Origin of the sequence: Vibrio sp. JC009 (assembly GCF_029016485.1) — a bacterium.
GTDB lineage: Bacteria > Pseudomonadota > Gammaproteobacteria > Enterobacterales > Vibrionaceae > Vibrio.
Window position 1 is genome coordinate 1,669,574 of sequence record NZ_CP092107.1, and the last position, 115,343, is coordinate 1,784,916.

The following is a 115,343-nucleotide window of genomic DNA, read 5'->3' on the forward strand; positions in this document are numbered from 1 at the left end:
ACAAATATGAATCTGATTCATGTTTAGTTAACGAGAGGTTCATCACCTTTTTTCCTTTTGCTGATTGAAGATGTGAGTTAAATGGCTAACCTGAATAGCATCTGAATTGGGGAAGAATAGAGTCAAATGAAAACAGAACTTCAGGCCTGTGATGGCAGAAAAATCTTACTAAATGTCTGGCAGCCGGAAGGTGAAGTGTCCAGGGTGATTGTCCTTAGTCACGGTATGTCTGAGCATATATTGCGCTACGAAGAGTTTGCCCTTGCCTGTACAAAGCAGGGAATAGCAGTGCTGGGCGCCAACCACAGAGGACATGGCGCTGAAGCCGATCAACTGGGCCATTTCGCCGACAAGTCTGGCTGGGAGTTGCTGCTTAAAGATCTGGACACCATTGTTGATTATGCCAGTGAGACCTTTAACCTGCGGCCTGTGCTTTTCGGACACAGTATGGGTTCCTTTGCTGCCCGTCATTATGCAATCCGAAACGGTGCCAAACTCTCTTCTCTTATTCTTTGTGGTTCAAATCATCAGGGTACTGCGCTGTTTAAAGCCGGTCGTTTTGCCGCCCGGACTGTGGGGAAAGTTATAGGTAATAACCAGCCAAGTCCGTTTCTGGAAAAGCTCTCTTTTGGCAACTTCAATAAAAAAATCAAACCACTCAGAACCGATACCGACTGGTTGTGCCGGGATGAATCCGTTGTCGATGCCTATAACAGCGACCCATATTGCGGCTTTACACCTACTCCACAATTCTGGATTGACCTTCTGTCCGGCCTGAATGAAATGAGCACGCCGGAAGCCATGAGCCGTATACCCTCTGAGCTGCCGGTTTATGTTATCAGCGGCGACAGCGATCCGGTAAACAACTACGGAACCGGCATTACGGCACTGGTTAAGGCATTGAAAGAAGCCGGGATCAGGAAAGTCGATTGCCGCTTATATCAGGGCGCCCGCCATGAGTTGCTTAATGAGACCAACAAAGAAGAGGTTTATCAGGATATCTTTAACTGGCTGGACAATGAGAATACGATTCGGCCGCGGCTCTAATTATCAGAATTCTTTTTAGCAATTAATTTTCACTTACAGTATCCTAATCCGATTATATTAAGGAATATCTGGTACACGGTAGTTGGGCTATGGATAAGGTAGTAAGTGGTATTGAGATTGATCTTCGCCATGCGTTGTTGATGATTGCCCGGGCATTGGATTATGTTGGTATTGATGATATCAACCATGGGCACAGAGTGGCCTATATGGCGTATGAGTGCGCCAAAAAACTCGGCTGGGATGAAGATAAAGCAAAATTTGCCTATTACACCGGGCTGATTCATGACTGTGGCGTCTCTTCAACGGATGAGCACGCCAAGTTAGTGGGCAAACTGGAACCGGAAGATGTGAAAGCGCACTGTATCCGGGGATATGAAGAGCTGATCAAATGTCCGCCTCTGGCCCGGTTTGCGGTGCCTGTTCTCTATCACCATACCCAGTGGTGTGAACTGGACGATGTGGAAATCTCAGACTTTGACCGGGAGATTTCTGCCATTGTCTATCTTGCTGACCGTCTGGACTTCTTAAGAGCCTACTATATTCAGGACCTCCATCAGGAAGCGATTACCCTGCACAAAGAGCTGATTTCAGAGCATGTCACCGGGCAGGCTTCGACCATGTTTGATCCTGAAATGGTCAAAGCGATGAATGAGCTTATTTTCACCGACGGCTTCTGGTACAACATGGACACTTCCTATATTGAGATTCAGGCAATTTCAGGTGCCGCCGGGGAAGAGTACAGCAAACAGCTTGACCTGAACGATGTGATTCAGCTGGCCCGTTTTCTGGCGCGCATTGTTGATGCCAAGAGTCCTTTCACCTTTGAACATTCCGAGAAAGTGGCCCTGATCTCCCAGATGCTGGCAGAAGAGCTGGATTTTGATGAAGAGCAGCAGACGCTTATCTATGTTGCCGGCCTGATGCATGATATCGGCAAGCTGAGGACGCCTGATGATATTCTTAACAAGGGCCACAAGCTCAGCCGTGAAGAATATAGCCGCATCCGCCGCCATACGGTTGATACGGAACATGTGCTGCGAAGTTTCTTCCCTAACTCAGACATTGGCAAGTGGGCTGCCAACCATCATGAGCTTTTAGATGGCTCAGGCTATCCGTATAAAAAGACCGGAGCTGAGCTGGATCTCCCGTCACGAATTATTGCCATCGCCGATATGTTTCAGGCTCTGGCGCAAAAGCGTCCGTACCGCTTAAGCCGGTTGTCTGCGCAGGAGATAACCGCTCGCATGGCACCGCTTGCAGAAGAGGGTAAAATAGACTCGCAGATATTTGCCGTTATTCAGAATAACCTCTCCAGATATTATCAGGCTGCAATTTCAGACGATAAGCCGGAAAAGATATACGAAGTTTAGAGTAGTCAATGCTAGATATTAAGATTTCTTTACCCACACTCAAAAAATGGGAAGACAACCTCTCGGTTCTGAGTAAGGTGTCAGGCTGTGATTTCCGGCTTTACGCCCTGGAAGATAACAGGCCGAATTTAATTCTTGGCTCTGAGCAGGCTTCAGAGGATAAGCTGGCAGGTATCTTTACCAGACTGGCTACTGATACCTGCAGGGCCAAAGAGATGACCAGAGCAGAAAATGCAATTGGCATTCCTGTTTGCTGGTTTAAATACGGTATTTATGGCGCACTTGTTGTTACCTCTGAATCTGAAGCTATCAGCCAGGATATAGTGACACTTTGTGAAAATCTGGTCAGCCAGATAGAAAAAGATCTGAGTGAAGAGTTTCGCTATTGCTCATCATCCGGTCAGGTGACGGAAGGTTTCTCGCCTTTCCCTGAGCCTGACTTTCAGTCTTTTATCGACTGCTTTGAAGATCATCTCTGGATTAAGAACCTTGACGGTGTTTATACCCACTGCAACAAACCGGCCTACCAAGTGTGGGCCAGTGACCTTGAAGGGGTTCTGGGCAAAACGGATCACGATCTGTTTGATAATGAAATTGCCGATAAATTTATTGCAGCAGATATGAGAGCCATGTCCTCCGGTAAGCAAATTGTTACCGAAGAGTGCTCTGATGCCCGAAGTGAAGACAACAACACCTGGCTGGAAACCATTAAAGCGCCGGTATTTACCAAAAGCGGAGAGCTTTCCGGTATCGTAGGGATGACCCGTAATGTTACCGGACGTAAACAGGTTGAAGAGCAACTGGTGCTGGCTGGCATGGTGTTTGAAAACTCCATGGAAGGTGTGGTCATTACGGACAAATTTGGCAATATCGCCTATGTAAATAACGCTTTCAGTGATATTACCGGTTACTCGCAGGAAGATGTGGTTGGCCGTAATCCGAGGTTGTTAAAATCCGGTCGTCACAATGCTGATTTTTATCAGGAGATGTGGGGCGCTCTGAATGAGCAGGGATACTGGAAGGGCGAAATCTGGAACCGCCGTAAAGACGGGGCCATTTATCCGTCGCTCTCCACGGTAAGTGTGGTTTATGACGCCGATGATGAGCCCTGCAACTATGTGGCGGTATTTGTGGATATTTCACTGCAGAAGCAAAATGAAGCCGAGCTGACCCACATGGCCTATCATGATCCGCTGACTGATCTGCCAAACCGTCAGAAACTGACCTCTCAGGTGGAACATGAGATTTATCACGCCAAAAGGCACGGCGGAAAGCTTGCCACCATTTTTATCGATATTGACCACTTTAAGCATATCAATGATACCTTTGGTCACCTGATTGGCGACGAAGTTCTGTGTGAGCTGGCTGACCGTCTGTCAGACTCTCTGAGGGAAGAGGATATAGTTTCACGGATCGGTGGCGATGAGTTTGTGATTCTGGCTTCCGGCGTCAGTGATGTTGATTCTGTGACATCGCTTGTGGGCAAGCTGATGTCTGCTTTTGATGATCATGTTGAGCTGTCCAACGGAGAGAAGCTGCGGATAACCGGAAGCATGGGGATTTCTCTTTATCCGGATGATGGTGAAGACAGTCATACGCTGCTGCGAAATGCCGATGCGGCAATGTACCGGGCAAAGCAGGATGGCCGTAACAATTTCGCTTTCTACACTCAGGCGTTAACCGAAGAGTCCGAATCTCATTTGAAGCTTCAGGGCGCAATGCATGACGCGCTGGATAACGAAGAGTTTTATCTGGTTTATCAGCCGCAGTTTAATACGGTAGAGGATAAGCTGACCGGCTTTGAAGCGCTTATCCGCTGGAACCAGCCAAACCTTGGCAAGGTGCCGCCTTCGGAGTTTATTCCTCTGGCTGAGAAGAGTTCTCTTATCTCAGATATCGGCCAGTGGGTTCTGTACACCGCCTGCTCTCAGGCCGCCTCATGGCTAAGACAGGGCTACGACTTTGGCCGGGTGGCGGTAAACGTTGCCGGTCCGCAGCTTAAAAGGGTTAACTTTGCCAGAAACGTTGAGAAGATCCTGGAATTAACCGGACTGCCTGCCGACTATCTTGAGATAGAAGTAACAGAAAGCTCCATGATGGAAGACTTTGACCGCGCCATTGAAGAGCTCAATATCTTAAAAGAGATGGGCGTTGAGATCGCGATTGATGACTTTGGTACCGGACACTCTTCCCTGAGCTATCTGCATAAACTGCCTCTGAATAAGATCAAAATCGACCGGGAGTTTATTACCAATATCCGGGATGACAAGTTCAGCTCGGCGGTGGTAAACGCCATTATTGCTCTGGGGCGCTCTTTATCCATGCGGGTTATTGCAGAAGGTATAGAGACACAGGACCAGCTTGAGGCGCTGAACAGCCGTGGCCTGACAGAAGCTCAGGGATTCCTGCTTGGCAGACCCGCACGCCCTGAAGAGCTGACTGAATTGCTGGAAAGCCGGGCAAAGATAACGAACCTCAGCCCGGAAGAATAAGCGACACTCTAATTTGTTATAAAAACACGGAAGGGATAACCACTTTCCTTCCGCTGCTTTTTTCCAGAGCCTGCTGAAAGGAGACCGTCTGCTCTTTGCTGCACTTATCCCAGAGCAGGGCTTCACCCGTTACACCATGATGCTGAAAGGCATTAATTCTGATCTGCACATCTGTCGGCAAAGCAGAGAGGTACTTCCCGAGAGACTCCACTTCCTGCTCAAGATCCGTTTGTCCCGGAATTAACAGCAGGCGAATTTCATACAGTTTTCTCTGCTCAGCAAGGTACTCCAGCGACTTAAATACACGATGGTTATCACGTCCGGTCAGCCATTCATGGGTTTCACTCTGCCAGGCCTTCAGATCGACCATTGCACCATCCATAACCGAAGCAATTTTCTTCCAGCCCTGAGTGGAGAGTGAGCCATTACTATCAACAAAACAGCTGAGGTGCTTAAGTTCGCTGTCATTTTTTATTTCAGAAAAGAGAGCAGAAACAAAGGGAAGTTCAAGTGTGGCTTCACCGCCGGTGACGGTAATGCCATCGATAAACAGGTGATTGTCGCGGATCACTTCAAGCAGCCCGGCAACAGAGTATTCAGTGACCTTAGGGCTGGCCTGAAAACTGCAGATGTCGGTGCACTTGTCGCACTGAGTGCACTTTGCTGCATCCCAGAGCACTTTCCGCTCTGGCGTAAAGGTCAGCGCGCCGTCCGGGCAGTAAGGAACACAGATTCCGCAGTGATTGCAGTGATTTATGGTATGCGGGTTATGGCAGTTAACACAGGAGAAATTGCAGCCCTGCAGAAAAATAACCAGCCGGTTTCCCGGGCCGTCAACACAGGAAAAGGTCAGTATTTTACTGACCTTCGCGTTATAACGGTTTGCCGGCTTTTTAACATCACTCATAGGTCGGAGACATTTCCCGGCTCATTACCCTTGGTTTTCGCTGCAGAATTCCGGAGTTTTCCGCCGCACCTGCACCAAGGAAGGTAGTGTTGATGCGTGAGCCTTCTTCGCTGAATTTCGCGATATCAGACAGCCTGACCATATAACCGGTTACCCGGATAAGGTCATTGGAATCGACGTTGGCGGTAAACTCTCGCATACCCAGCTTCAGAGCGCCTTTACACAGGTTGTACATGGCCTCGGGGTTGGATTTAACCGTTTCATCAATGGTCAGAATATCGCTGATACCGGAGGGGTAGTATTGATGATGTGCGACCGTCGCTTTGATGTAGGAAACCGGATCCGGCTCGCAGCCATAGGGAATGCGCACGCCCGGTGTCACTTCCTTATCCATGCTGGTTCCGGCCTGAGCATGCAGCATCGCCCTGCCGCCGGGCCCATATTTGATCTCAGTGGATTCCACCAGTTCAGCCAGCTTTTCTGAAATGCGGTAGCCCAGCTGATTGGCTTCCTCATCATGCCCGTAGCGAAGAGTTTTGCCCTGCTTTTCAAGCAAAACCTGCACCGCTTCTGCCATACCGTAGATACCAAACATAGGTACAAAGCGCTTTTCATCAATAAGGCCTTCTTCCACCAGAAAACTTGAAAAGAAGTTGGACTCCTCATGCAGAAAAGCGGTGCGGGTTTCGATGAGTTCATACATAAGCCCAGAGTAGTGCGGCAATATTTCGTTTAGGAATGATTCCGGACTATTGGCCCTTTTTGCCACTTCTTTCAGGTTCATTCTGACCAGAGTATTTGCGCCGCCGGCCAGTGGCAGGGAGTTATAGCAGCTGACAATGCCAAACCCTCTGTTATCGAAGGTTTTGGCGTGCACCGGGTAGTTAGCGATATGTGGCTTGCTGCACTCGCAGATACTCTGTGTTGCGAGGCGCAGCAGATCATCAGGTGTCACCTGCGGGTCGTACATAAAGGTCAGGTTTGGTGCGATCTGTTTTAGCTCAGCATCAATGCGCAGAATCGTGCGGCAGATAATATTGTCAGAAGGGCCGATATTGGCATGCATAAAGGCATCTGGCAGCGTTCTGTCCAGCATAATCCAGAATAGTTTGAGCTTTTGGTAGATCGCCTGCTCAGAAAGATCCGCGATATAAGGCATCAGCAGATCATCAAGCTGGCCGATATAAACCGGGATAGAGGTGACCGACGGAACATGGTGATACAGAATCGTCAGCATATTCAGTGCTTCATCGAAGCTCGATGCCGGTTCCAGCTCAAGATATTCTGAGCCGTTTTTTAAATAGCGGCTGTAGTCTGGCAGCACATAGCGGGGCTTAAATGGTGCGTGGCCTTCAAAGATATCGCATAAAACACCTTGTTCCAGAGCCTCTTTTAGCCCGCCTGATACCGGCAGGTACGGAAGGCTGTTTTCAGCCTCAAGCGCAAGCTGCGCGGACTTCTGCTTTGGTGAAAGATTCTTGTCTGTGATGATCTGAAGGATTCGCTGCTGCGACATAGATAAGCCCCATGAATTTCGAGAGCGGCAAGTTTAACTCAAGTGGAATATTTGCACCAGAAACCGATGGGCAAAACAAGATACAGGCAGGATAAGTAAATCTGATGAGCTCATTAATAAATTATAACGTTTAAATAATTTACATGGCTTATGGGTTAAATAAGATGTTTATCAACGAAGAATAAAACCTGTACCCTAATTCTTGCCTGGAGCTGATTTGAATATTCTATTTAACTTTAAAGGCCGCATTATTGCAGCGGCTATGACCCTGCTTGTGTTGTCCATGACCATTTTGTCTTACCTGTCCTACCGGCAGATGTCAGAACTCGTGATTGATAATCTTGATGATTATTCCATGCTGGAACTGTCCAGTAGTGCCGAAGAGATACACAGCCTGATAGAAGGGATCAGTCAGGAAATTTCGCTCTCTTCACACCTGTTTACTGAGCTCAGGGATGAAACGGCCATTTTTGATTACCTGAGGCAGGTAAAAGCACTGTCCGAGGCAACCGCGATTGTGGTCGGTTATGAAAATGGAGTGGCCTACAACAGTAACCACGGCAAGTACGTTAGCCGGGATTATGACCCAAGAATGCGAGGCTGGTATAAGTCGGCTAAGAGCAAGCGCAAAACCATTATCACTGACGTTTACAAGGGTAAAGCGACCGGTGCTTTGATGATCAGTATTGCCACCCCTTTCTATAACGGTTCACAACTTGATGGCGTTCTGCTGGCGGATGTGGAGCTGGCTGTGTTCAACTCAATCATTGCCAATACGCTGTCGGCAGGAGCAAGGACCACTCTGTATGACGATAGCGGCCTGGTTATCGCTTCCACCTACAAAAACGATGAACTTGGTGTAACCCGGATCTCGGATTTCTCCGACCTTGCGGAACTGGAGAGAGAAGTTTTTTCCAGGGAAAGCGGCGTATTTGAATACAGCTTTGGGGAGATGAGCAAGGTGGCTTACTTCCAGAGTATTTTCCTTGATGATGAAACCGAATGGCATCTTATGGTGAGTCTGGATAAGGCGAAGGCCTATCGCGTGCTGGATGACTCCCTGTATACAACGGTTGCGACCACTGTCATTCTGGTTTCCATTTCGGTTTTGCTTATCTACTTTATCCTGACCTATGCCTACAGGCCGGTAGTGGCACTGAAAAAAACCGTGAATGAACTGTCCAGCGGCAACGGTGATCTGACTAAACGCCTTCCGGTTACCAGTAAAGATGACCTTGGTCAGATCTCTTCTGATATCAATGTCTTTATCGAGAACCTGCAAACTATGATGCAAAGCATTCTGAGCGCATCAGACCGGATTGCGGGCAGTATTGACGGGCTTCAGGGGCTGACCAGAGAGAACCGGGAATCACTGACTTTGCATAAGGCAGAAACCGAGCAGGCGGTGACGGCACTCGAAGAGATGGGGGCAACATCCAATGATGTTGCCAGAAATACCTCGGATGCGGTTGAGCATACCGGCAAAACCAATGCGCAGACCAGTAAATCAAAGCAGATTGTTTCAGGCGCGACGGATACGGTTATTCAACTGGTGGCCAGAGTGGATGAAGCCTCTTCTCAGATAAATCAGATGGGTAATGAAATCGACGATATTACTCAGGTTCTTGAGGTTATCGGTGAGATTGCCGACCAAACCAACCTGCTTGCCCTGAACGCGGCAATTGAAGCGGCCCGTGCAGGAGAGCAGGGCAGAGGGTTTGCTGTGGTTGCAGACGAGGTGCGGGCGCTGGCTTCAAGAACTCAGGCCAGCACCACGGAAATTCAGAACACCATCAACCGCCTGACATCCAGCTCCAAAAGCGTAATAGAGAGCATGGATGCGACCAAAACCAGCTGTGAAGAGGCGTCTGCCCAGACGCATCTTGTGGTGGAAGATCTGGACAAAATAAGCAGCTCGGTTGATAACATCAATAACCTGAATGTGCAGATCGCAACAGCGGCAGAGCAGCAAAACTCAGTGGCCTCAGAAATTACCAAGAATATGGTGACCATAAATGAAATGGTTGAGCGGATAGCGGCAAGTGGTAATGATGTGAATAATGTTGCCTCCAGCCTGGCCGATGCCAACAGCCAGTTAAAATCTGTGGTTGGCCAGTTCAGGCTTTAGACAAATTTACAATTGGCGGCTTTTTAGCTGCCTTTTTTTGTTTTAGTTATCATTGTTTAATCCTTTGTTTTGATGAAGTTAAAAAAAGCTATATTATACGACTCACTGTCTGGTGAACTGGATTCACTGGAAAATAATAATATTAATACCAATACCAGTAATTAGCTGTTCAGTGATTGCGCAGAAAAAATCGCTAAGAGCAAGGCAAAATTTGCAGTAACTAGTGGCTCTAATTACAAAAATTTTAACGCAGCTATTAGCGATTTTGACAAGCAAGGATGAACAGATAATTGCTGGGATTGGTATAAGGGTTCTTGCCGCGGGCGCGGCTCTGTTTGACGTACCAGTTGAGATTTGAGGGATTAGATAATGAATATAGTGTGGGCAACAAGTGAGGCAGCACCTTACGCAAAGACAGGTGGTTTGGCGGATGTTTCTTATTCGCTGCCATATGCTTTGGCAGAGAGCGGACATAACGTTTCTGTATTTATGCCGTACTATCCGCAGGTGATGGGTGACAAATGTGAGGATACCGAGCTGGTGTATGAACTGCTTGGCGTTCCTTTTGGCGACGGAGAGGTCTGGGCTCAAATCCGCAGACATAAAATCAGTGAAAACCTTTCTTTCTACTTCATACAGTTTGATCAGTTCTTTGACCGTCCTAAGTTGTATGACTGGGGTGGCCAGGAGTACACAGACAACGCTGAGCGTTTCATTTTCCTTAGCCGTGCCATTATGCAGGCTTGTCTGGCGCTGGAAATCAAAGTTGATGTACTGCATGCCAACGACTGGCACGTGGCGCTGTGTAACGTGTATGTGAAAAGTGCGCTGTACTCAGATTACGATAACTTTGCTGATACCAAGTCAGTTATGACTATCCATAACATCGGTTATCAGGGTGTATTCAACAAGTCTAACCTGTACTGGACCGGTCTTGGCTGGGATTACTTTAACTTCCACTGCTTAGAATTTTACGACCAGCTTAACTTCCTGAAAGCGGGCGTTATGATGGCTGATATGGTTACTACAGTAAGCCCGACCTATGCAGAAGAAATTCTTTCGCGCGAATACGGCTTTAACCTGCAGAACTCGCTTCAGCACAGAGCGGTACAGGGTAAACTTCGCGGCATCATTAACGGGATTGACACAGAAGAGTGGAACCCGACGATCGATAAGCTCATCCCGGCGAACTTCTCTCATGAAGACTTTACCGGTAAGGCCATCTGCAAAGCTGAGTTGCAAAAAGAGTTTGGTCTTGAAGAGAGACCTGACGTTCCGGTATTTGGTGTGGTTTCACGACTTGCTGATCAGAAAGGTCTGGATGTCTTTATCGAATGTATCGATGAGATGCTGAGAGAAGATGATGTGCAGATCGTTGTGCTTGGCTCAGGTGAGAAGTGGCAGGAAGATGCCATCAGACACTACACCTCCGCTTATCCTGGCAAATTTGGCGGCTTCGTTGGCTACAGCAACAAACTGGCTCACCTGATTGAAGCCGGTTCTGACTTCTTTGTTATGCCTTCAAGGTATGAGCCTTGCGGCCTGAACCAGATGTACAGTATGACTTACGGTACTGTGCCAATTGTAAGGGCAACAGGTGGTCTGGAAGATACGGTACACAACTACTCTGCAAGCCAGCTTCACCGTGCAACGGGCTTTAAGTTCTACGATCTTTATGCGGACGCTCTGAGAGGCACAATGCGCTGGGCGGCAACACTTTACAACAACGATAAACCTGCGATTGATGCAATGAGAGTTAACGGTATGACGGTTGATTTCTCATGGCAGCATACAGCAACGGAATACGAAGAGCTGTATAAGCATGCGAAATCGCGCTTTTAATAGCCGCTTGATTTAGTTGTTATTGAACCACGCAGCAGATTAACTTAATGTCAGTCTGCTGCGTTTTTTATTATATATTGATAACAGACGTTTCTTTTTTTAATACCAATACCAGTCATTCGCTGTTCAGTGATTGCCGGGATTGGTATAAGTCAGGCAAGAAGTAATATGTGGCTCCCTTCAAAACTAAAACGACCGGCCCGGCTGCGTAATGCAATCAAAAGGCCCCGTGTATTGCAGTCATTGCAGCAGGCTTCTTTGCATAAGCTTGTACTCTTTCGCTCCCCGGCAGGGTATGGAAAAACCACAATGGCAGCCCAATGGCTGAGCGATACCCCTTCGGTTGGCTGGTATAACCTGGATCAAAACGACAATGATGTATTTCATTTTGTTAACTACTTTATTCAGGCTTTAAACAAGGCAACCAACGGAAACTGCCCCAACTCTCAGACCATAGTGGAAAGGCAGCAGTACTCATCGCTTAAGGCGCTTTTCAGTGAGGTTTTTTCTGAGCTCGCATGCTATGAAGAAGAGTGCTATCTGGTGCTCGATGACTACCACCTGATCGAGGAAGATGAGATCCACGAAGCGATGCGCTTTTTCCTCAAGTATATGCCGGACAATATAACGCTTGTGGTGACAAGCCGTTCCACACCGCCTCTGGGTGTGGCAAACCTGCGAGTCCGTAATTCCATGATTGAAATCGGCAGTGATCTGCTTGCTTTCGACACCAAAGAAACCAGCAGTTTCTTTAACGAATATGTATCTGAAGAGGTAGATGACGCTGTCGCAGATAAACTGCGACAATATGTAGAAGGCTGGCCATCAGCACTTCAGCTGATTGCGCTTCAGTCTCAGCATCAGAATGTCGCCCTTGCCAGGTCTGCCGATTTTGTCTCTCACTTCAGCCATAGCCACCTGTGGGAGTATCTGGTGGAAGAGGTCTTTAATCAGCTGGATTTTGAAACGCAGCATTTCCTGATGCAGTGCTCTGTGCTGAGCTCGTTTAACGATACTCTGGTCAATGCATTAACGGGCAGGGATGATGCGCTTAGTATGCTCGAACAGCTGAACCGGTATGGGCTGTTTATCTCCTCTCTGGAAGGCGAACAGAACTGGTTCCGCTTTCACCACTTGTTTGCTGAGTTTCTGGCTCACGAGCGGCGTAAAAGGATCCCTAAAGAAGAGAACCAGTTGCACAGGAGCGCCGCAAAAGCCTGGCTGCAATTGGGTATTCCTCACCGGGCTATCATTCATGCGCAAAATGCCAATGACAGTGAGCTTCTTGCCCAGCTGGTTACCGCTCATGGCTGGCAGATGTTTGACCATGGAGAGGTGAACGCATTAGAGCAGGCTATCAGCAGGATTTCTGAAGATAAGCTGTACGCAAGCATAAAGCTGCCACTGCTCAGGGCCTGGATAGCCCAGAGTCAGTATCGTTTTGCCGACGTTGAAGAGATACTGACAAAAGCGGAGCACGAAGTAACGCAACGCAATGTGGTATTGAGCAGTAATGAAAAAGGTCAGATAAATGCGCTTCTGGCTCAGGTTGCCATCAATACAAATGCACCGGAAAAAGCACAGGCACTGGCAGAGCAGGCGATTACTCAGCTTGATTCAACGGCCTACAGAGGCCGTATTGTGGCCACCTCAATTGTTGCAGAAGTAAATCATGTTATGGGGCAACTGGACAAAGCTCTGGCTTTGATGCAGCAAACCGAGAGCTTGTCCCGCAGGCATTCTCTGCTTTATCAGACAACCTGGGCAATTTTGCAGCAAAGTGAGATCTTAATGGCTCAGGGCCTGGTTCAGGCCGCATTCGATATGCAGGAAAGGGCATTTCAGCTTATTGCTAAGGAGAAACGGCAGCAATTGCCGCCGCATGAGTTGCTCCTTCGTAACAGAGCGCAGATTCTCTGGAGCTGGAACCGGCTGGATGAAGCGCAGGAGTGCGCACACAAGGCACTGAATGTGCTGGGTGAGTCTGAACCCGGTGAGCATCTTCACTGTTATTCCATGCTGGCAAGAGTGGCTATCAGCAGGGGAGAAGTGGACAAGGCAACCCGCTTTATCGGGGAAATTACGCAGTTGTTGCAGCAGTCAACCTACCATGTGGACTGGATTGCCAATGCCTCCTTTTCTCTGCTGTTATACTGGCAGGCGACGGGGGACTCAGGCTCAGTGGAACACTGGCTTGAAACCGTTTCCCGACCGGAAAATGCCAGCAATCACTTTTTGCAGCTGCAGTACAGAAATATCGCCAGGGCTCAGATTTTACTGAAGAAATATGATGACGCGGCGGAAACGCTCACTTTTTTGCAAAGCGAAGCGGAGAAAACCAACCGGGTTACAGATACAAACTGTAATCTGATTATTGAGTCGGTTCTGGCGGCAAAAGCAGGCGAGAAGTCTGTGGCGTCAGAGAAGCTACAACAAGCGCTCGCTTTAGCCAATCAGACCGGAATGATGGGGGATTTCCTTGTTGACGGTGCCACCCTTGAGCCAATCCTTCGGGAGCTGATTGCTGACAAGTTGCTGCCAAATCTTGAGCGCCACAGAGCCCAGCTGTTAATCAGCGAATTGGCGAGCAGGAAGAAAAGTACTCTTATTCATTTTGATGAAGAATTTATATGTGAACTGGTCAATAGCCCGAATCTTCCGGAAGTTGTGCGGATGAGTCCTTTGACGCTGAGAGAATGGCAGGTGCTGGGCCTGATTTACTCAGGCTTAACCAACGACCAGATTGCAAAAGAGCTTGCTATTTCAGCCACAACAATCAAAACCCATATTCGTAATTCATACCAGAAGTTAAGTATCGGCAACCGGACTGAAGCGATTGCCACAGTTGAAAATATTCTCAAACTAACGGGTAATTCCGGCGTATAAAGAGAAATATAAATAACTCATCCCCCGCTACTCCTCCTCACATCCTCCTCTGGCAGGAGGATGTGTAATTTGTCTGTTAGAGGCATGATAGGCCATCATCAGAATACATTACCCGGAGAGCAGGATGACAGAGCCGTCTGTATTAAAACAAGTCGCTGAAATGGCCAGAATTTCAGATAATTATATCAGTGCGTGGGGAGACCCGGCGTACGTGGAAGATGCAACGATCCGTTATCTGCTTGGTTCACTAGGTTATGACACTTCCAGTGACGAAAAGCTGCTTAAATCCGCTCAGGAAAAACACCGCAAAACGGTTCTGGAACCCACTCTGGTTGTTAAAGACAGCGGGTTAGCTGTTGAAGTGGCACTGAATCTGGATGCTACTGCTCTCCCGGCTGAATTCAACTGGCGGCTGGTGACCGAGCAGGGCGAAAAATCCGAGGGGGCGGTGAGCGATCTGATTGTCAGAGATGAGCGCTCTGAAGGCGGCCCTCTGGTATTTGCACTGCCTGCACTTGAGTGGGGTTACCACAAGCTTGAGGTATCAGATAAAAAGCGTACCTATGCCACAGCACTAATTGTTGCTCCTCAATCCTGCTACAAGCAGGAGAGCATGAATAAGGGTAAGAAGCACTGGGGGCCAAGTGTTCAGCTATATACGCTGCGTACGGCAGACAACTGGGGTATCGGTGACTTTTCTGATCTGAAACAGCTTGTTTCTGAGACGGCATCCCGTGGGGCCGATTTTGTGGGCCTTAACCCGATTCATGCGCTTTTCCCTGCAAACCCTGAAGGGGCCAGTCCTTACAGTCCTTCTTCCCGGAGCTGGCTGAACATCCTTTACATTGACGTTAATTCAGTGGAAGAGCTTTCACAGTGTGCGGATGCGCAAAAGATAGTAGAAAGCGCAGAATTTCAGCAGCGTCTGAAAGCTGTGCGCAAGGATGATTGGGTCAATTATACCGAGGTCGCAGCACTGAAAATGGCAGTGCTTCCGCTGCTGTTTAATGAATTCAAGGTACGTCATCTTGATAAGCAAACCCAGCGCGGCGCTGAGTTCCTCTCCTTTATTCAGGCTGGCGGAGAAAGCCTGAAGCATCAGGCGGTATTTGATGCCCTGCATGAAAAACTCTATCAGGAAGATTCTTCTGTCTGGGGCTGGCCGGTATTTCCTGAAAAATACCGTAAATATGAGAGCGCGGCAGTAAAAGAGTTTATCAGGGAAAACGAGCAGTTCATTCAGTCCTACATGTATTTTCAGTGGATTGCAGATTGCCAGTTAAACGAGGCGCAAAAACTTGCTGAAGATGCGGGGATGTCAATCGGGCTGTACCGGGATCTGGCTGTTGGTGTTACCGGATCTGGATCTGAGTCATGGGTTGACGACGGTAATCTGATACTTGACGCAAGCGTTGGTGCTCCGCCGGATATTTTTGGTCCTCTTGGTCAGAACTGGGGACTGCCACCACTAAACCCGCAGGTACTGCAGGCAACCGGCTATGACGCATTTGTAAAACTGATCCGCGCCAATATGAAGCACTGTGGTGCGCTGCGTATAGACCATGTTCTTGGCCTGCTGCGACTTTGGTGGATTCCGCAGGATAAGGGAGCCAAAGATGGCGCTTATATCTATTATCCGGTTGATGACATGCTGGCGATTCTTGCACTTGAGTCCCATCGTCACCAGTGCTCAGTTATTGGTGAAGATCTGGGAACAGTGCCGGATGAAATTGTCGATATTCTTGCAAATGCCGGCATCCATTCTTATAAGCTGTTCTTCCAGGAGATTGCCGAAGATGGTGGTTTTTACTCACCTGCGCACTATACCGAGCAGTCAATGGCCGCGCTTTGTACCCACGATATGCCGACCCTGAGAGGATTCTGGCATTGCGATGATCTGAAAAGAGGCAGAGAGCTTGGCCTGTACCGTGATGAAGAGAAGCTGAAGGTACTGTTCGACAACCGGTTAGATTACAAGCAGGAGATCCTGAAGAGCCTGGCCTCGCACGGCTATCTGCCGGAGGGTGTCGGCCTTGATGCATCTCTGGTTCCGATGGACTCCTATCTGAGCGATGCACTGCATCTGCATCTTGCCGCCGGCTCTTCAAGCCTGCTCAGTATCCAGTTGGAAGACTGGCTGGAGATGGATATGCCGGTTAACATCCCGGGAACCGTGGATGAATACCCGAACTGGCGCCGTAAGCTTTCGGTGACTCTGGATGAGGTTTTTGCCAGAGATCAGGTAAACCGGATAGCAGAAGAAATGACCCGGGTGAGAGCGAAAGCGTCGAATCAGAATGCTTCCTGACGCATAGTTACCGTTACCCAGTCACTATTGCAGGACAAAAATTGCAGGACAAAAAAAGGCCACTCAAAAGCGAGTGGCCTTGTTCTTTATGGTTACATCTTTTCCGTAAAGGTACGGGTAATCACATCCTGCTGCTGCTCTTTAGTCAGCGAGTTAAAGCGTACTGCGTATCCGCTTACACGGATAGTCAGTTGAGGGTATTTCTCAGGGTGTTCTACCGCATCAAGCAGCATTTCGCGGTTTAGCACATTAACATTCAGATGCTGGCCGCCTTCAATCACAATGCCATTGTCGCTGTTTTCATGGTGGAAATAACCATCCATCAGTGCGGCAAGGTTCTGCTTCTGGCTGTTGTCATCTTTACCTAACGCTCCCGGTACGATAGAGAAGGTATAAGAGATACCGTCTTTGGCGTAGGAGAATGGCAGTTTAGATACTGAAGTCAGGGAAGCCACCGCGCCGTTCTGATCACGGCCGTGCATAGGGTTTGCACCCGGACCAAATGGCATACCTGCTTTACGGCCGTCAGGTGTATTACCGGTTTTCTTACCGTACACAACATTGGAGGTAATCGTCAGAATAGATTGCGTTGGCGTTGCTTCGCGGTAGGTGTGCTTCTTCTGAATTTTCTTCATAAAGCGTTCCACAAGATCGCAGGCAATCTCATCCACACGCGGATCGTTGTTACCGAATGTAGGGTATTCACCTTCGATATCGAAGTCGATTGCAATACCGTCTTCATCGCGTACCGGAGTTACTTTCGCGTACTTGATAGCCGCAAGGGAATCGGCAACCACAGAAAGTCCGGCAATGCCACAAGCCATAGTACGGAACACATCTTTGTCCATCAGTGCCATCAGAGAGGCTTCATAGCTGTAACGGTCATGTGAGTAGTGGATGATATTCAGAGCGGTGACATACTGAGTTGCCAGCCAGTCCAGCATCTCATCAAACTGAGGCATAACACGGTTATAGTCCAGTACTTGGTCAGTGATTTTTGCGCTCTCAGGAGCAACCTGAACCTTAGACTTCTCGTCAATACCACCGTTAATGGTATAAAGCAGCGCTTTTGCCAGGTTGGCACGTGCACCAAAGAATTGCATATGTTTACCAACAATCTGCGGGCTAACACAGCAGGCGATAGCGTAGTCGTCGTTGTCAAAATCAGGGCGCATCAGATCATCATTTTCATACTGCAATGATGAGGTATCGATGGACACTTTTGCGGCATAACGCTTGAATGGCTCAGGTAATTGCTCAGACCAAAGCACGGTCATATTAGGCTCAGGAGCCGGGCCCATGTTGTACAGGGTGTGCAGGTAACGGAAGGTGGTTTTGGTTACCAGAGTACGGCCGTCAACGCCCATACCAGCCATCGCTTCTGTTGCCCAGATAGGGTCGCCGGAGAAGAGTGAATCGTATTCAGGAGTACGCAGGAATCTCACCATACGCAGCTTCATAATAAAGTGATCAACCAGTTCCTGAGCCTGAGATTCAGTGATAGCGCCGGTTGCCAGATCACGTTCAATATAAACGTCCAGGAAGGTGGAAGTACGTCCAAGAGACATAGCCGCACCATTCTGAGACTTAACCGCAGCCAGATAACCGAAGTAGGTGAACTGAATGGCCTCCTGAGCTCTCTTTGCCGGAGCGGACATATCAATGCCGTACTTAAGGCCCATTTCACGGATATCTTTCAGTGCCTGAATCTGGTCAGCCAACTCTTCACGAAGACGCAGTGTTTTTTCCAGTTTTTCACCTTGCTCCAGGAAAGACTGAGTGGACTTGAACTGCTCCTGCTTATCGGCAATTAGGAAGTCGATACCATAAAGCGCAAGGCGGCGGTAGTCACCGATAATACGGCCGCGACCATAAGCATCCGGCAGGCCGGTGATAATGCCGGACTTGCGGCATGCAAGAATGTCTTTTGTGTAAAGATCAAAACAGGCTTTGTTATGTGTCTTACGGTACTCAGTAAAGGTTTTTTCAACCTGAGCGTCCAGTTCACGGCCGTATACTTCGCATGAGTTTTTCACCATGCGGATACCGCCGTTGGCAATAATGGCACGTTTTAGTGGCTTATCCGTTTGCAGGCCGACGATGGTCTCTAACTCTTTGTTAATGTATCCCGCATCGTGAGAAATGATGGTTGAAGGCAGATCCGTATCAAAGTCCAGAGGGGCATGAGAACGGCTCTCTTCTTTAATGCCTTCAAGTACTGTATTCCATAAGGTAGTTGTCGATTCTGTTGCTTCAGAAAGGAACGACTCGTCGCCCTCATAGGGCGTATAGTTGGCTTGAATAAACTCTCGGGTGTTAACCTCATTTTGCCAGTTTCCACCTTTGAAACCTTTCCAGGCTTCAAACATTTCAGTTGTTGGAATTGTCATTCTTTTTACCTCACAAACGTGTTGTTTTCTATAAATATGGCAGCTCCGTTATGGAGCTTTGCTCTGTATATTTATCTACGGAGCTGAATATATTGCATACAGCATTATGAGTAAAATGAATGTTTTGCAAAATAAATATGCGTGATGTGCATTTTTATTTATGTGGGAATAAGCGGTCTTTTTTAATTCCTGTAAAGAATAAAAACCCCTTATTAGCGCCTCGCTAATAAGGGGTTTTAGCTTAAGTGGTTATTTAAGAAAATTAAGATTTCGCTTTAAATAACCGTCCGGTCAGCATGCTCTTAAAGTGTTCTGCCGGAGTCACACCTGTAGTACACAGGTAAACGTGAACGGCGATAAACAGCAGCATCACATGTGCCATGCCAACGTGCACCATCACTGTTAAGGTTTTAGCGTCAAAACCGAAGATTTCTGCCGGAAGCAGCTCGCTAAAGAACAGCCCGATACCCGATAGAATCAACAGCGGGAATGCACCGAATACAATCGACAGATACCCCATCTGCTGTAGCGGGTTCAGTCGCTTCTTCGGATCGTGTCCGGCAGGGTTTTCTTCCCCTTTATGGATCCCTTTGAGGTAGTAGGCTCCCTGCTTGATTGCATCACCAATAAAGTTTTTGCGCGGGATGTACTGTTTGATCTGTCCGGAGACCAGAAGATATAGCAGATACAGCATCCAGAACACAATCAGTGCGCCACCCAGAATGTTGTGCATATACTGAGAGAGCTCAAAAGCAATCAGCGAGAAGTGCATGGATAGCCCGGTCAGAAGCAGGGTCACAAACACGATTACATTGGTGTTGTGCCATAGCCTGATGCCCGCCGGGAACATAACAGTCTCTGTCTTGACCAGTTCAATTTTCTCTTTTTCACCCAGCTTTCTCATGCGCAGATGCAGACCCAGCAGTGCAATGATTGCGATCAGTGCGATACCAAGCAGCGAATCCATCCAGCCGATAGGGGTTGCACCGATCAGGTAGCGGCCATCAAGCAGTTTCTGGTTGATAAAACCGTTTGGCGAATCTGCCTTTTCTGAGCGCTGCGCGATGGATTGCGCATTTTTCTTAATCAGTTCACTGTCATCGAAAATGCCTTTATCCAGCATTGAGAAAGCCTTGGTTTCATTGCTGTATTTGTACAGCGTTGAAGTCAGGGCTGTGTCTTCACTGTGACAAAGTTGACAGTCTGAAACGGCATCTTCTGCCGGGGTGATGGTATGGATCTGAGTTCCTTCACCTGCACTGTGACAGTCAACACAGCGAACGGCAGCAAAGTGCTTGTTCTTCTCAGGCAGGAACCAGTGGCCCATGTCCTGATCCAGCAGCTTTTTATCCGTCAGCTTTTCATAACCTCGCAGGTCATTGTGACAGGCAAAGCAGGCTTCGTTTGAGTCATGAATACTGGCTGTTATATCCTCCGCTCTTTCAGGAAATTTAAACGTATGAGCGTTATGACAGGCTTCACACTCAAACTCATTACCGAATTTTTCAACAATGGTTTTTGTGTGATGACTGGACTCAATCTGCTTATCAATTTCGCTAAAGACTTCGCCGTGGCAACTGTCACAGCTCCGGCTTGCCGTATCATTCTCAAACCGGTGAGGGGCTGTTTCAAATGCGGCGTCGTCGGCTCCCTGGTGGCAGCTCTCACAACTTTGTCCCTGGTGAACAGAGTCGTTGTAATGGAGTGTATCTACATGAAGATCCAGACTCCGGCCATGTTCTGTTTTCCATTCGCTATTGATACTGTCACTACCGTGGCAGGAAAGGCATGACTCATTGTCTGTTTTAGCATGAGCTCTTAATTCTCGGGCTTTTTCCTTGAAGCCATCTGACTCCGGAGTACCGGCCTGAGTATTAAAAGCCGTCAGCAGAACAAACACCACCACGCCAAATGTTTTACTTATTAATTTGAACATTGGTTACCTCAGATGCGGTTATGGTGTTTTAAAGCCAAACTGGTGACAGTCACTACAAACAGATTTTGATTTGCCGTGTTCAATATGGCATGAATCACATGGCAGCTCAGTTTCCCAGTGCGGAGAGTTGTGCGGGTTAGGCTCCATCTCCTGAGTCAGTTTTGCCACATCTTCCGGGCTACCATGGCAGTTAGCACAGTTTGAGGTATCAGCAGGTGTTACCGGCTCGCTTGAACCATGACAAAGCGCGCAGCTTTTGCCGTTCTGATGAACCTTTTTGTGATAACCCTTTACCGGTACCTTGCCGTATATCTGGTCATCCAGAAAATCAAGAAGGCTCTGATGTGCTGCATTTTCTTCCAGCGCTTTGTCCGCTGTGGTTTGTGTGCTTTCTGCATAAGCGTTCGATGCCAGACCTAAAATCAGAGCGAATGCAAAAAGCGGCTTTAAGAATTGATTTATGTATTTCATTATTCGTATTCCCAACAGAAGAAAGTTAAACCGGCTTATTAGCAGCAACGCTGTTTCCGGCAATACGTCCCATAACTAATCCGTCCGTTATTGCACAACTGCCAAGACGGCTGGCACCGTGTGGACCACCGGTTACTTCACCGGCGGCATAAAGCCCTGGAATAGGTTCAAAGGTTGCAGAGTGCAGAACCTGAGTTGTCACATCGATTTGTACTCCACCCATAGTGTGGTGCACCTTCGGCCAGGCTCTGACGCCATAGAAAGGTGGCTTAACAATTGGTGTTGCTGTTGAGATTGGTTTACCGAATTCCAAGTCATCGTTGTTCTGAACGTATTCGTTATAGTCACTGACTGATTTAAGAAGTCTCTCTTGTGGAACCCGGTAGAATTTGGCCAGTTCTTCTAAGGTGTCGAATTCGTTAATCACCTTGTATTTCAGGCCTCGGTCAAGGGTAGGGCAGGCCTTTGCACCGACACTGTCAACAAGGATAATCGGGTAATCCGGTTCGCCGCTATTTCCGGCGCTTTTGATAATTGCGGTTGCGCGAGTCTTACGGTCAGCAAGTTCGTTTACAAAGCGTTCACCGGTTGCGCGTCCGACCATGATGCCGTAGCGGAAACCAGACTGGATATTGAACATGGATGCTACGCCAAATCCGCCTTCATCAGGCGATGCCCATGGGCCAAGCTGAATTTGTCCCATTTGTACCGGTACTGCGCCGATCCGGAATGCTGCGCGCATCGCTTCACCGGTTGCACCAAGCTGGTTGGTACTGTCAATATCACCATGCAGGCGAGGGTCTTGAGCAGAGCGGAAATCTTTGTCCCGGCTAAAGCCACCAGAGGCAAGTACTACGCCATGTCTCGCTTTAAAGTGCTTAACAATGCCGGTTTCTTCATCAGGGAAACGATAGCCGTCTTTAACCTGAACACCGATTACGCGTTTATCATCATTGGTAACAAAATTCAGCATTTTGCATCCGGTGCGGATGATTACACCCTCTTTACGTGCTGTGCGCACAAGAGGGCGGACGATACCGGAGCCCGAGGCGTTATGAGTCAGATAGGTTCTGGCTACGGAATGGCCACCCAGCCAGGAAAGCTTGGGTTTAAATTTTGCTCCACAATCAATCACAAAATCATAGGCATCACGCGAACCCTCTGCGATTGCCCGGGTCAGTTCGGCATGATTGATCCCGCGGCCCGCTTTCATCATATCTGCAATCATCAGCTCAACGCTGTCTTCAACGCCTTCTTCTTTTTGCAGTTCACTGCCTGCAACAGCAAAGAGACCGCCATTAATGGTTGAGTTGCCGCCGGGAACACGCATTTTCTCGATGATCATTACATCAAGCCCCTTGCGTCTGGCTTCAATGGCCGCAGACAGTGCAGCAAAGCCACTGCCTATGACCAGCACATCGAATGTTTTGTCCCAGTTGAAATTATTATCCAGCGAACCCGCCTGAACGCTGTTGCTGAATACCATAGTGGTCACTGCCGCTGCAGCGGTTCCCGTCAGTAGCTTTCGCCGGGATAGATCTGTAGGAGAGTTATTATCTTGACTCATTATCAGTGCTTCCATTTATTGCAAAAAAAATAAAATTAAGAAGCATCATGAGATGACAAGCATACCCGGTTTAATAACAGAGATACCCGAAGATATCTCATGACACTTCATTGTACGAAAACAAGGATCTGGTCGCCAAATGACGCCAAGTTTCCGTTATTTGTTATAAACGTGTCGACAAAGTAGGTTAATTAACCCTGATAGCTATGAGGGTATAATACGCTTGGCTACCTCTTTATGGCTAATGACCATTTTACATTTCGAACATGCGCAAAACGCATAAATGATCAAAGTCACATTCCAGAGTTGCATGAGTGATTGTCGGCTCAAGGCGGCTCTTCTTATTACGCTGCATGGCTTTGAAAGAAGGTGGCCTGAGAAGAAAACTGCACCAGATGACTTAAATACGCCTGAAACAGCTCACCAAGTGAAGACACAGCAAATTTGTTGTAAATGCTTTTTCTGTGAACTTTTACGGTTGCAACCGATATTTCCAGCACATTGGCGATAGCCTTATTGTCGGAGCCTTGTATGATTAAAGCGGTGATTTCCTGCTCTCTGCCGGTGAGGATATCGGCTCCAAAGTTAACTAAAGCCTGATGCATTACTTGTTCAAGGTTGTTGTCTGCTCCGGCGGACGCGGTCCATACCCGTGGCCACAAGTCATGGCATAGCTTTTTGGTATGAGTGAAGTGACGGTACAAATGGCGTTTTTCTTCCAGTGAGAAAAGTTTACTCACTCCGTTTCGCCGGATGAAAATGATAGCCTGACGACTTTTATCCAGCGGTATATTTATCGCCAGTTCGTCTCTGCGTCCCATATTAATCTGAAAGCGCTGACGGTAATCATTAAGCTCCGCCCGGTTGGTGATGACATCCTCAACACTATATATTCCCTCTAATTTTCGCTCGGAAAACGCAGAATAAAACGGATCATAAACGTAGGAGCTGGCAACAAGGCTCTGCATCGACGGGTTGTGCTGTGTTTCCTGTGTACTGAAAAGACAGACTGGAAGGCTCCCGCTCTGACAGCCAAGAATGATAAGAGAGTCGAAACTGACTACCTTACTCAGGTATTCCATCAGACTCGCTGATAATGATTGAATGCTGGACTTTCCGCTGGAAGCTCCCCCTTTTTCAAAGGGCGTCACATTAGGATTATTGGGGCGGAATAGGCTTTCAGGGTAGTTGTTCTGACTCATCATAAGTGTTTCCATTTCATGCAAAAAGCAAGAAACCTGGCGGAGTATGGTGCCAAGTTCCTTTATCTTGTTAAAAAATGTTTGCAAGTTACGTTAAGTAACCATGATGGCCATGGGGTTATAATACGCACGCCTACCCCATAATGGCTAATGACCTTTTTTCATTTTATACATGCACTATGCGCATAGATGATATGAGCCCGCATTCTCTCTATGCATGAGAAGTATCTGTTCTGAAACGCCTGATACCTCAAGATACCCAAGGGAGCAGTATTCTGAATTTGAAAATGATGCCGGACAAAAAATAAGCACAGCCAGCTTAAGAAGTAGTGCGGATAAAATGATAAAAGCGATAGGCTTAGTCAGCTCTCCACCAGGTGATTTTACGATGAAGGAGTCTGAATATAATACGATGAAGTCAGAATATGAGGCTGCAGTTAATAAATATCAAATCAGTTAATTGACCTTCAGTCTTGGAAAAAGTAATTATAATTTACTGATACTCCAAGCTCTCTCTGACATCAGAAATCGTGATGAACAATTTGTTTTCTGCACTTTGAAATGCCTGAAATCCATAGCGCTCGTAGAACTGTTTTGCTCCATCTTTGGCATCAACAATTACAACAGGGAATGCCACGCTGTCACTAGCGGTCAATAATTTTCGTAGAGCATCAATAAGCAACCATTCGCCAAATCCTTTTCCTTTGTAGCGCTCATCAATAGCCAAGCGAGCAATGAGACCTCCGGAAGTTGATGATTGGTGCTTTTTCTGTAACTTATCGGGCAAAGCCTCCAAGTTAATTGGTGTCATCGTCAATGTATAAAAGCCGATGATATACGAATTATCATTTTCGTCTTCCAGAACAAAAGTTCTGGTGTTGTCTTTCTTGGCTTGCTGATTAGCCATTACTTTTAGATAGTTATTGAGGGCTTCAATGCCACAATTGAATCTATTTCTGTTGTGTTTCGATTTGTCCAGAAGTACCGAATTCATCATTGAGTTTTGTGCTCATAACGTTTAGCTGCAGCTTTCAATTTTGCGTTTGGTTTTGCAGGTCGGTCAAGCGCTTCCATAAGCAACAATGCATCCTTTTGACTAAGCCTTAGAGCTTGTTCACGTTCGATAACCTCTTTTGCTTTCTCAATTGCAGCACTTAGAACAAATGAATTAATACTAGACATACCTGCAATCGCAGCAGCTTTAGTAAGTAAATCTTGTGTATCGACATCAACCCTGGCGGTGATGCGAGGCAATGTAGCTGCCATAATTAAATCTCCTGGTGTGTCAAAATGTCACATTTCTATTATGGCCTTAAATTGCACCAGAAGCAATGATGTGTCATTTTGCCACCGGACTCATCATTTGATTATTTTACTCGCCGGCAAACATTCCGGACTGAGTAATATGGCGGATGCTTTCTTCCAGTTCGGCATAATAGGGATTCCAGGTCAGCCGGGCGTGAATCTTCTTACTTTCTTCGAGTGTACTGGCAATAAGTAGGAGAATACGAGATCAGTGTATCTGATTTCGGTATTATAAAGCAGCAGTCTCAATCAGTCAGTCTTCTTGTTTTTTCACCTGTTTTAACAATTGCTTTAACTCACTAATTTCAGATTTTAATTCGTTAACATCATTCAGGATTTCGGCTTCCATTTTCCGCTCCTTCGTGGAGTCCATGATCCAGGATGCAAGAATCGCAGTGCAACTGCCAAACATGCCAACGCCTGTGGTCATCAGAATGATGGCAACCACTCTTCCTTCAAAAGTTACCGGGAAAAAATCGCCGTAGCCCACGGTTGTTATGGTTACAAATGTCCACCAGAAGGCATCAGCAGCAGTTTGTATGTTGGCTCCGGCAACACCCCGCTCAAGGTAGAGTATGTACATGGAACTGAAGGTGAGTGTCATGGATCCGATTACGACCATAAAATGGAGTGTTGATACCGCTTTGTTTTCATTGATGGTGCGCGATACCATGGCGATGGATTTGATCGCCCGTAATAACCGGAATACCCGGATTAAACGTCCATATTGATTTATTTCCATCAAGGGAATACAGGAGATGAGATCAATCCAGCCAAGCTTCATATACTGAAGTTTCGAGGGAGCCGCACGCCATTGCTGGACGAAGTCGATAAAAAATACAACACATATACCTGTATCTGCATAGATCAGTATTTTGACCATCTCTTCGGGAAGGGAAAATATGACTTCTATGGTCAGAGATATAAGAACAAAAATCGACAGTACCAATACAGTAAGCTGAAATGGTGTGATTTGTTCGGGTAGTTTGGGGTGACTCATAATAAAAACCGGTGTAGTGCTGGTGGTATTGCTTTAGTTTAATCGAATTGGTTTTAAATGTATGGGATTCCAAATAGATAAACTAAGTATTTTGTGTAAGGCATTTGTACCCCAGTTGCAGTTGCGCCGTTTATGTGTATGCACATTTTGGGCGTAATGCTTGTCTTTGCACCGAGTTGCGCCCTTTTTGTGTAGACACATTTTGGGCGTAATGTATACTTTAGGTATAGGCTACGCCGTTTTTGTGTAGGCGCATTTAGGGTCAAATGATTTACGAAGAGGTGATAAGGTGTTTGCAGGAAGGCGCAATGAACTGAAAATACTAAATAAAACTTACGCCAAAGAAGGGGAAAGAGCTAAGCTTATCGTTTATAAAGGTAGACGTCGTGTCGGTAAGAGTACACTGATTGAATTCTTTATGTCTAAGCTTGGCGTTAAGTGTTTCAAGATAATTGGTCAACCGCCTGCCAAGGTGAACCGCACAGCTACAGAGCTTAGTAATTTTGCTCAACAGTTGAGTGAGCAGTTCAATATACAAAAACCAGCATTTGCTGACTGGGATGCCGCTCTCTCTATGCTCGGTGATCTTGTCTCTGATGGTAACTGCGTACTGATGATTGATGAGATAAACTGGCTCGGGAAAACTCATGATGATATCACCACGGTTCTGTTTACAGTATGGGAGAGTAAACTAAAGCATATTAAGGGCTTTACTCTTATTCTTACAGGCTCACTTGCTGGATGGATTCTAGAAAATCTCTCAGAATCGACAGGATGGTATGGTCGCATAAACCTTGACGCAACTTTAACGCCACTGCCGTTGCAGGATGCTTTAGATATCATTCCCAAGGATGTAAAAAAGCGAATGAGTAAAGCTGAGCAGATCCGCTACATGCTCGTTTCTGGCGGCATACCCAGTTATTTGCAATCATTTAACTATCATGAGTCACTGGAAGATAACCTTAAGTTACTGGCTTTTTCATCAAGCGGAGAGTTATTCCGAGAGTATGACACTTTGATGAAAGATCTGTTTCGGGCAAAGGGGACTCGAATAAAACAAATTTTGGACGCGCTTTCAAAAGGGAACCTGACAGCTTTAGAGATTGCCAGGAAGTTAAAGCTTGAGAGACCTAATGGGCATCTCTATAGTGACCTTCTTATGATGCAACATAGTTCGTTTATTACCCCAATGTATAAGTGGAATTTTAACGAGGGGGGACTTGTGTATCACGATCCCGTCTATGTAATTACCGACCCATATTTACGGTTTTACTACAAGGCGATATTTCCCCATAACAAGGCCATAACTCATGGCTCCGCTCCGCTTCCGTCGAATTTGGACTCTTTGTTGGGGCTTCAGTTTGAGTATGTTATGCGTGAAAACGTAGAGCTACTATATGAAGCTTTGGGCTTAAGCGCTGGAGATGTCTTAAATGCCGCTCCATATCAAAGTAAGGGTGTTCAGATTGATTGGCTGATAGAGACAAAACGATATTTTTACATTGTTGAATTTAAGTTTCAGTCCAAACCTCTAGATACAAGCTTGCTTAGGGATATGGACAAGAAAATTATTAAGGTGGATTTTCCTTCGGAAAAGAGTATTCGGACAGTGGTTGTGCATGTTAATGGAGCGAGTCAAAAAGTCGAACAAAGCGGAATAATCGACTATTCATTAAATCTATGTGACCTTATCTAAAGGTTTGACGGGCCGATATAAGGTATGCGGCTCTATTTGGGTGGAATAAGTATAACAATGAAGATCATACACGGCTCCTGGTTTCCCGCACACGAGCAGGAATTTATTCAGACCGGGCAATTTTGTATCTGGGTTGAGACTGAAAACAAAAACCGGCAGTCTGGTACAGATATCCACCCACGTCACCTGCGAGGCAAGGCGCTGCGCGAGTTCCTGCGGTCTGAACTAAAGCTGGTAAAGAGCACGCATCCTCTTTTGGAGAAAAGCTATATCCAGCAAAGGATACAGCTTCCGTCAGTAAACGAAGATAACGCAAGCAGCGTACCACTGGCGTCACCGGAACTGAGCAGCAGTCTGGATGAGACTCCTGATAAAATCTGTCTCAAACCCTGGTCAGTGGAATGCTTTTCAGTGGAACTGCCCCTGCAGGCCATTAATCAGATTTATTTCCTTATTCAGAGCCTGGATGCAGAGATCCGTCCGGGTAGCGATTTTCTTTTTTGGTACCGGTTCAGCCGTTCCGTTCAGCAAGTGATCCGTAAAGAGCAGTATATCCCCGGTCTCCTGCAGCGTGAGTTTTCTGCCACCGGAGAAGCGCATGGAGAGATCTACCGTAACTGGCAGATAGTCTCTTCCGACCACGAGGACTTGCTTGCACAGATGGTAAAACAGATGCCGCCAGTTTGCTCGCAAGGCTTTGAGCCACAAAGTTTGTTGCGCCATTTCTCCGAAGTAACCATAAATCAGGTACTGGATCTGGCGAGTATCAAGACCCCGCAAAGCGTGTGTAAAAAATTCAGCAATACTTTTCTGGAAGACTTTTTTACCCCGGAACTTCTGCTTGGCTCTGGCAAAGAACTGCAGGCCGGATATAGTGCCTGGTACGCCTGGCAGCAGAACATCAATGAACTGACACAAGATAACCGGCTGCAGATCTGTTTTCGTCTGCATGAAGCAGACTCAGTGCAGGCCGACAACTGGTCGATTCAGTTTATTGCGGTTTCGGGGCAATCTCCTGCATTCCGACAGGAGTTGTCTACCTACTGGAATCTTTCTGCGAAGGAAAAGCAAAAACTGGCCGGTATGTTGCCGGAAGATTTTGAGCACCAGCTACTGCTCAGGCTGGGTGCCGCTGCCCGTATCTACCCCAAATTATGGCAGGGTATGAGAACAAGCCAGCCTCAGTCGCTGCAACTGACAATGGATGAGGCTTTTGCATTTCTGAAAGAGACTGCGTGGATACTTGAAGATGCAGGATTTAAAGTGATGATCCCATCCTGGTGGACACCGAAAGGGCGTCAAAAAGCCAGGATCCGTCTGCGATCACCAGGTAAACAAAAATCCACATCTTCAGCCGCCGTCAGCAGTGGGCAACTGGCTCTGGATAACCTGATTGATTACAGCTATGAACTGGCAATTGGCGACCAACCTGTTACCGAGCAGGAATGGGCGCAACTGGTATCCGCGCAAACACCACTGATACAGTTCAGAGGTCAGTGGATGGAACTGGAGCCGGATAAGATGCGCCATATGCTGGAGTTCTGGCATCAAAACGGGACTAATTCCGCCAGCTTAGCTGCCCCTGATTTGTTAAAGATGCTGGTTGAGCAGGAAGATATTTATGAACTCGACCCGCAATCTGGTCTGGCTGCCATGATGGAAAAACTCAGCGATGAATCGGAGCTGGAGCAGTTGGATAACCCGGCGGGTTTAAATGCCGAGTTGCGCGATTATCAGAAGCGAGGTGTATCCTGGCTGCGTTACCTTGAACAGTTAGGGCTCAACGGTTGTCTGGCTGATGATATGGGCCTGGGGAAAACCATCCAGGTGATCGCCAATCTTGTGTTGGATACCGAATCTGCTAATGGTAACGATTCTGCTGAAAGCAAGCCGCCTGATCAGGGGGCGACTCTGCTGATCGCCCCGACTTCGGTGATAGGTAACTGGCAAAAAGAGGTACAAAAGTTTGCTCCGCAACTGAGTACTGCTATTCACCATGGTGGCGACAGAGTAAAAAATGCCGCAGATTTTCAGGCACTCTGTCGCGATAAGGATATGCTGATCACTTCATACAGCCTGGCGCGTAAGGACATTAAACTGCTGGGACAGGTTAACTGGCAGCGCGTCGTGCTGGATGAGGCGCAGAACATCAAGAATCCAAAGTCAGCACAGACTAAAGCTATCTTTAAGCTGAAGGCGAATTCCCGGCTGGCGTTAACCGGTACCCCAGTGGAAAACCGGCTGATGGATCTGTGGTCGATATTCAACTTCCTAAACCCCGGGTATCTGGGTACCCAGGCTCAGTTTCGCAAAGCCTACGAATCCCCTATTCAGCAGGAACACAATTCCGGCCGCTCTGCCTTGCTTAAAAAGCTGGTCGGGCCGTTTATCCTGCGCCGGATGAAAACGGACAAGAATATTATTAAGGATCTGCCCGACAAGCTGGAAAACAAACAGTACTGTAATCTGAGTAAAGAGCAGGCGGCGTTTTATGAGGTGGTGGTTAAAGAGACGGCCAGACAACTGGAAGAGAAGGAAGGCATTGAACGTCAGGGCCTGATGCTGTCGACGCTGATGCAGCTCAAGCAGATCTGTAACCACCCGATGCAGTTTTTGCAGGATGGTAGTGAATTCTCAGCCGAGCGTTCGAATAAGCTGGAGCGTATCTGCGATATGCTGGATGAGGTACAGGCAGAAGGCGAAAGTGCGCTTATCTTTACTCAGTTTACCGAGATAGGAGAACAACTGGTACGCTATCTTGAGCAGAAAAAGCGTATCCGCTGTTTTTATCTGCATGGTGGCGTAGCACGCAGCAAGCGCGAAGCGATGATCCGGGAGTTTCAGGATCCGGCCACGGAGCCGGCGGTATTTGTTCTGTCGCTTAAGGCTGGAGGTGTCGGTATTACGCTAACCCGGGCTAATCATGTATTCCACTTTGACCGTTGGTGGAACCCGGCAGTTGAAGACCAGGCAACCGACCGCGCCTTCCGTATCGGTCAGGACAAGAGTGTTTTTGTGCATAAGTTCATAACTGCAGGTACGCTGGAAGAACGGATTGATCAAATGATTGAAGACAAGAAACGGGTTGCAGACAGCATCGTCGGTAACGATGAGAGCTGGCTGGCCAAGCTGGACAACGAAACCTTTAAAGAGCTGATTGCTCTGAACAGACAGTCAATCATGGAGTAGAGCGGTGAGTACAACAAGCAGAACCTGGTGGGGCAAAAAATTTATCGATGCTCTGGAAGGCTTTACCGACAGTGGCCGCCTGTCCCGTGGCCGTGCATATCGAACTGATAAGCGCATCAAGCAGTGGCAGGTCCGCAACAGCAAGGTGACGGCCAGGATACTGGGTAACGCCAACCCTTATTTCGGTGTTTATGAAGCACCTATCTATAACACCAGTGTGGCACTGGCACCCATATCAGCCAAAGAGTGGGAGAAGGTTATCGCCTCTATCGGCAACAACGCCGCTTCGGTTTGTAAGCTGATGACAAATGAAATGCCGGATGATATTGAAGAGATATTCAGAGCAGTAAAACTGCATCTGCTCCCGGTCAGTTACAACGACTTCAGTGTTTCTTGTTCCTGTCCGGATTATGCGGTGCCATGCAAACATATCGCTGGTGTCTGCTACCGTCTGAGTGAGCAACTTGATAGTGACCCGTTTCTGCTGTTTGAATTACGCGGTCTACCCCGTAAGGATCTGCAGAAGCAGCTTGGGCGTTCACCTTTGGGCAAGGTTCTTCTTCAGTCGCTGCTTGCCGCACAAGCAACACCCCCACCCCAAAGCAGCTACTTTACCCGGCCACAACCACTAGAGATAACTGAACCTGCTGACACAAACAGCTTTTGGCACGGCCAGGAGCCGTTGCGGGAAGATCCTCACTCCAGCAATGATGCACTTATCCCGGCGCTAATCATTAAAAAAGGTGGTGATTACCCCTCATTCTGGCAGCGGGACGATTCCTATATAGAGGCGATGGAGGAGTTTTACTTACGCCTTAGAAATAACAGCCGGAAGTTCTTATAGGTTGGTTAAAAATGCAGTTAATACCGAAGAGGAAGGGCAAATGTGTTCTGATGATGACGCGATAAAAATTCATAAGTGCAAAGTAAAATTGGCAGATTTATCTTCTTCTATCCAGATATACCAAGAAGAGGGTGAAGAGTGGCAACTTTCTTTAAGTCGTTGCGCAACAATGGAGGATCTTGAGAATAATCATTACCTTGAATGCGAGGGCGATATAATTGAGCAAACGGTAATCTCAATAGTTTATTGCCCATATTGTGGTGAGAAACTTTCGGATTCAACTCCCGAAGTGAGTTTTCGCCAACATGACTTCTCTAGATGGTAACAAATGGAGTTCGTTCGCCATCCATTTTTAGGGATGAGTTGAAGGTTATTGCGGGTGCATTAAAGTGAGTTATAATTCACATATATTAAATTTAGGCTGTCCTTTTATCTAAAAGTTCCTTTTTATGTACTTATAGGCATCTTTTTGTGTACCATTCCCAAAAGTGTATTATTATTGACTTATGCCTGTCAAATGGTTGGTTTTCGTTAAAAGTGCATAAAAAGGTATTTATGAAAAAGGGCAAAATGGTAAAAGCTCAACCCATGCCGAATTTGAATTCAGAGTTCAGCATGGAAGTGCTTGGTAACGCGATTAGATCTAAGCGCACCGAAAGAGGTTGGCGCATTGATGACCTTGCGCTGAAAGCCGATCTATCACGCAGAACTGTTATGAAGATAGAAAAGGGTGACTCCAACGTAACTTTTTCAAATGTCATACTTTTAATGGACATGTTAGGGCTTTCGCTGCGTCTGATAAATTTGAGCGAGAAGTTGAACCAGCCCAGTAGTATGACTATGCCAGACTCTCAAAGCATTAAGACTGAGGACGGTTGGTATGAGTAAACTACAGCGATTAGATGTATTCATAGGTACAAGCACCAAGGTTGGTACTCTTATGCTGCCAGTTGGCTCAGAGACAGATTTTTCATTCAATTATGCTCCTACCTGGATTGAAACTGGCTTCCCAATCTCGCCACATATCCCATTCAATGGTAAAGCTGAATCACGCAGTATCGAGAACTACCTCAGAAACCTTCTACCCGAAGGTGAAGCGTTTGATGAGATGGTGCAGAACACGACAATTTCCAGAAACAATACCTTCGCCCTCATTCGAAAGCTTGGCTCGGAGACATCAGGTGCATTGTCTTTTCGTATTCCGGATACAGAACCGGAAGAAACCAGTTTCCGACTTGTAACCGAAGAAGAGCTGGTGGATCGCTTAGAGCACAGCCTGGCCCCACTAGTCTATTGGGATGGGAAAGTCCGCCTGTCAGTAGCTGGTGTGCAAAGTAAGCTCAACCTATTGAAGATAAATGATGAGTGGGGATTTGGGGAAGGCAAACTCAGCTCAAACTACATCTTGAAGTTCGAAAGCGGTAAAGCCCCGTGTATCGCTGTAAACGAGTTCTTCTGCATGACTCTGGCAAAATTTATGGGCTTGGATGTAGCCAACGTAGAGCTGGCTCGTGTAGGTAAAACCAGAACCTTAATCATTGAACGGTTTGACCGTAACTTCGTGAAAGAGCGAGGTGTCGTTCAGCGCAGGCATGTTATTGATGGGTGCCAGGCCACGGACCTGCCACCAGGATATAAGTATGAGCGGCAAAATGGTGATACCGGTGATGGCGTTTACATGCGTGATGGTGTTTCCTTCCCGCGTTTACTTAAAGTAGAGACAGCCGACACCGTATTAACCAACCTAAAGCTAACTCAGTGGATGATCTTTAACTTGGCGACACTGAACTACGATGCCCACGGCAAGAATATCAGTTTCTTTGTTAAGAGAGGAGGCATCGAACTTGCGCCTTTCTATGATTTAGTAAATATCGAGGCGATAGCGCAAGAAGGCACAAAACGTAATGCGCGAACTGGCCAATTAACAGCGAAACAAGGGCGAGCGGCAAGTATTCCTCAGTACTTTGCTATGTCAGTTGGTGATTGGCAACATGAGGACTTTATGGCTCCCCCAAAAGGTAATTTTCAACGCCCTATCAGTGCTTATGACTTGGCAGAGTATGGAGAACTTCTGGGGTACTCCGGTACAAGAATGGCTAATTTAATCGTTGATACCGTTAATGCAATAAAGAAGGCCTTAGGCGCTGCGGAAAGTCACAGTATAGAGCAGGGGGTCAATGATGACGAACGTGCACACATTAAGTTATGTGTTTCGCTAATAAAAGCTGAATGTGAGTTCCTGCTAGAGCAGGCGAAAGGTGTGCCAGAAATGTATGAATTGCTTTAGTTGCATAGATTATTAATACGAGATTGGATGAAAAAGACTGTTTTGGTCTCAATTGGCTTGGACAACGATAAACTAAAAGTTATAGGTATTCTTTAGATACACAAGAACACGCAATAAAGCGTTTAATTTTCAAATGGTTGGGAGTTTTAAAACAAGGAAGAAAACTTGGAGCGTGCAGCGGGAATCGAACCCGCATCATCAGCTTGGAAGGCTTAAAGGGGAGAGTGAAATATATTGTTATATATCAGTGAGTTAGGTTGAGTGTTGGCATGTTTCGCATTGCCTTTTTTCGCCATTTTTCACCGCAAATGGTCTCCTTTTGGCCCCCGAAATTTTCTTCAGCTTGCATACCATCCACTCGTTTTGGCTCCCTGTTTGCAGGTAGTTAAAAATTACAATAACTTATCCAAAACCGGAATTTTTCTGAGTTTCGATGTTGCAAAAATGCAACATACTTGCGGGTGAAAAATGCCATATTTTTTGAGGGAGGAGAGTATAAATTTTTCAGGTTTCAGCAGCAACGGTATCAATCACAGTTTAGGATACCGAGATTCGTTTCGCGGAAAGTGAGCTGACTCGGTTTGTTTACTTTCAGAATGATTCGTGGATTTCGCTGTATAGAGAGTTTTGATTGAGTGTTTTTGGTTTATATATGTGCTAATTTAATTACCTGTAGTATGAAAATATCCAAAATAATGAACTGAGTGACTTAAGCGAGGTATTTGTAATGGTTTGCTAAATCATGACATTTATAACTTTGAGTGTTAAAATCGAAGAATATATAAACTACTAGTTTGTGATTTTATAAATTTTTGGACTCTAAGTATGAATAATCAGTCAAAGATAAACTGGCTTGTCAATCACACCGCTCCGGGTTCGTTGGTATTGCAGCCGTGGTTAGTTGAAAACGGAATAAGCCATTCATTAACCCAAAGATACGCACAAAGTGGTTGGCTGTACCGCTTGATGAATGGTGTATATTACCGTCCTGACATGAAGACAAACCGTCAGCCAGACTGGGCCGATGCCTTGCAAGCGTTGTCCGAGCAGCTACATTTCGATATTCACCTTTCTGGACTGACTAGTCTGACTTATCAGGGGCTCAGCCATTATCTGGTTTTGAGCTCAGAGAAAGTCTGGGTCGGAACAAAAGAGAAAGCATCATTACCTAAGTGGTTTCGAGAGTTTCCCAACCAAGAGTGGCTTTACTGTAGAAACAGCCGCCTTTCTGAAGTGACGGAAAAAGACTTTACCGTCTTGGTTGTTGATGGCAAAGAGCTAACAGCAAGTTCACCTGAGCTTGCTGCATACGAAGTCGTTGATGCTATAGGTAAACATATCAGTTTTGAACACGCCGCAGAGTTATTTCAAGGGCTAGTGAACTTAAGTCCACGCAAAGTTCAGTCATTGCTTAATCGCAGTAAAGCGGTCCAAACAAACCGTGTTTTTTTGTATCTAGGTCATCACCATGATCATCAATGGGTAAAACGATTGGACGAAACCCAAATTGAGCTAGGCTCAGGTAAACGGCAAGTTGTTCCTAACGGAAGATACGACGAGAAATACAAAATCACTGTTCCAGAGTCTCTGAGCATAAGGTAACAATGAACAAGAACTCCATTTATTATCAGCAGGTAAAGCTTCTTATCAGAATGTTGCCTGTAGTTGCAAAAGAGCAAGTATTCGCCCTCAAAGGCGGTACTGCAATTAACTTATTTATCCGGGATTTTCCGCGGCTATCGGTAGATATTGACTTGGCATACCTGCCACTAGAGCCAAGGGAAGAAGCACTTGAAAATGCCAAAGCAGCACTGCAGCGCATTACTGATAACATCAACTCTCAGCCAGATGTGAAAGCAAAATTTCAGGCTAATAAACCGGATGAGTTGCGAATTGTTGTCTCAAACAGTACCGCAACGGTAAAAATTGAGGTTTCACCCGTAGCCAGAGGGACGTTACATGAGCCTGAAGTTTTAGAAGTTGCTGAATCAGTAGAAGATGAGTTTGGGTATGCAGAAATCCCGGTGGTCAGTTTGCCTGATTTGTATGGTGGGAAAATATGTGCAGCGATGGACCGGCAGCACCCAAGGGACCTTTTTGATGTAAATATGCTGCTTGAGGCAGAAGGAATTTCAAGGGAAATATTTGTCGGATTTCTAACATATGCCCTTGGTCATCCACGACCTATTAACGAAGTGATGGCACCAAACTGGCAACCGCTAGAAACGAAGTTTCATGAAGAGTTTGAGGGGATGACGTTCAGGACGGTAGAGCTTCAGGATCTGGAAGAAACCCGTAGCGAGATGTTGAATGCCCTTAAAGTTCAGTTTACAGAAAGAGACCGTGATTTTTTGCTCAGCTTTAAACAAGGTGAGCCTGACTGGTCACTATTTGATGTTCCTTCGATTGAAGAACTACCTGCCATTCGCTGGAAGTTAATCAATTTAAACAAACTGAAAAGTCAAAACCCAGATAAGCATCAGGAGCTGTTTTCTAAACTTAATCAAGTTACAGAGGAATGGCTCTAACTGTGATTCGCTGAGAAACCATATCTTATGGATGAGTTAAGCGCTATAGAGCATAAAATCTCAATGTTAAAGGCAGAGTTAAGTCAGCTTGAAGCGAAAAGGCTGAAGTTGATTACTGCCAGAGATACGGAATTACCTGTAGGAAATGCCAGCCTGTCTCCGGAACAAAAAATTCAGCTGTTCCAAAGCTACTTCAATGGGAATTCAAGCTGCTATGCCGTTCGCTGGCAAAACAAGCAAGGACGCTCCGGATATTCGATTGCATGTCATAATGAGTGGCAACAGGGGCTTTGTAATAAGCCGAAAGTTAAATGTCTGGAATGTTCTAATCAATCTTTTAAGCCTTTTGATGGCAAAGCTATCTATGACCATTTATCCGGGAAATCCGTTGTTGGTTTATATCCGATGGATAGCGAGAGTCGATGTAGTCTCCTTTCCGTTGATTTCGATAAGGCAGACTGGAAAGAGGCATCGCTTGCTTATGCTGAAGCCTGTACACGTCACAGTATAGATTTTTTGCTTGAACGCTCTCGCTCAGGAAATGGTGCCCACGTATGGATATTCTTTAAAGGCAAAGTTGAAGCAGTTAGCGCCCGAAAGTTAGGGTTTATGCTACTTGATCAAGCAATGCAAATTCATGGCGCATTATCCTTTGACTCTTATGACCGCTTGTTTCCAAATCAGGATTATCTGCCTGTTGCTGGGATAGGTAACTTAATTGCTCTGCCACTTCAAAAGCATGCCAGATCGGGAGGGAACTCGGTATTTGTTGATTCAACGTTTACTCCCTATCAGGATCAATGGCAGATACTGGCCTCAACAAAAAGACTGGCGGTTGATGTATTGGAAAAGCTGATTAAGAACTACAGCTATGACGATGCTTCTGAAAAAGATGAAGCCACAATATTACCCTGGGAAAGAAACCTACCAGACACCCGTTCACTCATTATTGGATGTCCTGAATCCATAGAAATAACTTTGGCCAACAGAATTTACATTCCGGCAGAGTTATTGCCGAATGCTTTGATTGCCAGGTTTAAGAAACTGGCTTCGTTTTCAAACCCTCAGTTCTTTAAGGCACAGGGGCTGAGACTGTCAACAAATGGGTGTTTTGAAAGTGGCAGACGCACAAAAACACGCAGTAAGGCGTTTTATTTTCAAAGAGTTAGGAGGTATAAAAAAAGGAATAAAACTTGGAGCGTGCAGCGGGAATCGAACCCGCATCAAATGTTCCGGTTGAAAACGGAAAACTTACGATTGATGCCATTAAGCATTTACTGAAAATTTCAGCCCATGAATCCATTCATTTTCTTTCTTCTATTCCTGCTCCAATATGGGCCAGTGAAGGTCTTGCAGAGTACTACGCCAAAAAGTCGCTCATGGAAACGTCATACAGATATTTAGACCCCGTTGAGTACTGGCAGTCTATAGCTCCTAATTTTCCGAATAGAAAGACGGGGTTGTATATTGCGAATGATGAAGTGGTCAAAAAACATAACTATCAATACTATGGTTTATTTTATACAAAGGGTGTGGCTTTTTGGGCAGATCTTGATAACGAGCTAGGTTTTAAAGGAGATTCACTTAGTAGATATCTCCCTATCTTAAATACGGAGTGGGAAACACAACTTCCGAAACAATTCGTTGATGCTATAACGGAAAAAATAGGTATCCAGCGCTGGGTGGAAATAGAGAAAAAATATCTATAATTTTTACTAACGCAATGAATTGCGTAAATATGCTGTAAATAACGGTCTAAAACCGCCACTATTTGCCGCAGATCTTTAAAGTCTAAATTTCCCAGAGCCTAAATACCTCCACAAAGAATGATCTCTGTTCAGGTAAATTTTCAGGCTAAAACAGGCAAGATTTTCAGAGTAGAGCTATAACAAGAAGTGCCGTGAGAACGGCATGACGCCATATTTGATTTGGCGATCACCGACGTCATGCCTTACCAGCCCGCGCATGGTGCGCGACCCTCTTAAGTGTTGCTGTAGAAGAGGAATAAATCCAGCCCTCATCGGCCTTTTTTTGCCGATGCCTGATTCCAGCCGACTGTTCAATTGCCAACGCTGCCATAAGCAAGTGATCATCTGTACCCGGTGTGATCGCGGTAACCGCTATTGTTCTGACGGGTGTGCTGAAAAAGCCCGTGCAGACTCCCTCAAAAGAGCGGCGATGAAATACCAGCAAAGTCGTCAGGGAAAGCACAATAACGCCCTGCGTCAAAAGCGCTATCGTGCCCGCCAAAAAGAAAAAGTAACGCATCAGGGTTCCGCCCCTGCTCATAGCCATGTTGTACTGCGTGCAAAGCCGGTTTCTCCGTCAATAAGTCAGTACAAGGGACCGTCAACGGCGATGCTCTGCTGCCACTTCTGTGGATGTGCCTGTCAGCCGTATTTACGCTCCCATTTTCTGACTACGGGACGGTTTCACCGCTCGCGCAGCAGACATGAGTCCGCTGCTGTCAGGGTTTATCACCTCACAGGAGGCCACTCATGACGATAGACCAAGCCCTTGAAGCAAAAATATTGCGTTATTATCACGTCGAGAAATGGCGTGTCGGCACCATTGCCAGTGAACTGAACGTGCATCACAGTGTGGTTGACCGGGTGTTGTCGCAAGCAGGGATACCTAAAGCCCGGCGCACCAGTCGTCCACTGCTGATTGACCCCTATTTACCCTTTATCCTTAAAACTCTCAACGACTTCCCTAAGCTCACCGCTGCACGGTTGTATGAGATGGTTCGTCAGCGTGGTTACCCCGGTAAACCCAGCCAGTTCCGTCATCATATTGCTCAGCTTCGCCCTAAACCGGCCCCCGAAGCCTACCTGCGATTAAGGACCCTGCCAGCTGAGCAGGGTCAGGTTGACTGGGGGCATTTCGGTTACATTGAGGTGGGCAAAGCCAAACGTCCCCTGATGGCGTTCGTGATGGTGCTGAGCTTCTCGCGTGCAATCTTCCTGCGCTTTTACTTAAACCAGCAAATGGAGAGCTTCCTGCGTGGGCATGTCGCAGCCTTCAACACCTGGGGCGGCCTTCCCAGAGTTCTTTTGTATGACAATTTACGCTCAGCGGTATTAGAGCGCCAGGGTAATGCCATTCGATATCACCCTACCTTACTGGCTCTGGCTGCACATTATCACTTCGAACCTCGCCCCGTCGCAGTCGCCAGAGGAAATGAAAAAGGTCGGGTAGAGCGGGCGATCCGCTATATCCGGGATAACTTCTTCGCCGGTCGCCAGTGGCGTGATCTGGAAGACCTAAACGCTCAGGCGGCGCACTGGTGTCAGCACCAAAGCATGGAACGTACATGTCCGGAAAACCGGGACATGACCGTGCTGGAAGCCTTCAACGAAGAGCGGCCACTGCTGCTTCCCTTACCAGATACGCCGTTTAACACGGATGAGCGAAAGGCATTACGCTCTGGCAAAACACCTTACCTGCGCTTCGACCGCAATGACTACTCGATCCCGCATACGTTGGTGCAAAAGCCGTTAACCCTTTATGCCAGTCTGACCCGGGTACGGATCTCCGATGGTGAATGCTGTGTTGCCGAACACCGGCGCAGTTTTAGCCAGGGCGAGCAAATTGAAGATAGCGCTCACATTGACGCTCTGGTGGCACACAAGGCGAAGGCCAGGCAACATCGAGGGCAGCATCGTCTGCGCCAGGCCTGCTCCAATATCGATACCTTACTGGAGCAGGCCGTTAGCCGGGGACATACCCTGAGAGGGACGGTTAAGGCACTTATCGCCTTGCTGGATGACTATGGCTGTGAGGCATTTAATCTGGCGGTCAATATGGCGCTGACTAAACAGGTACCGTACCCGGGTGGGGTTCAGCAAATTCTCGAACAACGCCGGGAGCAGCATCAGTTACCACCGCCTGTTCCCATGAACTTGCCCCTGCAGGCGCAGGGATATCAGATCAAGTTAGCCAGCCTCGCCGATTACGATCAACTCAATACCCGGGAGTCAGACGATGAGCAGTGATAAAGAAATCCTGAAAGTACAGGCTAACATGCTCAGACTCTATGGCCTGCAAGCGCATTGGGCTGAGTTGACAGAAGAGCAACAGCAATGGCTGAGCGTCTGGTTCAACTGGGAGCTTACTGAACGTCAGCAGCGCTCATTAGAGCGTCGGTTGCGAAGCGCCAAACTGGGACACTTCAAACCACTGGCAGAGTTCGACTGGGACTGGCCACAGCACATTGATCAACAGACTATCCATGAACTCATGCAACTGACCTTCTTCGCTGAAGCCAGTAACGTGATCCTAATAGGCAGTAACGGGGTTGGCAAATCCACTATCGCGCAGAATCTGGCCCATCAGGCGGTGATTGAAGGGCATACAGCCCTGTTTATCACAGCGGCTAATATGCTCAGCGACCTGGCAGCACAGGATGGCGATAACGCTTTGCGGCGCAGACTTAAACACTATGCTCAACCCGACCTGTTGGTGATAGATGAAATCGGTTATCTCTCTTACTCAAATCGTCATGCTGACTTACTGTTCGAGATCGTCAACCGCCGTTACGAGCAACGCTCAACGGTGATCACGACCAACCGGGTCTTCAGTGAATGGAACGAAGTCTTCCCCAACTCAGCTTGTGTTGTCTCACTTGTCGATCGGCTCGTACATCACAGCGAGATCCTCACTATCGAAGGCGAGTCCTACCGGATCAAAGAAGCCAAAGAGCAGGCAGAAAAACGTAAACCAACCAGGCGGGGGAAAAACTGATGAGAAGAATAGCGGTGACCATATACTGGTCTGCGGAAGAAGCGGACACCGTTTACCAGTTCCTTGGCGAGCTGAGAGAAGTTATCTGGCAAATCTATGGTCAGGATATAGAGGAAATGTACCGGGAAGCAACATCACAGGAAACGGATAGCTTTAACGATGATCTGACGTTCTAAATCTACAGCGCCAGTGAAGGTCGCGATCTGTCCTCAAAAAACTGCGGCAAATAGTCGCGGTTCTTCACCGGCGTTAACATATGCAAACATTTACTTTCACACCATAGAGAGCAAACTAGAAAATGAGCGCTGTTATTCATGTTCTCCTAGCAATTCCGTCTTAAGCTCTTCTAGCTTGGTTTGCAGCTCATTCGTCAGGTTCATATGATGCAGCACATCCCGGTCCATACCACCACATTTTTCACCTCTGTGCTTACTTCCAAATGTGTAAGCACTGGCAGTACTAAAAATAATAAGAAGAGCAGCAGCGGCTAGTACAATTTTTTTTGAGGTTTTCATAAATTAATTCTTAATCAACTTTACTTATATAAGCTGTTCTTCACAGCGGTTGAGTATAGAATAAAATATGGCCTGTAAAGGAACGTATAGAAAGCGTAAAGAGATGTAAAGAGAAAGGTAATAGTTAATTTTTTCAGTAATACTAAAGAACAGACATTCGCTTTAACTTTCCTACAGGTAGATCAATGGCCAATAATCAGCGATTAATCAAAAAAAAGCCGGCGTAGTTTCCTAAGCCAGCCGGGTCATCACCCTAGGGAAAAGTGTGAAAGTCAGAGAATGATATTTACAGCAATATTGTTTTTACCTATGCTCCGGTACCTCACCTGAGGCAGCACTCTCTTTCTGCTGGTATCGGTAATCCTCGAAATCTCTCCTTTTTTAATCCATATTTCCAACATAGCATCCACGCCGTCTTCGCTCAGGGCAAAACGTTTTGCCAGATCAGTTCTTGAAGCACCGCTATGTTGTTCAATGTAAGCTTTTAACTGGCTGACGATCATTGTGTCACCATTTGAACTTGTGGAAGTTCTCTGCCTTGCCTTTTTAATAGCATGTAGGTAGCGATCCAAATTCCCATTACCACAAGTATCCAGGCTACGCTTGTAGCCGGGTGAAGGCTAAAGTGCATCAGATTGTGATAGAAGGCCGCTCCCGTATAAGCCAGCAGCATGGTATAACCTGCGATAAAGCCAGCGTACTGACGGCCGAACTCTTTTACATACGCACCCATAGCAGCAACACACGGGGTATAGAGCAGGATAAAGATAAGGTATGCGAAGGCGGCATGAGCTGATACAAAGTTAGACTTAAGGTTGCCAAAGATACTAGAATCTACCTCCTGATCTTCTGCCACGGCCTCAGTGTCTGACAGGTCACCGACGCTAATACCTAAAGGGTCACTGTAGCTCAGGCCCAGAAGATTATCCGGGATAGTCAGTGCCGCATTTGTCAGGCTGGCACCAAGATCATAGCCAGGCTCTTCTTCTCCTGCCGCAGTTGAATACAGGCTGTTCAGTGTGCCTACCACAGCTTCTTTAGCGAAGATACCGGTAATAATGCCAACCGTTGCCGGCCAGTTATCTTTCTCTACGCCGATAGGCTCAAAGACAGGAGTAACGATCTGCGCCGCTCGCGAAAGCATAGAGTTTTCACTGTCTTCATTACCGAATGTGCCGTCGGTGCCAAGAGAGTTAAAGAAGCTCAGTATGGTAACCACGATGACAATGGTACGACCCGCGCCAAGGACAAAGCGCTTAAGCTTGTGCCAGGTTTTGATTATTACGTTTTTAACCGTCGGAATTTCGTAGTCTGGCATTTCCATGATCAGGGCTTCGCTTGTTCCCGGATAGAGCGTGTTGCGAAGCAGCAAACCTGTAGCAATGGCAGCAAAGATGCCAAGCAGGTACAGGGCAAATACGATATTCTGACCACTTTCCGGGAAGAAGGCCGCGGCAAAAAGAACGTAGACCGGAAGGCGGGCACCACAGGACATAAATGGAGCCATAGAAGCCGCCAGCTTACGCTCACGTTCCTGATCCAGAGTACGGGTCGCCATAATTGAAGGTACGTTACAGCCAAAGCCGAGCACCAGCGGCACAAATGCTTTACCGGGAATACCTATCTTCTGCATGGCCTTATCCAGAATAAAGGCCGCGCGGGCTAAATAACCAGAGCTTTCCAGTACAGAAAGGAACAGGTAAAGCGCGGCGACCACTGGAATAAAGGTTGCGACTGTCTGAATTCCACCACCGATACCGTCTGCCAGCAATGTCGTCATCCAGACCGGAAGCCGGTCATCAAGAAGGTAATGCCCCCCGTCCACAAGGATTGCACCAACAGCAATATCAAAGAAGTCGATAAATGCACCGCCGATGTTTATGGAAAACATAAACATCAGATACATGGCAAGAACAAGAAGCGGCATGCTTAGCCATTTGTTAAGTATCAGTTGATCCGCTTTTTCGGTAAAGCTTCTGCTCAGCTTGCCTTCGGTCTTACGTACCTTTTTTAGAATGTTGTGGATATGGGTGTATCTGGTGTCGGCGATAAGAAGATCGATATCCAGATCTACAGCTGCTGCAGCATGATTAACCTGACTGCGGCTGGTTTGTGAAAGCTCATTCAGAATCAGAGCATCCTGCTCCAGAGCTCTCAGTGCAAGTGCGCGTCCCGATAACGGCTCTTCCTTCCAGATAGACTCAAGGGTGTTAACGGTTTTCTCCAACTTTGAATCATAGTCCAGTTTTAGTGGTGACGGGGTAACGGCTTGTTGCAGAAGCTGGCTCAGGCGCTGCTTAAAGTTATTTACTTCAAGGGCATTAGTTGCTGACAATGCAATTACCGGGCACTCCAGTCGTTTTTCTAATGCGGCTACATTCAGAGTCTGTTGTTCGCGTTTTAGTACGTCCATCTTATTGAGCACCACGACCATAGGTCGGCCAAGCTCTCGTAACTGAAGCGTCATATAAAGGCTACGTTCAAGGCTGCTGGCGTCTACGATGTTAATAATGATATCGGCCGGAAGAGACATGGCTGCTTTTGCCGCAATGGACTCGTCTAAACTGTTGCTGTCATCGCCGCTGTCCAGTGAATATATACCGGGAAGGTCGGTTAGACAGAAGCCTTGTCCTTCATGTGAAAACTGGCCGGTTTTCTTTTCTATGGTGACACCGGCCCAGTTGCCTACTTGTTGCCTGGCTCCTGTCAGAGAGTTGAACAGGGTGGTTTTGCCGCTGTTTGGGTTACCAAGGGTAAGAATCTGATACTGCTTAGACATTATTTCATCTCCACGTCAATCTCTGAGGCGATATTGCTGCTCAGTGCCAGTGACTCTCCCCGGACCTCTACCTGAAGGGGATCGCCCATCGGAGCTTTACGTACTAGCTTAACTTCTGTTTCGGGTAATACACCCATCACCATAAGTTTCTTTTTTATTTGACCGGAGAGCGCGGAAAAGGAAGAGACAGTTGCCACATCCCCGGCTCTAAGACTGTTTAGTTTCATGGTAATCCTTAAGATATATCGTAATGATAGGAATTCGTATTTTGGTTTATTAGATATAACATCAGAGTCGTGAAAAAACCGTGAGGATGCTGAATGAGAATTATTTTAAAGATTCAACACGCTTATCTGTAACTGAGGTATAATCAGGTGTTTGTTGGCAGGCTCAGGAAACAAAGAACTCTATGTATAAGGTATTACTCGTTGAAGATAACCAGGAAATAGCCGGTATTTTATGTGATTTTTATGAAAGCCTGGGAATGGAGATCGACTATGCCAGCAATGGTGAGCAGGGATTAAAGCTGGCGCAGGAGGGGAGCTTTGACATCATTATTCTGGATCTGATGCTGCCGCGCATGAACGGCCTGACCCTGTGTAACGAGTTGCGTGAGGGAGGAAAGGACACACCCGTACTTATGCTGACCGCACTGGATAATACCCTGGACATGCTTAAAGGTTTTAAACAGGGGGCGGATGATTACCTTACCAAACCTTTTAAACTGGATATTCTCGAAGCCAGAAGCCGGGCACTTATCCGCAGATACCGCGGAACTGTGGTTTCCTCTGAACTTAAGTTTGGCCCGCTAACCATTGTGCCTGAAATGCGTGAAGCATACAGGGAAGGGCAACGGCTTAAGCTCAACCCCACCGCTTATACCATTTTAAAGATGCTGTGCCAGAAAGCACCTGAAGTGGTGAGCAGAGAAGAGATCGTTGACGAGATATGGCCGGAGGGCGATCCGGGGCGGGACGTATTAAGATCTCATATCTATCAGCTCAGGGGGCTGCTAGATAAGCCTTTTTCCCGGCCAATGCTGATAACGATTCCCAAGGTAGGTTTTCGTCTTGAGGATGTTTCATGATTCGTCAGTTTGCCAATTCCACCAAAAGCCTGACGGGGAAGCTTGCGCTGTTTTTTACCCTGGTTTCAGTGATCAACTGTCTGGTTATTTATCTCGTCTTTTTAAATGCTCTGAAATGGGCTCAGGATGAGGAAGGGCATAAGCATATTGTGCTCGACTCTCAAACTGCCATTGAAAGGTATCAAAGCGGTGAAACCGGTAAATTGCAACTGGATGTTTTAACCGATGCCTATGATGATTTTACTCTGGTTCCGCAGGCGTATCTTGATCATATCCATGGGGAGTTGTCCTGGTTGGAAAGTTTTTTTGATCTGTTACGCGGGATTCACCGGAAGGAATCTCTGGTCCCCGGTGGATTTGAGGGGCTGCTTCACGGCGACCTTATCTTCCTTGGCAGGGTAGAAACAGACAGCAAGTCAGCCCGTATGCTTTTGGTCAACGAGTTCGAAATTGATGGTGCAATCAAGCCGCTGATACTTGTCAGTAAGATAGATGAGATTGAACTTACTTCCTATGAGCACGCCTTCATTCTAACTGTTCTTGGAGGCATATTTGCGGTTTTGCTAGCCATTTTTATTCTGATCCTTACGCGCCTTTCCAAAAGGCTTATCTCTCCGGTAAACAGACTCTCGGATCAGCTGGATGCCAACAAGGGCGATCCCGACGCTGTGTTTACCATTAACCATGAAGCGGCTATCGAGTTTACTCAACTCACCGGGCAGATGAACTTGTATCGAGAGGAAATCAATGAGCTGATAAAGCGGGAGCAGATATTTGCACGCTATGCCAGTCATGAACTGCGTACACCGCTTGCGATTGTAACCGGGGCAAATGAGCTGCTTCAAAGAGGGGATAACAGTGATTTTCAGAATAAACAACTTAGCAGGATTCAGCGGGCAAGCGATCAGATGTCGGTTATGGTGGATGCCTTATTAGCACTGGTTCGCTATGAAAGGTGTGGTGGAGATGTTCCTGTAAGGAAGATTACTCAGCAAGAGCTGCAGTCCGTTTTTGATGATCATATATGTTATATAACAAATAAAGAGATTGAATTTGAGCTAAGCATAACAGGTGAGCCTGAGGTGAAGGCTGCGACTGAGGTTATTTCTATGATAATTGGTAACCTGGTGCGAAACGCGTTGTCAGCCACGGAAAGAGGCCGTATTGAGTTGAGAATGGGGAAACGGTCAATATCTGTACTGGATGAAGGTTCGGGTCTTTCAGAGCAGCCATTTGAAGAGGGGCACGGGTTGGGGTTACTGTTGGTAAAAGATTTCTGTCAGCGGTATGGCTGGCAGTTTAGTCTTACAGATAGGGAGGGAAAAGGCTGTCAGGCTCGGATTGAGTTCTGAACAAAAATTGTCACTACAATTGAATGGCGATGAAAGAACTGTTTGTTTGCGCAGTTAAATTATCTTTGGCTAATTACCTGCCGAACTAACAAGCGCGTCCATGGTTTACCATCCGGAGTAAACTTTTCCATCTGATTTAATCTGTCAGCAATTTGCTGGTGGAACATCCCCAGCGAGTGCCATTGCTTTGCTAAGATTTCGGCAGGTTCATCTATTCCCGACGTTGGAGTACGTACATCAGGATCACCTGTTGTGCGCACATCTAAGGCTGCGATGTTTTCGTTGTGTGTGTACACCCCAGATGGTTTATTGGAAGAGGGAGATACCATAAAATGGACAGATAACCACGATGGTTCATATTCACTTTCAAAAATCAGCAAACTCGAAATGCTCGCTGAGCAGGAGAAAAATAGGTAACTGGTTGGGCTTACCCGTAATTTAACTCTATTTGTTGTCGACAAATCCTGTCAAATTTTGCCCTAAATTTTTTATATTAGTCGAGAAAACCGCCGTACATGGCCTCTGGCAATCATGTCAATGTGTAGATCTAATTAGTTTGCGTTTATCACCGCAATAACAACCCCACTATCAATACTCGTTCTGCATATCTAAACAACAAGCTGTTTTGCCCTGAGAGTTTTTACTTTGCAAATAGTACATAGATCCCTTTTTGGTTTAGAGCCTCAAGGGCATGTTGAGAAAGGTCGTTGTCGGTGATGGTGTTGAATCGTTCCATATCCACCGCGTGAGAGGACGCAACTCTGCCATATTTGTTTGAGTCAGATACTAGGCAACAAGTGCTCGAAACATCACATATTGCCTTCTTCACAACCACTTTATCCTCAACAAGAGTTGAAATACCGTGTTGATTCCAGAATGAGGTAGAGATAAATGCCAGACCGATATTAAACTCCCTGATTGTTTGCGCGGCTTTTAAACCTATACTCGATTTATTCGCACGATCGACTCTTCCTCCTGTGTAATAAACGCTGCACGTTGAGTTTAAAATCAAATAGTTAGCAATAATAAAGTCATTGGTGAGAATGGTTAGATCTTTATTGTCGCCGATTTTTTTCGCGATTTCTAAAGTTGTTGTGCCGGCATCCAGGTAGATGACCTTATGATCTTTTATCAGCAGCGAGGCTTGTTGGCTGATACTTTCTTTCTCACTTTTGTTCTGAAGATCTTTGTCATCATGAGACTGCTCATTTTTTAAAGACTCTGCTAATTGAACTCCGCCTGTTACGGATAGTACACAGCCCTCATCTTCAAGTTTGCCGATGTCTCGTCTAATTGTCATGTGAGAAACTTGTAGGCGTGCTTTCAACTCATTGATGCTGATGAACTCTTGTCCCTTAAGTAACTCTAATATTGAACGGTGCCTTTCAGCCGGAATCATGCGATTTCTCCAATGTTTCGATTACTGACACTCTACCAAAAGCAGCTTGCGATGTGAATATATGTTAATTGTTTGCTATTTATGCAAGATATGTCATGAAAAATGAGTCTAAAACAATTCATCCTAACAATTGATCACAAAAGTTATCATAATTTGATCTTAGTGAAGGTTCTGCCAGAACATATGCATTAGCATAACAATAGTTAACATATTTTCACATAGTCTACCAGGAGACAACTCCTGATACGGGCCCAAGTTATTATGATTGAATTACATAGGCACAGATCGATACTTGAGATTGTTAGTACCCAGGACCGAATTTCAATACAAGAAATTGTTGAAAAGTTTAATGTCTCTCCGGCTACAGCACGAAGAGATTTGTCAAAGCTAACTGAGAGCAAACAAGTCAAGCGAGATAATTGGACTCCCCCTCCCCAAGAGAAAAGGTTAAGATCTTAGTTGTCACACATAGTTCTTAGTTGGAGTCCATAGTATGAAGAATACAATTGTTGGTGTTGATTTAGCAAATGATGTTATCCAGGTCTGTGTGGTCAGGAGTAACAAGGTGCTCTCCAATAAAGAGATGACACCGCAAGCCTTTAACGCCTGGCTTGCTAAGTCAAAACCAGTAACTGTCATATTTGAGGCATGTAGTAGTGCCAACTATTGGCAGCAAACTGCTCATTCTTTGGGCCACCATGCAAAGCAAATCAGCGCTAAATTAGTTGCTCAGGTTCGCCAAAATCAAAAAACGGATAAAAATGATGCGCTTGCCGTTGTGCAAGCCAGCCAGTTACCTGAAGTGAGGTTCATTTCAGGAAAAACGTTTAAGCAACAAGAGTTGCAATCGATAGTTCGTATGAAAGATTTGGCCACTAAGCACAAGGTCGCAATGGAGAATCAGCTTAGGGCACTATTGCGTGAATTTGGTATCCGTATCGCGAAAAAAGGCTCTATTCGAACAGTGATTGAATCAACGCTCGAAGATGCTGAGAACGGGTTTTGCGATGAATTTAGAGCGTCATTAGATGCCGCTTGGCAAACTTACCAGCAACAGGTAGAAGTCATCATTCAGCATGAAAAGACACTTGAGCAACTGGCTGCCCAGAACGAAGAGTGTCGAACCTTTATGGCAATAGAGGGTGTTGGACCGATGAATGCCGTCAATATGTACATGTTATTAGTGTGCGGTGAGATGGGGACATTCCGCACTGGCAGGGATGCTTCTGCTTGTGTTGGGCTTACCCCGATTCAACATACTACTGGCGGTAAGGTAAAACTCGGCAGCGTTGGGAAGTTTGTTAAAAACCATAGCATGAGGGCTACGTTAGTTAGTGGGGCTATGTCTGTGTGTAGCCAGGTATCCAGACGAGAGCCCCGAACGAAAAAAGAAGCTTGGCTAAAAGCGTTAATCGAACGTCGAGGAAAGCGTTGTGCTGCGGTTGCGTTAGCAAATAAGACGATTAGAACCGCCTTTGCATTAATTGCCAATGGAACCGAATACCGGGCTGAGCCTTTAACTGCTTAGCTTTTAAGAATCACCAATACAATTGCTGAGTTTAGATGAAAATCAGCGGTTTTAGTCAGTGTTACGGTCTGAGCTTATAGCTCGCGAACGAGAGATGACAAAGCCGTTCGCGTAAATATCAGTGAGCCAGGGTTAGCTACCCAAACAGAGCTCGAACATAAGCACGCATTAATTCTAAATAGATGCAAAGGTATTGTTGACACGGGGGAGTCCACATAAGTTCGTAATGGTGCCGAAGCTCTGCTAAAGACTAAATTAGACATTGCTCAGGGTACAGTAGGTAGGTTTACTTTAGTTAGCGACCGGGACAAAAGGCTGGCTCAAAAGGCTTCCACGCTCATAAAGACTGGTCAAACTATCGCTATCAGCAATCATGATAGTGCCAGGCTTCTAGCAGAAAAGCTATGTAACCAAGCTTACGTAATCATGACAAACTATTTTCCATTAGTTCAATACCTGATTGCTAAAGGCCATGATGAGATAATTGTTCCCGGTGGACAGTATCAAAAAAATAATGCAATGCTCTGTCACCCTTCTGAATCTGTGAACAATTTTTATTGTGCAGACCATATGTTTGTCTGCGCTGATGGGATAACCGAACAGGGGGCTTTTCAGTCAGATGTTTTCTCTGGTATGTGTGAAAGGCAGATGGTCTCTGTAAGTACCAGAATTACAGTTATCCTTCAAAAGAACGCCATCAATCACGCTGTAGGTAGCAAGATAGCTAACCTTGATGCAATTCACTCAGTCTTAGTCTGCGAAGATGTTGAGCAACGTGTTCTTGATGAACTCAAAGCAAGAAATATCAAAGTAATACGTGTATAGCGAAACCGACAACAATGATGGTGGCCTGGTGAACTGATCCGGCGCCTTTCAACTGGGATCATAACAAATTCTCCAACAAAATAAAGTGGCCCAAGCTTAACAAAATCATTCTAGATTGTGAATTTCTGTTAAATGAGTTCGTTATTGTATGCGTTATAATCAGAAAAGCGGTTAAATGAGTGAGGGTGTAACATATATTCACATTCGGTTGCGCGGTATGTGACTTTTGTCGAAGAAATGTGGTATGCCTTATAATAATCTAACAGGGTATAACAAATATTAACAACGGTTCACTCCGGAGGGTAACGGGATGGAAGATAGGAAAGTACAAAGTGTCGCGGTAATTGGTCTTGGTTCTATGGGAATGGGGGCCGCTAAGTCATGTATAAGGGCTGGGCTTGATGTGTATGGGGTAGATCTTAATGACCAGGCTTTAACGGAACTATCAGTTGCAGGCGCAAAAGCCGTTTCTAGCAACTGTGCAGACTTTTCCAAAGAGCTCGATGCGTTAGTTCTGCTGGTCGTCAATGCCAAGCAGGTAAACGCTGTACTCTTTGAATCCGGGCTGGCCGACACTCTCAAACCGGGCACGGCCGTGATGATTTCTGCGACGATTGCTTCTGAAGACGCGAAGGCATTTGAAACCAAGCTTCAAGAAAAGCAGTTGATCATGCTGGATGCACCAGTCTCTGGTGGCGCTGCAAAAGCTGAGGCTGGTGAAATGACCGTAATGGCATCAGGTAGTAAGTTGGCTTTTCAGCTAGTTAAACCCGTACTTAACGCGGTAGCGGCTAAGGTTTACAACATTGGAACAGAAATTGGTCAGGGATCTACGGTGAAAATCGTACATCAACTTCTTGCAGGAGTGCATATTGCAGTTGCCGCAGAAGCCATGGCTTTAGCGGCGAAAGCCAATATCCCATTGGATCTAATGTACAACGTAGTAGTAAATGCTGCAGGAAACTCCTGGATGTTCGAAAACAGAATGCAGCATGTAATAGACGGCGACTACTCACCCAAATCCATGGTTGACATCTTTGTAAAGGATCTAAATCTCGTTTCTGATACCGCAAAGGAACTTAAGTTCCCTCTTCCTTTAGCCAGCACTGCTCTAAACATGTTTGTTAGCGCAAGTAATGCCGGGTACGGCCAGGAGGATGACAGTGCCGTAATTAAAATCTTCGAAGGCATCGAACTGCCTGCTAAGGAGAAGTAATCATGCTATTAGGGGTTATTGCAGACGATTTTACCGGAGCAACCGATATAGCAGGCTTCTTAGTTGCTAACGGTATGCGAACCATTCAGTTAAACGGTGTACCAGAAGGTAATATTGAAGTAGATGCCGACGCAGTGGTAATAAGTTTAAAGTCACGTTCATGCCCGGTTGATGAGGCCGTAGGAAGTTCATTATCAGCATTGAACTGGCTTAAAAGCCATGGTTGTCAGCAGTACTATTTTAAATATTGCTCAACCTTTGACAGTACGGCCGAAGGCAATATTGGACCTGTTACTGACGCATTGCTGAATGCTTTGGATGAAAAGTTCACCATTGTTTGTCCAGCGTTGCCCGTAAATGGCAGAACGGTATTTAATGGTCACCTGTTTGTACTGGGAGAACTACTTAGTGATTCTGGTATGCGTAATCACCCAGTAACGCCAATGCTTGATTCTAGTTTGATGCGGTTGATGGACGCTCAATCTGAAGGCAGTACCGGTTTAGTTAACTATCAGGCTATAGAAGAAGGGCCTGAATCCGTAATTCAGGCTTTCGAAAACCAGAAAAATGCAGGTAAACGTTACGCCGTAGTCGATGCTTTCAATGCTAGTCATTTAGACACATTAGGTAAAGCCGCCGAATCTCTGAAGTTGGTAACAGGTGGCTCTGGTCTGGCGGCTGGTATTGCTAAGAATTGGATGAGTCAGTTAAGCGATCAGACAGAAGCTCTTGAAGCAGGTCGTCCAACGAAAGCGAATACAGTATTGCTTTCCGGTTCTTGCTCCGTCCGAACCAACGAACAGGTTGCAGCATACTCAACTAAAGCGCCGAACATTGCTCTCGATGTTAAGTCTTGTATCGAAAAAGATGACTATGTAAGCAATATCACAGAGTGGGTGATGAACAACCTTGACGGTGAATTTGCGCCGTTAGTTTATGCTACCGCTGAGCCAGAAGTGCTCAAGCAGATTCAGAAAACATATGGTGTAGATGCTTCAAGTAAAGCGGTAGAAGGTTTCTTTAGTCAGCTTACACACCAGTTATACGAAAAAGGTATAAGCAACTTTATTGTTGCCGGCGGCGAAACCTCTGGTGTAGTGACTCAGAGTCTTGCAGTGAAAGGTTTCCACATTGGCCCTCAGATAGCTCCTGGAGTACCTTGGGTTAAGGCCATTGATAGTTCTCTTTCACTTGCATTGAAATCAGGTAACTTTGGTGAGGTGGACTTTTTCTCCAAGGCTCAGGAGTTCTATCATGAGTGATCGAGTCTTACGGCAAAAAATGGTTAGTTTAGCTCGTTCGTTGTTTGAGCGCGGCTATGCAACCGGAGGAGCGGGAAACCTCTCTTTGAAACTTCCTAGCGGAAATATTCTAGCGACACCAACCGGCTCTTCAATGGGGCGTTTGGATGTCGATACACTTTCAGTGGTTGATATAGAAGGGAACCACCTTTCAGGTGACAAACCATCTAAGGAAGTGACGTTCCATCTAGAGTTGTATCGCAATAACTCATCCTGTAATGCGGTCGTTCATCTTCACAGTACATATCTGACGGCACTTTCCTGTCTTAAGGGGATAGATCCTGACAATGTGATAAAGCCATTCACCCCATACTACGTGATGCGTGTAGGCAAGATGCCCCTTATTCCGTATTTTAATCCAGGGGACCCGCAGATTGCAGTTGAGTTGGCGAAGAGAGCAACTGACTATCGGGCATTTTTATTGGCAAATCATGGGCCAGTTGTAACTGGTGCGAGCTTGGAAGACGCAATGGACAATATCGAAGAGCTGGAAGAGACAGCAAAACTTAGTCTGATGTTAAAGGAGCAGGAGATCCAATACCTTTCAGATAAAAATGTAAACGAGTTAAGTAGGAGACTAAAATAATGGCTAAATTTGCTGCAAACCTAACGATGTTATTTACCGAATTACCTTTCATGGAACGATTTGAAGCTGCCCAAAAGGTAGGTTTTCAAGCCGTAGAATTCCTGTTCCCTTATGACTTTGAGCCTGCTTTACTTGCTGAAAAGCTTCACACCTTCAAGCTGGAGCAGGCTCTTTTCAATATGCCTCCGGGCGATTGGGAAGCGGGCGAACGTGGCCTTGCTGCTCTTCCAGGACGTGAAAAGGAATTTCAAAACAGTGTTGATGTTGCTCTGCGTTATGCAGAAGCATTGAACTGTAAAAAAGTACATGCCATGTCTGGTGTGATGGATAATAAGTACAGTTATGAATTACATGAAGTAACTTTCATTAAGAACATTCGATATGCGGCTGACAAGTTTGCGGAAAAAGGAGTAACGTTACTCATTGAACCGTTGAACGAAAGAGTTGCTCCAGGTTATTTTATTTCTCATCAAAGAGACGCTGTTGAGTTAATAAAAAAGATTGGTAAACCAAACGTAAAATTGCAGTTTGATGTGTTTCACGCACAGATAATGGATGGAGATATAACGAATTTAATTCATGATCTTTCCGACCATATCGGACATGTACAGATAGCTTCCGTCCCAGACCGATTTGAACCAAATGAAGGAGAAATACATTATCCTTATATATTTAATGTTCTGGATAATGTTGGTTATTCCGGTTGGATAGGTTGTGAATATAATCCTAAAGATACAACCTTATCAGGAATAGACTGGGTTAAACCATATTTGTAAAAACAAACCACACTAAATAGCTAGCTGTTTTAAATAAAGTGAAATTAGACCAATTTATATGCCCTGTTAATTTAGCAGGGTAGGGCTCTTATTGTTTAATTATGTATTAAATATATTTATTTTTTATTGAAGTATTTATCATTTTATTAAAGATATTATAGGGTAAGGAAAATGACTACATCTCGCGTACATATCACACCACACATGCACTGGGACCGTGAGTGGTATTTTACCACTGAAGAGTCTCGAATCCTTCTTGTAAACAACATGGAAGAGATCATGACCCGTCTAGAGAATGATTCGGAGTACAAATACTACGTTCTTGACGGTCAGACTGCAGTTCTTGAAGACTACTTTGCAATTAAACCTGAAAATCATAAGCGCGTTAAAGGCCTTGTCGAAGCAGGTAAACTGATTGTTGGCCCTTGGTACTCTCAGACAGATACTATGCAGGTTTCGGGTGAGTCTATCGTACGTAACATGATGTACGGCCTGCGTGATGCGCTACAGCTTGGCGAACCAATGAAAATCGGTTACCTGCCAGACTCATTCTCAATGAGCTCACAGCTACCAATGATTTACAACGGTTTTGGCTTCAAACGTACTTTGTTCTGGCGTGGTTGTTCTGAGCGCCACGGCACAAACAAAACTGAATTCCTATGGCAATCAAATGACGGCAGTGAAGTAACTGCACAGGTTCTTCCGCTGGGTTATGCGATTGGTAAGTACCTGCCACAAGACGAAGAAGGTCTGCGTGGTCGTCTGGACAAATACTTCCCTGTACTTGAGTCAGCTTCTGTAACCAAAGACATTCTTCTGCCTAACGGCCACGATCAGATGCCGATTCAGAAAGATATCTTCGAAGTGGTGGACAGCCTGCGTGAAATCTACCCAGAGCGTGAGTTCGTAATGAGCCGCTACGAAGAAGTGTTTGAGCGTATCGAAGCGGTGCGTGATCAGCTTGACACTATTAAGGGCGAATTCAACGACGGTAAATACATGCGTGTTCACCGTACCATCTCTTCAACTCGTATGGATATCAAGATTATCCACGCCGAAGTTGAGAACAAGATTGTTAACATCCTTGAGCCGCTTGCCTCTATCGCTTACGACCTTGGTTTTGAATACCACCACGGTCTGATTGAGAAAATGTGGAAAGAGAGCATGAAGAACCATGCTCACGACTCAATTGGCTGCTGCTGCTCGGATAAGGTACACGCTGAAATCCTTGCTCGTTACATCCTTGCAGATGATATGGCTACTAACCTTATCAACTTCTATAAGCGTAAGATTGTTGACCACATGCCAGAGCGTGAAGACTGTGACAAGCTGGCATTCTTCAACCTGATGCCTTATGCACGTGAAGAAATCGTGAACACTATGATCACTATCCGTGCCAACGAGTTCAAAATCTTTGACGAAGCGGGTAACGATGTTGAGTACTTTATTGAAGACTCTCGTGCAATCGACCCAGGTAAGATTGACCGCCAAATCGTTGCTTATGGAAACTACGACCCATTTTTTGAATACGATATTCAACTGAAGATCAAGGTTCCTGCAATGGGCTACACAACTCTGCACATTCAAGGTGACAAAGCGGGTGCTCAGAAGGCTGTTGCTAACGAAGGCAGCGTTATGGAGAACGAGTTCTACTCTATTACGGTCAATGCTAACGGTACGCTAACCGTTCTGGATAAAGAAACTAAGCACGAGTACGACCAGGTTCTTCGCCTGGAAGATGGTTCAGATGACGGTGATGAGTACGACTACTCTCCATCACGTAAAGAGTGGCTAATCTACTCTGACGAATTTGATGTAGAAACAAGCGTTGAACAGCAGGCATTCCAGTCTGTAGCAAACATCGCATTCCGCATGAACGTACCAACTGACATAGCGGCTCGTGAAGAGCGCACAAATCAGGATGGTTTTGTAGACGTGAAAGTTCAGGTAATCCTGCGTGAAGGTTCTCGTCGCATCGACGTGAGCATGGAACTGAATAACCAGGCAGATGACCACCGTGTACGTGTTCTTATCCCGACTCCGTGGGTATCTGAGACTGTGGTTGCAGACAACCAGTTCGGTGTTATCACTCGTCCTACTCAAGACCCAGCAATGGCTGTATGGGAAGAAGAGAAGTGGAAAGAAGCTCCGGTACCTGTATACCAGTTAATGAACTTCGCTGCGTTAGAAAATCAGGCAGGTGGTGTTGCGCTATTCAGTAACGGTCTGCGTGAGTTTGAAGTGATTTCATCTCAGGGTAACGAGAAGCGCGATACATTCGCTCTGACTCTACTACGAGGTGTTGGTGTACTTGGTAAAGAGAACCTACTGCTTCGTCCGGGTCGTCCTTCAGGTATCAATATTCCTGCACCCGACTCTCAGACGCGTGGCAAACTAATGTGTAACTTCTCTATCTGTGGCTTTGCTGGCGACCATATCTCAGCAGATGTGATGTCCCAGGCTCGTGAGTATGTAACCCCTATGTCGGTTTATAATAAGATCCCATACGATGCACTAAAATTAAACATTGGTGAGAAGCAGTTGCCTCTGACCTACAGCCTGTTGAAGGAAGATATGAAGGGTGCAGTACTGAGCGTACTGAAGAAGGCTGAAGACGACGATGCACTAATTATCCGAATCTACAACCCGTCTGAAACTACTGAGATTCAAGGCAACGTAGCATTTTCTAAGCCAGTTACTGAGTGGACTGAGGTACTGATGGACGAAACGCCACGTCCGGGTGTTGAAGCGGTTGAAGCCGGTTCATTCGGTACTCTGGCCCAGTGTCAGGCTAAAACTTATAAGGTGAAATTTTAAGAACTGACAGAAAGCTAACTATAAGGTTACTCTTCCCCCTCAGAGCGCGTCCGCTTCAGCCAGCAGCTGATGCGGGCTCCTACCAGTAATCGTCAAACGCATGACCTACTCTCTAAACCATACCGACATTGTCAAATTAAACGGTGAAGCAACTGTAGCACCTTGATTTAGCGTGTGTTTTTATGTTGGACAAGCTCCCTAAGAGTCTGTTGCTCTTAGATTATGTGATCCAGGTTACCTCAATTTGGTTTTGTTTTTGTTTTTGAGATTTACATTTGAGTATTCTCTCAGAAATGTAATCAAGATGGCTTTATTCTCATAATTAAAGAGCGGGAGTCATTTATGTTTTCAGAAGTCAGACAACAAGAAATATACCAACTTGTTCGTGAACAGAAGAAAGTTAAGGTATCACAACTGGCTAAACAATTTAATGTTACGCTGGAAACAATACGTAATGATTTAAAAGTTTTGGAATCTCAGGGGTTAATTAACCGAGTCCATGGTGGTGCTGTTCTGGGTAAACAGGAAATAAAGAAAATGAGCAAGTTCAGTGAGGATTTTGATATATCCTGCTTGCTAAGAGATCTGCTTATAAAAAATGAGGAAGCAAAGGACAACAGCATAAGAGTTTACGAAGGCAAGGTATGTATTCTGGGGTCTTTTATCATCGACATTATCGCAAATGTTGACCACTTTCCTAAAGTAGGAGAGTTAATTTATTCGAATTCAAATGCATTAAGTCCCGGAGGTAAGGGAACCAATCAGGCGCTATCTGCGAGTTGTTCAGGCTCCCGGGTACACCTTATTACTAAGGTTGGGAATGATCCGTTTAACAAATATGCTTATAAACACCTGAAAGAGAGCGGAATAGACTCGTTTACTATATTTCAGTCAGATACTGAGCCAACCGGTAGTTCAGTAACTTACTTAGCAGAAGAAACTAAAAACAATATTACAGCAAGCTATTTTGGTGCCAATAGTACGTTTATTGAACAGGAAATAGATACGTCGTTACCCTATATATCAGAATCAGACGTATTTTTGGTTCAGGGTGAAGTTAATATTGATGCGATTGAGAGAGCGGTTAAGTTTGCCCACGAAATAGGTAAAGACGTCATATTAAATGTTGCACCATATAGCGAAGAATTAAAAAGGCTATATAGGTTTGTCGATTACATTACATTGAATATGTACCAGTCTGGAGAGTGGGCAGGTATTAAAGTTAACGATATACAAAGCGCAAAAGAAGCAGCAAAAATTGTTGCTGGTGAAGAACGAAAGAAAGTAATTATAAATTTAGATGGTCTGGGTGTTGTCTATTTTGATGGAAAAATAAGTCATCATATAGCTGCTCTACCATCTATAACCGTAGACACCATGGGGTCATGCGATGCCTTTAATGGAGCTTTTGCTTCTGAAATTGCTAAGGGCAAACCAATAAATGAAGCTGTGTTGTTTGCAAATGCTTTTGTCTCAGCATTTATTGAGCAAAAGGGTGTGACGAGAATGCCAAATATTTCCAATGTATTGGCAAGGCTGAAATTTAGTAAAACAAATAATATCAAACAGAATTACTTCTGTAGTGAAACAAGGTGTGAAATATGAAAAAGTCGATAACCTCAGTAATGGTATTTAGTGCTTTATTTGCAAGTTCCGCTATGGCATCAGGTTGGCCGGAAAAACCAATCACAATTATTGTTCCTTGGGGAGCGGGTGGCAATACAGACACCGTTGCCAGACTTGTGGCAAAAGGGCTTCAATCGGAACTTGGTGTAAACGTTAACGTTGTAAACAAAACAGGTGGTAGTGGTGTTGTGGGCCATGATGCCACTAAACGAGCTAAAGCTGATGGCTATACTCTTGGTATTGCAACAGTAGAAATTACAATGATGCGTCATCAGGGGATGACGGACCTCAGCTATGAAGATTACACGCCGATCAGCAGACTAGCTGTCATCTATGGTGGTTTACAGGTTTCTAAAGACTCTCCTTTTAATACCGCTGCAGAGTTAATGGAATTTGCCAAGAAGAACCCTGGTAAATTAAAAGCGTCTGGTAGTGGCCTGAACTCTATCTGGCACTTTAACTCCATTGGTATGCAGCTTTCTGCTGATATGCCGAAAGATGCCATTAAGTTTATCCCTTCTCAAGGTTCAAGCGCTGCGCTACAGGAACTGGTTTCCGGTGGTGTAGATGTGGTGACTTCTTCTCCGGGCGAAGCAAAAGGTATGGTTAAGGCAGGTATGGTCAAGCATCTGGCTGTAATGGCGCCGGAGAAATCAGGTTTATATCCTGAAGTACCTGTTTTTAAAGAAGCAACCCCTTATAACTGGGAGCTGCAGGCATGGAACATGCTGGTGGCACCTAAGGGATTAGACAAAGCGATCCAGGATAAATTGGTTACAGCGATGAAGAAGGTTTACGCATCTGGTGAGCTAGACAAATTCGCCCGTAAGCAAGGTTTTGAAGTAAGTGATTTATACGCGAACGATGCCTATAAGTTTATGGCAGCGGAAGATAAGAAGTTTGCTTCTCTGTTGGCTAAGTAAATCAAGGAAGGTGCTGCGTTAAGCAGCACCTGATAAAACTATGCTAAAAAGAAAATCTATATCAATAATATTTCTCTTTTTTGGCCTCTTTTTGATTGGCTACAGTTCTTATTCGTTGGGTGATATAGGCACTTTTGGAGCGGCTTTTATGCCAACGTTATCTGGGATTGGTATTGTCTTGTTTGCCATCACGGACTTTTATTGTGGTGAAGATAAAGAAGAAAATTTCTCGGCTGACTTTAAATACGTATCTATTATCTCAGTTTTAATTCTCTTTTATGTGCTTGCTTCAGAATATCTTGGCTTCATTTTTACAAGCTTTATTGTTGTTGGGCCATTGATGGCTACTTATGCAAAATGTGGAATTAAAAAGTCGGTTGTTATCTCATTGGCGGTTGTTGTTTGCATATATTACCTATTTGCAAACGTACTTTTAGTGCCACTTCCTCAGTTATTTAGCTAGGCATCAGGATATTTTATGGAAACTTTTCTAAGTGCACTGGCTTATATAGATATAAGCACGATTTTAGTAGTCATTGTAGCGGGTCTCTTTGGGCTCTTTGTGGGGGCAATACCCGGCCTGACTGCCACTATGGCGATAGCGCTGATGGTGCCCTTCACCTTTTTTCTGGATCCGATACCCGCTTTAGCAGTGATGATTTCGGTGAGTGCCTCTTCAATCTTTGCCGGTGACATACCCGGTGCTTTACTTAACATCCCTGGAACGCCAGCTTCGGCGGCCTATGTCAGTGATGCGAATACCCTTGTTAAACAGGGGCAGGCAAACAAGGTGCTAGGTATTGAATTAACCAGTTCTGTAATTGGCGGGGTTATTGGTACGGTTATATTGGCGTTTACCGCGCCATTGTTAGCCAAATTTGCCCTGAAATTTAGCTCATTTGAATATATGTGGTTATCCCTTATTGGTTTAAGTTGCGCGACGATCGTTTCAGGTACAAATACCAGTAAGAGCATACTGGCGCTGTTCTTTGGTATTGCTCTTTCTACGATTGGTTATGATGAGTTTACCGGTCAGGCGAGATTTACTTTCGGTCAGGTTTCTCTGTTGCAGGGAGTGAGTTTCATTCCGGCAATGATTGGCCTGTTCGCCATCTCTGGTGCTATTGAGTATTACGTTGATCGCAACAATAACAAACTGGAACCGGTAGCGACTGACGTTGAGCCGGGGATGAACATCTTTAAAGGGCTGGGAGGGGTTTTATACCGCAAGAAAGGGGGCGTCGTTCGTAGCGGCATGATAGGCACTCTGATAGGTGCGCTGCCTGGTGCCGGGGCTGATATTGCGGCCTGGATGTCTTATGCTGTGTCCAAAAAACTGTCTAAAACGCCAGAAAAGTATGGTAACGGCTCTGAAGAGGCGATAGTAGACGCCTCTGCAAGCAACAACGCCAGCCTTGCTGGTAGTTGGATCCCTTCATTGGTGTTTGGTATTCCCGGAGACTCAGCCGCAGCAATCATCATTGGTGTCCTTTATATGAAGGATATGCAGCCAGGACCGACACTGTTTTTATTTAACCCAGATAAGTTATACGCAGTATTTATTATATTCCTTATCGCAAACCTGATACTTATTCCATTGGCGTTTCTTGTGGTTAACGTGCTCAAGAAAGTTGTTTCCATTGATAATGCAGTGGTTTATCCGGTGGTTATTTTATTTAGTATTGTTGGTTCCTATGCGATAAATAATTCTCTTTCATCCGTGGTTGTTATGTTAATCATGGGTGTGGTTGGCTTCTTCTTACAGAGAAGAAATTACCCAATATCACCAATAATTCTTGGTATGATATTAGGGCCAATGCTGGAGAAGAATTTATTATCATCCCTATTGAAGTCTGAAGGAAACTTAATTGCATTTGTGGAAAGGCCTATATCACTTGTATTAGCACTTATATTTTTATTTATAGTGATAATGCAGGTTAAAGGTAGCATTAGTTCTCAAAGTAAAAATAAAGAAAGTTACATTTAATCAAGGTACTTTTATGAAAAAGATAATGAATAGTGCTGATACCTATGTGGATCAGACTCTCGCTGGCTTGTGCGCCGCGCATCCGGAATTATATTCACAGCCTAAAGCCAGATTAATTACAAGAGCTAACATTGGAGCCAAAAAGAAAGTTGGTATTGTCACTGGTGGAGGCTCAGGGCACCTGCCTGTCTTTACCGGGTACGTTGGTGAAGGTCTGCTGGATGCGGCTGCTGTTGGTGATGTATTTGCTTCACCTTCTGCAGATTTGATGGCGGATACCATTCGTGAAGCTGACAGCGGTATGGGCGTTTTACTTCTTTATGGAAACTACGGCGGCGATGTCATGAACTTCGATATGGCTATCGAAACCGTCGACTTTGAGGACGATATTGCTTGTACAACCGTGCTTGCTGCTGATGATGTAGCGTCAGCTAAGCCGGAGGAAGCAGCCAAAAGGCGTGGTGTGGCAGGAATGATCTACGGATTTAAGCTTGCCGGGGCAATGGCTGAGACCGGCGCTTCTTTGGAAGAGGTAACACGAGTTGCCAACAAAGCAATGGATGCGACGAGAAGTATTGGCTGCGCGTTGAGCCCATGTATTCTTCCTGCCGTTGGTGAGCCGACTTTCCATCTTGCCGAAGATGAGATGGAAATGGGGATGGGAATTCACGGTGAGCCTGGTATCTGGCGTGACAAATTAAAGCCTGCGGATCAAATCGCAGAAGAGATGTTCAACGCTCTAATTGCTGAATATGAGTTAAAGAAAGGCGATACAGTTTCTATATTAGTGAACTCACTTGGCGCTACGCCTCTTGAAGAGCTTTACATCATCTACTCTAAAGTAGATCAGCTATTCAAAGAAATGGGAGTATCCATTTACCGTCCATTGGTTGGGCGTTATGCCACTTCCATGGAAATGGCAGGAGCCAGCCTGACTGTCTGCCAGTTGGATACAGAGCTAAAAGAGCTTCTCGCTGCACCGGCCGAGTGTGCATTTCTTAAGGTGTAAATTATGAGCAGATTTTCAACGAAAGAGTTAAGAGTTGCTGCTGAGAAAATCAGTAATGCGTGTGATGACGCTCAGCAATTTTTATGTGATGCAGACGGAAAGCTCGGAGATGGTGATCTTGGCCTTACGATGCAAAAAGGATGGAAACAGATCTCTGAAGACGCAGTGAATTGGGATGACAGCATTGCCAAAAACTTCTTTCAGGCCTCCAAGTCATTACAAAGTGCCTGTGCCTCATCTTACGGTACGCTTCAGGCAACAGGATTTATGGCAGCCGCGAAGTACTGCAAAGAGAAAAAGCTTGAAGCGGTATCTCCGTCAGATATTCATCCACTGCTTACAGAAGCCTATCAGGCAATGATGCTACGGGGTAAAGGTGAGCTTGGCCAGAAGTCGGTATTGGACATTCTTCACAACCTGTCGATGGCATTCGAGGGCGTTGACGAACAGGCTGACTTGAAGGCGATTGCTCAACAGTCTGTGTCCATGACATTGGATGAGTTTCGTGACCGGCCAAATCTGTTAGGCAGGGCAAGAATGTTTCCGGAGAAGTCTATTGGCTTAGATGATCCAGGAATGTTGGCGATAAAAGTTGTAGTAGATGCGCTTTAAGTAAGGAATAAAAATGAAAAAGCTATTTGGTGTTACGGTCGCAATGGTGACCCCTTTTGATAACAACGATCAGGTGGATGTGCCGGCTCTTACAGAGCTTACGGAAATGTTGGTACAGAAAGAGGTAAGTTGTCTTTACCCTTGTGGCACGACAGGCGAAATGTTGCGCCTGTCTGCTCTGGAAAGAAAACTGGTTGCTGAAACTGTCGTAAAAACAGCAGATTCTCGCCTGTCAGTATTTATTCATGTTGGTGCTATGACCTTAAGTGAAACTGTTGAATTGGCAGTTCATGCAAAGGAAATTGGTGCAGACGGTATTGGTGTTGTCACTCCCCAGTTCTTTGGCTGCAATGAACGAGAGATGGAAAATTACTTTGTGACTGTTGCTAACAGTGTGCCGAAGGATTTCCCGGTTTACCTGTACAACATACCCCAGTGCGCAGCCAACAATTTATCTGTAGATGTAGTTAAAAAGGTTCAGCAGCAGTGCCCGAATGTTATTGGTATTAAGTACAGCTTCGCAGATCTGAATACCACCCTAAGCTATATGTCTGTTGCCGAGGACTTCTCTGTACTTCATGGCTATGACAAGTTGTTCAATGGTCTGCTTCAATCCGGCTGTGACGGTACAGTTTCTGGTTGTGCCTGCGTCTTCCCTGAACCGTTTGTTAATACCTATAAGGCCTTCAAAGAAGGCGATACAGCGAAAGCCGCCTACTGGCAGAAAATCTCCACAGAGTTTAGTGATGCTCTTAAATCGGGAGCCAACATGGCTATTTTCAAATCAGCCCTTACGATGCGAGGATTGACCGGCGGACATATGCGCCTTCCTCAGCTGGATCTTACCAGCGAAGACAATGATGTTCTTGAGCAGGAACTAAGAGCGCTATGTGAAAAATCAGCTGTTCCTTTTTCACTTTAGGGTTTAATCAGATATGGCTGAAAGGACTCTGCCATATCTGGTGCTTTAGATAGAACTATCTGTCCCATTTCTATAATTTTCTTATGGCTGCTGGTATAGCCGAGTACAGTCAAGGGGGAAGCATGTCTACAGGTTTGAACATTAATCTTGAAAAAGTGACAGAAGCTGCGGCGATAGCCAGTTATTCATGGATTGGCCGTGGAGATAAGAATATGGCAGATCAGGCTGCCGTATCAGCGATGCGCCAAGCGCTGAACAACCTGGATATCTCGGGAGAAGTGGTGATTGGTGAAGGGGAAATCGACAATGCACCAATGTTGTATATCGGTGAAAAGGTTGGGCTGGGTGGCGATAAGGTCGACATAGCCGTCGATCCTATCGAGGGAACAAGAATGACCGCTCTTGGTCAGGCTAATGCGCTGTCAGTGATTGCAGTGGCAAAGAAAGGCGTGCTTCTTAAAGCCCCTGATATGTACATGGAAAAGCTTGTTGTTAATCGGGATGCGAGAGATGTCATCGATATTGATAAGCCGTTATACGACAACATCTGTGCGGTCGCCAATAAACTGAATAAACCGGTTAAAGATGTCTCAGTTGCTATCTTGTTGAAACCGCGCCATGAAGCGCTTATTTCTCAATTGCAGAAGTTGGGAGTTAAAGTCGTTGCTTTTCCTGATGGAGATGTCATCGTATCTGCTCAGGTATGTATGCCAGACAACGAAATAGACATTATGTATGGCATCGGAGGAGCACCTGAAGGAGTGATATCCGCAGCGATAGCCAAGGCATTGAATGGAAATATGCAAGCGAAGCTTTTGCCAAGGTACAAAGTAAAGGGAAATTCAGTCACACCTTGTGAGATAAGCATCTCTGAAATGAATCGATGTAGTGAAATGGGCATTTCCTGCAACGAAAAGCTGCAGCTTGATAAATTGGTGCATGGGGATGATGTTGTGTTTTCTGCCACAGGAATTACAGACGGCAATGTGCTGAAGGGGATCTCTGTCTCCAATGGTATTACTGAGTTAGAATCACTTGTTATTTCGACCACAAACCCTCGCATATACAAAACGAAATCATATTACCTGCAGGAGGCTACATGCTAATCGGAAACATATCTCATCTAAACAGATTCAGCTTTGTCGATAAGCGAATCCAGAAATACGTTGAGCTCGCACAGAAACTGAGCCAGTCCGGTGAGGAAGATGGGAAATACCCTGTAGATGGTGAAGATGTGTTTGTTATACTTGCCTCTGAAGTCACGCAACCGGTAGCGGAACGTAGATCAGAAATTCACCATGACTACATTGATATTCAGCTTGTCCTTAAAGGAAATGAAGTTTTTGGTGTGTCCAGCCACACAGCCAAGGAGTACCTGAATGTAGAGTTTGAGAAAGACTTATGCTTTCTTCCTTGTATAGAGAAGGAGAGCTTTGTTACTCTGAGTGAAGGAGACTTTATCGTATTTTATCCCGGCGAGGCTCATCGTCCTTTGTGCGCATATGACAACAAACCTGAAAGCATACGTAAGGCTGTTGTGAAAATTCATAAGAGAGTTTTTCTTAAATAGTTAAAGGGCAAATCAGCAACATTGCCGATGATGCTAGCGGGTGTTGCTTTGGTATTCGTGGCTGAATTCCTGAACGTCTTTTTATCGCTTATCCAGCGCTTTGTTCAGCGAAATCCAGTTGACCAACGTAGCAAACAGGGTATCAGGTAATATTGGTTTACCGATATGATCATTCATTCCCACCTCCAGGCATTTCTGTTTCTCCTGTTCCATTGCATGAGCTGTCATCGCAATAATCGGCAGGTTTTTATGCCGGTCGTTCATTCTGATCTGCTTTGTGGTTGTGTAGCCATCCATTTCAGGCATCTGTATATCCATCAGAACCGCATCAAACTGGCTATCCTCCTGAAGCAGGTCCAGAGCAATTTTACCATTGGCGGCAAGGGTTACCTCAACGCCCTGGCTTTTAAGCAGAGCCTTTGCGACCATCTGGTTCACTTCATTGTCTTCGACCAGCAGCACTTTAGTTCCCCTTAGCGCGGATTCTATGGATTCAAGGCTGTGCTTGGCATCAGTCTGATCGCCTTCTGCCGGTTGTTTCTCTGCAAGTCTGGTAAAACCGGCAGTAAAACAAAAGCAGCTGCCTTTGCCCGGTTCGCTGGTGACCCATATGGTGCCACCCATCATCTGAACCAATTTTTTGCTGATACTGAGCCCGAGGCCCGTACCACCATATTTACGGGTGGTTGAACTGTCCACCTGGTCAAATGCCTGAAATAGCTTCTCCTTACGATCGGTGGGAATGCCTATTCCGCTGTCAATAACCTCAAACCGTAGCTCAACCCGATCTTTACCGGGTAGCGCCATTGTCTTATCCTCTACAACTCTGACCAGAATCCGCCCTGTTTCGGTAAACTTAACCGCATTAGCAACCAGGTTAGTCAGGATCTGACCCAATCGTAGCGGATCCCCGACAAAAGATCGGCCAATCCCAGGCTCTACCTCAATCTCAAAAATCAGCCCCTTGCTTTCCGTTTTAAGAGAAAACAGGTCGTACAGCTTCTTCATCACATCATCTAGCGAAAACGCTACCTGTTCCAGTTTCAGCTTATCGGCTTCTATCTTGGAGAAGTCCAGAACGTCATCAATAATACCCAGCAGAGAATTCGCCGCACCTTCGATTTTTTGCAGGTAATCATGTTGTACGGTATCTAATCCCGTTTTCAGCGTCAGACCGGACAAGCCTATGATGGCATTCATAGGCGTTCGGATCTCATGGCTCATATTGGCAAGGAACGCGCTCTTGGTTCTGACCGCCTCTTCCGCTTTCTGCCTGGCTTTTTCAAGCTGCAGGTTGCTTAGCTCCAGTTGCTGGTTGGTGATAGCCAGTTCTGAGGTGATATTTTTTCTATATTTCACCTCATTTATAAGAGCTCTTTCATTATGTTCCAATAGTACCTTTGCTTCGAATTCATTATAACTGTTTTTTTCTGCGTTAATCGAAATAATCCATACGATTGTTATTATCAGTAGAGGGTTTAATAAATTTGAAATTATGAACAAATTACCACCTTTCATTATAAAAAGGAAAGGGAGGAAAATAATTGTAGAGACGGTGAATAGCGAGATGTACCTGCGAATAGGAGCTGAGAAGACATGAGTAACCAACATTGTAGTGATTAAGCCTGCTATAAGAAAACTGTTAAACCTACCTTCCAACTCACCATAGTTCATGTAAAACAAGCCAAGCATCATTATAAGGATACTATAAACAAAAGCTAGATAGCTATATTTTATAACTCGCTTATTTTCTTTATTTTTTGATTTGCTCAATATTAGAAAGGTAATTCCAAATAATATTGGAATTGACCTCCATATCAGAGTGTTTTGACTATATTTAGTCATATAAGTATCTTTGAGATAAAATAAAGGAAGAACCAAAACCACAATAATTGCTAGATAATGTCCAAGCTTTAGTGTCTTCTCATGTAATGATTTTTCATACATGTTTTTAAGTTCTTTATCGTTCATTAAGTTCCCCAATAACTTAACCAATACTAGTACTGATATTTTTAATCCCGACACTCCAACCATTTATTAAACTCACTATAAGGAATGGGTTTCGAATAATAGTACCCTTGCGCAACTGAACAGCCTAATGCCTTTAATAAGCTCTCTTGTTCAATACTCTCCACACCCTCCGCGACGATGTTGATATCGAAGCTTCTGGCAAGCATTATCATAGTGTTTACCATTTTTTCATCATCTTTATTTTTATCAAAATTTTGGATGAAGCTTCTGTCAATTTTAAGCTCTGACGCGGGTAGTGACCTCAACTGGTTTAACGTTGAGTAGCCAGTCCCAAAGTCATCCAGTGAAAACCTTACATCTAATTGATGACATTTTCGCATGGATGTTTCCACACGAGCGTGGTCGGATATACTTGAAGTTTCGGTAAGTTCTATCTTGAGTCGCCCTGAAACAGTCGAAGAAAATGAAGACAGTATCTCTTCCAACCGCACATAGAAATCATCCTTCTGGAGGTGAAGAGGCGTAATGTTGACACTGATAGATAAGTTATCAGTACGAGTCGCTAACATCTTTAGTGCTGAAGAGATTACCCACTCTCCGAGTTGAATACCTAAAAGTTCATCATCCAGAACATGTATAAACTTATCTGGCGTTAAGAATCCCTTTTGGGGGTGATTCCATCTTAATAAGGCTTCTGCACCGCAAATATTACCTGAAGACAACTCAACTTGAGGTTGCAGATACAACTCTAGCTCTTCCCGTTTTAATGCAAGCCTAAATTCAGAGATGAGTTCCTTCCGCTGTAACTTCGCTTCATCTTGTTTCTTTTGATAAATGGCATAGTTTTCATCAGAGCCTCGGTCTACAGAATAAAGTGCACTGCTTACTTGGTGGAGCATGCCACTTACCGATGGTTTTCGTTCAGTATGCTTTAGGTAGGTTGCACCGACCTTACAATGAAACAGTAGTTCTCCCATTTTCACATTTCGCAGGTTTGCAGAAATTGGCTGTACAATGCTTTCTATATAACTGATATCAGCATCGAGATAAATAACCGAAAACTCCGAAGGACTCGTTCTGGATAATATAAAGTGCTCTGATAATAAGCTTCCTATCAACTCTGACAGCTCTAAAATAGCGCTTTGTACGATCTCATAAACACTGTTTTCGGTTGTTATTTCATAATTTCCTATATGAACAGTAAATAAGAGTAAATCTTTTTTATCTTGGTAAACTGATTTTATGGAGTTAGCGAGAAGAACTTCGAAATATGAGCGGGTTGGTAGCTTGGTTAAGCTGTCAAGTTTTAATTCTTCTTTTAGTTTGTCTTCTTCTTCTACTGTATTATGGTACTTTGCAAAGGCGTCTTTCCACAGCATTAAGGAGCCGTTAGCATCTTCTGAGGTGCTTTTTACTGTTCCTTCTCCACTTTGTTTCTGCTGAAGTAAGTCTTGAATTTTATCAATGAACATATTGACACCCCGAGCAATCTGGCCCAGATCGTCTGATGACGTTACATTTACCCTTTGTGTGACATGTCCCGTTCCTTCAGCTAATCCAATAATGGTGTTTTTCAGTTCTAGAATAGGTCGATATAAAATATTAAACACAGATACAATAATAATGACACTAAAGAAAAGGCTGGTAATCATAAAAATAATAGCGTCTTTCTTAGAGGCTGATAGTCGGCTAAATACTATTTCTTTGTCCAGTCCAATTAATAAGTGCCAATGTCCTCCATCATACTTTATTTTTTCGGAGAACATTATCTTGTCAATACCTTGCAGATTGTATTCAAATACGGTTGCCCCTTTAGTTTTGGAGTCTTTTAGAGCGTCGATAATCGACTCATAACCTGCTACTGTTAACAAAGCATCATAGCTCGAAATGTTCTTTCCAACCTCCACAATACTTGAAGAGCTTGCCAATACAACGTTATCTTGCTCCACAATTACCGCTGAGAATCCTTCAATATTTACTTTAGAAACGATTTTATTTAGAACCGTTAACGGAATATCCGCTATAACAACCCCATTCCCAATATTTTTACCAATACTTATCATTAACTCATGAGTGGTTGCATCATGGTAAAGTGACGTAAAAAAAACATTATCAGGAGTCTGCATCCCCTTTCTATACCAAGGCTTATCGCGAGGGTCATAGCTTGAGGGATTTTTGTGTCCAACCCACCCCGGGTAGTCATAAGATGCGTAAGCATCTCCATTTTGAAAACCAATCATTAAGTTTGAAACATTAGCGGCTAATGCCCCAAGCCTCATCCGCTCGGCATGATTATCTTGGTACTGGTTTAGTTTGTAGTCATCAGCAATTCTTGATACCGCCATTGCTTTATCGGCTAGAAATTGCTCTACCTTATTTCCCTCTAAGTGAATATGTTCTTTAGTCGCTTCATAAATAGTGTCAAAAAGCACGTCCTTCTCGTGCTTGTAGGATAAATAACTAGCCGAACCGACACACAAAAGAGTGACTACAGACAACGTCAACAATAGTTGGGTTTTGAAACCTAGTTTTCTCATATTATTTTACTCGTAACCTATAGTCATATTAGTTATTTGCAAAACTCTCTTTTGATCTTGTAAAGCCTATATTAGGGGAAGCGTAACTAAGAAAATGCGATCTTATTTAAATAATGGGTCCGCATATATCTTGAGAAAGCTGATCACCTCAGTTTAAACATACCTACCATTGACACTAACTGCTCGTTAATTTCAGAAATATTGTTGGTCTGAGCCAGGGTTTGCTCACCGTTGCAATTAAGTTCGCTAACTATATCGCTCAACGCACTCATATTCCGGCTGATTTCCTGAGTCACACTGCTTTGCTCTTCTGCTGCTGTGGCTATCTGAATACTGAGGTCGTTAATACCAGAAACATGAACGGTTAACTCATTCAGGCTATTTCCTACCTTCTCGGTATTCTTGAAGGTTTCATCACAAGTGCTTTTGGTTCTCTCCATGGACTGAACCACGTCCTTGTTTACTGATAGCAAACGAGTTAGTGCCTGCTCAATTTCTTCTGTACTGACCTGTGTCCGGCTTGCCAGTGCTCTTACCTCATCTGCTACCACCGCGAACCCTCGCCCCTGATCACCAGCCCTTGCCGCTTCAATAGCTGCATTAAGTGCAAGCAAGTTGGTTTGTTCGGCTATTTCACCTATCACCGTCAGAATTTCACTTATTCCCTTCGTCTCTTGACTCATGCTTTCTAAGTTCGATGATGTATTTTTTACTTCAGAAACTAACTCATTCACTTTCGACTGCGCGTCACCAACAGCGGCAAGAGATTGTCCACCAATATCGGAAGCTTCTTTTGTTGATTGTGCTGTCTCACCTGCATTTTGAGCTACTGTATCTGCTGTTGAGCTCATTTCCTCAATAGCGGTAACTATTTGTTCGGTTTCCTGCACATGCTGAGTCAGCATATGTTTATTTTCATCAGACTTGTGCTCTAACTGCTGCACATTATCCTTAAGTTCAGTAGATGCAGCTTCAATATTTAACATCAGACTTTGTATATGCTCTATAAATTGGTTCACACCAGCCGCAATTTGTCCCAAGTCATCGTTATTTTTGACTTCCAGTCTTTGGGTAAGGTCACCGTCGCCATCAGAAAGGCTAGTAATTGTCTCTTTCAGAGCAAGAATTGGTCTGTATAGAATATTGAGGATAAACAGTGTAACTAACACACTGACTAACAGATAAATAGCCGTTAAAATGAAGGCCTGCCGTTGTGCTTCAGTTAGTGCTGCAAATACAACACTTTTATCTAGGCCAACAAGCAAATACCATTTTTTGTCTCCATAACGTACGGCTTGAGTAAACATGACCTTGTCAACGCCGTTAAGCTCATAGTCAACGATGGTACTGACTGTGCCACGAGTGCTCTTTGCCACCTCTGTAAGAGACGCATAGTCGCTAAGCTTAGTTCCTACTTCAACGACTTTGGAAGTACTTGCCAAAACAGTCATGTCATCCGTCATCATCATAGCAATTGCACCGGGCATATTGATGTCAGCAACCGTATCACTTAATACGTCCAGAGGGATATCTGCCAGCACTACGCCATCACCGAAACCTCTACCAATACTCACCATTAACTCTCCGGTCGTCGCGTCGTTGTACGGTGCAGTATAGATTAGGTTGTTTGAACGTTTACCTTCCTGATACCAAGATCGCTTCCGTGGATCGTAACTTGGTGGGTTTTTATGGTTATCCTAGCCGGGATAATCAAACGAAGCGTAAGCATCACCGTTTTCAAAACCTATCATTAGATTGACCACATCAGCACCTAATGAACCGACCCGCATCCGTTCTGCATGCCCGTCCTGATAATTGTATTGACGGTAATCGTCTGCCACTTTTGCCACGGCTTGTGCTTTTGCTTTTAGGTAAATTTCTACCTGACTTCCTTCAATGCGAATGTGATCTTGTGTGCCCTGATAAATGTTGTTTGTCAGGGCTTCTTTCTCACTCTGATACGAAAAATAGTTAGAAGAGCCGACACTTAGCGCTATGATCACAGTTACAGTGACTAACAGAGCCTGCTTAAACCCCAGTTGTTTCATATGTGAATCCTCAAATTCGGAATATGTTAATTGTCTATCTCTTAGCAATACCAACCGCCATACCAGAGCCACCTGTTACCAACTTCAGGGGATTCGGCTGCTTTACCTAATGTATCTAAATGACTAGCATTGAAAGTATCGACTACGGTGTAACGTTTACCTGCTTTTTTTTGGTTTTCGAAAGCTTGAATTACGGATTCAGGCTCTTCTTCTATCTTCCATTCTGCTACACTCTGGAGCGAAATGTTGTTAATAAATGTTATAATATTATACTCTAGGCGGAATATCCCGGATCTAGATCACATATTGATCGGCTGGGTGTGAAATAATGTTAACCTTGATTCGTTTGATAACTATTGTGATGATAACGTAGACAATGATGAGCTCGCATTTAACACAAATTCACATGTGACTATGAATTTGCTAAGCTTGAGCCACTTTAAGTTGTCGGAGAAATCACCATGATTCCTGTTGAAAGGCACCGTTCTATTCTTGCTCTACTACGAGAGCAAGAAGTAATCAGTATCAGCGAACTGACAAAACGCCTACAAGTTTCACACATGACCATTCGTCGAGATATCAGCAAGCTAGAGGCAGAAGGAAGGGTCCTGTCTGTTACCGGTGGGGTTCAATTGTCAGAATCATTACAAAATGAAGAATCACATGACAGTAAAGCACTTCAAAATCCCAGTGAAAAGGAAAGCTTGAGCTTACTCGCTCTCAAACAAATAAAAGACAGCAAGGTTATCTACCTTGATGCCGGTACAACTATTCTGGAAATTGCGAAGCGCATAGTGAACCTTAACGATCTTACAGTAATCACAAATGATTTTGTGATTGCTAATTATCTAATCTCAAATTCACAATGCTCGATTTACCATACTGGCGGAAAAGTCGATCGTGCAAATAAATCTAGTGTTGGAAATAGAGCGGCACAAGCTATCCATGAGTTTAATATTGATTTGGCTTTTGTCTCTACGTCGTCGTGGAACCAACGTGGTATATCAACGCCTGTTGAAGACAAAGTAGTAGTCAAGAAAGCTATATGTGATGTGTCAAAAGCATGCTGCCTAATCTCTGATTCAAGCAAATATGGAAAAGTCGCCCCTTTCCATGCTATCGATCTAGAGAGATTTGATGTAATCATCACCGATAATAATCTATCGCAACATGCCCTTGAAGGTTTGACGCAAAGAGGTATAGATGTATTAATTGCAGACTAACGGGTAACTTCTGGTTTAAGTATGAAAAATCCGCCTTCTCGAAAGAAAGCGGATATTGAAGTAGATGCTTTATGAAAGGAAGTTCATGCAGAAAGTAATAAGTAGCGGGTTAACTAAGTTGATCACTATAACTGTTATCACTGGCAGCATTACCCATGCATTAGGTGCCGGACCGTATTTTTCGATCACTACCGACATGTTTGCGATTGCATTTGGTGTTTGACCTAGACCAACACCGCAATGACCTGCTGACATTACTGCTGCTTCGTAGTCTTTGCCCATCATTTTAAAGATAACGAAGTACGCAAAGCTCGCCATGAGAACAAGTTGACCAAGCAAGATGATCATCATTGGAACAGCCAAGTCGAACAGTTTCCATATCTTCAGGCCCATTAAAGAAAGAGCCAAGAACAGGTTAAGTGCAGAGTTACCAATAAGGTTAATGTGAGGCATTGCAATTTCGTAGCCTTTTGCATCAGCAACATTACGTACGATTGCTGCCGCGAAAACGCCACCAACGTAGTATGGGAATGTAATGCCAGTTTTATTAAGACCTGCAACCAAATACGCACCGAACGCCATCGTAGCTAATACAACAATAACACTTGTCATAGGGGTAACGTTTGTTTTCTTACTGTCTACCTGAATACCACTCGTTGCGGCCTCATTAGTACCACCAGTTAAGCCGTGTCTTTCGACAAGTTTTTTTGCTACCGGACCACCAACAAGGCTACCCATGATAAGACCAAATGTTGCCGCCGCAATACCGATAATAGTAGCCGAGTCCACTCCCAGCTCTTCAAAAGAAGGACCAAATGCAGCCGCAGAGCCCAGCCCACCGGACATTGAAACTGAGCCTATTGCTACTCCCATTAAAGGGTGCAGACCTAATGCTTGAGCCAGACCAGCGCCCACTGTGTCTTGCAAAATTAAGAGCACAACAGATAGCACCGCTAGAATTGCACCTTGCTTACCACTGCTTTTAATAACCTTTACACTCGCCAAGAAACCAGTGCATGTGAAGAAAAGAACCATTAAAAATTTTGTTAGGCCATGATCAAGTTGAATCGAAAATGTATTTGTTTGGTGACCTATAAGCGTTAGAAGTGCGTAAAGCAGACCACCAATCACAGGTGTTGGAATAAAGTACTTTTGGAGGAAATTAACTCGTTCTTTTGTCTTCTGCCCGACAAACAGGATGACGGCTGCAAGGCCAATTGTTTGTACTAAATCTAAAGTGATGTTCATAATAAACTCTTTTGTTATCTGGATTTAAGTGTTGTATTAACTAGTTACCTGTCTGAATAGAAAATAGCTTATCTTCTAAATTCAGTAGGTTAGCTGTGGTTGCGCCACTTTTTATTTGTTTTACAAATTCCGTTTCTTTTTCTTCACGCTTTAGACTCAATTCAATGACTTCGTCTAATCGGTGCCTTTTGACTACAACCACCCCGTCGCGGTCTCCAACAACAATGTCTCCAGAGTTTATTTCTACACCAGAAATATATACTGGAACTTCAACCTTCCCTATTTGGCTCTTCCCAGTGCTTTTAATGCTTAAGCCCTTTGAGAAGACAGGGAACCCCATATCAATAATTGCAGATGAATCTCGCACTGCGCCATTGATTAAAAGTCCACTTAGTCCCATATGCATCGCCTGAGAGGTCAATACATCGCCCCATGGCCCGGCTTCTACGAAACCTTTGGCATCAAGCACAAGAATGTCACCTTGATGCGCCCGTAGCATTGCGTAGTGTACCATCAAGTTATCGGCTGGCCTCATATCAACGGTATATGCTGGTCCAGCAAAGCGCATATCTCCATGCAATGGCTTGATATTGCTATCTAGTGCGCCTGTTGCCCCCTGAGCTTCGTAGATAGTCGCAGTACCTAATTGCTTTAAGCACTCCATCTTCTCATTGAAGCTACTCTGTAGGGTGTCATGACATAACGAAATATCGTTTCCACTCATCATTTTTCTCCTATCTATATAACTGGAGTAATTATTAAGTTATATTTAAATGAACACAAACATCGTTTTTTGAACTTAAGATAAGAAATAATGAATCTAAAACAGATAAGATACTTTTGTGAGATTGTTAGAGTAGGGAGCGCGGCACAAGCGGCAAAAAATTTATACGTCGCACCGACGGCAATCAGCATGCAGATTTCTCAATTGGAAAGCGAACTTGGTGGACAACTATTCGATCGTACTACGCGTCCGATGGAGCTTACTGAGTTAGGCAAGTTCTTCTATCCACGCGCAACAGATATTCTTGCCAACACAAATCAATTAGAGCGAGAAGCAAAAAAAATCGTATCTGGTCAACATGGTTGGCTAGGCCTTGGCTTCGTCCGTTCTGCGCTATTTTCCTTCATGCCATCGGCAATAAGAGCATTCAGGAAAGAATACCCTGAAGTTCAGCTCGATCTTGTTGAAGAGCTTTCCGACTATCAGCCAGATAGCATTAGAAGTGGCAAGTTTCATGTAGGCATATCCAGATTTATTGGAAGTCCTGTGGTGCCAGAAGGATTCACCTACAAAGAGATAATGCAGGATTCGTTTGTTGCGGCGGTTCCGGTAAACCATCCCTTAGCGAGTAGAGCATCACTGAACCTAAGTGAATTGTGTCATGAGGATTTTATTGCTTACCCCAAAGATCCACTGAGCGTATTTAGTGGGCAGTTACTGTCGTTGTTCCGGGAAAATGATCTTGAACCTCAAATAGCTTATGAGGCCGTAGAAATAAACACCGCAATAGCTTTAGTCTCTGCTGGTTTAGGCTGCACGTTAGTTGGGGAGTCAATATCGAGCTACCAGAGTAATGATGTAGTGTTTATTCCAGTTGATGATCTTAAGACAAAAAGCGTTGTGGGAGCGATTTTTCTAGCTGACGAAAAAAACTTACTTGTAGATAAATTTCTTGACTGTTTGAGTTTAGAGCACGAATAAGTATGCGTGCTTACGAAGCAGATCTAGATGTTAATAAATGAACGGAAATGGGAGATTTCGTTCACCACATAGCTAGTAGCAGCCATGAGCCGTTTTGATATTGCAAAAAGCAGAATGGCACTGATTGTGTCAATGGTACCGTCCGTGCTCGGATGGACATTATCGTTAGGAGAGAGGTGCTACCTTAGCGTCTTGGAAAAAGTGGCCATCAGAGATAAGCCACTTCTTGTGCTAAAATGCTAGAGTCACAACTACTGTAATAGATTTCGAATCACAATCGCTGTACCCATTCCCCCGCCAATACATAGTGAAGCTAAACCATATTCAAGTTGGCGTTTTGACATCTCATAGATCAAGGTGGTCAGAATGCGCCCTCCAGATGCGCCAAGCGGATGACCTAGCGCAATTGCACCGCCATTAACATTGGTTTTATCGTCAAACCACGTCATAGGTAGTTGGTACTTGTCACTCAATACATGCATCACACCAAGCGCTTGCGCGGCAAATGCCTCATTTAATTCTAGTAGCTGCATATCAGCTAGTGTCATCTGAGCGCGGTCAAGTGCTTGTTTTATCGCCGGAACAGGACCTAATCCCATATATGCAGGGTCAAGGCCACCCTGACCATAACTGACAATTTCAGCGAGTGGTTCAAGCTGATGAGTTGCCACTGCGTCAGCTGATGCCAAAATAAATGCCACACCACCATCATTGATGCCAGAGGCATTACCGGCAGTTACGCTGCCTTCTTTTTTAAAGGCTGGCTTAAGTTTGGCTAAAGTCTCTAATGATGCATCATGCCTAGGATATTCATCTTGAGCAAAGCTCACTTTCTGACGGCGTTGCAGTACTTCAATTGGAACAATTTCATCGGTGAACTTACCTTGATTGATCGCAGCAACCGCGCGCTGCTGACTGCGCAATGCAAACGTATCTTGAGTTTGGCGATCAATTTGATATTTTTCCGCAACGTTTTCAGCAGTCATCCCCATGTGGTACTGGTTAAACGCATCGGTTAACCCGTCATTAATCATGGTATCCACCAGTTGTTGGTGGCCCATTTTGCAGCCAAATCGGTTTTTTGCATCCAAAACATAAGGTGCACTCGACATGTTTTCCATGCCAGCGGCAACAATAAGATCAGCATCACCCGCTTTGATTTTACTTGCTGCTTCCATGACCGTTTTCATACCACTACCACAAATCATGTTAAGCGTAAAAGCGGGAACGGAATCAGGTACCCCGGCAAGTTTGGCTGCTTGGCGGCCTGGTCCCATGCCTTGCCCTGCACTCAGTACGTTACCGACAATCACTTCATCAAGTAAAGCGGGATCAATGTTGGCCTGCGCTAAAGCTGCATTAATCACATACCCTCCCAGTTCAGCCGCGGGTATAGAAGCGAGGCTGCCACCAAAACTGCCGAGCGCAGTACGCTTAGCTGCAACGATATAGGTTTTTCTCATCTTACTGCCTCCCTCTTAAATGACTAATCCGCCGTCGATTTTAAGTGTCTGTCCTGTGATAAAGCTGGAATTGTCACTGGCTAAGAATACAACACCATTAGTAATGTCTTCTGGCTTACCCATACGACCTAATGGTGTTTTTGATTTCATGTAGTTGAGGACTTTTTCAGGTAAGTCGACGGTCATCGGAGTCTCGATAAAGCCAGGGGCTACGCAATTAGCACGCACTTGCGCCCCTTTACGTGAAAACTCTTTTGCCCATCCTTTTGTCATTGAAATTACACCACCTTTCGTGGCGCCATAGTTACTTTGCCCAACATTGCCATCGGTACCAACCACTGAGGACATCGTAATGATTGAGCCGACACCATTTTCGATCATCAGAGGTGCAACCGCTTGTGTCATATTAAACACCCCTTTTAAATTTACATTGATCACTAGATCCCAGTCATCTTCGCTCATTCGGTCAAGTAGATTGTCACGGGTGATGCCCGCATTATTTACCAGTACATCCACTTTGTTATGCCGTGTTTGTATCTCTTCAATTAGACTGCGAATCGCAGTTCGATCACAGACATTTAACTGTGTCACCCGGACATTCGAGTACTGTGTTTCAAGCTCTTTAGCTACTTCTGTGTTCAGGTCACATGCATAGACCATAGCTGCATTTTGTTTAGCAAATGTTTCGACGATACAGCGACCAATACCTTGGGCGCCTCCAGTTACGATACAGATTTTATTAGTAAGCATAGTTTCACCTTATTTAGAAAGGATGCGAGGCTATGTCTTTGCATAGTGTTCTCGCAATAGATGGAATTATTTTATGAAGTGATTGTGCTTTTGTTTACTGATTCCAAATCAAAACACTATTGCAAATAAGGGATAATAAAGTATTGAATATATCGACGGACTTTGATTCGTCATGTTGTCTAACGGTAATAAATAAGAATCTATGACTTATATTGCTAAACTAGACTAAAACTATTTCTTCTTATTCATTAGTAAGCTATAAGGTTATTGTCCTGTAAATGCAATAGTTAGGGTCTGCACTATGCTCGATAAAATCGTTTATTTTCTTCATGTGGTACGTTCCGGTTCATTTAGCCTGGCGGCTAAACAGTATGGCATTTCTGCTTCGGCGGGTAGTCGCTGGATCATTGAGCTTGAAGAAAGTTTAGGGGTTAGTTTGCTCAAACGTTCAACGCGAAAAGTAGTGCCGACTCAGGCCGGTGTACGTTTATACGAGCGTTTTAACCGCATTAACGGTGAGATTGATGAAATCTTCACAGAGATACAGAATCTGGGTAACGATGACCGCGGTATAATCCGCATAGCTTCAACCCCACTTTTTGCTCGCGATTTTCTTGGTGCTATAGTAGGTGAGTATTTACAACAATACCCTAATGTTACTTTCCGTATCTTAGAAACAGCTCTCGATATGGACCATATTGATGAGATCGACTTCGCGATACGAGCCAGTGCGAATTACCTGGGTTTTCAAGAGAAAGATAGCCTTTTGGTCAAGCGGTCGCTCTTAAAATACCCGCTCATGGCTTGTTGTTCGCCACAATACATCGAAAGATATGGCAAGCCGGATCAGCCTGAAGATTTACGTAGCCATAATTGTTTGTACGCATCTACCCTTGTCGGAGGAAGCAAATGGGTCTTTGAACGGGACGGTGAGATAACTACGGTCAATATCGCTCAAACAGTAGAAGTGGAAAATAGTCAATTTATCAAAACGGTAGCTCTCAATGGTGGTGGAGTAGGCTACCTGCCGGTGCACTTGATCGAAGGTGAACTCAAAGATGGTTCATTGGTACCTATTCTGAGTGAATACACCAATAGCGAATTTGAATTTAGCCTCTATTATCGCCCAAGGAAACAGATGCCGGCTCGTTGTGTCAACTTTAAGGACTATCTAATTAAACGTGTTCGAGAAATTTCTGAGGCAGAATAAACAGCAAAAAGAAGAGTGGTTCACGTTGCTCTTCTTATTTTTTCAGCTTCATATATAGATTATCCCTTATACGCAATTATCTTTCCTTTTATTGTCTATTTTTTCATTAATCATAAGCCAATACACTTTTTCTATCAGCTACACAGCATGTGTTCTAAGCATTAATACTTTCCACAAGGAAAACTGATAATGAAAATAAAAGTGTTAACAACGCTACAAGCTTCAAACTTAATTAATGATGGTGACAGGGTTATTCTTGGCGGTTTTATCGGTGCAGTTGTCCCTGAAGCAATAGAAAAAGTTATTGGTGAGCGTTACTTGAATACAGGTCATCCGAAAAATCTGGAGCTGTATTTTACCGCAGGTCAAGGCAACGGTCTCGATAAGGCGGTCAATCACCTATCTTACCCAGGAATGGTCAGTTTGGCTTGTGGTGGTCATTGGGGACTAATTCCAAGGCTACAAAAGTTAGCTAATGAAAATAAGATCCAAGGTTACAACTTCCCGCAAGGCGTCATCGCTCAATTGCTACGAGATTCAGCAGCCGGTAAGCCTGGTACTCTATCGCATGTTGGCTTGGGCACATTTGTTGATCCTCGATTTGGTGGTGGCAAAATTAATGAAGTGACTACTGATGAAAGGGTCTCCGTTATGAATATCAATGGTGAGGAGTTTTTATTTTTTAAGCGTCTCAACCCTAATGTTGCACTACTACGTGGTACTACAGCAGACGAAAACGGCAATATTACGATGGAAGACGAGTGCTTGTTTCTTGAAAACCTTGCAGCAGCGCAATTAGTGTCAAACCTTGGCGGCACAGTGATCGTGCAAGTAAAGCAGATGGTGAAGACTGGAACCCTTGACCCACAACAAGTACGTATTCCTGGCATTTTTGTTGACGCTGTTGTTATTGCAGAACCAGAAGAGCACATGCAAACCTTTGCTGAAACTATGAACCCGGCTTATTGCGGTCGTGGTGAATTAACTGAAACTTCAGCATCAGTTCGTCCTCTGGATGCAAAAAAAATCATCGCCCGCCGCGCTGCAATGGAGCTTAAACGAGGTGCTATTCTCAACTATGGAATAGGTGCTCCTGAGGTAATTGCTGAAGTTACCGATGAAGAAGGAATTACTGATCAAATGATCGCTACTGTCGAACCAGGGGCGATCGGAGGGACACCTGCAGGCGGCTTAAGCTTCGGTGCATCGGCATTTCCTGAAGCGGTAATAACTCAAGATCAGATGTTTGATTTCTATGATGGTGGTGGCATTGATCAAGCCTTTTTGGGCTTAGCGGAATGTGACCAGTCCGGCAACTTAAACGTCTCCAAATTTGGTAGCAAAATCGCAGGCTGTGGTGGCTTTATCAACATCACCCAAAATGCCAAGCAAGTGTTTTTCTGCGGTACTTTCACTGCTGGGAAACTGGAAATTAAAACTGGTAATGGCGAACTAAAAATTGTTAAAGATGGACATATTCAAAAGCTTATCAACCAGGTTCAGCAAATTACTTTCGCAGCAGATATTGCTAGACGCAATAAAAAGCCAGTGCTTTATATCACTGAACGTGCAGTATTCAAACTAGGTAAAAAAACGCTTGAGCTTATTGAAATTGCGCCAGGCGTTGACCTTGAAAAAGATATTCTAAATCAAATGGAATTTAAGCCTGTCATTAGCTCTGAACTTAAGTTAATGGACAAACGAATTTTTTGTCACCAACCAATGGGATTGATGCTCACGTCAATACAAAAAAGTGAGCAAAGCCAAGTCAACCCCGAGAATGTAGCCGCTTAAACCGAGTCTCCCTCTCACTAAAAGGGAGATAGTCTTGCGATAAAAATCGATGTTTTTATCGCAAAACTCTTTCTAAGAGAAACACCATTATGAGTTATTCCATTGACCAGCTTGAGCTGGGACAAAGTGCGTACTTTGAAAAGACTATTAGCGAATCAGATATTCAGATGTTTTGTGGCATCAGCGGTGATATTAACCCGGTTCATGTTAGCCAAATTGCGGGAAAGAAGAGTATTTTCGGCAATCGTGTAGCACACGGGATTATGGTTTCCGGCTTAACTTCCGCTGTTCTCGGTATGCAACTTCCTGGGCCGGGGACTATTTATTTAGGTCAAGAGCTGAAGTTTACGGCACCAGTTTACATTGGTGACACCATTCGCGCCGAAGTGGTTGTTGCTGAAATTATTCGCGACAAAAATATCGTTAAACTCGCAACACGCAGCATTAATCAAAATAGCAAAATCGTTATTGAGGGCATGGCAACGGTTATGCCACCAAAGCAATAAAATATTTAAGGATCTACCATGATTATTAAACCTATCATCCAAGGTGTGGTTGCCCGTTCTGCACATCCTATGGGCTGTCAACAATCAGTACTTAACCAAATAGAGTATGTAAAAAAAGCATCGCAAATATCTCAAGGGCCGAAGAAGGTGCTAGTGCTTGGTGCGTCTTCTGGTTTTGGGTTAGCCTCTCGTATTAGTTTAGCCTTCGGTGGCGCCGAGTCGGATACTATTGGCGTGTCTTTCGAACGCGGACCAAGCGAAAAAGGCATTGGAACCGCTGGTTGGTACAATAATATCTATTTCCGTCAAGAAGCAGAAAAAGAAGGACTCATTGCTAAAAACTTTGTCGGTGATGCTTTCTCGGCAGATATGCGAGAAAAAGTTATTGACTACATAAAGCATGAGTTTGGAGGGAAAGTTGACTTGGTAGTCTACAGTCTGGCAACTGGCGTCAGACCAAACCCAAACACAGGGGAGCTATGGCGTTCAGCAATTAAAACTTCAGGAGAGCCAATTGTTGGGGCAACCATCAACATAGAGAAAGACTGCCTAGAGTCTATGGAAGTAGGTACAGCCACACCAGAAGAGATGGATGCGACAGTAAAAGTGATGGGTGGTGAAGACTGGCAAAGCTGGATAGACATGTTGAGCAATTCTGATGTTCTTGCCCATGGTTGCAAGACGATTGCCTATTCGTATGTTGGCCCAGAAATTACGTACCCAATTTATCACAAGGGTACCCTTGGCAAGGCGAAGGCACATTTACACTGCACCGCGGATGAACTAAATAAAACGCTTAGTGAACTTGGGGGAGAGGCATATGTTTCTGTATGTAAAGCCCTGGTGACTAAAGCAAGTGTATTTATCCCTGCATTCTCTCCTTACATTCTTTCTTTGTTTAAGGTAATGAAGGAAAAAGGAACACATGAAGGCTGTATAGAACAAATGCAGCGTTTATTCTCCCAGTGCTTGTACGTAAATCAAGTACCAGTAGATGAAGCTCGCCTAATTCGAATTGATGACCGAGAACTCGAAGCAGAAACACAGCAACAGGTAAAAAAACTAATGAGTCAAATGACTGCTGAGAACTTTCGTCAGATTGGTGACTACAGTGGCTATAAATTAGACTTCATGCGACTCAATGGGTTTGACTTTTCTGAAGTTGATTACGATGCCTCAATTGATATGAATGAACTGGCACTATTACAGCCTTAAGCAGTATATTCCTTCCAGAATAAAAATCCCCCACCAATATGTGTGGTGGTATTTTATTGAATAATAAGGTTAATTTATTTTTCTGGCTCAAGTTCACACAATTCATTATTGCAAATTAAGGATAATAAGGCGCTGTTATTAGAGTATTATGATTCATAGAAAATAAAACTAATATCACCCTATAAGGTACACATTATGAACAAGAAACATCTTATCGAGATTACGATATTCCTCACCTATGCATTGTTTGCCATGTCTTGGGTAGCGGGTTCAATGATGACAAAAGACATCATGTCCTACTACAACATTGATGGCATGGCAGCCGCTACCTGGATGACTAACGCAATTACCATAGCCAAGATTATTGGTAATTTGGCTGCAGCTTGGCTATTAATAAAAATGGGACCGAAGAAGGCTTTTTTAATCGCCTCGGTGTTAATTGTAGCTGGTGCGATTGGTGCATTCGCTTCAAATTATCCACTTTACGTTTTTTCACGATTAGTAATGGGGTTTGGTGGAGCATTTGCGATCGTTTACTTCAACCCGATAGTTATTAATTATTTCTCAGCTGAAGAACGTCCATTAATTAATGGTATCAATGCTGCCGCATTTAACATGGGTAACCTGTTGGCACTATTATTCACCGGTTCTCTGCTTTCTAGTCTCGGAAGCTGGCAAAATGTAATTTTGGCTATTTCTGCAATCAGCTTAGCTATCTTAGTTGTTTGGTGGCTGATTAGTGATGACTTCTCGCTATCAAGCTCCTCAGATAACAAAGAGCAAGCAGAATACACTTTAAAAGATGGCATGAAAGAGTCGGTAAATTGGTGGTTACCAATTGCTTATTCTGGTCTGCTTTTCTGCTACATTTCTGTTTTTGTACTATTCCCGTTAGTACCTACATTTGCTGCTGAAGCGAAATATCTTTCTTCAATTATGATAGGAGCAGGAATGGTAGGAACCGTCGTAGGTATTATTGTAGCGAAGCGCTATTCTTTGCGCGTACCTGTTATCCGCTACTGTGGTTTAGCAATGACAGCGTTTGCTGCATTGATGATTACTACAGGGAATGCAACTATTGCTTACGCGGCAGCATTCATGGCGGGTTTCTTTATGTTTGTGCCAATGACGTCATTAGTAACCCTTCCTCAAGAACTACCAAACATGACGCCAGGTCGTATTACCGTTATCTTCGGTATGTTTTGGTCCATTTCTTATATGATAGAAACAGTGCTCATGTACTTGGCTGGTGTGCTCGCGGATACGACAGGCAACATTGCGTATGCAGCGACGTTTGCGGTGATTTGTTCATCAACATTTTTCCTTGCAAGCTTCTTTTTGCCTGAAACAGGTAAGAAACCTGAACTCATCAATGCTACAGCAAAAAGTGCTTAAGGAGGCCATATGCGTCAAATTAGTTCTAAGTTAGAAGCTTGGTTAGCAGACTTTAATGTCCTGGTTGATCCGCACCAACAGTTTTGGACACTGAGTTAAGTGAGTACAATCACTAACGAGGTGAACCATGACAAACAAAAAGAAACGTATTTTCCATTCTCCTGAATTTAAAGCTGAAGCTCTGAAGTTGGCAGAGAAAGTAGGAGTTGCTGCGGCAGCAAGACAACTCGGGCTACATGAATCACAGATCTATGGTTGGCGTAAAGCAGCCAAAAAAGATACCACTACAACGCAACGGGAAAAGGATCTGGCTACTGAGGTCGCAAAGCTTAAGAGGCAATTGGCAGAGCAAGCTGAGGAGCTAGAGATCGTAAAAAAGGCCGCCACCTACTTCGCGAAGAATCAAAAGTAGATTGCTATGAATTTATGCTCGAACACCTACTGTATTTCAGTGTCGTCCGTATGGCTAAGGTGTTCGGAGTATCTCGAAGTGGGTTTTATTACTGGGTTGAGCATCGCCACAAGGCCATTCAGCGCGAAGATAGCCGTAAGGTGCTCGATACCAAGGTCAAAGAGGCTTTTGACAGCAGTAAAGGCCGTGATGGCGCGAGACGTATCCAAAAAGAACTGGCAGAGAACGGTGATAGTCGCAACGTCAAAACCATTGCCGCCAGTATGAAACGTCAGGATTTGACCCCAAAAGCTGCACGCAAGTTTAAGTGTACAACGGACAGCAAGCATAAAATGCCTGTTGCTCCGAACCTGTTGGCTCAAGATTTTAACGCAACGGCTCCGAACCAAAAGTGGGCTGGCGATATTACCTATCTTGCCACTAGCGAAGGCTGGTTATATTTGGCGGTCATTATTGATCTTTACTCTCGTCAGGTGATCGGCTGGTCTATGGATACAAGAATGACGGCAACTCTGGTCTGCGATGCACTATCGATGGCTCTGTTCCGTCGAGGATTTCCTGAGCAGGTTATTGTTCATAGTGATCGAGGTAGCCAGTACTGTTCAAAAGACTATCGAGATCTCATAACTGCTTATAATCTAAAACAAAGTATGAGTAGAAAAGGAAATTGCTGGGATAACGCTTGTGTTGAGAGCTTCTTCCATTCAATGAAAGTTGAAGCGATCCAATATGAGCCTATCATGACGAGAGGCGAGATGCGCCAAACGATCTTTGAGTATATAGAGGTTGATTATAATCGGACAAGAAGGCACAGTGCTCTTGGGTATCTGAGCCCAGTTAACTTTGAAAATCAAAATGTCGCTTAATGAAGTGTCCAGTCTGGCTGGAGCAGATCAGGTTACCCAGCTAGTAGAAAATGGCTTTAAAGCAAATGCGACCAACGCTCGCGAGGGTTTGGCAAATCTAACTAAAGGTTTGGTTACAGATATCCCTGAGGTGGCATCTATTCAAGATGATGTGGTTATCGGAGGTGAATATGCAGTACCTGTGCGTATCTATAATCCTGAGCCAACCAAAGCACTACCAGTATTGGTTTATTATCATGGTGGTGGCCATATGGCTGGCAGCGTAACGGTTTATGACCCGATTTGTCGTAAGCTTGCATTAGCCACCAATCATATTGTAGTGGCTGCGGAATATCGTCTCGCTCCAGAGTGTCCGTACCCTGCAGGTATTAATGATGCTTACTCAGTGGTTCAACATATTTGGACTGTACTTGATGAAAGGAAAGTCAATTATCTGCCTAAGCTTTCGATTGCAGGTGATTCTGGTGGCGGAGCACTAGTAGCAACCGTTAGCGCAAGAGCACAGTTCGACGATGTGGTCTCAATTGAAAAGCAGGTGATGATTTACCCAAGCCTCGATTACACAATGGACAGTGCTTCGATGGAAGAGAATGCGACTGGCTATTTACTGCAAAAAGGAAAGATTGCATGGTACTTCGACAACTACTTCCAAAATGGAGAAGATCGTAAGCAAGCTTCACCACTGTACCAACCAATGACAGCACAGTTACCTGAAACTCTCTTGTTTACCGCAGAGTTCTGTCCGTTAAGAGACGAAGGTATCGCGTACTGTGAAATGGCCCAGGCCGCTGGCGCAAGCGTCGAGCACTATCACTTCAACGACATGATCCACACCTTCGTTAACATGGAAGATCTTGTTAAAGAAGAGTGTCAACTGACCTATCAAAAAATCAGCGAGTTTTTAAACCGCTAGATCTTTCTGTATGGTGCCCAAACTCTAGTACCTAAACACAGAAGTTATGATCGATTGAATTTAGTACACCAAGGTGGTGTCTCACCTCTTTGGTGTACTAAAGTTTTTTAACGGGTATAAAGGCATATCAACAACCAAAATGAACTAACTAGCAATATTGCATGAGAAACTCTGTTCCATATTCCATCAGGGGATTTCGGAGAGCAACTACGGATTTACTACCTCTACGTTTCCGGCTTGGTGATCACACATACGATTCCGGGCATGGGCTGTTCCGGGTGTTGTCGAACTCCCTGATTGTCGAACTCCCTGATTCAGGCTCACTTCGGGACAAAAGCTCGTTGGAGTATATGCCTAAAATGGTTCTGCTTTTCGGGACTATTCTTCTATTATTTAATAGTCTCACAAACAGATAGACACCCAGAAGGAGCTTACTTTGGCAAAATTTTTGAGTGCCCTCATCCTACGAAGATACGGTAAGTATCTATGAGCTGTTGTGTGACAATACAAAAGAGGATTTAGTGATAATTCAGTGGCCGATGTTTGTGATATAAAGTATTGATCGAAAAATAGGCGCTGAATATGCTGTGAAGCTTAACTGAAGGCACTTTAGAGCAAATATTGTCCATCGATGCTTATTTTCGCTGGGAAGAATTTGGTGACGCTTATTTGTGGATAAACTCGTAGGCTAAAGTGCCATTCCTCATTTGTCTGAATTGATGTAGTAAATACGTCTGGCTTTAGAACTATTCTATCCATGCATGTCTTAGAATTGACACTCTAGCATTTCCTTTCGATATCATCCTGCCCTTTTGCTCTTACACCACCTAAGCTGAATTCTATATTGAATACCACAGGATGAAACGAAATATGGAAATGGCTATGACCTTTAAAGAGCTAAACTGGATAGGTGCGGAGTTTTCGTTATTTGTTCCTTTTGATGTGAAGAATAGCTTTGGAACTGGAAATTTTGGGAATAAGTGTGAATACAAGGTTATTGGCTCAAGGGGGCCCGGACATATATACTTTCTACGCTCTTATAAGCAAGTACCACATTATTTTCCATTAGCAGTGGCTGAAGGGGCTAAAGTTGATGTTGATAGGTATGGCCAGCTTTCGAGAAGCATAGTTTTGGTTGCTTTGCCAAAATGCACACTCATTGATTTAGGTATAACATCTGATGAGTTCGAAGATAAAACGTTTGAGAATGAAATCGACGGCAAAGTACTAGCGTATTCCTTGGAGTTGCTTAATAAATTTGCTGCGAAGTATGCCCAAGTTACAAACGACTTTTGGGTATCTATTCCAACAAAAGAAGAAATTTTATCTCATAAAATTATAAGAGCAGACCGCGGTTCGAAGAGAATCCCGACACTTAAAATGTTTCCAGAAAAAACGTATTTTAGTGGAGGTAAGGGGCACTTTATATCAACAACCAAAGATTGCTTATTGAGGGAAATGTTACGAGAGGAAAGCCCAGATACTGTTGATCTCTTGCTTTTATCAGCCAAAGATTTTATCAGCCGTGAACAATTTGCATTAGCTATCGTTCAGTGTGCTGTTGCCTTCGAGTACTATATATACAACGACCTAATCGAGTTTCCCAGTAAAACTAAGAGAAAACAGTTCATGGATAAGCATACAAAAAAACCTGACTGTGGCTGTCATATTGGTATCAACGAGTTTTGTCGAACAGGAATTAGTGAGTTTCTGGGCATAGAATTTTCCTCTACAGGTGAATTTGAAAACATAGTCAGCAATGTCACATCTGTTCGAAATAAAATTGTGCACGGCACTCCAGTCAAGGTTGATAAGGAGCAAGCGGATTTAGCGATCAGTTCAACAATCAATGCTATAGGCTACCTTGAAAAACGCCGCCTTTGAGAGTTAGAAATAGAAAATAATTATGAAGGCATATCAAAGTTTGTTGAAAAATGATGTGTGTGGCATTACTCAAGTTAAATGGGCCTGTCAAGTTAAATGGGCCGGTACCTCGTTCCGGGACATTATCGAGTTACGGTATAGGGACGATTTATATCCGTCAGCAACTTTTAAGCAGCAAAATAGCATCACTTTGCTTGATGTCGTCGATGGAAGTTTCTGGACAGAACTGAGCATGCTATAGCTCTGTTATTTCATGTGGTATTTGCATTACTATGTTGTAAATATGCATCTCAACTCTGTCGACACAACGAAAGCCTTAAGTTTTCCCATACCATGACAGTTTGTCCCTTCTAATGTACAATTAACTTCGTGAGCCCCCTTAAGGAACTACTTATATGCCATCAGTCTCAAATCCATCCCCACGGAAAGGCAAGTTCATTCCAAACCTTGAAAACTACAAAACAAGCCTTAGTTATGAAGGTATAACGCAAAAAGACAAAAACAAAGCTCGTTCTATTTCTGAATTGAAACGTAAATATGCGCGATAAGTACGGTGCGAATAACGATAAGTACTGCTATCAGGATACTGACGTTTTAATCAATATTCTAAATATACGTGACGCTGAAGAATTAGAAGAGGCAGAAGTCGCTTTTACCACAGAAAGATACCGTACCTACCAAAGCGACATCAACGAGCTTAACCAGCTAGACTTTTCTCACTTAAAACACTTACATTTATATCTATTTCAGGATCTCTATTCGTGGGCAGGAAAAGTACGAGAAATCGATATCTCAAAGGGTAATACTCGCTTTTGTACCTTTTCCAGAATTGAACCAGAAGCAGAGAAACTGTTTAAGATCATCCCAACATTAAGCAGTGTCGCTTCTACAACAGAACTAATAGAAAACTTAGCAAGCCTATTTTGTGAACTCAATTTACTTCACCCGTTCAGAGAGGGCAATGGCCGAACATTACGATTCTTTTTTGAGGAATTACTCTTCGTTTTGGGGTATGAAGTAAGGTGGCCGCAACTAACTCAGCAAGACTGGATAAATGCAAATGTTGCCGGAGTATATCTCGATCTTAAGCCTCTAATCGCTATTTTTAAAGAGGCAATACTTCCTCAATGAAATCTTGTTTTAATGCATACGTATGCAAATGGTAATCTGAGTCTTTCCTGATGTGGGATGAAAAGAAATGGGAGTTATCGTGCTCCCCTTCCCGGAGAGGTGTTATTAGAAAAATTATCGCCCCGTAGAGGATAACCTAGACACCGTCCTCTGAGATTCTCTACTTCTCCAGAAAAGGTCCTTTGATAGCCCGGAATCATTCTGCAAAATCGCGAGATCTTTCGGTTTCGACTCCGGTTTGATCGTGACCTCCTCTCGACACCCCGAACAGGACAGTTCCGGGTGTTCTGACTCCATTAGGGACAAAAGCGAGCCAGCTACCATGAACACAATCTACCTATCGAGCGAGATCTGATTTATCAAATCAAAAAATCACTGTTTTCTAGCGGCAGCTAACCAACAGTGATACCTTGCCTGAAAACAATAAATGAACTATTGTGTGTACATAGTTTTGTACAATTAAGAGTCTGATATGAGCCGTATACATTTCGATAAAGACATACAACCGTTGTCAGAATTTCGCGCTGGCGTAACCTCATTTATAAAGCAAATAAACGAAACTCGACGTCCATTGGTAATCACTCAACGTGGTAAAGGTGTTGCAGTGGTACTTGATGTCGCTGAATATGAAGCCATGCAAGAGAAAATCGAGCTATTGGAAGAAATGCGTACCGCTGAAGCTCAATTAGCATCTGGCCTGAGTGTTTCTAATGAAGATGCACGAGCTCAAGTATTAGGACGTATTAAAGAATGAAGGTAGTTTGGTCCCCTTTGGCATTACAAAAATTAGGCGATGCAGCCGAATTTATCTCATTGGACAATCCATCAGCAGCCAGGAAGTGGGTGGATGAAGTCTTTGATAAAGCTGAATTACTTGCTTCGATGCCAGAGATGGGGCGTATGGTTCCTGAAATGCCGAATACAAACTATCGGGAAGTTATATTCGGTCATTACAGGATCATTTACAGCATAAGCCATGAGATTCGGGTATTAACTGTTCGTAATTGTCGCCAAATTCTTACGGATGATGCTCTTTAGCTCCATCCATATCGCTTACTCACTTATTTAAGACCGATAAGTACAAGGCAATATTTATCAGCCGTAAATTTTTCTAACTCGCTTTCCGGCGAAAGCGAGTTAGAAAGACCTGATTGTTGCAGGCTAGTTATCTTTGGTTAACTATCTGCCGAACTAACAAACGCGTCCATGGCTTTCCATCCGGAGTAAACTTTTCCATCTGATTTAACCTATCAGCAATCTGCTGGTGGAACATGCCTTGTGAATGCCATTGCTTTGCCAGAATTACTGCAGAATCTTCTATCTCTTGGACCTCTGTGAGTACAGAAACATCGGCTACTGTACTCACATCAGGAACTGCTGTGCTTCTGGTCAGTGCGCACATTTCAGATATTTGGTGTGTGTTTGCTATCTTTTCCCTACATGCATTTTTTACCCACTGAGAAAAGCTTATGTCATCAGGCTTAACTTCATGAATATCAGCCAATAACTCATGCTCAAACCGTATGTTTTTTTTCGCTGATTGGCGGTTAGTATTGCTGTTCAGTACAACGACTATTTTCTTCATGGGCGCACATCAATTTAAGATAACAAGAAAGAGTGTGCGCACGATTCGGACTTGAACTGTGCGCACAGCTTGGATGGTTCACCTTTAGTGAAGGATGGTTTTAATCGAAATATCGATTCGTGATTCAAGCGCAGCCAAAATCCATACAGAATCTCGTGCTTCAGGGTTGTTTAAGCACTGGTGCAGTACGCGAATTACGCCATCAGTTACGTAACACAAAAACTGATGTTCACGCTTGTGCTTCTTCGGGAAAAGAGATGTTCTTTCACGTATCAGCATATAGATATCTTCACGAAAACCATCAATATCATCGTGGTCCATTGTCTTAAATGATGCCTGTTGGATTACATCAAAACAGAGGCTGGTGCAGTGAATCGCTAGAGGTGAATATTTCATGCTTCACCTCCTGTTTCCAAAAAGCGTTCGAACGCACTACCGTCACGTCTGGTCAGGTTAGGCACATAACGAGAGTAAACCCGGAACAACATAGTCGTTGTAGTATGTCCCATCTGATTAGCAATCCATTCGGGAGCCTCTCCGGACGCAAGCAGTAATGTCGCATAAGTATGTCGTGTCTGGTACGGGTTGCGAGGCCTCAATTTAGCTCTGCGTAGGGTAGGGTACCAAATGGACTTAGACACAGTCTGATAGTTCAACGGAAGCCGCTTATCGTTGGTAAAGACGTACTTATCTTTAAGGTAAGCTGTCTTTTTATGTTCCCTGAGCGCTTCAGCGACTCTGTCTGTCAGCATAACCACCCGGTAAGAGCCTTCTGTTTTTACGTCGGAAAGCTCACCGCGAACAAGGCTTTGGTTAACCGTAATTGTTTTGTTGTCCAGATTAACGTCTTTCCACATTAGTCCGTCGATCTCACCGGTTCTAAGACCGGTGAAGAAACGAGTTATGTAGTACGGCTTGTACTTTTCCGGTGCATGGGCAATAACCTGTTCAACTTCTTGTAAGTTAAACGGGTCAACTTCTGTGCGACCTACTTTTAATGCCTTGATATTCTTCCATGGAGAAGTAAAATCGTATCGATCAGCGGCTTCATTCAACATCACTCTTAGTGGTGTCATGATATGATTGATGCGTGAAGGGCTTAACTCTTTACCTTTTCGACCTGGGACTTTGGCGAGTGTAGATCGAAAGCTTAAGATTTGTTGTTTAGTGATGGCGCTGATCTTCTTATTACCAAACATCGGAATGATGTACTTGTTTAGGATGCCTTCCACATCTTGGTAATGGCCTTTACGCCATTCGATTTTCTTTTCAGATAGCCAGATTTCAGCAAATTCATGAAGTTTTGGAGAATCTGTCGCTTCGAAATATGCTTTTGCCTGACGTTTACGCTCATCAACTTGTGCAAATTTAGCTACAAGTTTGCTTTCCGGAAAGTATTTTGCGTAGTCAAAGCTTCCTACCATAATTTCCGCTTCAATAACCTTCAGCAGGCGATTAACGCGATTACGGTTTGCCTTTGTATCTGAAAGTTTGGTGTACTCTCGGCAGCGGTGCCCTTTATATCTGAAGTCGAGAAAGAGGCGACCTCCACGTGAATTAATACTACCCATGATATTGCTCCTTAGTGCCCTAATAAAATGGAATCGGTTGAGACGCCATTAAGCATTTCTTCTTCAACACGTTCCCAGATAAATAGAATCTTGCGACCACCAAACGGACGAATGTAGTGAATCCCTTCGAACAGAACAGAATCTTTAAGTTGCTCACGAATAACACGCTTGTCGTACTTAATTACCGAAGATAGTTCTTCAGTAGTGAGGTATGTATATGCCATAATCATTTCCTGTCTTATACGCTACAGTTTGTAGCTCTAGAGATACAATATGCCGTTCAAAGAAGCTTGTCAACACCATTTTGTGTCTTTAGCGAAACATTTAGGGTCTTATAAGAAATGATTAAGTGTCATCTATCAACTTTACTTGGAGCTAAAAAGCTGAAAATTGCAGATGTAGTAAGAGATACTGGAGTCAACAGAAGTACAGTAAATCGACTATTTCATGAAACGAACAATCGGATTGATTTCGATACGCTGGAAAAAATCTGCCTTTACCTTGATTGCAGTGTTGGTGATCTGCTTGAAGTGCAAAAAGACGAAACATCGGATTAATTTTTCTAATATTGAGCTGATGAAGTCATAACAAATTGTGATCATGATGAAATTGGACGTAAAAAATCAGTTTGGTCTCAACATGGTCTCAATTTGGTCTCAATCGGATTGGGTAACGATGATCTTGAAGTTGTAGGTAATCTTCAGACACACAAAAACACGCAATAAAGCGTTTAATTTTCAAAGGGTTGGGAGTTTTAAAACTAGGAAGAAAACTTGGAGCGTGCAGCGGGAATCGAACCCGCATCATCAGCTTGGAAGGCTGAGGTAATAGCCATTATACGATGCACGCATCTCGTTGTTGGGATTTATAATGCCACAGGTTTTTGAAAATGGAACCCCGGAGTGCTCACAAATTCGAATAAACTCAACCGTTTGAACGTAATTCATACAAATTGATGAGTTCTTAGTCTTAATGCGCTGGCTGTCAATTACAGCCAGCGATATGTTGCTCCCGGGTTTAAAGCTTGCTGTACTCGATAGCGATTTGGGCACCTAATCGGGCATTGTTCAGAACAAGCTGGATGTTCGAGTCCAGGCTGTCACCGCCGGTGAGTTCGCATACACGTGCTAATAGGAAGGGGGTCGATTCCTTACCGAAAATTCCTTGTTCGTCCGCTTCTCTTAGTGCCGTTTCTATAGCGCTGTTTATTGCTTCTGGTGGCATTGCGTACTCTTCAGGAATCGGGTTGGCAATAACAGCGCCGCCTTTCAAATCCATTCCCCATTTTGCTTTTAATGCCAGAGCAATGGCGTCAGCGGAGTCCAGTCGATAGTCGATGCTATGTTCGCTTTCTCGGGTGTAGAATGCCGGCAGACTGTCTGTCTGGTAGCCGATCACCGGTACGCCCTGAGTTTCCAGATACTCACGGGTAAGGGCAAGGTCAAGAATGGACTTGGCACCGGCGCAGACTACGGCCACATTGGTGTTTGCCAGTTCCTGAAGGTCTGCTGAGATATCCATGGTCTCCTGAGCACCACGGTGTACGCCGCCAATACCGCCTGTGGCGAAGACTTTAATGCCCGCCATCGCAGCCAGAATCATGGTAGCCGCTACTGTGGTTGCCCCGTCTTTTTTGCCTGCAACGATAAACGGAATATCGCGGCGGCTTACTTTAGTGACTTCAGTGCCGGCTTTACCCAGATAAGTGATCTCTTCCTCAGACAGACCCACTTTCAGGCGGCCTTTGATGATGGCGATGGTAGCCGGAACCGCGCCCTGTTCACGAATTGTCTTCTCTACCAGCAATGCTGTTTCAACATTGCGCGGGAAAGGCATGCCGTGAGAGATGATGGTTGACTCAAGTGCCACAACGGGTTTGTTTTCTGCCAGTGCTTGTGCGACTTCAGGTTGGATATCCAGATAGTTCTCTAACATGTGATGCTTTCCTCTAATAAACGTTTTACTGCGTTTTCAGACATAGTTGAATTGATGGTGTCGGAGGCAATTAACGCCAGACGTGCCGCCCCCAGTGCAAATTCGACGCTGCGATTCCACGGCCAGTTTTGGACATGTCCGTGGGCAAGTCCCGCAAGCAGGGCGTCACCCGCTCCGGTAACATTGTTAACCTGTGTTGCTGATGGCGGGATAAAGGCAGCGCCATCTTCTGAGCTTGAGTAAGCTCCTTTGCTGCCAAGGCTGATCAACAGCCGTTTTATACCTGCTCCATGCAGCTTCTCGCCGATTCGGGGCAGATCATCGTTGCTCTGAAACGTTATACCAGACAGAAGTTCAGCTTCCATCAGGTTTGGCTTCAGGGTATGGATACTGTTTAGGAATGGCTTAAGCTTGGGCGCCTTAACCGAAGATACGGGATCAACCAGGATAGGCTGTTCGCCATGATTGTTGAAGATATATTCAAGGGCATCCTGGCTTAGGTTCGCATCCAGCACAATCGCTGTGGCCCGGGCTATCACGCCTTCTCTTCGGGAAAGTTGTTCTGCATTGAGCTTTTTTATCAGCCCCATATCGTTCAGAGCGAGCTGCATTTCACCATCCGGCCCATGGATGGAGAGGTAAGTGCTGGATGTTGCTCCCGGAACAGTATGGCAGTGATCCACATTGACACCGGCTTCTCTGCACGCTGCCTTTAGCTGGTCACCCCAGGCATCATCTCCCAGCGCTCCAATAAACTGGACCGAAGATCCAAGGCGGCTAAGGTTGTCGGCAATATTGCGGCCAACACCGCCAGCGCTGCAGGTGAGCTTACCCGGATTGGAGTCCCCGCTGATTAGGGACGAATCGGAGCGGCCGCATAAGTCCATATTCGCGCCGCCAATGACCACAAGGTACTTGTCCGGGGCGATGATATAGCCCTTCCCCTGTATAAAGCCTTTTTTTGTCAGCTTCATGATATGCCCGGCGACGGCGCTTCGGCTCAGGCCAAGTATATCGGCCAGTGCCTGCTGAGCGATCATCGGCTCTTTGCGCAGTATGCTGAGGATTTGTTGCTCTCTTTCTGTCATAAACAAAAGTCCGCTTAACAAACAATTGTTTGCATGTTAGAACAAAAAACAGACAAAATCAGGCGCATATCCCAAACGTTTGCGCGAAATCACAACTCACCCGTTGAAAGGCTTTTACTTTGTGATTCAGTATTAAGAATCGACTTAAAAATATTAAAGAATGTCAAAAGCTTGATGAATGTCCTGATTACATTTTTCATAAAGATGTAATTGCAAAGCAATACGGGCTTATTGTTTGCTAAAGTCTCAAAACTTAAGTTAAAAATTCACCTGCTTACAGGCTTTTTGTAGAATAAAACTTATCCATAAAGGGATTATGGATAATTTTGTTTCAAAAAGGATGTAAGATGTTTACGACTGAAACATATAATAAAAAGATACTGCTAACTATCTTCCTGATTATAATCGGGTTTCTCTCTTCTTCTGTTTGGGCCAGGACGCAAAAAGTACTGGTGCTTCACTCTTATCATCAGGGCCTTGAGTGGACTGATAACATTAGCGCCGGTATTAAATCTGTACTGGGTGACAGAAAAAACGATGTGGAGATTTACTACGACTACCTTGATACCAAGCGCAATGCCGGTAATCACTACACCAGCAAGCTGGCTGAACTGTTTCTGGCTAAAAGCCATCATATTCCCTTCGAACTTATTATTGCTGCAGATAATAACGCTCTGAAATTGTTAAATGATCACGGTGAAGAATTATTTCCTGATACTCCGGTGGTATTTTGTGGGATTAATAATTTCTCTCCTGGCCTGATATCGGGAATAAAAAATGTCACCGGTGTTGTAGAGGAGGCTGATGCCAAAGCGACCATGGACCTTATGCTGAAGGTTCACCCGCAAGCAAAGAAAATAATGGTGGTTTTAGATAAAACCATCACAGGTCTGGCTATCCGGAAAAGCATAGAAAAGGTTCAGGATCAGTTTGCTAACCGTGCTGAAATTGAATTCCTTACAGACTTTACCTGGGACTCACTGCAAAAGAAGTTAGCGGGCCTTGGACCTGAGTACCTTGTCTATCTGCTTACCATTAACAGAGACAGAAACAATGAATTTGTTTCGTATATCGATGGCATTGAGTTGGTGAATAAGGCCTCCAGTGTTCCGGTATATGGCTCCTGGGACTTTTACCTGGGCAAGGGGATTGTTGGCGGTGTTATCACATCGGGTTTTGAGCAGGGAAGGCTGGCGGCTGATTATGCCTTAAGAGTGCTATCCGGAGAGTTAATACAGGATTTACCGATTATCACTTCTGTATTTAACAAGGAAACGCTGGACTTTAACCTGATGGAAAAATTCGGTATAGACAATAAAAATCTTTCCCCGGATGCGGTAATTATCAATAAGCCTTTGGATTTTACGGACCAGATCCGTGCTCTGCCGTCCTGGTTATCTCTTTCGGTGGGATCAGTGGTTATCATTATTTCTTTGATTTCTTTGCTTATGTATCAAAGGCTGGCGTTTAAAAACAGATATATGCAGGAGATTAACACCACATTAGATAATAAAGTAAAAGAGAAAACGCTTGAGATAAATGCCAGCAATTACAAGATGAAGCTACTTATCGATGAGCTTGAGACAGCGAATCAGGAGTTGGAAGTCACTAACTCTATGTTAAATGAGATGTCTATCAGAGACTCGGTTACCAGCATTTACAACCGAAGATATATTTCTGAAAAGTTATCCGAGGAATATAAGTTAGCCAAAGAAAACAAAACGGCGCTAACCATTCTGATGCTTGATATTGATTATTTTAAAGTTATTAATGACAGCTTCGGGCATCAGTACGGCGATCATGTTTTGAGGGTTATCAGCCATACTGTTTCAGAAGCGATTCGGGATGGCGATGTTTTAGGCCGCTACGGTGGCGAGGAATTTTTGCTGATATTGCCAGACACCGGGCGTGCTGAGGCGCTTGATATAGCAGAATCTATTCGCTCTGGTGTTGAAAAAATAGACTGGAAGCGGGACAACTTCACAGTAACGATAAGCGGAGGTGTTGCAGAGTACGCCGGCCAGCCGGAACTGCTTATGTTAAGGCAGGCTGATATTGCTTTGTATAAGGCGAAATCCCACGGAAGAAATAGGATAGCCTGATTTCCCTGACTCAAAAAAAGAGCCCTATTCAAACCCAGCTTATTATGCTGCTTTTGAATAGGGCTCTTTGCCTCTGTGCTTTGCTTTTCTGCTAAAGCTTCCTTTGCCTTTCTTCGCTTTTTCTACTTTTGCTGTATAGAGTTTGCTGGTTACTAATGCTTTCAGTGCATTGTCTTTGATAGTGCCTCGGCCTGTTTCAACATCCTGATTTGCAGGAGTTGTCTGTTCAACAGGAACCAGATGGCGTTTTCTCTTGCCCATAATGGTCTCCTTTTTAAAAACAGGTGGATTATTCATCAGTTTGTATTCCGGATCAATGCTTTTGTCATAAAGCACCTACGACATTTAACCAACCAAAACAGTGTCACTCAGGCAGACAAATTGTTTTGAACCTTACAAACAATAGGGTTTTGTTTACCCTGCTCACTATAGTTTGTTCTTATCTAAGTTCTTAAAAAACAGTGCGATAGGTTTGTTTGTGTGATTTGGCGCACTTTTCGCACATAGGAATATGAATTGTTTTTTCAAACATCCTATGGAGGGACCCATTATGGCAATTCGTCAATGTGCAATTTATGGTAAAGGTGGTATCGGTAAATCTACGACTACTCAGAACCTGGTAGCGGCTCTTGCTGAAGCTGGTCAGAAAGTAATGATTATCGGTTGTGACCCTAAGGCGGACTCAACGCGTCTTATTCTGCACACTAAAATGCAAAACACCATTATGGAAATGGCTGCAGAAGCCGGTACGGTAGAAGATATCGAACTGGAAGATGTACTACTGACTGGTTACGGCGACGTAAAATGTGTTGAATCAGGTGGTCCTGAGCCAGGTGTGGGTTGTGCAGGTCGTGGTGTAATCACAGCTATCAACTTCCTTGAAGAAGAAGGTGCATACGAAGAAGATCTGGACTTTGTATTCTACGACGTACTGGGTGACGTGGTATGTGGTGGTTTCGCAATGCCTATCCGTGAAAACAAAGCTCAGGAAATCTACATCGTTGTATCTGGTGAGATGATGGCTATGTACGCGGCTAACAACATCTCTAAAGGTATTTGTAAGTACGCAACATCAGGTAGTGTGCGCCTTGCTGGTCTAATCTGTAACTCTCGTAACACTGACCGTGAAGACGAACTTATCATCGCTCTTGCTGCGAAGCTGGGTACTCAGATGATTCACTTTGTTCCTCGTGACAACATCGTACAGCGTGCTGAAATTCGTCGTATGACAGTTATTGAGTACGATCCAACTTGTAACCAGGCTGATGAATACCGCACCCTGGCTAAGAAAGTTATCGAAAACGAACTGTTCGTTATTCCGACTCCTGCGACCATGGATGAGCTTGAAGATCTTCTGATGGAATTCGGCATCATGGAAGTTGAAGATGAATCAATCATTGGTAAGTCAGCGGCTGAAGTAGCGTAACCAATTCATTTGGTTGAAATATTTCATATAAGCTTTAAACCAGTTTGGAGGCAGAGATGTCGATGAATAAACAAGAAACTCAGGCGCTGATTGATGAGGTGCTGGAGGTCTATCCGGAGGTTGCACGTGAAGACCGTGCAAAACACCTGGGTGTTAGTGATCAGAGTAACGAAGGTAGCTGCATTACCTCAAACCGGAAATCGCTTCCGGGTGTCATGACCATCCGTGGTTGTGCGTATGCAGGTTCTAAAGGTGTGGTTTGGGGACCGGTGAAAGATATGATTCATATCTCTCATGGTCCTATCGGTTGCGGACAGTACTCACGTGCCGGTCGTCGTAACTACTACACAGGTACAACAGGTGTCGATACATTCGGTACGTTGAACGTAACGACGGATTTCCAGGAACGTGACATCGTATTTGGTGGTGACAAAAAACTTTCAGCGGCAATCGACGAGCTGGAAACCCTGTTCCCGCTATCTAAAGGTATTACCGTACAGTCAGAATGTCCGGTTGGCCTGATTGGTGATGATATTGAAGCGGTGGCTAAAATAAAAGGCGAAGAAATTGGTAAGACCATTGTGCCGGTTCGCTGTGAAGGTTTCCGTGGTGTATCTCAGTCACTGGGTCACCATATCGCGAACGATACGCTTCGTGACCACGTACTGTCTAAGTCAGACGAGCGTGAATTTGAAGCCGGTCCTTATGATGTCGCTATTATCGGTGACTACAACATCGGTGGTGATGCCTGGACATCTCGTATCATTTTAGAAGATATGGGGCTGAACGTTGTTGCTCAGTGGTCTGGTGACGGTACGCTTCCAGAAATGGAAAATACACCTAAGGTGAAACTGAACCTGGTGCACTGTTACCGTTCCATGAACTACATCGTTCGTCATATGGAAGAGAAGCATGGCGTGCCTTGGGTTGAATACAACCTGTTTGGTCCGACTAAGATTGAAGAGTCCATGCGCAAGATTGCCGCTTACTTTGATGAGAAAATTCAGGCTCAGACTGAAGAAGTTATCAAACGTTACCGCGAAGAGTGGCAGGCAGTGATCGATAAGTACCGTCCACGTCTGGAAGGCAAGAGCGTGATGCTTTATGTCGGTGGTCTGCGCCCTCGTCACATCATAGGTGCTTATGAAGACCTTGGTATGGAAATCGTTGGTGCAGGTTATGAATTTGCGCATAACGACGACTACGTGAAGACAACGCCGGAAGTGAAAGACGCAACACTGCTGTTTGATGACGTGACAGGCTATGAACTGGAAGAGTTTGTTAAGAAACTGAATCCGGATCTGGTTGGCTCTGGTATCAAAGAGAAGTATGTGTTCCAGAAGATGGGCTATCCGTTCCGTCAGATGCACAGCTGGGATTACTCAGGCCCTTACCACGGTGTTGATGGCTTTGCGATCTTTGCCCGCGATATGGATCTGACCATCAACAACCCTTGCTGGAGTAGTCTGAAAGCGCCTTGGCTTAAAGATGAATCATCGGAAGAAGTGCTGGCTAAAACAGCCTAGCTAATCAGGGTGGAAAGGATTTCCATCAGTAGTTAACCGAACCGTAGTTCACGGATTAGTGGCGCGGTAGGAGTAAAAATATGAGCCAGAAAATTGAAGATATCAAAACTGGTTACGACTTGTTCAAACAGCCGGAATACACGGAAATGTTTGCCAACAAGCGAAATACCCATGAGGACGCTGTTGATGCTGCAAAGGTAAAAGAGACCTTTGAGTGGACAACAACAGAAGAATACAAAGAACTTAACTTTGCGCGTAAGCACATTACGATTGACCCGGCAAAAGCGTGTCAGCCATTAGGAGCAGTACTATGCTCAATCGGCTTTGAAAAGACACTGCCTTATGTACACGGCTCTCAGGGATGTGTTGCTTACTTCAGATCGTACTTTAACCGTCACTTTAAAGAGCCTGTTGCCTGTGTATCAGACTCAATGACGGAAGATGCAGCGGTATTCGGTGGTCAGGACAACATGTTCTATGGCCTGCAGAACTCCTACGCACTGTATAAGCCTGAAGTTATCGCAATCTCAACCACTTGTATGGCAGAAGTTATCGGTGATGACCTTAACGCCTTCACCGGCAACGCAAAAGCAGGTGGGTATATCCCTGAAGATGTTCCTACACCTTATGCGAACACACCAAGTTTCGTAGGTAGCCATCTGACTGGCTGGGATAACATGTTTGAAGGCTTCATGGGCTATTTCACCCGTAAGGAGATGGAAGGAAAAGAAGTCGGCAGTAACGGCAAGATCAACATTGTTCCGGGTTTCGAAACTTACCTTGGTAACTACCGTGTGATTCGTCGTATGCTGGATGAGATGGACGTTGACTATTCATTCCTGTGTGATCCTTCGGAAGTATTAGATACTCCGGCTGATGGTGAGTACCGCATGTATGCAGGCGGCACACCAATCGATGAAGTTAAAGATGCGCCAAATGCGAAAACAACGCTGCTTCTTCAGCCAGAACATCTGGTTAAGACTAAGAAGTTTGTTACTAACACATGGAAGCATGACGTTCCTGCGCTAAATATCCCGATGGGCCTTGAGTGGACAGATGACCTGGTAATGAAGGTTGCAGAAATCTCAGGTAAAGAGATCCCTGAATCTATCACCAAAGAGCGTGGCCGCTTAGTGGATATGATGACGGACTCACACTCCTGGCTGCACGGCGTGAGCATTTCACTTTACGGTGACCCTGATTATCTGCTGGGTATGTGTAAGTTCCTGATGGAGCTGGGTTGTGAAATCAAGCATGTACTGTGTAATAACGGTAACAAGCGCTGGCGTAAGAAGATGGAAGCTCTGCTTGCTGAAAGTCCATATGGTGAGAATGCCGAGGTTCATGCAGGTAAAGACCTGTGGCACTTCCGCTCTCTTGTTCTGACGGACAAGCCTGACCTGATGATTGGTAACTCCTACGGTAAATTTATCGAACGCGATACCAAAGCAAAAGGTGAAGAGTTTGAGGTTCCGCTAATTCGTATTGGCTTCCCTATTACCGACCGTCACCATCTGCATCGCAGTACGACTCTTGGTTATGAAGGTGCAATGTACATTTTGACTACCTTGGTCAATGAAGTACTGGCTAAACGAGATCGTGAGTCTAGCGCTCTGGGTAAAACGGACTTTGGTTTCGACCTGGTGCGTTAATGGTAAAGGGAGGCCGCAAGCGATGCTGTCTCCCTTTTTTCTAGATACGAATTTATAAGGAAACCATATGGCTAACGTAATGATTCAGTATACCGAAGAGGGCAAGCTCTCTTTGTACCTGCCCAAGAAAGATCTGGAAGAGTTAATTACCCACTTTCAGTTTGACGAAGACGACAAATGGGGCGGTGAAGTGCACTTGTCCGGAGGTGCCGTTTATTTTATTGATCCGGTTCCCAAACCCAAGTTGCCGATTACGGTTAGAGCAAAACGCCTGGTAGCGGCTTAATATTGGAGGTGATGCATGGATGCAAGAATTTCAGATGAGGCAGCTTTAAGAGTATCAATGGCCTCACGCTCATTACCCAATGTGGATATCAAATCCTTTCTGGGCCTTCTTATTCAACATCTTGGAGAACCCTTGTCTGAGCAGAAGCTTATGGGAATCTCTCCAAAATCATTTCGTATTCTGGTGTCATCTCTGGACGATAGCCTGTCGAAAAAAGAGGTGACACAGGCTCTGGCAATATTAACCAATCAGGAGCTGACTTCAGTGGAAGCACCTCAGGTTATTGATGCTCTGCCTCTCAGTGGCCCTAAAGCGCGTGTCGCTGTTGCTTCTAACCAGGGAGAGATGCTTAACGGGCACTATGGCTCCTGTTTGCGCGTACTGATTTATGAAGTAAATGGTAAAAACCATCAGTTAGTGGACGTCCGGGAAGTAGACTCCAGCCTGAAAGGCGAATCCAGAACCGACAATATGCTTAAGCTAATCAGGGACTGCCACATTGTATTTAGTCTTTCTATTGGTGGACCGGCCGCAGCAAAAGTGACCCGAGCGTATATCCATCCGGTGAAAAAGAAAGAAGCCATGGAGGCTGCAAAAGTGCTTACAGAGTTAAGTCAGGTCATTGCCACCAACCCACCGCCGTGGCTGCAAAAACTATTGATCGAATAAGTTAAGGGGTGAATATTTATGGATACAGCGACGAAACCCGTTACCGGTGATTCTGAAATCAGACATATCAGTCAGGTGCTTGAGCCACTTGAAGTGATTGACGAAGAGGTAATGACAAAGATGCGAAGTGCTTATCCTCATCTGAGATTTACGCTTTGCTTTGAAGATGAGCTAGGAGTGAGGGAACCGTATTCCGAACATAGTTCATTTGACCTGCATCTCGTCTCTGCCCCAAGAGGCAGTTGCAGTCATTTAACTTTTGATGTCCAGCAGTGTACCGGCCTTGTTATTGCGCTTCACGAAGAGTGAAGCGTTTTTCTTTGTCCGTTTTATTGTCGGCTTTGCGACAATTGTGACCCGACAAAATACCTTTCAATATAAAAATCAAATAAAACCAGCAAGTTAGGCTTTGGCTCTGTTATTGCAATATAACAAACAAGAGATTAAGTCGCAGGAGGCGCAATGAAACAATCAGAGATCAGGCTACTTCAGGATGAGCCTGCTTGTGAGCATAACAAGGGTGACAAATCGGGCTGTGCAAGAGCGACTCCGGGAGCAACAGCCGGGGGCTGTACTTTTGATGGTGCGCAGATAAGCCTGCTGCCCATTGCCGATGTGGGACATATTGTGCACGGCCCGATAGGCTGTGCGGGTAACAGCTGGAATAACCGGGGCACAAGAGCAACAGGGAAGAACCTGTTCCGCCTTGGTTTTACAACCGACCTTAATGAGCAGGACGTGATTATGGGGCGCGCGGAAAAGCGTCTGCTTCATGCTATTAAACAGCTTATTGAAGAGCATCAGCCGCCGGCGGTGTTTGTTTATATGACCTGTGTTCCTGCCCTTGAAGGCAACGATGTTGATGCTATTTGTGAGCTGGCTCAGGAGCGGTACGGCGTACCTGTCGTTCATGTGGATGCGGCCGGATTCTATGGCAATAAAAACTTAGGTAACCGGATTGCCGGTGAAGTGATGGTGAACAAGGTTGTGGGCACGGCAGAGCCGCCGCCTAAACCGGTTATGAAACATGACCCGACCAGAAAGGTCAGGGATATTGTGCTTATCGGCGAATACAACATAGCCGGTGAATTTTGGAACGTGTCTCCACTGTTTGAAGAACTTGGATTAAGAGTGCTTTGTTGTATGTCCGGTGATACCCAGTTCCACCAGATTCAGACCATGCACCGCGCTGAAGCGTCCATGGTGGTCTGCTCAAGGGCCCAGATCAATGTGGCAAGAAAGCTGGAAGAAAACTGGGGAATTCCCTGGTTTGAAGGCAGTTTCTACGGCATTGACGACACTTCAAGCGCGCTAAGGCAATTTGCTGCGCTGCTCAACGATGACAAGCTGACTGAGCATACCGAGCAGGTGATCGCTCGTGAAGAGAAACGGGTGAGAGACGCATTAAAACCCTATGCAGAAAAACTCAGTGGCAAAAAGGCCCTGCTGTATACGGGCGGGGTTAAATCCTGGTCGGTGATCACAGCACTGGCAGAGTTAGGTATAGAAACCGTCGCAACCGGAACCCGTAAATCTACGCAGGCAGATAAAAACCGCATTACCGAAATTATGGGAGAAAGCGCCATCATGCTGGATGAGGGCGGAGCAAGGCTGCTTCTGGACACCTATTACGAGCACGACGCCGATGTGATGGTGGCTGGTGGCCGGAATATGTACACCGCGCTAAAGGCTCCGGTTCCTTTCCTGCACATTAACCAGGAAAGAGAGCTGCCCTATGCCGGGTATGACGGCATGATAACGCTGGCAAAAGAGCTTTACAGAACGATTGAAAGCCCGGTCTGGACTGCAGCGCGTAGCAGCGCACCATGGGAAAAAGCCGTGAACACAACAGAAAAAGACGACGTAACAGTGACGTCTTTTCTGAAAGCATAAGGAGTAGAATATGACGAAGGTTACCAAGAACAACTCACCGCTTTCTACTCAGCCGCTGAAAACCAGTGCCGCTACCGGCGCTACTGTGGCCAGCCTTGGCTTTCGAAATGCAGTGCCATTAAACCACGGCGCTCAGGGGTGTGCTGCATTTACCAAGATTTACCTTATTTCTCACTTTCGTGAGGCGATTCCAATTCAGAATACGGCCATTGACCATATCTCAGCAGTAATGGGTGGCGATGAAAGTCTGTTTCAGGCTATTGAGCTCTTATGTGAGCGTTATTCACCGGATCTTATCGCGGTAAGTACCACGGGCTTAACAGAGCTGCAGGGAACCGACCTTTCTCGGATCATTCTCGATTTCAGAAAGGAAAAGCCGCAGTACAACGCCACCCGTATTGTCAGTATGAACACACCGGATTTTACCGGTTCCATGCAGTCGGGCTTTGCTCATGCCACTGACAGGGTAGTACGCCAACTGGTTCTTCCTCCGGCAGAGAAAAAGCGTCAGAGAAAGCAGGTCAATGTGCTTTGCTCTGTCGGTATGACAGCGGCGGATATAGAAACATTAAAACGCTATCTGGATGCCTTTGATCTGGACAGCGTCATCACGCCGGATATCTCTCTGTCTCTGGATGGTCATATGGGTGATGAGGATTACTCGCCGGTCAGCATGGGGGGAACCTCAGTCTATGAAGTGGAGATGATGTCGGAAAGTGCCATGACCATTGCTATTGGTGAGTCAATGCTTCCAACAGCTAAGTGGCTGAAAAAGCGCTTTGGCATTCCGTACATCTGCAGCCATATGGGAATGGGCATTGAAAGCTGCGATCAACTGATAATGACGCTGGCAGAATTGAGCGGTGCTCCGGTTCCGGGCTGGATTACCCGGGCCAGAAAACGTCTTCAGGACGCAATGGTAGATACACACTTTTTCCTGACTAATGCAGTGGTATCTTTGGGGCTGGAGCCTGATCTGGCAGTTGGCTATGCAAACCTGCTTAAAAGTACCGGAACGCGGGTTGCCCGTGTTGTTACAACCTTGGATACGCCTGAACTCACTAATATAGAAGCAGACGAAATCTTTGTCGGAGACCTTTCTATGCTGACTCCGGCAGGAGAGCATTTATCTGCCGTGATCAGCAATACCCATGCTGCTCATATTTGCGAACCGGAAATCCCGGTAGTGCGCGCCGGTTACCCTTGCCATGACCAGTTCGGCAATATGGATGTGTGTCAGTTTGGCTATGAAGGTAGCAGAGAGCGTTTGTTTGCTCTGGCGAATACGATTTTGCAAAACCATGAGGACGAAGTATTGCCTCATGTGAGCGCCTACCGCTTTGAAGCGTCAGATGTGACTCAGAAGGAAAGCCTATGATCAGAAGCGAGCGCAAGCTGCATATTGAGCCGGCTCCGGATGAGGAGCAGTTTCAGCTGAAAGTGGCTTTTGCAACACAGGACAGGCATCACGTTGACCAGCATTTTGGTACCGCAAAAGGCGTGCTTATTTATGGTGTCGGCCTGGAAAAATGGTCTTTGCTGGAAGCGATAGAGTACCCGGCTATTACTGAGCAGACACACGACAAGCTGCCAGGCCGGATTAGCGATCTGAAAGAGTGCCAGTGCTCAGCTATTTTCTGCAACGCCTGCGGGGCATCAGCGATACGTCAGTTACTTGGAGAGGATATTAATCCGGTCAAGGTAAGCCAGGGCACGGATATCCATATGCTTCTGGCGGAAATTCAGTGCGAGATGCGCGGAAAGCCAATGGGCTGGTTGGGAAGAGCGCTGAAATCGGCAGAGAAAAAGTCAAAGGATAAAGATACCACTCAGCAGCGTCTGAGTGGTCTGATGGATGAAGATTGGTAAATATCAAGGAAAGAAGTAATGAGTAATATTATTGGTTATACAAGAGGCGGTACGCCCTGGGAGCCGAAGTTTATCAGTGAGCTGGAACAGGAAAACTGTATCGGTTGTGGCCGCTGCTACAAAGTCTGTTCAAGGGACGTGTTTAACCTGGTTGAACGCCAGGCCGTTGATGATGACGATGATGATCTGTACGACGACTACGATGATGATGAAGTAATGATGGTGATGGCGGTGGAAAATGAGGCTGACTGCGTGGGTTGCGGTGCCTGCGCCAAAGTCTGTCCGAAAAACTGCCACAGCTTTGAACCGGCTACGATGCCTTAGTCTAGTTTACCGGCTCTGTAATGTCTGATCTGGACAGATCTCTGGGCGCTCTGGTGGGGTTAGCGGTAGGTGATGCTATCGGTACCACACTGGAGTTTCGCCCGAAAGGCACCTTTAAGCCTCTTACCGATATGGTGGGAGGCGGACATTTTTGTCTGAAAAAAGGTTACTGGACAGACGATACCTCAATGGCCCTGTGCCTTGGTCACAGTCTGGCCGAGCTTGGCAGTTTTGATGCCAGAGATCAGATGGAACGCTACTGCGACTGGCTGGATAATGGCTATATGAGCAGTATTGGTACCTGCTTTGATGTGGGAATTACCGTTTCTTCTGCATTAAGGCGTTTTCAGAAAACCGGAGAGCCTTTTTCCGGTTCTAAAGCCAGAATGAGTTCCGGAAACGGCTCCATAATGCGACTGGCTCCGGTTCCTATTTTTTACCAGCAGCAAGTATCTGAGGCTATTCACTATGGGGGTGAAAGCTCCCGGACTACTCATGGTGCCGAATTATGCATTGATGCATGCCGTTACCTTTCAGTGCTGCTTGTCTCCCTGATAAAGGGAGGAGATAAGCAAGCCTTCAGCCACGCAGGCTACTCGCCACAGACTGAGGAAATAAGCAGCATCAGATATGGCTCTTTCCTGAATAAGTCCTATGACGAGTTGACCGGCAGTGGCTATGTTGTGGAAAGCCTTGAGTCTGCTCTCTGGTGTTTTGTAAACACGGATTCTTTTGAAACCTGTGTACTGGCTGCTGCAAATCTGGGAAATGATGCAGATACAACCGCAGCGATAGCAGGCCAGTTGGCTGGCGCCTATTACGGACACAGCGGTATCCGCTCTGACTGGCTGGGTGCGCTGCATAAACACAAAGAGATAGTTGCTCTGGCAAACAGGCTTTATATTCTTTCTCAGGGCTGAATATGGATAAGCAGTTTTATTCTTTAAGTGCGGATGAATCCAGATTGCTTCAGGAGATAACACTTCCTCTTAATCACTGCAATGTTCCTTCTCAGGTGCTGGCAAGCCTTGCTTATCAGTGTCAGCCTATTCCACTAGAAATTGACAGTGTTAATAATTGGCATCCGGCTTTCTTGCATGAACTAAAAGATATTGATAACCCTATAAGCCGGGCGAGGTGCTTTAAGGAGTTTATGACGGCTCGTTTCTGTTTATCCAGACAAAGTGGCGATTACAGAAACAGTGACGATCCTCCGCCGCGTCCTAAAGTTAACTACCGTCGCCTGCTGCTTGGCTGGCTATTTGACTCAGACAATGAACAGGGTGCGGCATGGCGAAGCTGGGTGGAATCCCGTTTTGGCCTTTTAACCCGCTTTCATGCTGAATCACTGTCAGGCCCTGATAGTCCCGAATACCTCCGTTTCCGTGAGAAGTGCACGCGAGCTACATACAACACTAACGAGCTCTATGATCAGCTGGATCTGCTGTATTGCTTTTGTCAGCAGGAACTCAGACTGCGGCATCCCGGGGCACTGCATTTAACGCTTTACCGGGGATGTACTGAGATGCCGGGGCATATTATCAATGAGCAACCGGTTAAGTTGTTTAATAACCTCAGCTCCTTTACATCAGATGAAGAATCCGCTTTGCGGTTTGGTTCAAAAGTGTTTGCAGTACAGGTTCCTTTAACAAAAATCGCCTGCTTTGATTCATTACTACCCGGAAGCCTTGAGGGTGAACAGGAGTATATGGTGTTAGGCGGACTTTATTTGGTTAAACAGGTAAAGATTTGAAATCAATAATGGATATTTGCAACTATACTCATAGTGGGAGCGCATATTATTCATCTGATTTTAGGGCTATATCGGTACCGGAATGTTAAGGAGGATATTATGAGCTACAAGCACGTATTAGTTGCTATCGACTTATCGGAGCCCAGTGATAAATTAATAGCCAGAGCCGTATCTTTGGCTAAAAACATGGACGCCAAACTGTCATTTATTACCGTTGACATCATCCATCCGGATGGTGAAATGCGTGATTATGATCAGGCTGAAAACCGGATAATCAGTCGTGAACATGATGAAATGATGGCTAAACTAACTGAGCTGACAGAGCTTGTTGGCTACCCAGTTGAGAGTAAACTGGTTGTTGACGGCGATGTTGAAGATAAGTTGCTGGAAAACGTAGAAAAAATAGGTGCGGACGTATTAATCAGCGGACATCACCATGGCTTCTGGAGCCAGTGGTGGTCTTCCGCCCACAAACTGGTTAGCAAAGCAACAGTGGATCTATTGTTGATTAGCATCTAGTTATGTTTTACCCGCACGCCAACTAAATATGCCGCCTGATATTAAATATTCAGGCGGTATTTTTTATTCCGACAGTGACAATGTCGGCTTTGCGACAAACATTATTCGCTTTCCGACAAAATCCAAAAATTTGTAGTAGATCACAAAATCAAATCTGAAGTCAAATTTTCAATTTTCATAAAAATCATAATGTTACATCGGATTATTACATTGGTGTGATGCTTGCAACATAGGAGATATTCAAAGAGAAGAGCAGTGGATAGCTTTTTTCAGACAAAAATCAGGCAAGCAAGGAGAGCGTATGTGGGACTATTCCGAAAAGGTGAAGGAACATTTCTTTCAGCCAAGAAACGCGAAAACATTAAGTGATGCAAATGCGAAGGGAGATGTTGGTTCTTTAAGTTGTGGTGATGCGCTGAGCTTAAGCCTGAAAATCAACACGGAGTCAGAAGTCATTGAAGACGCAGGTTTTCAGACATTCGGTTGTGGCAGTGCAATTGCATCTTCTTCTGCTCTGACAGAGATGATTATTGGTAAAACCATCGACGAAGCTCTTAAAGTCACTAACAAGGAAATAGCAGAGTATCTGGACGGGCTGCCTCCGGAAAAAATGCACTGCTCTGTGATGGGGATGGAAGCCCTGCACGCTGCTGTGGCTGATTACCGCGGTGAAGAGATTGAAGATGATCACGAAGAGGGTGAACTTATCTGTAAGTGTTTTGCCATTGATGATCTGATGATCAAAAGAGTGGTCGCTGCAAACCAGTTAACGACACTTGAAGAGGTGATTAACTACACCAAAGCCGGTGGTGCCTGTGCATCTTGCCATGAAAAAATCGAATGGGTATTAGAAGAGTGCCTGGAAGAGGCTGCGCAGAATCCTCAGCCACTGGCTGCCGTTGCAGAGAGTAAGCACATTGCAAAACCGGATCTGCAGGAAGCCGAGCAAAAAGCGCTTGAAAGACGAACTGAAATTATCGAATCCGTTATAGCAGAAGTAAGACCCGCAATATTGCAGGACGGCGGTGACATTTCATTGGTGGATATTGAAGACGATATGGTTTTCATCAGCCTGACCGGTGCCTGCAGTGGCTGTGGCCTGTCCGGACTCACCATTGCCAGTGTAGAGACCAAGATTTCAGCCGCGCTAGGTGAAAGCATCACAGTGTTCCCGGTACAACCAAGCCTGAGCAAAAAGGAGGCGACTTATGACGCATAACTCAACTCCGGAGGTTGTCTATCTGGACAACAACGCGACCACATGTATTGATCCGGCAGTTCTGGAAGTGATGCTGCCTTATCTGACCGATTACTACGGTAATCCATCTTCCATTCATGAGCTCGGTGCTAAGGTGGGCAAGGCGATGGAAGTGGCCAGAGAGCAGGTTCAGACTTTGGTTGGTGCGCAACACAGCTCTGAAATTATTTTCACTTCTTCAGCGACCGAAGCCACATCAACCGCCATTACGTCTGCTCTGGAAGCAATGCCGGAGAGAAAAGAGATTATCACTTCGGTGATTGAGCACCCGGCGACGCTGGAGTTATGCCAGAACATGGAACGAAAGGGTTACAAAGTTCACTGGATTGGTGTTGATAACAAAGGCCGCCTTGATATTGATGCTTATAAGTCAGCGCTGAGTGAAAATGTTGCTGTTGTTTCCATTATGTGGGCGAACAACGAAACCGGCACTTTATTCCCGGTTGCTCAGTTGGCAACACTGGCAAAACCCTTTGGCATACAAGTTCATGTGGATGCTGTGCAGATAATGGGTAAATACCCAATTGATGTCAGCTTAACGGATATTGATATGCTTTCTCTTTCAGGACATAAATTTCACGCTCCTAAGGGAGTGGGCGCGCTTTATCTTAAACGCGGTACAAGATACCGTCCGCTTTTGCGGGGTGGTCATCAGGAGCGTGGCCGTCGAGCAGGAACGGAAAATGCGGCATCCATTATCGCACTGGGTAAAGCGGCAGAGCTTGCAGAACTGGCAATGGAAAATGATATGAGTCGCATCGCGGTCATGCGTGACAGGCTGGAGCAGGGAATTCTGGCGCGCATTCCTAATACCTTTGTAACCGGAAACAAGCGTGAACGAGTACCTAATACCACCAATATCGCCATTGAGTACGTGGAAGGTGAAGCGCTGCTTCTGATGATGAACCATATCGGCATAGCGGCGTCATCCGGCTCTGCCTGTACCTCGGGTTCTCTTGAGCCATCGCATGTAATGAAAGCAATGGACATTCCTTTTACGGCAGCACACGGAACACTACGTTTTTCACTGTCCCGCTTTACTAAAGACTCAGATATAGATCATGTTCTGGAGCATCTTCCGGCAATCGTACAAAGGCTGCGCGGTATGTCTCCTTACTGGGACAATGAAAATAACTGCGCGGCAGAGTCCAGTTTTACTCCGGCGTACGCCTGATTAGCAAAACGAAATACAGGGAGAGGCATATGGCGGTTGAAAGGATTCAATTTTCAGATGTGATCTTTAATGACACAACACTTCGCGACGGAGAGCAGAGCCCCGGTGTGGCTTTCAGCCTTGAAGAAAAGGTGAGTATTGCACTGGCTCTGGAAGGAGCTGGCGTGCCTGAGCTGGAAATAGGCATTCCAGCCATGGGCCCTGAAGAACAGGAGACCATCCATGCGATAACCGGGGCTCTGAGAAAGAGTAAAACCATGGCCTGGTGCCGGATGAGTGAGCTGGACATCCTGAGTGCTGAAGACTTAGGTCTGGACTGGGTGGACATCTCCACCCCGGTCTCTTCGCAGCAGGTTAAAAGTAAGCTGGGTTTTCGCTCTGAATCTCAGTTATTCAGCCATTGTGAATATCATATTAAGCAGGCACTGGATATCGGCGTGGAAGTTTGTGTGGGGATGGAAGATGCGTCGCGCGCAGATCCCAATCTGATGTACCGTCTCGCGGAGCTTGCCCAAAACGCCGGAGCCAGCCGGATAAGATTCGCCGATACTCTCGGCATTTTAGACCCGGTCAGTACCCGGGATGTTATTTCCGGTTTACGCCGAAATACCGATCTGCAGATTGAGATGCACGCCCATAACGACCTTGGTCTGGCGACAGCCAATACGCTGGCAGCCATTGATGCGGGCGCAGTTTCAGTTAATACCACGGTTAACGGTCTGGGCGAAAGGGCTGGAAATGCAGCTCTGGAAGAGGTTGCGGTGGCATTATCCGTTCTGGATAAAGGTCGTTCCGGAATTGATTTAAAAGCCCTGCCCAAACTGTGCCAGAACGTGCTTGTCGCCGCCGGCCGTGAAAGATGGCCACAGAAAGCGATTGTGGGTGATACGGTTTTTACTCATGAATCCGGGGTTCATGTGGATGGTCTGCTTAAGGACATCAATAATTATCAGGGTTTTGCTCCTTCTCTTGTGGGACGTGAGCACAGATTTGTACTCGGTAAACACTCGGGTAACCGGGCGATTAATTCCGTTTACCACGAGCTGGGTATTGAACTGACCACTGCTCAGTGCGAAACACTCAGAAACAGACTTCGCGTCTGGTCAGAAACTCACAAATGCATGCCTACAGCGGAGGATCTCTATTCTCTCGCTCAGGGATGTGCGGCCTAAGGAGCGACGATGGAAACGGATTTTGAAATGGAAATTGACTCCCTAAGCAGCGCTGAAGACTTTCTTGGCTATTTTCAGCTTGATTATGACCCTCAGCTTATCAGGACAAAGCGTATTCAGCTGATGCGAATGTTTCACCATGTGCTTAATACTTTTTCTGAGCCCTTGCAGCATGCAGACTACCGTAAAGCTCTGAAGGTGGCGTACCGGCAACTGGAGAACGGAAACGAACTTGCATTTTCGGCATCCGGCTGTCAGGGCTGTACCGAGTGTGATGATTAGGGAGAAATGCGAATGGACTGTTTAGGTGCAAGATTTATCAGCGGCAGCGATGTGCGGGTTGTCAGAAATATTCGCAGTGACGGCAGTTTTGCCGGAATGGAAAAGGGCGATCTTCTGGTAACGCAGGGTGAAGTGGGGAATGTAAGAAGTTCAGGTTACTTTTTGCAGGATCAGGTTATTTATCAGGTTTTTTTCCCGGAGAGTAACCGTGTAGTTGGTATCAGGGATACAGAGGTTATTGATGCTTCACTGGAATGGGTCCCTTGCCTGTTCCGCTCGCTTGATATGGCTGAACTCAGGGTTTCTTTAAAGATGCATGGAGAAATTGTTGCTGTAAAAGGTGAGCTGGTTGAAGTTCAGCGAGTGTACCGTGACCTGGAAACCGGCCGTCTTGAGTATGAAATTTCAGTCGCAGGAGAGCTGGTTCGGCTTGATGCAAGAATGCTGCAGGAACCGACCTACACAGAGAAGGAGGAAGCTTATGGATGAGCAGAAAAGACGCTA

Annotated in this window: 105 protein-coding genes, 1 tRNA gene and 1 pseudogene (1 of these 107 cut by a window edge); 73 read left to right on the forward strand and 34 right to left on the reverse strand. The window is 45.2% G+C overall.

The window, feature by feature from the left end; genetic code table 11:
• The first annotated feature begins 126 nt into the window (after positions 1-126).
• From L3Q72_RS22410 to L3Q72_RS22420, 3 genes are all read left to right on the forward strand, one after another.
• Positions 127-1,047, forward strand: coding sequence for an alpha/beta hydrolase (locus L3Q72_RS22410; RefSeq protein WP_275132777.1), 921 nt, complete (start codon positions 127-129; stop codon positions 1,045-1,047).
• Positions 1,048-1,136: 89 nt separating this feature from the next.
• On the forward strand, positions 1,137-2,417 hold the full coding sequence (locus L3Q72_RS22415; RefSeq protein WP_275132778.1) for an HD domain-containing phosphohydrolase: 1,281 nt from the start codon (positions 1,137-1,139) through the stop codon (positions 2,415-2,417).
• A gap of 8 nt (positions 2,418-2,425) precedes the next feature.
• Positions 2,426-4,909: a bifunctional diguanylate cyclase/phosphodiesterase gene (locus tag L3Q72_RS22420; RefSeq protein WP_275132779.1), complete on the forward strand. Its 2,484-nt coding sequence runs from the start codon at positions 2,426-2,428 to the stop codon at positions 4,907-4,909.
• 16 nt (positions 4,910-4,925) lie between these two features.
• Here L3Q72_RS22420 and L3Q72_RS22425 read toward each other — a convergent pair whose 3' ends face one another.
• Together L3Q72_RS22425 and L3Q72_RS22430 are read right to left on the reverse strand one after the other, a co-directional pair.
• Entirely contained in the window at positions 4,926-5,816 is an 891-nt protein-coding gene (locus L3Q72_RS22425) for a YjjW family glycine radical enzyme activase (protein WP_275132780.1), read from the reverse strand.
• Entirely contained in the window at positions 5,809-7,332 is a 1,524-nt protein-coding gene (locus L3Q72_RS22430) for a YjjI family glycine radical enzyme (RefSeq protein WP_275132781.1), read from the reverse strand. Before L3Q72_RS22430 ends, L3Q72_RS22425 begins: the two co-directional genes overlap by 8 nt.
• A gap of 217 nt (positions 7,333-7,549) precedes the next feature.
• Here L3Q72_RS22430 and L3Q72_RS22435 point away from each other — a divergent pair, with 217 nt between their 5' ends.
• The 4 genes from L3Q72_RS22435 (at position 7,550) to malQ (ending at position 16,496) form a co-directional block, all read left to right on the forward strand.
• On the forward strand, positions 7,550-9,460 hold the full coding sequence (locus L3Q72_RS22435; protein ID WP_275132782.1) for a methyl-accepting chemotaxis protein: 1,911 nt from the start codon (positions 7,550-7,552) through the stop codon (positions 9,458-9,460).
• 369 nt (positions 9,461-9,829) lie between these two features.
• Positions 9,830-11,302, forward strand: coding sequence for a glycogen synthase GlgA (glgA, locus tag L3Q72_RS22440; protein ID WP_275132783.1), 1,473 nt, complete (start codon positions 9,830-9,832; stop codon positions 11,300-11,302).
• Between the two features lie 168 nt (positions 11,303-11,470).
• A complete protein-coding gene (gene malT / locus L3Q72_RS22445; RefSeq protein ID WP_275132784.1) occupies positions 11,471-14,188 on the forward strand; it encodes an HTH-type transcriptional regulator MalT in 2,718 nt (905 codons plus the stop codon).
• A 124-nt stretch (positions 14,189-14,312) separates the two neighbouring features.
• Positions 14,313-16,496, forward strand: coding sequence for a 4-alpha-glucanotransferase (gene malQ, locus L3Q72_RS22450; protein WP_275132785.1), 2,184 nt, complete (start codon positions 14,313-14,315; stop codon positions 16,494-16,496).
• A 92-nt stretch (positions 16,497-16,588) separates the two neighbouring features.
• Here malQ and pflB read toward each other — a convergent pair whose 3' ends face one another.
• The 5 genes from pflB to L3Q72_RS22475 all read right to left on the reverse strand — a co-directional run bounded on the left by pflB (position 16,589) and on the right by L3Q72_RS22475 (position 24,065).
• Positions 16,589-18,886 carry a formate C-acetyltransferase gene (gene pflB, locus L3Q72_RS22455; RefSeq protein ID WP_275132786.1) on the reverse strand — a complete coding sequence of 766 codons (2,298 nt, stop codon included), beginning with the start codon at positions 18,884-18,886 and terminating at the stop codon, positions 16,589-16,591.
• A gap of 262 nt (positions 18,887-19,148) precedes the next feature.
• Positions 19,149-20,822: a cytochrome b/b6 domain-containing protein gene (locus tag L3Q72_RS22460; protein ID WP_275132787.1), complete on the reverse strand. Its 1,674-nt coding sequence runs from the start codon at positions 20,820-20,822 to the stop codon at positions 19,149-19,151.
• A gap of 18 nt (positions 20,823-20,840) precedes the next feature.
• Positions 20,841-21,293, reverse strand: coding sequence for a cytochrome c3 family protein (locus L3Q72_RS22465; protein ID WP_275132788.1), 453 nt, complete (start codon positions 21,291-21,293; stop codon positions 20,841-20,843).
• Between the two features lie 25 nt (positions 21,294-21,318).
• Positions 21,319-22,860: a flavocytochrome c gene (locus L3Q72_RS22470; RefSeq protein WP_275132789.1), complete on the reverse strand. Its 1,542-nt coding sequence runs from the start codon at positions 22,858-22,860 to the stop codon at positions 21,319-21,321.
• A 344-nt stretch (positions 22,861-23,204) separates the two neighbouring features.
• The gene (locus tag L3Q72_RS22475; protein ID WP_275132790.1) at positions 23,205-24,065 is read right to left on the reverse strand and encodes a helix-turn-helix transcriptional regulator; all 861 of its coding nucleotides are present in this window, start codon (positions 24,063-24,065) and stop codon (positions 23,205-23,207) included.
• Between the two features lie 214 nt (positions 24,066-24,279).
• Between L3Q72_RS22475 and L3Q72_RS22480 the strand changes: the two genes are divergently transcribed.
• On the forward strand, positions 24,280-24,522 hold the full coding sequence (locus tag L3Q72_RS22480) for a hypothetical protein (RefSeq protein WP_275132791.1): 243 nt from the start codon (positions 24,280-24,282) through the stop codon (positions 24,520-24,522).
• A 33-nt stretch (positions 24,523-24,555) separates the two neighbouring features.
• Here the strand turns inward: L3Q72_RS22480 and L3Q72_RS22485 are convergent, their stop codons facing one another.
• The 3 genes from L3Q72_RS22485 to L3Q72_RS22495 form a co-directional block, all read right to left on the reverse strand.
• Positions 24,556-25,059, reverse strand: coding sequence for a GNAT family N-acetyltransferase (locus L3Q72_RS22485; RefSeq protein ID WP_275132792.1), 504 nt, complete (start codon positions 25,057-25,059; stop codon positions 24,556-24,558).
• The gene (locus tag L3Q72_RS22490; protein WP_275132793.1) at positions 25,056-25,328 is read right to left on the reverse strand and encodes a DUF1778 domain-containing protein; all 273 of its coding nucleotides are present in this window, start codon (positions 25,326-25,328) and stop codon (positions 25,056-25,058) included. Before L3Q72_RS22490 ends, L3Q72_RS22485 begins: the two co-directional genes overlap by 4 nt.
• A gap of 292 nt (positions 25,329-25,620) precedes the next feature.
• Positions 25,621-26,367 carry a potassium channel family protein gene (locus L3Q72_RS22495; protein WP_275132794.1) on the reverse strand — a complete coding sequence of 249 codons (747 nt, stop codon included), beginning with the start codon at positions 26,365-26,367 and terminating at the stop codon, positions 25,621-25,623.
• A 289-nt stretch (positions 26,368-26,656) separates the two neighbouring features.
• Here L3Q72_RS22495 and L3Q72_RS22500 point away from each other — a divergent pair, with 289 nt between their 5' ends.
• The 10 genes from L3Q72_RS22500 (at position 26,657) to L3Q72_RS22545 (ending at position 38,620) form a co-directional block, all read left to right on the forward strand.
• Entirely contained in the window at positions 26,657-28,063 is a 1,407-nt protein-coding gene (locus L3Q72_RS22500) for an ATP-binding protein (RefSeq protein WP_275132795.1), read from the forward strand.
• Between the two features lie 57 nt (positions 28,064-28,120).
• Entirely contained in the window at positions 28,121-31,252 is a 3,132-nt protein-coding gene (locus tag L3Q72_RS22505; RefSeq protein ID WP_275132796.1) for a DEAD/DEAH box helicase, read from the forward strand.
• A 4-nt stretch (positions 31,253-31,256) separates the two neighbouring features.
• Positions 31,257-32,096, forward strand: a complete 840-nt coding sequence (locus tag L3Q72_RS22510) for an SWIM zinc finger family protein (RefSeq protein ID WP_275132797.1) — start codon at positions 31,257-31,259, stop codon at positions 32,094-32,096.
• Between the two features lie 40 nt (positions 32,097-32,136).
• A complete protein-coding gene (locus tag L3Q72_RS22515) occupies positions 32,137-32,421 on the forward strand; it encodes a hypothetical protein (RefSeq protein ID WP_275132798.1) in 285 nt (94 codons plus the stop codon).
• A gap of 230 nt (positions 32,422-32,651) precedes the next feature.
• Complete coding sequence (locus tag L3Q72_RS22520; protein ID WP_275132799.1) at positions 32,652-32,984, forward strand: helix-turn-helix domain-containing protein; 333 nt, start codon at positions 32,652-32,654, stop codon at positions 32,982-32,984.
• Complete coding sequence (locus L3Q72_RS22525) at positions 32,977-34,383, forward strand: HipA domain-containing protein (RefSeq protein ID WP_275132800.1); 1,407 nt, start codon at positions 32,977-32,979, stop codon at positions 34,381-34,383. Before L3Q72_RS22520 ends, L3Q72_RS22525 begins: the two co-directional genes overlap by 8 nt.
• Positions 34,384-35,208: 825 nt before the next feature.
• The gene (locus L3Q72_RS22530) at positions 35,209-35,985 is read left to right on the forward strand and encodes a type IV toxin-antitoxin system AbiEi family antitoxin (protein WP_275132801.1); all 777 of its coding nucleotides are present in this window, start codon (positions 35,209-35,211) and stop codon (positions 35,983-35,985) included.
• A gap of 2 nt (positions 35,986-35,987) precedes the next feature.
• Positions 35,988-36,911: a nucleotidyl transferase AbiEii/AbiGii toxin family protein gene (locus L3Q72_RS22535; protein WP_275132802.1), complete on the forward strand. Its 924-nt coding sequence runs from the start codon at positions 35,988-35,990 to the stop codon at positions 36,909-36,911.
• 27 nt (positions 36,912-36,938) lie between these two features.
• Complete coding sequence (locus L3Q72_RS22540; protein WP_275132803.1) at positions 36,939-38,192, forward strand: hypothetical protein; 1,254 nt, start codon at positions 36,939-36,941, stop codon at positions 38,190-38,192.
• Positions 38,105-38,620 (forward strand): hypothetical protein, encoded by a 516-nt coding sequence (locus L3Q72_RS22545; RefSeq protein ID WP_275132804.1) that lies wholly within the window; start codon positions 38,105-38,107, stop codon positions 38,618-38,620. Before L3Q72_RS22540 ends, L3Q72_RS22545 begins: the two co-directional genes overlap by 88 nt.
• Before the next feature lie 235 nt (positions 38,621-38,855).
• Here L3Q72_RS22545 and L3Q72_RS22550 read toward each other — a convergent pair whose 3' ends face one another.
• Positions 38,856-39,206, reverse strand: coding sequence for a hypothetical protein (locus tag L3Q72_RS22550; protein WP_275130849.1), 351 nt, complete (start codon positions 39,204-39,206; stop codon positions 38,856-38,858).
• A 203-nt stretch (positions 39,207-39,409) separates the two neighbouring features.
• On the opposite strand from L3Q72_RS22550, the gene istA reads away from it, so the two are divergent.
• Genes istA through L3Q72_RS22565 form a run of 3 tightly spaced genes read left to right on the forward strand, consistent with a single transcriptional unit; the run spans position 39,410 to position 41,830 of the window.
• Positions 39,410-40,906 carry an IS21 family transposase gene (gene istA, locus L3Q72_RS22555; protein ID WP_275130850.1) on the forward strand — a complete coding sequence of 499 codons (1,497 nt, stop codon included), beginning with the start codon at positions 39,410-39,412 and terminating at the stop codon, positions 40,904-40,906.
• Positions 40,896-41,654: an IS21-like element helper ATPase IstB gene (gene istB, locus L3Q72_RS22560; protein WP_275130851.1), complete on the forward strand. Its 759-nt coding sequence runs from the start codon at positions 40,896-40,898 to the stop codon at positions 41,652-41,654. Before istA ends, istB begins: the two co-directional genes overlap by 11 nt.
• Entirely contained in the window at positions 41,654-41,830 is a 177-nt protein-coding gene (locus L3Q72_RS22565) for a hypothetical protein (protein ID WP_275130852.1), read from the forward strand. Before istB ends, L3Q72_RS22565 begins: the two co-directional genes overlap by 1 nt.
• 132 nt (positions 41,831-41,962) lie before the next feature.
• On the opposite strand, the gene L3Q72_RS22570 is transcribed toward L3Q72_RS22565, so the two are convergent.
• The 4 genes from L3Q72_RS22570 to L3Q72_RS22585 form a co-directional block, all read right to left on the reverse strand.
• Positions 41,963-42,169: a hypothetical protein gene (locus L3Q72_RS22570; protein ID WP_275132805.1), complete on the reverse strand. Its 207-nt coding sequence runs from the start codon at positions 42,167-42,169 to the stop codon at positions 41,963-41,965.
• 272 nt (positions 42,170-42,441) lie between these two features.
• Positions 42,442-42,672 carry a FeoC-like transcriptional regulator gene (locus L3Q72_RS22575; RefSeq protein ID WP_275132806.1) on the reverse strand — a complete coding sequence of 77 codons (231 nt, stop codon included), beginning with the start codon at positions 42,670-42,672 and terminating at the stop codon, positions 42,442-42,444.
• A complete protein-coding gene (feoB, locus tag L3Q72_RS22580; protein ID WP_275132807.1) occupies positions 42,669-44,948 on the reverse strand; it encodes a Fe(2+) transporter permease subunit FeoB in 2,280 nt (759 codons plus the stop codon). The genes L3Q72_RS22575 and feoB overlap by 4 nt, the downstream gene beginning before the upstream one ends.
• On the reverse strand, positions 44,948-45,175 hold the full coding sequence (locus L3Q72_RS22585) for a FeoA family protein (protein ID WP_275132808.1): 228 nt from the start codon (positions 45,173-45,175) through the stop codon (positions 44,948-44,950). The genes feoB and L3Q72_RS22585 overlap by 1 nt, the downstream gene beginning before the upstream one ends.
• A gap of 182 nt (positions 45,176-45,357) precedes the next feature.
• Between L3Q72_RS22585 and L3Q72_RS22590 the strand changes: the two genes are divergently transcribed.
• Both L3Q72_RS22590 and L3Q72_RS22595 read left to right on the forward strand, forming a co-directional pair.
• A complete protein-coding gene (locus L3Q72_RS22590) occupies positions 45,358-46,035 on the forward strand; it encodes a response regulator transcription factor (protein WP_275132809.1) in 678 nt (225 codons plus the stop codon).
• Positions 46,032-47,387: a HAMP domain-containing sensor histidine kinase gene (locus tag L3Q72_RS22595; RefSeq protein ID WP_275132810.1), complete on the forward strand. Its 1,356-nt coding sequence runs from the start codon at positions 46,032-46,034 to the stop codon at positions 47,385-47,387. Before L3Q72_RS22590 ends, L3Q72_RS22595 begins: the two co-directional genes overlap by 4 nt.
• Positions 47,388-47,446: 59 nt before the next feature.
• Here the strand turns inward: L3Q72_RS22595 and L3Q72_RS22600 are convergent, their stop codons facing one another.
• Positions 47,447-47,647: a hypothetical protein gene (locus L3Q72_RS22600; RefSeq protein WP_275132811.1), complete on the reverse strand. Its 201-nt coding sequence runs from the start codon at positions 47,645-47,647 to the stop codon at positions 47,447-47,449.
• A 380-nt stretch (positions 47,648-48,027) separates the two neighbouring features.
• Positions 48,028-48,786 (reverse strand): DeoR/GlpR family DNA-binding transcription regulator, encoded by a 759-nt coding sequence (locus L3Q72_RS22605; protein ID WP_275132812.1) that lies wholly within the window; start codon positions 48,784-48,786, stop codon positions 48,028-48,030.
• Positions 48,787-49,279: 493 nt separating this feature from the next.
• Between L3Q72_RS22605 and L3Q72_RS22610 the strand changes: the two genes are divergently transcribed.
• The 16 genes from L3Q72_RS22610 to L3Q72_RS22685 all read left to right on the forward strand — a co-directional run bounded on the left by L3Q72_RS22610 (position 49,280) and on the right by L3Q72_RS22685 (position 66,484).
• Positions 49,280-50,314 (forward strand): IS110 family transposase, encoded by a 1,035-nt coding sequence (locus L3Q72_RS22610; protein ID WP_275131593.1) that lies wholly within the window; start codon positions 49,280-49,282, stop codon positions 50,312-50,314.
• Between the two features lie 363 nt (positions 50,315-50,677).
• Positions 50,678-51,139 (forward strand): hypothetical protein, encoded by a 462-nt coding sequence (locus L3Q72_RS22615; RefSeq protein WP_275133775.1) that lies wholly within the window; start codon positions 50,678-50,680, stop codon positions 51,137-51,139.
• 310 nt (positions 51,140-51,449) lie between these two features.
• Complete coding sequence (ltnD, locus tag L3Q72_RS22620) at positions 51,450-52,355, forward strand: L-threonate dehydrogenase (RefSeq protein ID WP_275132813.1); 906 nt, start codon at positions 51,450-51,452, stop codon at positions 52,353-52,355.
• A 2-nt stretch (positions 52,356-52,357) separates the two neighbouring features.
• Positions 52,358-53,617, forward strand: coding sequence for a 3-oxo-tetronate kinase (gene otnK, locus L3Q72_RS22625; protein ID WP_275132814.1), 1,260 nt, complete (start codon positions 52,358-52,360; stop codon positions 53,615-53,617).
• Positions 53,610-54,242, forward strand: a complete 633-nt coding sequence (locus L3Q72_RS22630) for an aldolase (protein ID WP_275132815.1) — start codon at positions 53,610-53,612, stop codon at positions 54,240-54,242. Before otnK ends, L3Q72_RS22630 begins: the two co-directional genes overlap by 8 nt.
• Positions 54,242-55,018: a 2-oxo-tetronate isomerase gene (gene otnI, locus L3Q72_RS22635; protein ID WP_275132816.1), complete on the forward strand. Its 777-nt coding sequence runs from the start codon at positions 54,242-54,244 to the stop codon at positions 55,016-55,018. Before L3Q72_RS22630 ends, otnI begins: the two co-directional genes overlap by 1 nt.
• Positions 55,019-55,189: 171 nt before the next feature.
• Positions 55,190-57,835, forward strand: coding sequence for a mannosylglycerate hydrolase (mngB, locus tag L3Q72_RS22640; RefSeq protein WP_275132817.1), 2,646 nt, complete (start codon positions 55,190-55,192; stop codon positions 57,833-57,835).
• Positions 57,836-58,177: 342 nt separating this feature from the next.
• Positions 58,178-59,440, forward strand: a complete 1,263-nt coding sequence (locus tag L3Q72_RS22645) for a PfkB family carbohydrate kinase (RefSeq protein ID WP_275132818.1) — start codon at positions 58,178-58,180, stop codon at positions 59,438-59,440.
• Positions 59,437-60,384: a tripartite tricarboxylate transporter substrate binding protein gene (locus L3Q72_RS22650; RefSeq protein WP_275132819.1), complete on the forward strand. Its 948-nt coding sequence runs from the start codon at positions 59,437-59,439 to the stop codon at positions 60,382-60,384. The genes L3Q72_RS22645 and L3Q72_RS22650 overlap by 4 nt, the downstream gene beginning before the upstream one ends.
• A gap of 40 nt (positions 60,385-60,424) precedes the next feature.
• Positions 60,425-60,847: a tripartite tricarboxylate transporter TctB family protein gene (locus L3Q72_RS22655; RefSeq protein WP_275132820.1), complete on the forward strand. Its 423-nt coding sequence runs from the start codon at positions 60,425-60,427 to the stop codon at positions 60,845-60,847.
• A gap of 15 nt (positions 60,848-60,862) precedes the next feature.
• On the forward strand, positions 60,863-62,371 hold the full coding sequence (locus L3Q72_RS22660) for a tripartite tricarboxylate transporter permease (protein ID WP_275132821.1): 1,509 nt from the start codon (positions 60,863-60,865) through the stop codon (positions 62,369-62,371).
• 13 nt (positions 62,372-62,384) lie between these two features.
• The gene (locus L3Q72_RS22665) at positions 62,385-63,380 is read left to right on the forward strand and encodes a dihydroxyacetone kinase subunit DhaK (protein WP_275132822.1); all 996 of its coding nucleotides are present in this window, start codon (positions 62,385-62,387) and stop codon (positions 63,378-63,380) included.
• Positions 63,381-63,383: 3 nt separating this feature from the next.
• Complete coding sequence (locus L3Q72_RS22670) at positions 63,384-63,992, forward strand: DAK2 domain-containing protein (protein ID WP_275132823.1); 609 nt, start codon at positions 63,384-63,386, stop codon at positions 63,990-63,992.
• A gap of 13 nt (positions 63,993-64,005) precedes the next feature.
• Positions 64,006-64,914 carry a dihydrodipicolinate synthase family protein gene (locus L3Q72_RS22675; RefSeq protein WP_275132824.1) on the forward strand — a complete coding sequence of 303 codons (909 nt, stop codon included), beginning with the start codon at positions 64,006-64,008 and terminating at the stop codon, positions 64,912-64,914.
• A 122-nt stretch (positions 64,915-65,036) separates the two neighbouring features.
• Entirely contained in the window at positions 65,037-66,020 is a 984-nt protein-coding gene (glpX, locus tag L3Q72_RS22680; RefSeq protein ID WP_275132825.1) for a class II fructose-bisphosphatase, read from the forward strand.
• On the forward strand, positions 66,014-66,484 hold the full coding sequence (locus L3Q72_RS22685) for a YhcH/YjgK/YiaL family protein (RefSeq protein ID WP_275132826.1): 471 nt from the start codon (positions 66,014-66,016) through the stop codon (positions 66,482-66,484). The genes glpX and L3Q72_RS22685 overlap by 7 nt, the downstream gene beginning before the upstream one ends.
• Positions 66,485-66,565: 81 nt before the next feature.
• Here L3Q72_RS22685 and L3Q72_RS22690 read toward each other — a convergent pair whose 3' ends face one another.
• The 5 genes and pseudogenes from L3Q72_RS22690 to L3Q72_RS23435 all read right to left on the reverse strand — a co-directional run.
• The gene (locus tag L3Q72_RS22690) at positions 66,566-67,843 is read right to left on the reverse strand and encodes an ATP-binding protein (RefSeq protein WP_275132827.1); all 1,278 of its coding nucleotides are present in this window, start codon (positions 67,841-67,843) and stop codon (positions 66,566-66,568) included.
• Positions 67,844-68,496: 653 nt separating this feature from the next.
• On the reverse strand, positions 68,497-70,992 hold the full coding sequence (locus L3Q72_RS22695) for an EAL domain-containing protein (protein WP_275132828.1): 2,496 nt from the start codon (positions 70,990-70,992) through the stop codon (positions 68,497-68,499).
• A gap of 143 nt (positions 70,993-71,135) precedes the next feature.
• Complete coding sequence (locus L3Q72_RS22700; RefSeq protein WP_275132829.1) at positions 71,136-72,569, reverse strand: methyl-accepting chemotaxis protein; 1,434 nt, start codon at positions 72,567-72,569, stop codon at positions 71,136-71,138.
• A 120-nt stretch (positions 72,570-72,689) separates the two neighbouring features.
• Positions 72,690-73,040, reverse strand: coding sequence for a hypothetical protein (locus L3Q72_RS22705; protein ID WP_275132830.1), 351 nt, complete (start codon positions 73,038-73,040; stop codon positions 72,690-72,692).
• 37 nt (positions 73,041-73,077) lie between these two features.
• Positions 73,078-73,255: pseudogene (locus L3Q72_RS23435) on the reverse strand (four-carbon acid sugar kinase family protein); the annotation flags it as partial.
• Between the two features lie 246 nt (positions 73,256-73,501).
• Here L3Q72_RS23435 and L3Q72_RS22710 point away from each other — a divergent pair.
• Positions 73,502-74,263 (forward strand): DeoR/GlpR family DNA-binding transcription regulator, encoded by a 762-nt coding sequence (locus tag L3Q72_RS22710; protein WP_275132831.1) that lies wholly within the window; start codon positions 73,502-73,504, stop codon positions 74,261-74,263.
• 69 nt (positions 74,264-74,332) lie between these two features.
• On the opposite strand, the gene gltS is transcribed toward L3Q72_RS22710, so the two are convergent.
• Positions 74,333-75,511 (reverse strand): sodium/glutamate symporter, encoded by a 1,179-nt coding sequence (gene gltS / locus L3Q72_RS22715; protein WP_275132832.1) that lies wholly within the window; start codon positions 75,509-75,511, stop codon positions 74,333-74,335.
• A gap of 40 nt (positions 75,512-75,551) precedes the next feature.
• Positions 75,552-76,235: an RraA family protein gene (locus L3Q72_RS22720; protein WP_275132833.1), complete on the reverse strand. Its 684-nt coding sequence runs from the start codon at positions 76,233-76,235 to the stop codon at positions 75,552-75,554.
• Positions 76,236-76,325: 90 nt separating this feature from the next.
• On the opposite strand from L3Q72_RS22720, the gene L3Q72_RS22725 reads away from it, so the two are divergent.
• Positions 76,326-77,216, forward strand: a complete 891-nt coding sequence (locus L3Q72_RS22725) for a LysR family transcriptional regulator (RefSeq protein WP_275132834.1) — start codon at positions 76,326-76,328, stop codon at positions 77,214-77,216.
• 251 nt (positions 77,217-77,467) lie between these two features.
• Here L3Q72_RS22725 and L3Q72_RS22730 read toward each other — a convergent pair whose 3' ends face one another.
• Both L3Q72_RS22730 and L3Q72_RS22735 read right to left on the reverse strand, forming a co-directional pair.
• Positions 77,468-78,679 carry an acetyl-CoA C-acetyltransferase gene (locus tag L3Q72_RS22730; RefSeq protein ID WP_275132835.1) on the reverse strand — a complete coding sequence of 404 codons (1,212 nt, stop codon included), beginning with the start codon at positions 78,677-78,679 and terminating at the stop codon, positions 77,468-77,470.
• Positions 78,680-78,694: 15 nt separating this feature from the next.
• Positions 78,695-79,429: a beta-ketoacyl-ACP reductase gene (locus L3Q72_RS22735; protein WP_275132836.1), complete on the reverse strand. Its 735-nt coding sequence runs from the start codon at positions 79,427-79,429 to the stop codon at positions 78,695-78,697.
• A 301-nt stretch (positions 79,430-79,730) separates the two neighbouring features.
• Here L3Q72_RS22735 and L3Q72_RS22740 point away from each other — a divergent pair, with 301 nt between their 5' ends.
• The 11 genes from L3Q72_RS22740 (at position 79,731) to L3Q72_RS22790 (ending at position 91,793) form a co-directional block, all read left to right on the forward strand.
• Entirely contained in the window at positions 79,731-80,639 is a 909-nt protein-coding gene (locus L3Q72_RS22740) for a LysR family transcriptional regulator (protein ID WP_275132837.1), read from the forward strand.
• 189 nt (positions 80,640-80,828) lie between these two features.
• Positions 80,829-82,433: a CoA-transferase gene (locus L3Q72_RS22745; RefSeq protein ID WP_275132838.1), complete on the forward strand. Its 1,605-nt coding sequence runs from the start codon at positions 80,829-80,831 to the stop codon at positions 82,431-82,433.
• Between the two features lie 89 nt (positions 82,434-82,522).
• Positions 82,523-82,939: a MaoC family dehydratase gene (locus tag L3Q72_RS22750; RefSeq protein ID WP_275132839.1), complete on the forward strand. Its 417-nt coding sequence runs from the start codon at positions 82,523-82,525 to the stop codon at positions 82,937-82,939.
• Positions 82,940-82,957: 18 nt separating this feature from the next.
• The gene (fabV, locus tag L3Q72_RS22755) at positions 82,958-84,154 is read left to right on the forward strand and encodes an enoyl-ACP reductase FabV (RefSeq protein ID WP_275132840.1); all 1,197 of its coding nucleotides are present in this window, start codon (positions 82,958-82,960) and stop codon (positions 84,152-84,154) included.
• Positions 84,155-84,349: 195 nt separating this feature from the next.
• Positions 84,350-85,549: an MFS transporter gene (locus L3Q72_RS22760; protein WP_275132841.1), complete on the forward strand. Its 1,200-nt coding sequence runs from the start codon at positions 84,350-84,352 to the stop codon at positions 85,547-85,549.
• A 127-nt stretch (positions 85,550-85,676) separates the two neighbouring features.
• Positions 85,677-86,827 (forward strand): IS3 family transposase gene (locus tag L3Q72_RS22765; protein WP_275130158.1). Its coding sequence is split into 2 segments (ribosomal slippage): positions 85,677-85,920 and positions 85,920-86,827, totalling 1,152 coding nucleotides; the frame shifts between segments, so codons are not numbered across the junction.
• Positions 86,828-86,831: 4 nt separating this feature from the next.
• Positions 86,832-87,740 carry an alpha/beta hydrolase gene (locus L3Q72_RS22770; RefSeq protein ID WP_275132842.1) on the forward strand — a complete coding sequence of 303 codons (909 nt, stop codon included), beginning with the start codon at positions 86,832-86,834 and terminating at the stop codon, positions 87,738-87,740.
• 870 nt (positions 87,741-88,610) lie between these two features.
• A complete protein-coding gene (locus tag L3Q72_RS22775; protein ID WP_275132843.1) occupies positions 88,611-89,624 on the forward strand; it encodes a hypothetical protein in 1,014 nt (337 codons plus the stop codon).
• 537 nt (positions 89,625-90,161) lie between these two features.
• Positions 90,162-90,755, forward strand: a complete 594-nt coding sequence (locus L3Q72_RS22780; protein WP_275132844.1) for a Fic family protein — start codon at positions 90,162-90,164, stop codon at positions 90,753-90,755.
• A gap of 472 nt (positions 90,756-91,227) precedes the next feature.
• Positions 91,228-91,509, forward strand: a complete 282-nt coding sequence (locus L3Q72_RS22785; RefSeq protein ID WP_275132845.1) for a type II toxin-antitoxin system Phd/YefM family antitoxin — start codon at positions 91,228-91,230, stop codon at positions 91,507-91,509.
• On the forward strand, positions 91,506-91,793 hold the full coding sequence (locus L3Q72_RS22790) for a type II toxin-antitoxin system RelE/ParE family toxin (RefSeq protein WP_275132846.1): 288 nt from the start codon (positions 91,506-91,508) through the stop codon (positions 91,791-91,793). The genes L3Q72_RS22785 and L3Q72_RS22790 overlap by 4 nt, the downstream gene beginning before the upstream one ends.
• 127 nt (positions 91,794-91,920) lie before the next feature.
• On the opposite strand, the gene L3Q72_RS22795 is transcribed toward L3Q72_RS22790, so the two are convergent.
• The 4 genes from L3Q72_RS22795 to L3Q72_RS22810 all read right to left on the reverse strand — a co-directional run bounded on the left by L3Q72_RS22795 (position 91,921) and on the right by L3Q72_RS22810 (position 94,135).
• Positions 91,921-92,340, reverse strand: a complete 420-nt coding sequence (locus L3Q72_RS22795) for a YlcI/YnfO family protein (protein ID WP_275132847.1) — start codon at positions 92,338-92,340, stop codon at positions 91,921-91,923.
• 84 nt (positions 92,341-92,424) lie between these two features.
• Positions 92,425-92,736, reverse strand: coding sequence for a hypothetical protein (locus L3Q72_RS22800; protein WP_275132848.1), 312 nt, complete (start codon positions 92,734-92,736; stop codon positions 92,425-92,427).
• The gene (locus L3Q72_RS22805; protein ID WP_275132849.1) at positions 92,733-93,911 is read right to left on the reverse strand and encodes a site-specific integrase; all 1,179 of its coding nucleotides are present in this window, start codon (positions 93,909-93,911) and stop codon (positions 92,733-92,735) included. Before L3Q72_RS22805 ends, L3Q72_RS22800 begins: the two co-directional genes overlap by 4 nt.
• Before the next feature lie 11 nt (positions 93,912-93,922).
• Positions 93,923-94,135 (reverse strand): hypothetical protein, encoded by a 213-nt coding sequence (locus tag L3Q72_RS22810; protein ID WP_275132850.1) that lies wholly within the window; start codon positions 94,133-94,135, stop codon positions 93,923-93,925.
• Between the two features lie 117 nt (positions 94,136-94,252).
• Between L3Q72_RS22810 and L3Q72_RS22815 the strand changes: the two genes are divergently transcribed.
• Positions 94,253-94,468 carry a helix-turn-helix transcriptional regulator gene (locus L3Q72_RS22815; RefSeq protein ID WP_275132851.1) on the forward strand — a complete coding sequence of 72 codons (216 nt, stop codon included), beginning with the start codon at positions 94,253-94,255 and terminating at the stop codon, positions 94,466-94,468.
• 217 nt (positions 94,469-94,685) lie between these two features.
• On the opposite strand, the gene L3Q72_RS22820 is transcribed toward L3Q72_RS22815, so the two are convergent.
• The 3 genes from L3Q72_RS22820 to L3Q72_RS22830 form a co-directional block, all read right to left on the reverse strand.
• A tRNA-Gly gene (locus L3Q72_RS22820) sits at positions 94,686-94,760 on the reverse strand.
• Between the two features lie 168 nt (positions 94,761-94,928).
• Complete coding sequence (locus tag L3Q72_RS22825) at positions 94,929-95,846, reverse strand: pseudouridine-5'-phosphate glycosidase (protein ID WP_275132852.1); 918 nt, start codon at positions 95,844-95,846, stop codon at positions 94,929-94,931.
• The gene (locus tag L3Q72_RS22830) at positions 95,840-96,934 is read right to left on the reverse strand and encodes a PfkB family carbohydrate kinase (protein ID WP_275132853.1); all 1,095 of its coding nucleotides are present in this window, start codon (positions 96,932-96,934) and stop codon (positions 95,840-95,842) included. The genes L3Q72_RS22825 and L3Q72_RS22830 overlap by 7 nt, the downstream gene beginning before the upstream one ends.
• Before the next feature lie 347 nt (positions 96,935-97,281).
• Between L3Q72_RS22830 and L3Q72_RS22835 the strand changes: the two genes are divergently transcribed.
• Positions 97,282-99,036 (forward strand): ABC transporter substrate binding protein, encoded by a 1,755-nt coding sequence (locus L3Q72_RS22835; RefSeq protein ID WP_275132854.1) that lies wholly within the window; start codon positions 97,282-97,284, stop codon positions 99,034-99,036.
• Positions 99,037-99,078: 42 nt separating this feature from the next.
• On the opposite strand, the gene L3Q72_RS22840 is transcribed toward L3Q72_RS22835, so the two are convergent.
• Positions 99,079-99,297, reverse strand: a complete 219-nt coding sequence (locus L3Q72_RS22840; RefSeq protein ID WP_275132855.1) for a ribosome alternative rescue factor ArfA — start codon at positions 99,295-99,297, stop codon at positions 99,079-99,081.
• A 289-nt stretch (positions 99,298-99,586) separates the two neighbouring features.
• Here L3Q72_RS22840 and nifH point away from each other — a divergent pair, with 289 nt between their 5' ends.
• From nifH to L3Q72_RS22935, 19 genes are all read left to right on the forward strand, one after another.
• Entirely contained in the window at positions 99,587-100,462 is an 876-nt protein-coding gene (gene nifH / locus L3Q72_RS22845; RefSeq protein ID WP_275132856.1) for a nitrogenase iron protein, read from the forward strand.
• Between the two features lie 62 nt (positions 100,463-100,524).
• Positions 100,525-101,988, forward strand: coding sequence for a nitrogenase molybdenum-iron protein alpha chain (nifD, locus tag L3Q72_RS22850; RefSeq protein WP_275132857.1), 1,464 nt, complete (start codon positions 100,525-100,527; stop codon positions 101,986-101,988).
• Positions 101,989-102,068: 80 nt separating this feature from the next.
• On the forward strand, positions 102,069-103,640 hold the full coding sequence (gene nifK, locus L3Q72_RS22855) for a nitrogenase molybdenum-iron protein subunit beta (protein WP_275132858.1): 1,572 nt from the start codon (positions 102,069-102,071) through the stop codon (positions 103,638-103,640).
• A 67-nt stretch (positions 103,641-103,707) separates the two neighbouring features.
• On the forward strand, positions 103,708-103,926 hold the full coding sequence (gene nifT / locus L3Q72_RS22860; RefSeq protein WP_275132859.1) for a putative nitrogen fixation protein NifT: 219 nt from the start codon (positions 103,708-103,710) through the stop codon (positions 103,924-103,926).
• A 15-nt stretch (positions 103,927-103,941) separates the two neighbouring features.
• The gene (locus L3Q72_RS22865; RefSeq protein ID WP_275132860.1) at positions 103,942-104,595 is read left to right on the forward strand and encodes a NifB/NifX family molybdenum-iron cluster-binding protein; all 654 of its coding nucleotides are present in this window, start codon (positions 103,942-103,944) and stop codon (positions 104,593-104,595) included.
• Positions 104,596-104,613: 18 nt separating this feature from the next.
• Positions 104,614-104,904, forward strand: a complete 291-nt coding sequence (locus L3Q72_RS22870) for a hypothetical protein (protein ID WP_275132861.1) — start codon at positions 104,614-104,616, stop codon at positions 104,902-104,904.
• A 153-nt stretch (positions 104,905-105,057) separates the two neighbouring features.
• Positions 105,058-106,488: a nitrogenase iron-molybdenum cofactor biosynthesis protein NifE gene (gene nifE, locus L3Q72_RS22875; RefSeq protein WP_275132862.1), complete on the forward strand. Its 1,431-nt coding sequence runs from the start codon at positions 105,058-105,060 to the stop codon at positions 106,486-106,488.
• Between the two features lie 10 nt (positions 106,489-106,498).
• On the forward strand, positions 106,499-107,866 hold the full coding sequence (gene nifN, locus L3Q72_RS22880) for a nitrogenase iron-molybdenum cofactor biosynthesis protein NifN (RefSeq protein WP_275132863.1): 1,368 nt from the start codon (positions 106,499-106,501) through the stop codon (positions 107,864-107,866).
• The gene (locus L3Q72_RS22885; RefSeq protein ID WP_275132864.1) at positions 107,863-108,357 is read left to right on the forward strand and encodes a NifB/NifX family molybdenum-iron cluster-binding protein; all 495 of its coding nucleotides are present in this window, start codon (positions 107,863-107,865) and stop codon (positions 108,355-108,357) included. The genes nifN and L3Q72_RS22885 overlap by 4 nt, the downstream gene beginning before the upstream one ends.
• 18 nt (positions 108,358-108,375) lie before the next feature.
• Positions 108,376-108,681 carry a ferredoxin III, nif-specific gene (fdxB, locus tag L3Q72_RS22890; RefSeq protein ID WP_275132865.1) on the forward strand — a complete coding sequence of 102 codons (306 nt, stop codon included), beginning with the start codon at positions 108,376-108,378 and terminating at the stop codon, positions 108,679-108,681.
• A gap of 20 nt (positions 108,682-108,701) precedes the next feature.
• Positions 108,702-109,601, forward strand: a complete 900-nt coding sequence (locus L3Q72_RS22895) for an ADP-ribosylglycohydrolase family protein (protein WP_275132866.1) — start codon at positions 108,702-108,704, stop codon at positions 109,599-109,601.
• 2 nt (positions 109,602-109,603) lie between these two features.
• On the forward strand, positions 109,604-110,434 hold the full coding sequence (locus L3Q72_RS22900) for an NAD(+)--dinitrogen-reductase ADP-D-ribosyltransferase (RefSeq protein WP_275132867.1): 831 nt from the start codon (positions 109,604-109,606) through the stop codon (positions 110,432-110,434).
• A 99-nt stretch (positions 110,435-110,533) separates the two neighbouring features.
• Positions 110,534-110,953 carry a universal stress protein gene (locus tag L3Q72_RS22905; protein WP_275132868.1) on the forward strand — a complete coding sequence of 140 codons (420 nt, stop codon included), beginning with the start codon at positions 110,534-110,536 and terminating at the stop codon, positions 110,951-110,953.
• Between the two features lie 301 nt (positions 110,954-111,254).
• Positions 111,255-112,172: a Fe-S cluster assembly protein NifU gene (gene nifU / locus L3Q72_RS22910; protein WP_275132869.1), complete on the forward strand. Its 918-nt coding sequence runs from the start codon at positions 111,255-111,257 to the stop codon at positions 112,170-112,172.
• Complete coding sequence (gene nifS / locus L3Q72_RS22915) at positions 112,162-113,385, forward strand: cysteine desulfurase NifS (protein WP_275132870.1); 1,224 nt, start codon at positions 112,162-112,164, stop codon at positions 113,383-113,385. The genes nifU and nifS overlap by 11 nt, the downstream gene beginning before the upstream one ends.
• 29 nt (positions 113,386-113,414) lie before the next feature.
• Positions 113,415-114,557 carry a homocitrate synthase gene (nifV, locus tag L3Q72_RS22920; RefSeq protein WP_275132871.1) on the forward strand — a complete coding sequence of 381 codons (1,143 nt, stop codon included), beginning with the start codon at positions 113,415-113,417 and terminating at the stop codon, positions 114,555-114,557.
• Positions 114,558-114,566: 9 nt separating this feature from the next.
• Positions 114,567-114,839, forward strand: coding sequence for a nitrogenase-stabilizing/protective protein NifW (locus L3Q72_RS22925; RefSeq protein ID WP_275132872.1), 273 nt, complete (start codon positions 114,567-114,569; stop codon positions 114,837-114,839).
• 12 nt (positions 114,840-114,851) lie between these two features.
• Entirely contained in the window at positions 114,852-115,328 is a 477-nt protein-coding gene (locus L3Q72_RS22930) for a nitrogen fixation protein NifZ (protein ID WP_275132873.1), read from the forward strand.
• A protein-coding gene (locus L3Q72_RS22935; RefSeq protein WP_275132874.1) for a peptidylprolyl isomerase crosses the window boundary here: on the forward strand, positions 115,321-115,343 show its beginning. It continues 823 nt past the right edge of the window; 23 of the gene's 846 nt are visible here — the first part of the coding sequence; it begins with the start codon at positions 115,321-115,323; its stop codon lies beyond the right edge, outside the window. Before L3Q72_RS22930 ends, L3Q72_RS22935 begins: the two co-directional genes overlap by 8 nt.

Excerpts from the sequence above, each read along its gene's own strand:
- L3Q72_RS22410 (WP_275132777.1), top strand. The coding sequence starts at position 127 with ATGAAAACAGAACTTCAGGCCTGTGATGGCAGAAAAATCTTACTAAAT.
- L3Q72_RS22415 (WP_275132778.1), top strand. The coding sequence starts at position 1,137 with ATGGATAAGGTAGTAAGTGGTATTGAGATTGATCTTCGCCATGCGTTG.
- L3Q72_RS22420 (WP_275132779.1), top strand. The coding sequence starts at position 2,426 with ATGCTAGATATTAAGATTTCTTTACCCACACTCAAAAAATGGGAAGAC.
- L3Q72_RS22425 (WP_275132780.1), bottom strand. The coding sequence starts at position 5,816 with ATGAGTGATGTTAAAAAGCCGGCAAACCGTTATAACGCGAAGGTCAGT.
- L3Q72_RS22430 (WP_275132781.1), bottom strand. The coding sequence starts at position 7,332 with ATGTCGCAGCAGCGAATCCTTCAGATCATCACAGACAAGAATCTTTCA.
- glgA (WP_275132783.1), top strand. The coding sequence starts at position 9,830 with ATGAATATAGTGTGGGCAACAAGTGAGGCAGCACCTTACGCAAAGACA.
- malT (WP_275132784.1), top strand. The coding sequence starts at position 11,471 with ATGTGGCTCCCTTCAAAACTAAAACGACCGGCCCGGCTGCGTAATGCA.
- malQ (WP_275132785.1), top strand. The coding sequence starts at position 14,313 with ATGACAGAGCCGTCTGTATTAAAACAAGTCGCTGAAATGGCCAGAATT.
- pflB (WP_275132786.1), bottom strand. The coding sequence starts at position 18,886 with ATGACAATTCCAACAACTGAAATGTTTGAAGCCTGGAAAGGTTTCAAA.
- L3Q72_RS22460 (WP_275132787.1), bottom strand. The coding sequence starts at position 20,822 with ATGTTCAAATTAATAAGTAAAACATTTGGCGTGGTGGTGTTTGTTCTG.
- L3Q72_RS22465 (WP_275132788.1), bottom strand. The coding sequence starts at position 21,293 with ATGAAATACATAAATCAATTCTTAAAGCCGCTTTTTGCATTCGCTCTG.
- L3Q72_RS22470 (WP_275132789.1), bottom strand. The coding sequence starts at position 22,860 with ATGAGTCAAGATAATAACTCTCCTACAGATCTATCCCGGCGAAAGCTA.
- L3Q72_RS22475 (WP_275132790.1), bottom strand. The coding sequence starts at position 24,065 with ATGATGAGTCAGAACAACTACCCTGAAAGCCTATTCCGCCCCAATAAT.
- L3Q72_RS22480 (WP_275132791.1), top strand. The coding sequence starts at position 24,280 with ATGAGAAGTATCTGTTCTGAAACGCCTGATACCTCAAGATACCCAAGG.
- L3Q72_RS22485 (WP_275132792.1), bottom strand. The coding sequence starts at position 25,059 with ATGATGAATTCGGTACTTCTGGACAAATCGAAACACAACAGAAATAGA.
- L3Q72_RS22490 (WP_275132793.1), bottom strand. The coding sequence starts at position 25,328 with ATGGCAGCTACATTGCCTCGCATCACCGCCAGGGTTGATGTCGATACA.
- L3Q72_RS22495 (WP_275132794.1), bottom strand. The coding sequence starts at position 26,367 with ATGAGTCACCCCAAACTACCCGAACAAATCACACCATTTCAGCTTACT.
- L3Q72_RS22505 (WP_275132796.1), top strand. The coding sequence starts at position 28,121 with ATGAAGATCATACACGGCTCCTGGTTTCCCGCACACGAGCAGGAATTT.
- L3Q72_RS22515 (WP_275132798.1), top strand. The coding sequence starts at position 32,137 with ATGTGTTCTGATGATGACGCGATAAAAATTCATAAGTGCAAAGTAAAA.
- L3Q72_RS22520 (WP_275132799.1), top strand. The coding sequence starts at position 32,652 with ATGAAAAAGGGCAAAATGGTAAAAGCTCAACCCATGCCGAATTTGAAT.
- L3Q72_RS22525 (WP_275132800.1), top strand. The coding sequence starts at position 32,977 with ATGAGTAAACTACAGCGATTAGATGTATTCATAGGTACAAGCACCAAG.
- L3Q72_RS22530 (WP_275132801.1), top strand. The coding sequence starts at position 35,209 with ATGAATAATCAGTCAAAGATAAACTGGCTTGTCAATCACACCGCTCCG.
- L3Q72_RS22535 (WP_275132802.1), top strand. The coding sequence starts at position 35,988 with ATGAACAAGAACTCCATTTATTATCAGCAGGTAAAGCTTCTTATCAGA.
- L3Q72_RS22540 (WP_275132803.1), top strand. The coding sequence starts at position 36,939 with ATGGATGAGTTAAGCGCTATAGAGCATAAAATCTCAATGTTAAAGGCA.
- L3Q72_RS22550 (WP_275130849.1), bottom strand. The coding sequence starts at position 39,206 with ATGGCTATGAGCAGGGGCGGAACCCTGATGCGTTACTTTTTCTTTTTG.
- istA (WP_275130850.1), top strand. The coding sequence starts at position 39,410 with ATGACGATAGACCAAGCCCTTGAAGCAAAAATATTGCGTTATTATCAC.
- istB (WP_275130851.1), top strand. The coding sequence starts at position 40,896 with ATGAGCAGTGATAAAGAAATCCTGAAAGTACAGGCTAACATGCTCAGA.
- L3Q72_RS22565 (WP_275130852.1), top strand. The coding sequence starts at position 41,654 with ATGAGAAGAATAGCGGTGACCATATACTGGTCTGCGGAAGAAGCGGAC.
- L3Q72_RS22570 (WP_275132805.1), bottom strand. The coding sequence starts at position 42,169 with ATGAAAACCTCAAAAAAAATTGTACTAGCCGCTGCTGCTCTTCTTATT.
- L3Q72_RS22575 (WP_275132806.1), bottom strand. The coding sequence starts at position 42,672 with ATGATCGTCAGCCAGTTAAAAGCTTACATTGAACAACATAGCGGTGCT.
- feoB (WP_275132807.1), bottom strand. The coding sequence starts at position 44,948 with ATGTCTAAGCAGTATCAGATTCTTACCCTTGGTAACCCAAACAGCGGC.
- L3Q72_RS22585 (WP_275132808.1), bottom strand. The coding sequence starts at position 45,175 with ATGAAACTAAACAGTCTTAGAGCCGGGGATGTGGCAACTGTCTCTTCC.
- L3Q72_RS22590 (WP_275132809.1), top strand. The coding sequence starts at position 45,358 with ATGTATAAGGTATTACTCGTTGAAGATAACCAGGAAATAGCCGGTATT.
- L3Q72_RS22595 (WP_275132810.1), top strand. The coding sequence starts at position 46,032 with ATGATTCGTCAGTTTGCCAATTCCACCAAAAGCCTGACGGGGAAGCTT.
- L3Q72_RS22605 (WP_275132812.1), bottom strand. The coding sequence starts at position 48,786 with ATGATTCCGGCTGAAAGGCACCGTTCAATATTAGAGTTACTTAAGGGA.
- L3Q72_RS22610 (WP_275131593.1), top strand. The coding sequence starts at position 49,280 with ATGAAGAATACAATTGTTGGTGTTGATTTAGCAAATGATGTTATCCAG.
- ltnD (WP_275132813.1), top strand. The coding sequence starts at position 51,450 with ATGGAAGATAGGAAAGTACAAAGTGTCGCGGTAATTGGTCTTGGTTCT.
- otnK (WP_275132814.1), top strand. The coding sequence starts at position 52,358 with ATGCTATTAGGGGTTATTGCAGACGATTTTACCGGAGCAACCGATATA.
- L3Q72_RS22630 (WP_275132815.1), top strand. The coding sequence starts at position 53,610 with ATGAGTGATCGAGTCTTACGGCAAAAAATGGTTAGTTTAGCTCGTTCG.
- otnI (WP_275132816.1), top strand. The coding sequence starts at position 54,242 with ATGGCTAAATTTGCTGCAAACCTAACGATGTTATTTACCGAATTACCT.
- mngB (WP_275132817.1), top strand. The coding sequence starts at position 55,190 with ATGACTACATCTCGCGTACATATCACACCACACATGCACTGGGACCGT.
- L3Q72_RS22645 (WP_275132818.1), top strand. The coding sequence starts at position 58,178 with ATGTTTTCAGAAGTCAGACAACAAGAAATATACCAACTTGTTCGTGAA.
- L3Q72_RS22650 (WP_275132819.1), top strand. The coding sequence starts at position 59,437 with ATGAAAAAGTCGATAACCTCAGTAATGGTATTTAGTGCTTTATTTGCA.
- L3Q72_RS22655 (WP_275132820.1), top strand. The coding sequence starts at position 60,425 with ATGCTAAAAAGAAAATCTATATCAATAATATTTCTCTTTTTTGGCCTC.
- L3Q72_RS22660 (WP_275132821.1), top strand. The coding sequence starts at position 60,863 with ATGGAAACTTTTCTAAGTGCACTGGCTTATATAGATATAAGCACGATT.
- L3Q72_RS22665 (WP_275132822.1), top strand. The coding sequence starts at position 62,385 with ATGAAAAAGATAATGAATAGTGCTGATACCTATGTGGATCAGACTCTC.
- L3Q72_RS22670 (WP_275132823.1), top strand. The coding sequence starts at position 63,384 with ATGAGCAGATTTTCAACGAAAGAGTTAAGAGTTGCTGCTGAGAAAATC.
- L3Q72_RS22675 (WP_275132824.1), top strand. The coding sequence starts at position 64,006 with ATGAAAAAGCTATTTGGTGTTACGGTCGCAATGGTGACCCCTTTTGAT.
- glpX (WP_275132825.1), top strand. The coding sequence starts at position 65,037 with ATGTCTACAGGTTTGAACATTAATCTTGAAAAAGTGACAGAAGCTGCG.
- L3Q72_RS22685 (WP_275132826.1), top strand. The coding sequence starts at position 66,014 with ATGCTAATCGGAAACATATCTCATCTAAACAGATTCAGCTTTGTCGAT.
- L3Q72_RS22695 (WP_275132828.1), bottom strand. The coding sequence starts at position 70,992 with ATGAGAAAACTAGGTTTCAAAACCCAACTATTGTTGACGTTGTCTGTA.
- L3Q72_RS22700 (WP_275132829.1), bottom strand. The coding sequence starts at position 72,569 with ATGGTGAGTATTGGTAGAGGTTTCGGTGATGGCGTAGTGCTGGCAGAT.
- L3Q72_RS22705 (WP_275132830.1), bottom strand. The coding sequence starts at position 73,040 with ATGAAACAACTGGGGTTTAAGCAGGCTCTGTTAGTCACTGTAACTGTG.
- L3Q72_RS22710 (WP_275132831.1), top strand. The coding sequence starts at position 73,502 with ATGATTCCTGTTGAAAGGCACCGTTCTATTCTTGCTCTACTACGAGAG.
- gltS (WP_275132832.1), bottom strand. The coding sequence starts at position 75,511 with ATGAACATCACTTTAGATTTAGTACAAACAATTGGCCTTGCAGCCGTC.
- L3Q72_RS22720 (WP_275132833.1), bottom strand. The coding sequence starts at position 76,235 with ATGAGTGGAAACGATATTTCGTTATGTCATGACACCCTACAGAGTAGC.
- L3Q72_RS22725 (WP_275132834.1), top strand. The coding sequence starts at position 76,326 with ATGAATCTAAAACAGATAAGATACTTTTGTGAGATTGTTAGAGTAGGG.
- L3Q72_RS22730 (WP_275132835.1), bottom strand. The coding sequence starts at position 78,679 with ATGAGAAAAACCTATATCGTTGCAGCTAAGCGTACTGCGCTCGGCAGT.
- L3Q72_RS22735 (WP_275132836.1), bottom strand. The coding sequence starts at position 79,429 with ATGCTTACTAATAAAATCTGTATCGTAACTGGAGGCGCCCAAGGTATT.
- L3Q72_RS22740 (WP_275132837.1), top strand. The coding sequence starts at position 79,731 with ATGCTCGATAAAATCGTTTATTTTCTTCATGTGGTACGTTCCGGTTCA.
- L3Q72_RS22745 (WP_275132838.1), top strand. The coding sequence starts at position 80,829 with ATGAAAATAAAAGTGTTAACAACGCTACAAGCTTCAAACTTAATTAAT.
- L3Q72_RS22750 (WP_275132839.1), top strand. The coding sequence starts at position 82,523 with ATGAGTTATTCCATTGACCAGCTTGAGCTGGGACAAAGTGCGTACTTT.
- fabV (WP_275132840.1), top strand. The coding sequence starts at position 82,958 with ATGATTATTAAACCTATCATCCAAGGTGTGGTTGCCCGTTCTGCACAT.
- L3Q72_RS22760 (WP_275132841.1), top strand. The coding sequence starts at position 84,350 with ATGAACAAGAAACATCTTATCGAGATTACGATATTCCTCACCTATGCA.
- L3Q72_RS22775 (WP_275132843.1), top strand. The coding sequence starts at position 88,611 with ATGGAAATGGCTATGACCTTTAAAGAGCTAAACTGGATAGGTGCGGAG.
- L3Q72_RS22780 (WP_275132844.1), top strand. The coding sequence starts at position 90,162 with ATGCGCGATAAGTACGGTGCGAATAACGATAAGTACTGCTATCAGGAT.
- L3Q72_RS22785 (WP_275132845.1), top strand. The coding sequence starts at position 91,228 with ATGAGCCGTATACATTTCGATAAAGACATACAACCGTTGTCAGAATTT.
- L3Q72_RS22790 (WP_275132846.1), top strand. The coding sequence starts at position 91,506 with ATGAAGGTAGTTTGGTCCCCTTTGGCATTACAAAAATTAGGCGATGCA.
- L3Q72_RS22795 (WP_275132847.1), bottom strand. The coding sequence starts at position 92,340 with ATGAAGAAAATAGTCGTTGTACTGAACAGCAATACTAACCGCCAATCA.
- L3Q72_RS22800 (WP_275132848.1), bottom strand. The coding sequence starts at position 92,736 with ATGAAATATTCACCTCTAGCGATTCACTGCACCAGCCTCTGTTTTGAT.
- L3Q72_RS22805 (WP_275132849.1), bottom strand. The coding sequence starts at position 93,911 with ATGGGTAGTATTAATTCACGTGGAGGTCGCCTCTTTCTCGACTTCAGA.
- L3Q72_RS22810 (WP_275132850.1), bottom strand. The coding sequence starts at position 94,135 with ATGGCATATACATACCTCACTACTGAAGAACTATCTTCGGTAATTAAG.
- L3Q72_RS22815 (WP_275132851.1), top strand. The coding sequence starts at position 94,253 with ATGATTAAGTGTCATCTATCAACTTTACTTGGAGCTAAAAAGCTGAAA.
- L3Q72_RS22825 (WP_275132852.1), bottom strand. The coding sequence starts at position 95,846 with ATGTTAGAGAACTATCTGGATATCCAACCTGAAGTCGCACAAGCACTG.
- L3Q72_RS22830 (WP_275132853.1), bottom strand. The coding sequence starts at position 96,934 with ATGACAGAAAGAGAGCAACAAATCCTCAGCATACTGCGCAAAGAGCCG.
- L3Q72_RS22835 (WP_275132854.1), top strand. The coding sequence starts at position 97,282 with ATGTTTACGACTGAAACATATAATAAAAAGATACTGCTAACTATCTTC.
- L3Q72_RS22840 (WP_275132855.1), bottom strand. The coding sequence starts at position 99,297 with ATGGGCAAGAGAAAACGCCATCTGGTTCCTGTTGAACAGACAACTCCT.
- nifH (WP_275132856.1), top strand. The coding sequence starts at position 99,587 with ATGGCAATTCGTCAATGTGCAATTTATGGTAAAGGTGGTATCGGTAAA.
- nifD (WP_275132857.1), top strand. The coding sequence starts at position 100,525 with ATGAATAAACAAGAAACTCAGGCGCTGATTGATGAGGTGCTGGAGGTC.
- nifK (WP_275132858.1), top strand. The coding sequence starts at position 102,069 with ATGAGCCAGAAAATTGAAGATATCAAAACTGGTTACGACTTGTTCAAA.
- nifT (WP_275132859.1), top strand. The coding sequence starts at position 103,708 with ATGGCTAACGTAATGATTCAGTATACCGAAGAGGGCAAGCTCTCTTTG.
- L3Q72_RS22865 (WP_275132860.1), top strand. The coding sequence starts at position 103,942 with ATGGATGCAAGAATTTCAGATGAGGCAGCTTTAAGAGTATCAATGGCC.
- L3Q72_RS22870 (WP_275132861.1), top strand. The coding sequence starts at position 104,614 with ATGGATACAGCGACGAAACCCGTTACCGGTGATTCTGAAATCAGACAT.
- nifE (WP_275132862.1), top strand. The coding sequence starts at position 105,058 with ATGAAACAATCAGAGATCAGGCTACTTCAGGATGAGCCTGCTTGTGAG.
- nifN (WP_275132863.1), top strand. The coding sequence starts at position 106,499 with ATGACGAAGGTTACCAAGAACAACTCACCGCTTTCTACTCAGCCGCTG.
- L3Q72_RS22885 (WP_275132864.1), top strand. The coding sequence starts at position 107,863 with ATGATCAGAAGCGAGCGCAAGCTGCATATTGAGCCGGCTCCGGATGAG.
- fdxB (WP_275132865.1), top strand. The coding sequence starts at position 108,376 with ATGAGTAATATTATTGGTTATACAAGAGGCGGTACGCCCTGGGAGCCG.
- L3Q72_RS22895 (WP_275132866.1), top strand. The coding sequence starts at position 108,702 with ATGTCTGATCTGGACAGATCTCTGGGCGCTCTGGTGGGGTTAGCGGTA.
- L3Q72_RS22900 (WP_275132867.1), top strand. The coding sequence starts at position 109,604 with ATGGATAAGCAGTTTTATTCTTTAAGTGCGGATGAATCCAGATTGCTT.
- L3Q72_RS22905 (WP_275132868.1), top strand. The coding sequence starts at position 110,534 with ATGAGCTACAAGCACGTATTAGTTGCTATCGACTTATCGGAGCCCAGT.
- nifU (WP_275132869.1), top strand. The coding sequence starts at position 111,255 with ATGTGGGACTATTCCGAAAAGGTGAAGGAACATTTCTTTCAGCCAAGA.
- nifS (WP_275132870.1), top strand. The coding sequence starts at position 112,162 with ATGACGCATAACTCAACTCCGGAGGTTGTCTATCTGGACAACAACGCG.
- nifV (WP_275132871.1), top strand. The coding sequence starts at position 113,415 with ATGGCGGTTGAAAGGATTCAATTTTCAGATGTGATCTTTAATGACACA.
- L3Q72_RS22925 (WP_275132872.1), top strand. The coding sequence starts at position 114,567 with ATGGAAACGGATTTTGAAATGGAAATTGACTCCCTAAGCAGCGCTGAA.
- L3Q72_RS22930 (WP_275132873.1), top strand. The coding sequence starts at position 114,852 with ATGGACTGTTTAGGTGCAAGATTTATCAGCGGCAGCGATGTGCGGGTT.